The following is a 96,844-nucleotide window of genomic DNA, read 5'->3' on the forward strand; positions in this document are numbered from 1 at the left end:
CGGCAGACCCGCCAGCAGTCCGTTCAGGCCCAGGACCTGCAGCAGCACCGTCAGGAGGTCGTCGACGAGCTTCAGCTTGACCTGGGTCTTGACCCCGGTCGACCCGGTCACCGCGAGACCGCCCACGACAGCCGAGGCGAGCCGGAGATCGAGCCGCTGGGCGCCCTGCGGGCCGCAGGTCACGTCGAGGAGCTCCGCGACCGCCTGCCCGAGATCGATCGAGACCGAGAGGGTGGTCGGTGCGAGGGTCACCGACCCGATCCCGTCCACGGCCAGGGTGCTGCCCGGGATCGTCACCGGCACGTCGAGCCGCACCTGGGCGGTCGACGCCGTCGTCCCGGGACCGCCGCAACCGATCTGCGGCGCCTCGGTGACAACCAGCGAGGCACCCAGCAGGCCGGGGACCCCGAGGTCGTCGACGACGAGGGAGTGACCCGCCGCCGCGCCCGCGGCGTACGCCGCCCCGGTGACCAGGTCCAGCACGTTGATGCCGAGGTCCAGGGCTGCGCGATCGCTGGCGGTGGCGCTGATCAGGTCGGCGACGGCGATCGTCGGCGTGGTCGAGTGGACGTTGATCGACCGCAGCAGCGTCGCGGCCGCCAGGTCGCCCTGGGCGGTCAGCACCTTGGCCACCGCGAGGTAGAGCCGGCCGACCGAGAGCTGGTCGAGCTGCAGCAGCTCGTCCACGCTTCCCACCTGCAGGCCCCCGACCTCGACGAGGTCGAGGAGGGTCACCTCGCTCGCGGCGAGCCCGTGGTAGTCGACCGCGCTCAGGGTCAGGTCGGTGCCCAGCATCGTCCCGAGGAGTACGTCGAGCAGCGGGCTGGTCGTGCTGTCGAGGCGGGCGATGAAGGAGCCGACCCGGAAGCAGGCCCCCAGCTCGGCCACCCCGACCGCGGAGCGGACGGCCGGGCCCCGGTCGATCCCGGTCACGCCCGCGAAGGCGAAGTCGACGGCGGTCCGCGCGGTCACCCGGACCGCCGTCGGGACGCCGACGCCGGTGACCGGCACGAAGTCGCCCCGGTCGTCCAGCTCCCCCAGGTCGACGTCGAGGGCGGGGTCGTCCCCGACCGCGTCCGGGTTCCGGTCACGGCTCGCCGTGGCGAGGGCCGGCATGAGCGGCCCGAGGGTCGCCGCGTCGCGGCCGTCGAGCTCACGGGCCAGGTCGAGCGCGACGGCGTCGGCGACGGCCTGCATGTCACCGCGGGCCACCCGCTGCAGGCCCAGGTCGACCGCCATCGCGGCGCTCAGCAGCAGCACGACGACGATCACGGCGACGAACGGCAGGACGGCGCCCTCCTCGTCCCGCCGTCGGGCGGCGAGCATCAGCTCACCCTGACCGTGGCCGCGTAGGTCAGCTCGTCGGGCATCGCAGCCCCGACCCCGGGCAGCGAGGGGACGGCGGGGTTCGCGGCGTACCGGTAGGTGAGGGTGACCGTCACGCAGTTGTGGGCGGGCGCACCTGCGCAGGCGGTGGCAGTCCCGACCGCGCAGGTCCCCGCGGCGGTCGCATCGCGGAAGAGCACCCCGCTCGTGCACGTCACGCCGACTCCGGCCAGCGCGTCGGTGACCGCCGCCGTCGCGTCGGCCGTCCGCGCCGACGGGTCCAGCTGCACCGCGGCGGCCCGCGCGCCCTCGGTCGCCGCCTGGCTCAGCGACTGCCGGAAGCCGAGCATGAAGCCGAAGGAGATGATCCCGAAGACGATCAGGAGCAGGAAGGGCACGACGAGCGCGAACTCCAGCGCCGCGGCACCCCGCTCCTCGCGCGCACGCCGCCGCCCGGGTCCCTCCACGCCCCGCACCGTAGGTCTCGGGGCGGAGTCCCGCCTACGGCTCCGGGCCGATATGGCCCGTTCGGGCTACGGCTTGGGCGGATCGATGTCCGAAGGGTTGAGCTCCTCGACGTTCACGTCCTTGAAGGTCAGCACCTTCACGTTCTTCGCGAACCGGGCCGGGCGGTACATGTCCCAGACCCAGGCGTCGCTCATCGAGACCTCGAAGAACACCTCGCCGGCCTCGGTCCGCGCCTTCACGTCGACCTGGTTGCAGAGATAGAACCGGCGGTCCGTCTCGACGACGTACTTGAAGATGCCGACGACGTCGCGGTACTCGCGGTAGAGCGTCAGCTCCATCTCGGTCTCGTACTTCTCGAGGTCCTCGGCGCTCACGCGCCGACTCTATCCCTGCGGTCGCGGACCGCTCCGGTCCGCGTCCCGCGCGCCGGCGCACACCCGGCTGTCATGGTGGAGAGGTGGACGAGGTCGACGTGGTCGTCGTGGGTGCGGGACTGGCCGGGCTGCAGTGCGCGCGGAGCCTGCGCGACCGGGGCCTGACGACGGTCGTCCTGGAAGCGGGCGACGCACCCGGCGGCCGGGTCCGGACCGACGTCGTCGACGGGTTCCGCTGCGACCGCGGGTTCCAGCTCCTCAACCCCGCCTACCCGGCCCTGCGCCGGCACGTCGACGTCGGCGCGCTGGACCTCGGGACCTTCGGCCGCGGCGTGGTGGTCGCGCAGGACGACGGCTCCTCGATCGTCGCCGACCCGCTGCGTCACCCCCGGCTGCTCGGCCGGACGCTGCGCAGCGGCTACGTCCGACCGCTCGAGATCGGTCGGCTCCTCGCCTGGCTCGCTCCCGCACTCGGCTCCGTGCCCCGACTGCTGGCAGGCCCCGATCGCAGCCGGGCGGAGTCGCTGGCCGCTGCCGGGGTCAGCGGGCGGCTCGGGCACGAGGTGCTGGAGCCGTTCCTCACCGGCGTCCTCGCCGAGGACGACGGCTCGTCGTCGGCCACCTTCGTGCGCCTGCTGCTGCGCAGCTTCGTCCGCGCCACCCCCGGCGTGCCCGGGCACGGGATGCAGGCGCTGCCCGACCAGCTCGCCCGGGGCCTCGACCTGCGCCTGCGGACGCGTGTCACCGAGATCCGCGGGCCGGGTGAGGTGCGCTCGGAGGTCGGCTCCCACCGGGCCCGCGCCGTCGTGGTCGCGACGGACCCGGTCTCCGCAGCCGAGCTGGCACCCCTCGCCGCGACCCCGATGAAGGGCTTGCGGACCTGGTGGTTCGCGACCGGCCAGGGTCTGACCGATCCGACCTTCCTGCGGGTCGACGGTCACCGCGCCGGACCGGTCGTGAACTCCGCGGTCCTGTCGGCCGTGGCACCGTCGTACGCGCCCGCCGGACGGCACCTGGTGCAGGCCACGACGCTGCTGCCGAGCGACAGCACCGAGGCCGACGTACGACGGCACCTGGAGCGGCTCTGGTCGGTCGCCACCGGCGACTGGGACCTGGTGACGGTCCACGACGTCCCCCACGCGCTGCCCCGCCAACCCGCGCCGGCCGAGGTACGACGGCCGGTGAACCTCGGCGGAGGGCTGTTCGTCGCCGGGGACCACCGGGACACCGGGTCCATCCAGGGGGCGCTGGTGTCCGGGGCCCGGGCGGCGCGGGCGGTCGCCGCCTCCCTCGGGAGCCGACGGTGAACCCGCAGGGTCCCCCGCTGCCCACCCGGCAGGTGATGAGCCAGTGGTGGCGTGACATCTCGTTCCTGCACTGGCGTGTCGACCCCGACCTGGTCGCCCCGCTGCTGCCCGCCGGCACGCGACCCGACGTGCACGACGGCAGCAGCTGGGTCGGGCTGATCCCGTTCCGGATGGTCGACGCCGCGCTGGGGCGCGGCCGCCCGGTCCCCCGCCTGGGCACGTTCCTGGAGACGAACGTCCGGCTCTACTCCGTCGACGACGCCGGACGGCGCGGCGTCGTCTTCCGGTCCCTGGAGGCCGACCGACTCCCGGTCGTGGCGGCCGCCCGGCTCGGCTTCGGGGTGCCGTACCAATGGGCACGGCTCCGGGTGGATCCCGTCGGGCTGGGACCCGACCCGCAGGGCCGGACCATCGCGTACCGCTCCCGGCGGCGGGGCCGCACGGGAGCAGGCGGCCGCATCGACGTCGAGGTCGGTGGACCCGTTGCCGAGCCGAGCCCGCTGGACCTGTTCCTCACCGCGCGCTTCGGGCTGCACACGAGGGTGGCCGGTCGGACCCTCTGGGTGCCGAACAGCCACGGCCCGTGGCCGCTGCGGTCCGCCCGCGCCGTCGTCGTCGAGGACACGCTCGTCGCCGCGGCCGGACTGCCCGGCCTGACCGACTCACCGCCCGACTCGGTCCTGTTCTCCAGCGGGGTGCGCACGGTCTTCGGGCTCCCGCAGCGGGTCTGACGGGTCCGGCAGCGGCGGTTCGAGCCCGGCTGCGCGGCGCACGTTCACGAAGCGCATCCGGTGCACCGGCGAGGGCCCGTGCTCGCGGAGCGCGGCGGTGTGGACGTCGGTGATGTAGCCCTTGTGGGTCTTGAAGTCGTACGCCGGCCACTCGCGGTCGAGGTCGGTCATGATCCGGTCGCGGGTGACCTTGGCCAGCACCGACGCGGCGCTGATGCACGCGGCCACCCGGTCGCCCTTCCAGACCGCCAGCCCCGGTACGCCGAGCCCGTCGACGGGGAACCCGTCGGTCAGCACGTACGCCGGCGGCAGGTCGAGCAGTGCCACCGCCCGGCGCAGCGCCTCGACGTTGGCGACATGCATGCCCAGCCGGTCGCACTCCTCGTGCCCGACGACCACGACCGACCAGGCCACGGCCCGTCGTACCACCTGGTCGTAGCAGCGCTCACGCGCGGCCGCCGTCAGCAGCTTCGAGTCGGCCAGCCCGGGCACGATGCCGGCCTTTCCCTCGGGCAGGATCGCCGCGCCGGCGACCAGCGGTCCCGCGCAGGCTCCGCGCCCGGCCTCGTCGACGCCGGCGATCGGCGCGATGCCGTGGCGGCGCAGGGCGCGCTCGTAGCCGTACAGCCCGGCGTCACGCCGGACCGTCGCACCGCGGGGCAGGACGCTCACGCCGGCGGGCTCAGGAGGGGGCGGGCACGTCGTCGAAGGCGTCGACGCCGCTGGTGAGGTCGAAACGCTTGGCCGGCCAGACCCGGGCCAGCAGGCGGCCCACGACGCTGTCGACATCGACGTACGGCGCATCGCAGCCGGCGTCGTCCGGCTCGCACTGGTCCAGCTTGGCCGAGGAGTCGCCCGAGTGACGGCGGTTGTCGCCCATCACGAAGAGCTTGCCCTCCGGGATCGGGCCGACCTTCCAGTCCTCGCCGCACTGCGACGGCATCGGTCCGTAGCAGGCCGCGCCGTCGAGGACCGCGTAGTCCGACTCGTCCACGGCGACCCCGTTGATCATCAGCCGGCCCTGCTCGTCGCAGCACTCGATGGTGTCCCCGGCGACGCCGACCACCCGCTTCACGAGGTGCCCACCGGTCGGGTAGAGCCCGACCGCGGCGAGGGCCTTCGGGATCGTCCCGGTGGGACCCGCCGACGAGATCGGGTCCAGCCAGCCGCCCGGGTCCTCGAACACGATGACGTCGCCGCGCTGCGGCTCGCCACCGAACCAGTACGACGGCTTCTGCACCAGGATCCGGTCGTTGATGACCAGGCCGGGCTCCATCGACTCCGACGGGATGTAGAAGGACTGGACGAAGAACGACTTCACCACCACGGCCAGGGCCACGGCCACGACCAGCAGCAGGATCGTCTCCTGCCACCCGGACAGCTTGCGCTTCGGCGTGGGCTGTCCGGCCGGAACGGACGAGGACCGCGGGTCCCCGGCGCCGTCGTCGTCGACGGGCGGGGTCCCGCGGTCCTCGGAAGTCACGCGCAGATCCTAGGTGGCCCCCTGAAGGGCCGGACCTCAGGCCTCGCGGCGCTCCTTGATCTTGGCGGCCTTGCCGCGCAGGTTGCGCAGGTAGTAGAGCTTCGCGCGGCGCACGTCACCGCGGGTGACGATCTCGATCTGCTCGAAGATCGGGGAGTTGAGCGGGAAGGTCCGCTCGACACCGACGCCGAAGGAGACCTTGCGGACGGTGAAGGTGCGGCCGATGCCGGAGCCCTGCACGCGGATCACGACGCCCTGGAAGATCTGGACACGGGAGCGGCTGCCCTCGATGACCTTCACGTGGACCTTGATGGTGTCGCCCGCGCGGAAGGCGGGGACGTCGTCGCGCTTCGAGGCGGCGCCGAGCTCGGTGACGATGTTGCTCATGGTGTTCTCCTCGCGAGTGCCACAGGTCAGCCGCGGTGTCGGATGGTGGTGCGTGTTCAGGTGTCGGACCAGGCGAGGTGGCCGGCGGCGCGGGGCTCCCCCTGTGGCAGGGGCCCGACGCAGACCCTCCGTGTGTTCCTCGGAGCGGTCCTTCGGCCCGGCTGGACCAAGGGGTGAGTCTGCCACAGGCGCCTCAGCGCCCGGTAATCCGCTTCGTCAGCACGACCGCCCCCGGGGGCGGCTCGATGTCGGGGCGCAGCCGGAAGCCGGCCTTCTTGTACATCCGCAGGTTGTCGGTGCTGCCCGCCCCCGTGAACAGCACGTACGACGCCGCCGCCGGCGGGGCGACCCGCTGGACGTGCTCGAGCAGCGCCCGGCCCAGCCCGCGGCCCTGCTGGTCGGGCGCCACCATGACCCGGCCGATGTCCCAGGCGTCACCCTCGAGCCGCCCGCGCACCGCCCCCACGAGCCGGCCGGCGGCGCGGACGACGTACCAGTCCCAGGCCTCGAAGGAGGCCAGCAGGTCGTCGAGGGACTCGTGCAGCGCGGGGATGGCCAGGGAGTCGTTGGCGATGGCCTCCTGCACCCAGCAGGCGCGCTGCAGCACCAGGAGCTCGGGCCCGTCGGCGCGGGTGGCCGGGACGATCTCCCACTCCCCCGCGAGCCCGGCCACCGCGCTCGCGTGCAGCAAGTCGGGACGCCGCTCCGCGGTCCGGGCGAGCTGCTGTGCGTGCCGCCAGGCGGCGATCGCGCCGTGATTGCCGCCGAGGAGCACCTCGGGCACGTCGTGGCCGCGCCACGACGCGGGCTTGGTGTAGACGGGGTACTCCAGCAGTCCGTCCTCGTGCGACTCCTCGACCAGCGAGGCGGCGTTGCCCATGAACCCGGGCAGCAGCCGGACGACGGCCTCGGTCACCGCGAGCGCAGCCACCTCGCCGCCGTTGAGGACGTAGTCGCCGATCGACACCTCGCGCACCTCGGCGCGGGTCGCGGCGTGGTCGAGCACCCGCTGGTCGATGCCCTCGTAGCGCCCGCAGGCGAAGACCAGCCGCTCCCGGGTGGCCAGCTCGCGGGCCAGCGCCTGGGTGAGCGGCTCCCCCGACGGGCTGGGCACGATCACGGTCGCGCCGTCCACCTGCAGCTCGTCGAACGCCTCGCCCCACGGCTCGGGCTTCAGGACCATGCCCGCGCCCCCGCCGTACGGCGTGTCGTCGACGGTGCGGTGCCGGTCGCGCGTCCAGCCGCGCAGGTCGTGCACGTGCACCTCGATCAGCCCGGCTGCCACCGCCTTGCCCGGCAGCGACAGCTGCAACGGCGCGAGGTAGTCCGGGAAGATCGTGAGGTAGTCGAGCCGCACGCCGATCAGTCGTCCTCGAGCGGGGTGACCAGACCCGGCCGGTCGGCGACCACGAGGCGCCCGCCCCGCACGTCGACCTCGGGCACCAGCGCCTTGACGAAGGGCACCAGGGTGTCGCGCCCCTCCGGGGTGCGGATGGACAGCAGGTCCTGCGCGCCGTGCTGCAGCGAGGTCACCTCGCCGAGCAGCCGGCCGTCGACGTCGTACGCCGTCAGGCCGATCAGCTGGTGGTCGTAGTACTCGTCGGGGTCCTCGGGCGACTCGTCGGCCGGGACCTCGGCGTGCAGCAGCAGCCCGCGCACCCCCTCGGCGGCGGTCCGGTCGGGGACCTCCTCGAAGACCACCAGCAGTCGCGAGGAGTGCCAGCGGGCACGCTCGACGGTCAGGGTGCGCAGCGTGCTCGACGAGCCGCGCGGCGCCTCCACCCGGAGCACCGATCCGGGCGCGAAGCGCCGGTCGGGCTCGTCGGTGCGGACGTCGACCGTGACGTCGCCGCGGATGCCGTGGGCCTTGCCGATCCGGCCGACCAGGACCTCGATGGTCTCCAACCCTGCGCTCCTCCAGATATGCCGACTGGGTGCCGCCCCGGAGGGCGACACCCAGTCGAGCGGTTCGTGCGTGACGCTGCTCAGCGGCGCCGGTCGACGTCCACGAAGTCGATCCGCGCGCCGCCCTTGCCGGCGAGCGCGGAGATGACGGTGCGGAACGCCGAGGCGGTCCGACCGCCCCGGCCGATCACCTTGCCGAGGTCGTCGGGGTGGACCCGGACCTCGAGGACCGAGCCGCGACGGAGCTGCTTGTCGCGGACCGAGACGTCGTCGGGGTTGTCGACGACACCCCGGACCAGGTGCTCGAGAGCGTCGGCGAGCATGGCGCTCAGGCCTCGCTCTTGGTCTCGGCCGCCTCGGCCTCGACGGTGGCGTCCTCAGGCGTCTGACCGGCGGCGACCTCGGGGGTCTCCTCGGCCTTCGGCTCCTCGGTCTTCTCCACCTTCTCGGCCTTCTCGGCCTTCTTGGTGGTGGCCTTCTTGGTCACGGCGTCGGACGAGCCGGAGCCGTGGGCCTCGGCGAGGGCCTCGTTGAAGATGTCGAGCTTGGAGCGCTTCGGCTCCTTGACCTTCAGGGTGCCCTCGGTGCCCGGGAGACCCTTGTAGGTCTGCCAGTCGCCGGTGACCTTGAGGATCGCCTCGACGGCCTCGGTCGGCTGCGCGCCGACGCCCAGCCAGTACTGCGCCCGCTCGGAGACGACGTCGATGTACGACGGGTCCTCCTTGGGGTGGTACTTGCCGATCTCCTCGATGACCTTGCCGTCGCGCTTCTTGCGCGAGTCGACGACGACGATGCGGTACTGCGGCACCCGGACCTTGCCCAGGCGCTTCAAACGGATCTTGACGGCCACGGTTGTGGTGTCTCCTCAGGAATTTGGTGTGGGTGGCGGCCCCGCAACCAGGTGGGGAACACCGGGGGTAGGACCTCCGAAGGGCTCTGCCCGACCGGGTGAGAGGGACCGGACGCGCAGGACTCAGCGCACGATTCTGCCAGACGCGGGTGGGGCCCGGGAAATCGGGCACGATGCCCGCCATGACCGCTCCCCCGCCGCCCCCGACCACGCCGAAGGTGCGCCCGTCGTGGTGGTGGTTCGTGCTCGGCGGCGGCCTCCTCGTCGCGGCCGTGATCAGCGGCATCGGGCTGTTCGTCTGGACCCTGAGCGGCTTCATGTCCACCGACGTCACGGTCGACGCGGACGGCACGGCCCATGCCGTGGAGGTCGGCACCGACGGCGACCGGATGCTGTGGTTCGACGAGCGGTACGACGACCCGACCTGCCGGATCGTGGACGCCGCCACCGGCGACCCGGTCGCGGGCCTGCGCAGCCCCACCGGCGACTTCCGGCGCTCGACCGGGGGCGAGGAGTGGGCCGGCGCGGCCTTGTTCGAGCCCGGCTCGGGCCGGCTCGACGTGACCTGCACCGGCGCCGGGACGGTCCCGGTGCAGGTGGAGATCGGACCCGCGCCCAGCCTGGGCAGCTTCGGCCTGGGCCTGGCGCTGACCATCGCCGTACCCCTGGTGCTCGGCGGACTCGGGCTGGTCGTGCTGCTCGTCACCGGCATCCTCTGGTCGACGCGCGCGACGACGCGGCGCTAAGTCCTCACGATCCGGCGTGACCTGCCGAAGGTGCACGCATGTCCATCGCGCCCGCTCCGTCCACCGCCCCCGTGGCGCTGGTCATCGAGGACGACGAGGACACCACCGACCTGCTCGACCTGGTCCTGTCACAGGCCGGCTTCTCCGTCATCACCGCGGTCAACGGCGCCGAGGGCACCGAGCTGGCCCGGGTGCACCAGCCGGCCCTGACCACCATCGACGTGTCGATGCCCGGCATGGACGGCCTCGAGACGACCCGGCGGATCCGAGAGTTCAGCGGCACCTACATCGTCATCATCAGCACCCGTTCCGCCGAGCACGACATCCTGGCCGGCTTCGACGCCGGCGCCGACGACTACGTCCCGAAGCCGATCCGGCCCCGCGAACTGCAGGCGCGGCTCGCCGCGGTGGCCCGCCGCCCCGTCACGACCTTCGCCGCCCAGCCGGTCGCCGCGATGTGGGCCGCGGCCGACGAGGACGCGGAGCGCTCGGCGTACCACCGCCAGGTCGTCGCCGGGGTGCGGCCGCCCGTCGTACCGCTCGAGGTGCTGCCGGCCCAGCCGGAGCCCGAGGAGCGCGACGCCGACGACGTGGGCGAGGACGGGCGCGACGGCATGCTGCAGCTCGGCATGCGGTTCGTCGGCAGCTGGATCGAGTTCTACGGTCTGCGGATCAACCCGGCCCGCAGCCTGGTCGTCGTCGACGACCGTCTGGTCGACCTCAACCCGCGACAGTTCGACCTGCTGCAGCTGATGCTCTACTCGGGCACCCGGACCCGCTCGGCGCGCTATCTGGCGCTCCGGCTGCGCGGTGAGACCGAGGAGACCACCCACACGCAGGCCTACCAGGACCGCGACTGGGTCGAGTCGCTGATGGAGAACCTGCTCAACCGGCTCGGCGAGCGGCACCTGACGCCGCGCTGGATCGAGGCCCGTCCGGGGTCGAAGTTCCGGCTGGTCCGCCCGGAGTAGCCGCAACTTACGCGTCCGCCAGCGCGTCCCAGCGGCATGACCGCGCTCTCCCGCCGCCACCCGTGGCTACGGCCGTTCGCCGCCGCGGTCCACCGCGCCCGCCGTCGGCTGGCGTGGTGCCGACCCGGGACCGACTGGGCGCGGGAGCGTCGTACCCGGGCGCTGCCGGCGCGCGCCTTCCGCCACCGCTCGCTGCTGCTGCGCGCGCTCCCGGGGGTCGACCCGGCCCTCCAGCACGGCAAGGTGGTCAACCTCCGCCTCGCCGCGGCCCGCCTGGACGGCGTGGTGCTGCAGCCGGGCCAGACCCTCTCGTTCAACCGGACGATCGGCAACGCCACCCGCCGCAAGGGGTACGTCGACGGCCTGCGCCTCCTCGACGGCCGTCCCGCGGCCGGCGTCGGCGGCGGCCTCTGCCAGCTGGCCAACCTGGTGCACTGGCTGGTCCTGCACTCACCCCTGACCGTCGTCGAGCGCTCCGAGCACAGCGTCGACCCGTTCCCCGACCACCAGCGCGTCGTCCCCTGGGGCGTGGGCTGCACGATCGCCTACAACTACGTCGACCTGGTGGTCCGCAACGACACCACCACCACCTTCCAGCTGCGGACCTGGGTCGGGCAGCGACACCTCCACGGCGAGCTGCGCACCGACCGTCTGCTCCCTGACACCTACGTGGTCGAGGCGCGCGGCGAGGAGTTCGTCCGTCTCGACGGCGTGGTGCACCGGCGCAACGAGATCTGGCGGACGGTGCGCTCCCGAACGACCAGCGGGCAGGTTCGCGCCGAACTGGTCCGTCGTACGTCGGCGCGGGTGCTCTACGACCCGGACCCCGCGCTGGTCCGCGAGGCCTAGGCCACGACCCGGCCGCGCAGCACGACCCGCGAGGGCGCGTAGAGCACCGACGGGTCGGTGACGGGGTCGCGGTCGAGGACCAGGAAGTCGGCCGGGGCACCCTCGGCCAGGGTCGCGTCGAAGCCCAGCCACTCGCGCGCGCGCCAGGAGGCCGCGGCCACGACGTCGGCGGCGGGCAGACCGAGCTCGACCATGGCCAGCACCTCGCCGGCCAGGTGGCCGTGGCGGGCGGGACCGCCACCGTCGCTGCCGACGTACAGCGCGACGCCGGCCTCCCAGGCGCTCATCAAGACCTCGCGCCGGTGCGCGTAGAGGTCCTCCATCGTCGAGGCGTACGCCGGGAACCGCTCGCGCCCGGCCTCGGCGAAGCCCGGGAACTTCTGCGTCTGCATGACGGTCGGCACCAGCGCGACTCCGGCCGCGGCCATCTGCTCGACCTGGTCGAGGCCGAGTCCGGTGCCGTGCTCGATGCAGTCGATCCCCGACTCGAGGAGCCCGGGCAGGACGTCGCGACCGAAGCAGTGGGCGGTCACTCGGGCGCCCTCGGCATGCGCCGCCGCGATCGCGGCCGCGAAGGTCTCGGCGGGGAACGACGGGGCCAGGTCGCCCTCGTCACGGGAGATCCAGTCGCCGACCAGCTTGACCCAGCCGTCGCCCGCCCGCGCCTGCTCAGCGGCGTACGACGGCAGGTCGTCGGGCTCGACCTCGTGGCCGAAGCTCCGGATGTAGCGCTTGGTGCGCGCGAGGTGACGCCCGGCCCGGATCAGCCGCGGCAGGTCGTCGCGCTCCTGCACCCAGCGGGTGTCGGCCGGCGACCCGCAGTCGCGCAGCAGCAGCGCCCCGGCGTCACGGTCCGCGAGGGCCTGCCGCTCGACCTCCGCGTCGTCGACCGCTCCCCCGTCGTCGAGACCGAGGTGGTTGTGCGCGTCGACCAGACCCGGGAGCACCCAGCCCTCCGCCACCAGCTCCGCGCCGGCCGGCCGCTCGTAGGTGACGCGACCGTCGACGACGTACAGGTCCCGCACCTCGCCGTCGGGCAGGACCGGGCCGTGGACGCGCAACGCGGGATCCGTCATGGATCGGACGCTACAGCTGGTCGAGCAGCCAGCCGGGCCCGAGGGCGAGCGCACCGAGACCCTGCACCTGGGCCTGGAGCATCCGGTCGGCGGTGACGACCGTGACCCGGTCGCCGCGCTCGGCGGCGGCACGGGTCTCGGCGACGATGGTGGCGTCGCCGTCCTTCGGAGCGTGCACGGTGCGCACGTGAGCGTCCCGGCCCGCCTTCACGCCGCCCTTGGCCGCCCCCTCAAGGACCAGCACCACCGCGTCGTACGGCGTGTCCGCGACCAGCAGCCCCTCGTGCAGCCGCCGCGCCGCCCCGGCCCGGTCCTTCCACCACCCGTCCGGGCGGCTGCCGACCACGTTGGCCCCGTCGACCACCAGCACCGTGCTCATCGAGGGCTGATCCGGGGGCCGGAGAGTCTCACTTCAGGAACTTCGAGAAGTCCTTCGGCAGGTTCAGCTCGGAGGCGGCCTTCTCGTAGTCGATCGGCTCGGCCGGGTTGCCGAAGGGGTTGCCGGCGGAGGCGGCCTTCTCCTTCTCGGCGGCGGCCTGCTGGGCGGCCTTGGCGGGGTTGCCGGAGCGCTTGGCGCCCTTGCCCTTCTTCGGCTGCGGCTTGGTCTTGCCGCGGCCACCACCGAGGCCGGGCATCCCCGGCATCCCCGGCATGCCGGGCATCCCGCCGCCCTTGGCCATCTGCATCATCATCTTGCGCGCCTCGAAGAAGCGGTCGACGAGCTGGTTGACGTCGGAGACCTGGCGGCCGGAGCCGCGGGCGATGCGGGCCCGGCGGGAGCCGTCGATCATCTTGGGGTTGTCACGCTCGGCCGGCGTCATCGAGCGGATGATCGCCTCGATGCGGTCGATCTCGCGCTCGTCGAAGTTCTCGAGCTGCTCGCGGAACTGCCCCATCCCGGGCAGCATCCCCATGATCTTCGACATCGAGCCGAGCTTGCGGACCTGCTGCATCTGCTGCAGGAAGTCGTCGAGGGTGAACTCGCCGCCCTGGCCGCTGAGCTTCTGGGCGGCCTTGAGGGCCTGCTCCTGGTCGAAGGTCTTCTCGGCCTGCTCGATCAGGGTGAGCATGTCGCCCATGTCGAGGATGCGCGAGGCCATCCGGTCAGGGTGGAAGAGGTCGAAGTCGGTCGCCTTCTCGCCCGCCGAGGCGAACATGACCGGCTTGCCGGTGATCGAGGCGATCGACAGCGCGGCTCCACCGCGGGCGTCACCGTCGAGCTTGGTGAGGACGACGCCGTCGTACCCGACGCCGTCGAGGAAGGCCTGGGCCGTCGAGACGGCGTCCTGACCGATCATCGCGTCGACGACGAAGAGCACCTCGTCGGGCTGGACGGCGTCGCGGATGTCGGCGGCCTGCTTCATCAGCTCGGCGTCGACACCGAGGCGGCCGGCGGTGTCGATGATGACGACGTCGTGGAGCTTGCGCTTGGCCTCCTCGATCGACGCGCGCGAGACGGCGACCGGGTCGCCGACGCCGTTGCCGGGCTCGGGCGCGAAGACGGGTACGCCGACCCGCTCGCCGTTGACCTGCAGCTGAGTCACCGCGTTGGGGCGCTGCAGGTCGCAGGCCACCAGCATCGGGGTCTTGCCCTGCTCCTTGAGCCAGAGCGCGAGCTTGCCCGCCAGGGTCGTCTTGCCGGCACCCTGGAGCCCGGCCAGCATGATGACGGTCGGACCGGTCTTGGCGTAGCGCAGCCGGCGGGTCTCGCCGCCGAGGATGGCCACGAGCTCCTCGTGGACGATCTTCACGACCTGCTGGGCGGGGTTCAGCGCGCCGCTGACCTCCTCGCCGCGGGCCCGCTCCTTGACCGACGCCACGAACTCCTTGACGACGGGCAGGGCGACGTCGGCCTCGAGCAGCGCGATCCGGATCTCGCGCGCGGTGGCGTCGATGTCGGCCTCGGAGAGCCGACCCTTCCCCCGCAGGTTCTTGAAGGTGTCGGCGAGCCGGTCGGAGAGAGTGGCGAACAAGAGAGTCCTCGGCGATCGAGAGGGTCGTGGCGAACCCCCAGCCTAACTGTGGAGACCTATCCTGGCCGCATGGTGTGGGTCCTGCTGGAGGTGACGGGTGGCGTGCTCGCCCTCGGTCTCGTCGTGTGGGCCAGCCACCGGATGCTGATGGCCGGTGGGGACGGCTCCACGGGCGGCGACCCGTTCGGGGTGTTCGTCGAGGTCTTCGAGCCCGCCCGCGACCGGGCGAACCGCGATCTGGACTCCCGCGAGCACCAGGCGGAGGCCGTCCCCTCGCCCGGCGAGGACGACCGCCCGGTCCGGGTCGACCTGACCACCGGCCGGGCGACGGTCAGGCGCCCTCGCTCGTGAGCGCCGCGCGTACGGCGTGCGCGGCCTCGGCCGCGCGCTGGTCGCTGAGCGCGCCCGCCGACGCCTCCTGCAGGTAGAACACGTCCACCGCCTGCGGGCCGAGCGTGTCGACGTGCGCCGACCGCACCGCCACGTCCATGCGGGCCAGGGCCGCGCAGACGAGGTAGACGACGCCCGGCCGGTCCTCGGCGCGCACCTCCAGCACCGTGGCCTGGTCCGAGGCCTCGGGCCGGACGACGACCGTCGGGGCCAGGGAGCGCTCCGCGGTGGGGCGCAGCCGGGTGGCCGGGTCGGTCCGGCCGTCGCGGACCGCCTCGTAGGTCTGCCGGAGGACCGCCGGCTCGACCCGGCCCTCGCCGACCTCCCAGACCGACACGCCGTACTGGTCCTGCGCCCAGGCGCGGGCGGCGCGCACCGGCACCCGGTGGAGCGCGAAGAGGGCGGCCAGATCGGCCAGCAGCCCGACCCGGTCCTGGGCGATCGCGGTCACCCGGGCCCCGTCCTCCAGCGGCTCGACGCTCAGCGACAGCGCTCCCCCGGCGACCTCGCGCGGGATCGACACCTCGTCGGTCACGATCGTGGGGAGCGTCGAGCCTGCGTCGAGCGCCGCACGGGTACGGCGGGCCAGGTCCAGGATCAGCCCGGAGCGCCAGGACGACCACGCCTTGGGCGACGTGGCCCGCGCGTCGGCCTCGGTGAGCGCGGTGAGCAGCGTCATCGTCTCCGGGTCGCCGACCCGCGACGCGACCAGGTCGACGGTGGCCGGATCGTCGGGGTCGCGGGTGGTCGCGGTCTCGGCGAGCAGCAGGTGCCATCGCACCAGGGTCGCGATCCGGTCGACCGCGGCGGCGTCGAAGCCGAGGCGGGTGGCGATGCTCCGCGCGATCGGCTCGCCGGCGACGCTGTGCTCGGTGAGGCTGCCCTTGCCGATGTCGTGCAGCAGCGCGGCGACCATCAGTGCGTCGGGCCGACCGACCGTGCGGATCAGGGCCGAGGCCTCGATGCAGGTCTCGACGACGTGCCGGTCGACGGTGAACCGGTGGATGACCGAGGCGTGCGGGAGGAGCCGGATCCGCTCCCACTCGGGCAGTACCTGCGCGAGGGCGCCGGTCTCCTCGAGGGTCTCCCACACGGCGAGCAGGCCGCGTCCGGACGCCAGCAGCCGCACCAGCAGCTGACGGGCCTCCGCGGGCCAGGGATCGGGCAGCGCGGCGCACTCGCGCGCCAACCGGGCCGCGGTCGCGGGCGCGAGCAGGGCGTCGTTCTCGGCGGCCGCCGCTGCGGCACGCAGCAGCAGGGCGGGGTCCTCCGCGGGCCGGGCGCGCCGGTCGAGCACGACCTCGCCGGCAGCCAGCGCGACGCCGGCCGCGACCGGGGTGAGCGAGGGCTTGCGGGCGCCGACGGCCGACGGCCGCTTGAGCCGGTCGTCGACCCGGCGCCACGTGAGTCGGGAGAGATGGGTGATCCGGCGGCCGAGCTCGCGCACGTGCACCTGGGCGGCGCGCGCGTCGGCGACACCGAGGTCGTCGGCCAGCACGTCCCACGTCTCGGGCGCGATCCGGTCGGTCGCGCGGCCGGCGATGGCGTGCACCAGGTCGCGCACGTCGAGGAGCGCCTGCCGGCTCTGCTCGAGCTCGACGTGCGGTACGTCGACCAGCCAGGTCGCGACCAGCGCCTTGAGCACGGTCGCATCGCGCAGGCCGCCCTCGGACTCCTTCAGGTCCGGCACCGACAGGTGCGCGAGCTCGCCCATCAGCTGGTGGCGGCCCCGGACCAGCTCCTGCAGCGCGGGCAGCCGGTCGAGGGCCTGCCGGCGCCACTGCGCGAGCATCGTGGTGCGCAGCCGCAGCGTGAGGTGCGGGTCCCCGGCGAGGTGCCGGATGTCGAGCAGCCCCAGCACGACCCGCAGGTCCCCGTCGGCCGCGGCGACCATCTCGGGGAAGGTGCGGACCGAGTGGTCGATGGTGGCGCCGGAGTCCCACAGCGGGTACCAGATCTTGGCGGCCAGCTCGCCGAGGTCTACGCCCTCGGCGCTGACCAGGACCACGTCGAGGTCGGAGTGCGGGGCCAGCTCGCCGCGTCCGTAGCCGCCGACGGCGACCAGGGCGACGCCGGAGTCCGGTCCCCCGCAGTCGGCGTACGCCGTGGCGCAGAGCGCGTCGGCCTCGAAGGTACGACGGGCGCGATCAGCAGCGGTCACGCGGCTCGGGTCATGTCTCAGAGCGCCGCGTCGTCGCGGTCGCCGGTGCGCACGCGCAGCACCGAGTCGACGGGCGAGACCCACACCTTGCCGTCGCCGATCTTGCCGGTCTCGGCGCTCGTGCGGACCGCGTCGACGACGGCCTCGACGTCGCCGTCGCTGACGACGATCTCCAGGCGGATCTTCGGGACCAGGGCGATGTCGTACTCGGCACCGCGGTAGACCTCGGTGTGGCCCTTCTGGCGGCCGTAGCCGCTGACCTCGCTGACGGTCATGCCCGTCACGCCGACCGACTCCAGGGCGACGCGGACGTCCTCCCACTTGTGCGGCTTGATGACCGCGGTCACGAGCTTCATGTGTACCCCTTGTGCACAGGTGTGGGACGACGGGACGAATCATGCCCGAGTCCGGGCCGGAGAAGACGGCGGCCCGGCTCCCTGGGCAGGGAGCCGGGCCGCCGGTGGATCACAGCGCCGCTTCGTCCCGGTCGCCGGTGCGGACGCGGACGACGGTCTCGATGGGGCTGACCCACACCTTCCCGTCACCGATCCGGCCGGTCTGGGCCGTCTTGACGATGATCCCGACCACGTCGTCGGCGTCGTCGTTGTCGACGACGATCTCGATGCGGATCTTCGGGACCAGGGCGATGTCGTACTCAGCGCCGCGGTAGACCTCGGTGTGGCCCTTCTGGCGGCCGTAGCCGCTGACCTCGCTGACGGTCATGCCCGTCACGCCGAAGGTCTCGAGCGCCTCGCGGACGTCCTCCCACTTGTGCGGCTTGATCACCGCGGTCACGAGCTTCATACGTGCGTCCCTTCCGACTTCGTGGCGGCGGCGATGACGCCGGTGCCGCTGCTGGAGAGGCTGGTGTGCAGGTCGTACGCCGTCTCGCCGTGCTGGTCGAAGTCGATGCCCTCGACCTCGGCCTCGTCGGTGATCCGCAGGCCCAGCGTGTACTTGATGGCCAGACCGATGATCGTGGTGATCACGGTGACGTAGACGATGGCCACCAGGACACCCAGGATCTGGTCGACCAGCGAGTCGATGCCGCCGCCGTAGAGGAGGCCGTCGACGCCGCCCGCACCGTCGGACGTCGAGAAGACACCGATCAGGACGGTGCCGATGATGCCGCCGACCAGGTGGACGCCCACGACGTCGAGCGAGTCGTCGTACCCGAGCTTGAACTTCAGGCCCACGGCCCAGGCGCAGACCGCACCGGCGATGGCACCGATGGCGACCGCACCACTCAGGTCGACCGCACCGGCGGCCGGGGTGATGGCGACCAGGCCCGCGACGATGCCGGACGCGGCGCCGAGCGAGGTGGCCTTGCCGTGCAGGAACCGCTCGACCAGCAGCCAGCCCAGGATCGCGGCCATGGCGGCCAGGGTGGTGTTGCCGAAGGTGCGACCGGTCTCGGCGAAGAACTGCTCCATGTCGGCCTCGGGGCTCTCGCCACCGAAGACGATGGAGCCGACGTTGAAGCCGTACCAGCCGAACCAGAGCAGACCGGCACCGAGCATGGTGAGGGTCAGGTTGTGCGGACGCATCGGCTCCTTGCCGAAGCCGATCCGCTTGCCGAGCAGGAGCACCAGCACGAGCGCGGCGATACCGGCGTTGATGTGGACGGCCGTGCCACCCGCGTAGTCCTGCGCGCCGATCTTGCCGCAGATGAGCGAGTCGTCGGTGCAGCTGAAGACCATGTGGGCCATCGGGAAGTAGCAGAGCAGCGCCCAGATCGGGGTGAAGACCACCCAGGCGGAGAACTTCATGCGGTCGGCGACCGCGCCGCTGATCAGCGCGACGGTGATGATCGCGAAGGTCATCTGGAACATCACGCCGATGTAGGCGTCGGTGGTGACACCGTCGAGCCAGAACAGCTCGAACGGGTTGGCGAAGAAGATGCCGTCACCGCCGAAGCCGATCGACCAGCCGACCGCGACGTACAGGATGCCGACGATGGCGGCCGCGACGTACGACATCATCATCATGTTCAGCACGGACTTCGACCGCGACATGCCGCCGTAGAAGAGGGCCAGGGCCGGCACCGTCATCATCAGGACCAGCGCTGTCGCGATCAGCATGAAGGCGTAATAGCCGTCCACAGAACCTCCAGGGAAACAAAACGGGAAGGCGGCGGGGACGACAACGCTGTCGACCCGGGCTCGCCCTGTTCGACCCACACCTTCTTGGCCCGAGGTTTCGCCACCACCCGGTTCATGTTTCGTCGTCGTAACAGACCTCGGGTCGGTGTTACTTCGACATTTCGGCACCACATCGGCGCGACGGATGCCGAAGCAGAGCTGGAGAGCCACGGTCGGGGGCACGTGGCGGATCCGGCCGACGGGGGCGGCAACGGCGAACGGCGTTGTGCGACCGAGCGCGCCGCTCGGGTACCCTCCAGCGCGTCAGAGGGATGAGGCGATAGGGCCTTCATGGACGGCTCGGAGGCGTGGGAGACGGTGGCAGCAGGCGTATCCAGGACCCGCGACCGGCGGAGCCGTCTGGTGGCGCTCGCCCGTCGCGACGTCCCCACCGAGACGATCCGTTCGGTCGAGGAGCTCCAGGCCCTCGTCCGCGACCTGCCGGCGCACACCCCCGAGGTCCGCATCGAGGTCGACTCGCTCGACCTCGTCCGCGTCCTGACCGTGGCGGACCCGGAGCTCACCGTCGACCGACTCGTGGTCCGCGTGCGCGACTGGGAGCGTCCGACCGCCCGCTGGAACGGACAGCTCGGCCGCGTCGACCACCTGCTGTCCGCCACGACGTCGTACCCCGAGGAGGAGCCCGGCACCGCCGAGGTCGACGTGCGCCTCTCCGAGCCCACGCCGCTGGCCTCGGTCGCTCGCGCCGTCTACCCCGTGCTCGGCGTCGACCGCTCCCACCACGGCTACGGGTACGCCGAGCTCGCGACCGCCGACGTCGCGCCGGCGGCCCTCGCGCTGCTGCCGACGCGGACCGCGCCCGGCATCCCCGAGCTGCCCAGCCGCTACCTCGAAGGGGTCGGCCTCAGCCGGGCCGACCTCGGACTGGTCGGCAGCCCGCGCGTGCTGGAGGAGCTGCGTTCCACGGCCGACGACCCGCACCTGACCCTCGTGCAGCACCCCCTGCTCGTCGACGCGACCGGTCATCTCTCCCTCACCGAGCGACTCGACCGTCCGATCATCGACCTGAGCCTCCACCACCCGGTCGGCCGTCTGCACACCTTCGACCTCCCGCCCGGGTCCTTCGCGCTCACGGTCCGCGACGGCGACCTGACCTTCACCCCCCGCGACCTCGACCCCGATCCGGAGGTCGAGGAGCTCGTCGGGTGGTCCCGACCCGTGACCGCGCCCCTGGGCGGCGCCGAGGTTCGGCGGCTACGCCCGGTCGAGTCGATCGATCTCTCCGGGTTGCGGCCCGGCAGCGCGACCGACGAGACCGTGCTCTGCCGCCGGCTGGCGGAGCTGGCCGCGACCGGCGTCGTCCTGCACTCGCTGCCGCTGAGCTTCGGCCGTGCCGACGACCTCCTCGGTGAGCGTCTCGCCGAGCTGCTGCGGTCGCCGTACCGTCCGACGAAGGGGTTGGTGCGCGAGCTGCGCTCGGTCCCGCAGCGTCGTGAGGCGATGCAGCGCTTCGGCGGCTTCTTCGAGCTCGCCGGGCACGCCGCCACCCTCGGCCACCGGCTGCTGCCGACCGTCAGCGCCGTCCTCTCGAGCATGCGTCCCAGCCGGGTCTCCGAGGTCCTGCGCGCACTCGCCGCCCAGCACTACCCGCACCTGGAGATCGCCGTCGCCCTGCACGGCGTCGAGGGTCCGCTCGACCCCGAGTTCGAGGAGGCGGCCCGGCTCTCCGGGGCCCAGGTGCTGCGCTACGACGCGTCGACGCCCTTCGGCTCGGTGCTGGCCGACACGGCCCGGCGGACCAGTGGCGACCTCGTCGTGAAGATCGACGACGACGACTTCTACGGGCCGCACGTCATCGGCGACCTGGTCCTGGCCTACCTCTACTCCGGCGCCGACGTGGTCGGGAAGACCACGGAGTACCTCTACTTCGAGGAGATCGACCACACCGCGCACCGGATGTTCCAGACCGAGCGCTACCACTACCAGGTCGCGGGCGGGGCCATGCTGCTCTCGCGCGCCGCGCTCAACGACATCGGCGGGTGGCGCCCGACGCCGCACTCGACCGACCGCTCCGTGCTGATCCGCGTCGGCAACGCCGGCGGGATCGGCTACCGCACCCAGAGCCTCGGCTACGTCTACGTCCGCCACTCCGACGGCCACACGTGGAAGCAGGCTGACTCCCTGTTGATGCGCAACGCCCCCGAGCAGTGGCCTCGGTTCATGCCCGAGATCGTCTCGTCCTGACGCCCAGCCTGACGCCACAGAGAGGCACCCGCTGACATGTCACCCAAGCCGCTGACGCAGAACCCCGCGCTGCGCGACGTCGTCTACAAGAACCAGTGGCGCGACGTCTTCGACGGCACCCTTCCCGACGGGTGGGAGCCCACGCTCAAGGTGTCGGTCGTGACCGCGGCCTTCAACAGCGCGACCCTGCCGCTGACGTTGGCCTCCCTCGCCGCCCAGGACTACCCCGAGGACCTCCTCGAGGTCGTCGTCATCGACGACGGCAGCGAGGTCCCCGTCGAGATCGGTGAGTTCGCTCCCAAGAACACCAGGCTGATCCGGGTCCCCGGCGACCAGGGGTGGGGCCGCTCCCACGCGCTGAAGGTCGGCATCGACGCCTCCGACGGCGACATCATCTACTGGGTCGACTCCGACATGATCCTGTTCTCGGACAACGTCCGCGAGCACGCGAAGTGGGCGCACTTCATCCCCGAGGCCGCGACCATCGGCCACAAGGGCTTCGTGGAGGAGTGGGACTTCACCCCCGAGCAGGTGTACGACGAGGTGCGGTCCGGCGAGATCCGCCGCCACCACGACCTGGACACGCTGCACCGGCACTGGTCGCTCGAGGTCTTCGAGAAGACCGACGAGCTCAACACCAGCTCGGGTCGCAACTACGCCACCCACATGGGCGCCTGCGCCACGGTGACGCGCGCCGTCTACGACCGGACGAACGGCCAGAACCCCGACCTCAAGCTCGGCGACGACACCGAGATCGCCTACCAGATGTGGCAGCGCGGGTCGGTCTTCATCCCGGTGCACTCGGCCCAGACCTACCACCTCGGTCGCGCGACCATCCAGGACAAGGCTGCCGAGGTCTCGCACTTCAACAACATCCACTTCGCCCAGCGGATGCCGATGCCGCGCTACCGCCGCCGCGCGGACAACCGGCAGTGGGAGGTCCCCTACATCACGGCCGTCGTGCGCACCGACGTCGAGACGGCGGCCCTGGCCCGCGAGTGCGTGGACCGGCTGCTCAACCAGTCCGAGTCGGACCTCCGCGTGCTGCTGGTCGGTCCGTGGTCGAGCCTGCAGGGCGGCCGGCGGCGAGTCCTCGCCGACCCGCTGCTGGAGCTCTACCTCACCGCCGAGTGGTACCGCGGCGAGGGCCGGGTGCAGCTGGTCGACGAGGACCCGGGCGACGTGTTCCCGAGCCCCTACCGGCTCGACCTGCCGGTCACCGTCGGCCTGGGCTCGCGGGCCGTCCAGAAGATGATGCGGGTCGCGTTCGGCGAGGACCTGGGCGTCGCCAACTTCTTCCCGCCGGCCGGGGCGGACGTCTCGGACTCGGTCTCCGTCACGTTCACGGCGGCGGCGAGCCGGGCGGCGGCGTACGTCTCCGACGACGTCAGCCTGGTCGAGGCGCTCGATGCCGTGTGGGGGGTCGAGTGGAAGCCCAACCTCGACCTCGGCTTCGTCGACCTCCGCACCGCCGACCTCGACGAGAAGATCAAGCGGGCCGACCCCGAGCAGGTCGAGAACCTCAAGGCTCGGCTGGCCCGGCACAAGGAGCGCCTGCAGGAGACGCGGGCGGAGCTCGAGGAGCTCCGCGAGCGCACCGTCGTCTCGACGGTGCGGCGCGGCGTCGGACGGGCCGCCCGGTCCGCTCAGCGCCGGCTCCGCCCCTGAGCGACCGGGTCCGGGGTCAGGCGAGCAGCCTGACCCCGAGGTTCATGTGCCCGATGCTGATCCCCTCGTAGGAGAAGCCCGTGCGCTCGAGGAGCTCCAGGAACGCCTTGTGCTCGTGGTTCTGCCAGCCGTAGTAGCCGAAGTACTCGTCGAAGACGATCACGGTCCCCGGGACGAACCAGTCCAGGAGCGTGTCCATCACCGTCTTGGTCGAGCTGTAGAGGTCGGCGTCGAGGTGGACGAAGGCGAAGGGACCCTGATGGGCCGTGGCGAACTGCGGCACCGTCTTGTCGAAGAACCCGACGTGGAACTCGACGTTGGAGACGGGCAGCTCCGGCGGGACCCCACCCACGTCGAAGGCACCCTCGCCCTTCTCCGTGCCGCTCCAGGACTCCGGCAGCCCGACGAAGCTGTCGAAGCCGTGCACGGTCCGGTCGTCGAAGAACTGAGCGATCTGGGTGAGGGACGTGCCCTGGAAGACGCCGAACTCGGCGACCATCCCGTCGATCGTGACCGCCCTCAGGGCAGCCGCGATCGCAGCTGGCTTGGTGGCCGAGATCTGCGCGGAGTCGAGCCGGCGCTCGGCCTCGATGTAGTCGACGGACTGGGCCACGCCCCGCTCCCGCAGCTGCACCGGCACCGACGGCGGCGGGGTGCGCCGGCCGGCGACCAGCTCCCTGCGGATCGCGCGCAGCAGATTGACGACTTGCTTGTCCGGCTCGGGCACATGCACTCCTCGGTCGGTGGTTCGGTGCGCCGACCCTACAAGCACCCGGCCCCCGGGGCACCCGACGTCACCCCCCTCCTGCCCTCCCCTATGATCGGGCCCAAACCGGCCACGAGGAGGCAGTTGTGAGTGTACGAACGCGGCTCGGTCGCGGCCTGGAGGCGACGCTGGGGAAGGAGCGCACGGACAAGGTCCGCCGGGCGGAGCGCCACTACCGCCGGCAGCTGGCCGACCGGCTCGCGCCGCCCCCGCCTCCCAAGCCCGCGAAGCGCCGTCGTCCGGCCGCGAAGGCCACGCCGGCGGCGCCGGTGGCCAAGCCCCGCCCGCTCGGCGAGCCCAACGACCGCCAGGGCGGCTGGATCGCCTCGGACCCGTTCGTGCCTCACCCCACCCCGGTGCTGTCGCGCCACGACCTCCTCCGTGGCCTCCACGAGCACCTGCAGCCGCGCACGTACTTCGAGATCGGCGTCAACGAGGGCTCGAGCCTGACGCTGTCGCGCACCCGGTCGGTCGCCGTCGACCCCGAGTTCGTCGTCAGCAAGCCGCTGCACTGCGACCTCGACCTGGTCCAGGCCAAGAGCGACGAGTTCTTCACCCGGCCCGACGCGCTGGCGCACTTCGAGGGCACCCCGATCGACCTGGCGTTCATCGACGGCATGCACCTGTCGGAATTCGCGCTGCGCGACTTCATGAACGTCGAGCGCCACCTCTCGCCGACCGGTGTGACGGTGCTCGACGACGTGCTGCCCCGCAACGGCCTGGAGGCTGCCCGCCGCCGGGTCACCGGCGCGTGGGCGGGCGACGTCTACAAGGCGGTCGAGATCATCGCCCGCCACCGACCCGACCTGCTCGTCATCATGGTCAACACCGGTCCGACCGGCACGGCCGTCGTCATCGGCGCGGACCCGGCCTCCGAGGTGCTCCCCTCGGCCTACGACTCCGAGGTCCCCTACCTGGAGGCCGACGACCCGCAGACGCCGCCCCAGGCCTACATGGCGCGCACCATCGCCGTCGACCCCGCGGACCTGCTGGCGTCGGAGGCGTGGCCCCTCATCGTCCAGGCCCGGGAGACCGGCGACGCCGCCGCCTTCGAGAAGGCGCGGGAGATCCTGCGCGCGATCCCGACGTTGGGCTGAGCGCGACGCCGTGAGCTCACTCGGCACACGCCACGTCACGAACGGCGTCGTCTACCCCACGATCCGGGTGGCGTCCCACCCCGGCAAGCTCCTGATGGGGGTGTACGACGGGACCGGGGCCTACGTCGAGGACACCGTCCTCGACCGCCGTTCGGGTGAGCAGGGCTTCCCCGTCCCGCCCGGTCTGTTCCCGGACGTCGCCGACGGCGAGGCCCCGGAGGCGATCTACGCGGGGCCGCTCTACTACCACTTCGGTCACTTCCTGCTGGAGAGCCTGGCTCGCGCCTGGTACGCCCGCGAGCGCCCCGACCTTCCGCTGGTGTGGGCCGGGGCCCACAGCTGGGAGGACCCGAAGCTGCGCCCCTGGCAGCACGAGATCCTCGAGCTGCTCGGCCTGGAGAACCCGACCCGGGTCCTGAACGGGCCCACTCGCTACGAGCGGCTGCACGTCCCCGACATCGGCTACCGCTACGACGACCGCTTCCACCCGGAGCACGCGGCCTTCATGGCCAGCTACGACGGTCCCCCGCAGGAACCGGGTCAACGGCTGTGGCTCTCGCGCAGCAAGCTCGCGAGCGACGCCCGCGACCTGTTCGCCGGTCCGACCGAGCAGCGTCTCGCCGCCGCCGGCTGGACGGTCGTGCACCCCGAGTCGCTCGGCGTCCGCGACCAGCTCGACCACCTCGCCCGAGCCTCCGTGGTCGCCGGCGAGGAGGGCTCGGCCTTCCACACCCTGATGCTGCTGAAGGACGTGACCGGCAAGCGGTTCCACATCCTGCGGCGTCACGGTGAGGAGCACCGGAACATGCACACGGTCGGTGACGCCCGGGGCGTCGACCAGACCTTCCACACCCTCGAGCACGAGCGCGTCCTGCGGGCCGAGGGACGGGTCGTCTCCAAGCTGAACCCGAGCTCCTCGGAGATCCTCGATCTCCTGCAGGTGTCGGTCCCGCCGGCCCGGGCGGCCAGACCGAGCCGGGCCGACGAGGCGGCCCTCCAGGCCCTCGAGCGGCTGGGGCCGAAGAGCCTGCTCGACACCGGCTCCGCGTCCTCGACCGTCGTGCTCGGATCGTCGGCTGCGGTGCGGGTCAGCGTCAACCCGCACTTCGACGACGACCCCCGGGCCCACGTGGCCTCCGGCGTGGCGTTCTTCGAGCTCGACCTGGCCACCTACGTCGAGCACTTCCACGACCGCTCGCAGCGCTTCGACGTGGTCCGGCTGAGCGGCTCCTCGTTCGAGGACCTGATGAAGGCCTTCCGCGCCACCAAGCGGCTCGGCCACCCCGAGTCCACCTGGATGCTCGGCACCGGAGAGGTGGCCGCTCGCGCAGCCCTCGCGATCCAGTCCGGCCACCCCCACCACGTCGCCCGGCGGGTCCTCGTCGGTCGGACCCCGCTCTACATCGCCCGACGCAGGCCGGGCAAGCTCTGGCGCGAGGCCTCGGTCGCGGAGCTGTCGGGCAGTGAGCTCGCGCGGCAGACCCGCTGGCTGCCGCTGGGCCGGCTCCGGCGACTGCACCGCCAGGACCCGTCCTGAACGACATGCCCACGGTGGAGCCCGGTCCGCTCGACGTGCAGTCGCTCCCCGGGGCGACGGCGTACCCCCGGCACCCCTCGTCCGAGCCCCGCACGGTCCGGGCCGGTGTCCTGCGGGCGGACGGGAGCGTGCTGGAGTCGACCCTCGACGACCGCCGCCACGGCGACCGCACCTACGTGGCGCCGGAGCCGGCTCAGCTCGGCGAGCCCGAGCACCTACCGCGCGAGGCGATCTACGCCGGCGTCTTCCACGACGTGTACGGCCACTTCCTGCTGGAGGGTCTCCAACGCCTCTGGTGGGCTGCCGAGCACCCCGACCTGCCGATCGTGTGGGTGGCCGACGCCGGCCTTCCGGCCCCCACCCTGTCCGCCTGGCAGCGGGACATGCTGGAGGTCCTCGGCATCCGCAACGAGGTCCTCGTGCTGACCCGCCCGACGACGTTCTCCGTCCTGCACGTGCCGGACGCCGGCTACAAGTACGCCGACTGGAGCCACCCGGACCACATCGACTTCCTGGCGTCGTACGACGGCCCTGCGCAGGAGGACGGCACGCGTCTGTGGCTCTCCCGGGACGGCCGGACCGGGGTGGGGGTGATCAACCGCGAGATCATCGAGCGCCGACTCGAGGCGCAGGGGTGGACCATCGTCACCCCTGAGCTGATGCCGCTGCGCGACCAGCTCGACGCGCTGGCCCGGGCCGAGGTGGTGGCCGGCGAGGAAGGCTCGACGTTCCACACCCTGCTGCTGCTCCGCGACATCTCTCGCAAGCGCTTCCACGTCTTCCGCCGCCACGGTCCCGAGCACCTGTCGTTCACCACCATCGGGGACGCGCGCCGGGTCGACCAGCAGATCCACTCGTGCAGCCACGATGCCGTGCTGTCGGTCGAGGGGCGTGCGGTGGTGCGTCTCGCGCCGAACGCCGCGCAGTACCTCAGCCACCTCCGGATCCGGATCCCGCGCCCCCGGGCGCTGCCCGAGGGCTGGAAGCCGAGCGCGACCATCCGCCGGGTCAACGCCCTCGCCGAGGTCCTCGGGGCGCGGACCCTGCTGCAGGTCGGGTGGCGCGGGCAGGCGATCTTCACCCAGCTCGTCGTCCCCCACCGCGACGTCGTCGACGAGCACTTCCGCTTCGACGTGCGCAGCTACCGGGACCAGGGTGCGCACTTCTACGAGCTGAGCCTCGACCGGTTCCTGGACCGGTTCGCCGAAGGACGCCGCTACGACCTGGTCCTGGTCGACGATCCGCACGACTGGCGCACGGCGCTGGAGCAGATCCGCACGGTCTTCGCCACCGCCGCCCACGACGGCACGGTCCTGGTCCTCGACAACGTGCTCCCCGTCGACGCGGCCTCCACCGCCCCCGACCGCGAGACGGCCATGCGGCTGCGCCAGGAGGCGGGCAGTGAGCGCAAGGCCTGGCACGGTGACGTCTTCAAGACCGTGTTCGCCCTCCACGACCTGCACCCCGAGCTGAGCTATCGCACCATCACGACGGGCGGCAACCCGCAGACGGTCGTCTGGCGCGAGCCGCGCCGGGTGCGACCCCGGTTCAGCGGGGAGGCGGAGATCGGTCGGCTCTCGTACGCCGATGTCGACCGACACCGCGACCTCTACGCCGCGGGGCCCGAGGCCGAGGTCGTCGCGGTCGCGGCTCGCGCCGTACACGGCCGGACCCCGCGGGACTGACCTCCCGGCCCGGCGACCGGGCCCGGCTCAGCCGAGCAGGGCGTCGACGAAGGCCTCGGGGCTGAACGGCGCCAGGTCGTCGGCACCCTCGCCGAGCCCCACGAGCTTCACCGGGACGCCCAGCTCGCGCTGGACGGCGACGACGATGCCGCCCTTGGCCGAGCCGTCGAGCTTCGTCAGCACGATGCCCGTGACGTCGACGACCTCGCTGAACACCCGGGCCTGGATCATGCCGTTCTGACCGGTCGTGGCGTCGAGCACCAGCAGCACCTCGGTGACCGGGGCCTGCTTCTCGATCACTCGCTTGACCTTGCCGAGCTCGTCCATGAGGCCGGCCTTGTTCTGCAGCCGGCCGGCCGTGTCGACGATGACGGTGTCGACGCCGCGGTCGACGCCGTCCTTGACCGCCTCGAAGGCGACGCTCGCCGGGTCGGTGCCCTCGGCGCCGCGGACGACCTCGACCCCGACCCGCTCGCCCCAGGTGGCCAGCTGGTCGACGGCGGCGGCGCGGAAGGTGTCGGCCGCGCCGAGGACGACGCTGCGGTCCTCGGCGACCAGGATCCGCGCGATCTTGCCGACGGTCGTGGTCTTGCCGGCGCCGTTCACCCCGACCACCAGGACGACGCCCGGGCGCCCGTCCTCACCGCTGACCTGCAAGCGTCGGTCCATGGTCGGGTCGACCAGGGCGACGAGCTCCTCGCGCAGCACCGTCCGGGCGTCGGCTGCGCCTCCCTCGACGCGCAGCCGGGTCCGCAGCCGGTCGACCAGCTCCTGCGTGGGCGCGACGCCGACGTCGGCGGTGAGCAGCGTGTCCTCGATCGACTCCCAGGTGTCCTCGTCGAGCCGGTCGCGGCTGAGCAGCGCCAGCAGGCCGCGGCCGAGGCCGCCCTGCGAGCCGGCCAGCCGCTGCCGCAGGCGGACCAGCCGGGACGCCGTACCCTCCGGGCGCTCCAGCGCGGGCGCCTCGGGCACCGGCTCCGGGGCGACCTCGGGCTCGATCGTCGCGGGCGGGCTGCTCAACTCGACCGGCGCCTCCGGGTCCGCCGGCGGGACCCCGAGGACGTCGGTGTGCGTGTTCGGGAGCGGACCGGGCTTGCGCCGGCGGGTCACGACCAGGCCGGCGACCGTCGCCACGAGGGCGACGCCGACGAGGGCGACGAGCAGGATCAGGAGAGCGACGGCGTCCATGGGGACATCCAATCAGGAGGGCGCCGCGGTCCGGCTATCGGTGGAAGTCCATCGACCGCTCCTCGGTCTCCTCGGGCGCCACGGTCGGCAGGGCGTCGACGGTCCGCGTCATCGCGTCGCCGAGCCACGGGGCGGCCGGGATCTTCTCGCCGCGGTGCGGGTAGGCGGCGTAGAGGACCACGACTCCGGCGACGACGAGGATCACGGCCATGGTGATGACGAGGTAGAGCAAGGGACGTCCTCCCGAGACAAGGTGGTGGGTCGCACGGTGCGATACCCCGACCTCCACCGTCGCACACGACCGGTGGGGGACCGCTCAGCCGCGCAGGAGCGGCTCGACTGCGGCCCGGATCACGTCGGGCAGCGGCGCGACGGGGCGGGCCGGGTCGGTGTTGTCGACGTACACGTGCACGAAGCGGCCCTCGGCGGCCGCTTCCTCGCCGTCGCCCTGGAACAGCCCGATCCCGTAGATGACGCTGGAGCGACCGACCTTGTCGACCACCAGGCCGGTCTCGATCGGCTGGGGGAACCCGATCTCGCGGAAGTAGCGGCACGAGGTCTCGGCGACCACCCCGATCTGCGGCAGGTGACGCACGTTGGTGCCGGTCGCCTCGAAGAGGAACGCGTTGACCGCGGTGTCGAAGAGCTCGTAGTAGGTCGCGTTGTTGAGGTGTCCGTAGGCGTCGTCGTCGCGCCAGCGGGTCGTGACGGTGCGCCAGGCGACGTAGTCGGCCCGGGTGGGACGCTCCCCCGCCATCAGGCCGGCTCGACTTCGCGGAGCCGCTGGCTGATGACCGCGGAGACGCCGTCGCCACGCATGGTCACGCCGTACAGGGCGTCCCCGACCTCCATGGTCCGCTTCTGGTGGGTGATGACGAGCAGCTGGGAGTTCTCGCGCAGCTCCTCGTAGATCTCCAGCAGCCGACCCAGGTTGGTGTCGTCGAGTGCCGCCTCGACCTCGTCGAGGATGTAGAACGGCGAGGGCCGGGCCTTGAACAGCGCGACCAGGAAGCAGACGGCGACCAGGGACCGCTCACCACCCGACAGCAGCGAGAGGCGCTTGACCTTCTTGCCCGCGGGTCGGGCCTCGACCTCGATGCCGGTCGTGAGCATGTTGGCGGGGTCGGTCAGGACCAGGCGGCCCTCCCCGCCGGGGAAGAGCCGCGCGAACGTCGCGTCGAACGCCCGCTCCACGTCGGCGTACGCCTCGGTGAAGACCTGCTCGACCCGGCTGTCGACCTCGCGCACGATGTCGAGGAGGTCCTTGCGGGTGCGGCGGAGGTCCTCGAGCTGCTCGGTGAGGAACTTGTGGCGCTCCTCCATCGCGGAGAACTCCTCGAGCGCGAGCGGGTTGACCTTGCCGAGCATCGACAGCGCGCGCTCCGCGGACCGCAGGCGCTTCTGCTGCTCCTCACGGACGTACGGCGTCGGCTGCGGCGGGTCGTCCCCCGCCTCGGCCTGCTCCGCCGTCTGCTCGGTGGCCGGCACCGGCTGGTCGGGCCCGTAGTCGGCCACCAGCCCGTCGGGGTCCATCCCGAGCTCGTCGAGCGCGCGCTCCTCGAGCTGCTCGATGCGCATCCGCTGCTGGGCCCGGGCCATCTCGTCGCGGTGCACCGAGCTGACCAGCTCGTCGTGCTCCTTGCCGAGCTCGCGGAGCCGGGTGCGGACGGCCAGCAGCTCCTGCTCACGACCCTGGCGGGCCCGCTCGACCTCGGCCCGGGCGTCGGCCGCCCGGTCGACCGAGCCCTCCAGCCGGTCCAGCACCACGGCGACGGCGGTCGCGACGGCCTCGGCCGCCCGGCCCTCGCGCAGCAATCGCTCGCGGCGCTCACGGGCCCGAGCCCGGGCCTCACGCTCGGACTGGGCCGCCCGCCGCAGCGAGTCGGCCCGCCCGTGCAGGGCCCGCGCCCGCTCCTCCGCCGTGCGCAGGGCGAGCCGGGAGTCCATCTCGGTCTGCCGCGCGTTCCGGGCGGCCTCGACCAGGCGCTCCCGCTCGCCGGTGTCGGGCTCCTCCTCGGGAGCGTCCTCGGCGCTGGCGAGCCGGGTCTCCAGCTCGGCCAGGCCGGCGACGGCCTGCTCGCGGGCCGCCTCGGCCTTGGCGATCGCCTGGGTGAGCCGCTCGGCCTCGCCCCGGGCGGCCCGCGCCTGCGAGCCGTACTGCCCGAGCTCCTCGGCGACGGCGGCCAGCGTGGCGTCCGACTCGTGCAGCTTGGCGAGCGCCACGTCGACGCGCTTCTGCGCCTCCAGCCGCTCCGCCTCCAGCCGGCTGATCTCGAAGCCCAGGCGCTCCCCGGTGGCGACCGCCTCGGCGAGCGACGAGGACGCCTCGTCGACGGCAGCCTGGATCTCGATGAGGCTGGGCTGGTCGGAGGAGCCGCCGGACGCGAAGTAGGCGCCGATCACGTCGCCCTCGCGGGTCACGGCGACCAGGTCCGACGACTCGCGGACCAGGGCCCGGGCCGCGGTCAGGTCGTCGACGACGGCCACCTTGAAGAGCAGCCGAGCCAGCGCCGGCCGGAGCGCGTCGGGACAGTCCACCGCGTCGACGGCGTACGACGCGGTCGCGGGCAGGCCGGGCCAGTCCCGGTCGTCCAGCAGGCCGTCGGCCGGCCCCCCGCCCAACAGCATCCCGGCGCGGCCGAGGGCGTCAGCCTTGAGGTGCTCGATGGCGACGAGTGCGGCGTCGGTGCCGGTGACCGCCACCGCGTCGGCCGCGGAGCCGAGCGCGGCCGCGACCGCGGTCTCGTAGCCGGTGCGCACGCTGAGCAGGGCGGCGACGGAGCCGAGCATCCCCGAGACCTCGTCGGTGGCCGCCAGCAGCGCGCCGGCGCCGTCCTTGCGAGCCAGGCCCATCTCCAGCGCGTCCTTGCGGGCGGCGAGCGTCGAACGGTCCCGGTCGGCCTGACGGGCTTCGTCGTGGGCCTGGGCCAGGCGCTCCTCGAGGTCGTCGAGGGCCCCCACGGCGGCCTCGTGCTCGGCGTCGAGCCCCTCCTCGCCGGCGTCGAGGCCGGCCACCTTGGTCTCCAGCGAGGTGAAGTCGCGCTGGGCCCGGTCGGCGCGTGCGACGGCCTCCTCGCGGGCCAGGCCGAGCCGGCCGACCTCCTCGTCGGCCGCGGTGGCGCGCGAGCGGAGCGCGTTGACCTGGCCGTGCAGCCGGGCCAGGCCCTCGCGCCGGTCGGCGGCGGCGCGCTGCAGGCCGGCCACCCGGCGCTCCTCCTCGGCGGCGGCGTCCTCGGCGCCCTTGCGAGCCGTCACGGCCTGTTCGAGAGCGACCCGCTGGGCGTCGACCTCCGCCCCGATCCGCTGCTCCTGGGCCTGGACCTGCTCGGCCTGGGCATCGAGCTCGTCGGGGTCGCGGCCCGAGGTCACCTCGGTGTCGGTCGTGCCCGCGGCGTTGCGGACCCGCTCGGCGGCCAGCGACTGGGTGCCCCGGAGCCGCTCGCGCAGGCCGGACAGCGTGAACCAGGTGTCCTGCGCCTTCGACAGGGCCGGCAGGTCCTCACGCAGGGCCGCCTCGAGTGCGCTCTCACGCTCCCGGGCCTGGCCGGTCTCGTGCTCGACCTGCTCGCGCCGCTCGAGCAGCACCGACTCGTCGGCCATCTCCTGCTGCAGCGAGGTGCGCGCCGTGACGAGGTCGTCGGCGAGCAACCGGGCCCGGGCATCGCGGACGTCGGCCTGGACGGTCGCCGCGCGCCGGGCGACCTCGGCCTGCCGGCCGAGGGGCTTGAGCTGGCGCCGGATCTCCGTCAGCAGGTCGTTGAGCCGGGTCAGGTTGCCCTCGGTGGAGTCGAGCTTGCGGAGCGCCTTCTCCTTGCGCTTGCGGTGCTTCAGGACGCCTGCGGCCTCCTCGATGAAGCCGCGCCGGTCCTCGGGGGTGGCGTGCAGGATCGTGTCGAGCTGGCCCTGGCCGACGATGACGTGCATCTCGCGACCGATGCCGGAGTCGGAGAGCAGCTCCTGGACGTCGAGCAGCCGGCAGCCGTTGCCGTTGATGGCGTACTCGGACCCGCCGCTGCGGAACATCGTCCGCGTGATCGTGACCTCGGCGTACTCGATCGGCAGCGCGCCGTCGGAGTTGTCGATGGTCAGCACCACCTCCGCCCGACCCAGCGGGGGGCGGCCCGACGTACCGGCGAAGATGACGTCCTCCATCTTGCCGCCGCGCAGCGACTTGGCGCCCTGCTCGCCCATGACCCAGGCGAGGGCGTCGACGACGTTGGACTTGCCGGAGCCGTTGGGACCGACGATGCAGGTGATGCCCGGCTCGAGCTGGAGCGTCGTGGAGGAGGCGAAGGACTTGAACCCCTTCAGGGTCAGGCTCTTCAGGTACATCGTCGGGCTCCCTCACCGTGGGCGGTCGAGCGGACACGGAGGCTGCATCGTCGCAGCGCTGCGCGGGGGAAGCTCAGCGGGGCCACCCTATCCCGCGCTCTCCTCCACGACGGGCTGCGTCACGTCCTCGTGCGCGACGTGGCTCAGCTGCCGCCAGATCAGCACCACGAAGACCGCCGAGCCGGCGAAGGCGAACCAGAACGGGGCGGTCACTCCCCCGTGCTGGGCGAGCAGGCCGCCGAGGCCCGCACCGACCACCAGACCGCCGTACACCCCGACCAGGTTGACGCTGCCCACCCGGCCCTGGAGCGCCGTGGGGACCGCGCGCTGGCGGATGGTGACCGAGGTGGTGCCCCAGACGAACGCGTGCGCGCCGAAGACGAAGAACACCGGCAGCGCGACGTACGGCGAGGTGGTCAGCGCCAGGGCCAGGTGGGTGAGCGTCTCGATCACCAGACCGATCCGCATCAGGTCACCGAGGCTGACGTGCCGGGTGAGCCAGCCGTAGACCGTGGTCCCGAGCAGCCCCCCGAGCGCGCCGAACGTCGTGACCAGGCCGAAGCCGACCTCGCCGAGCCCGAGTCGTTCGGTGGCGTAGAGGACCAGCACCGACCAGGCCGCACCGAACGTGACGTTGAAGATCAGGATGGTCAGGACCAGGGTGCGCACGGCCGCGTGGTGCCGCACCCACCGGAACCCCTCGGCGATGTCGTGCCGGAGCCGGGTGTCGGGCGCGTCGTCCGACCGCGGGCGCGACACCGCCACCCGGGCCACCAGCATCGCTCCGAGGCCGACCAGCACCCCCTGGGCGACGAAGGGCGAGGCGCTTCCGGCTGCGAACAGGAACGCGCCCAGCGGCGGACCGGCCAGCTGGTTGAGGGTGATGGTGCCGGTCGTGAGGCGCGCGTTGGCGATCGCCAGGTCGTCGCGGTCGACGAGCATCGGCAGCAGCGTCGAGGACGCACTGTCGGCGAACACCTCGGCCGTCCCGAGCAGGAACAGCGCCCCGAGAACGACGGCGATCGACACCGCTCCCGTCGCGACCGCGAGGGCCAGGACGGCGAGCACGGCGCAGCGGGCCAGGTCGACCGCGACCACCAGCAGCCGGCGGTCGAGCCGGTCCGCGAGCGCCCCGGCGTACAGGCCGAGGAGCAGCGGGGGCAACCACACCATGAGGGCCGCGAGCGCGACCAGTCCGGCCTCGTCGGTCTGCGAGGCCACCAGGAGCGGACCGGCCGCGAGGCCGATCCCGTCGCCGAGGTTCGAGGTCCACGACGACGCCATCAGCCACCGGAAACCGGGGCCGAGGCGTTGCGGGGCGACCGTCTCGAGAATCCTGCTCACGAAGGCGGCACACTACGGCGCGGCCGGGGGCCGCGCACCGGGATTACGCGGGCTGCATCTCCGGCAGCGCCGACGCGGTGTCGATCTCCAGCAGCTCGGCGGCGCGGGCCGCGACGAGCTTGTCGTTCTCCTCCGAGAGCTTGAGGACGAGTGCCTCGAGCTCACCCACACGCGCCCGCAGCCGGGCGTTGTCGGCAACCAGCCGGGTGGGGGTTCGCAGGTCGCTGTTCAGGTAGCCGATCAGCGCCTTGGCCATGGACAAGCCTTCCGATTCTTGGGGGGCGGCCCGCTCTGGCGGACCGTCTTCAAGAGTCCCACCACGAGCCGCTGGGGTCAATCTCGGAGCGCGGTGCCGGAGCCTGCGACGGCGCCGAGCGAGCCGTCTCGAAACCCTCAGTCCGCGACCGGCGCCACCGCAGAGGTCGTCCGACGTCGCCGCGGGACCGGCTGGCAGACCGGGCAGAAGTACGACGACCGGTTCATGAACGCCACGCGGCGGATCGGCGTCCCGCACCGGTCGCAGGGCTCCTGCTCGCGACCGTAGGCGTGCAGCGAGCGGTCGAAGTAGCCGGACTCGCCGTTGACGTTGACGTAGAGCGCGTCGAAGGAGGTGCCGCCCTGGCCGAGCGCGTCGGCCATCACCTCACGTGCGTGCCCGAGCAGCTCACGCACCTGGGCGGCGCTCAGTCGCTCACCCGACCGCTCGCCGTGGATCCGCGCGCGCCACAGGGCCTCGTCGGCGTAGATGTTGCCGACCCCGGAGATCAGGTTCTGGTCGAGCAGCTGCCGCTTCACGCCGGACTGGCGGCGGCGGACCCGGGCCACGAACTCGTCATCGTCGAACTCGGGGTCCAGCGGGTCCCGCGCGATGTGCGCGATCTCCGGCGGCAGCTCGGCCCCGCCGGACGACACCGACAGGCCCCCGAACATCCGCTGGTCGACGAAGCGCAGCTCACGGCCCTCGGCGGCGCCGGCCAGGGCCAGCCGGACCCGGAGGTGCCGCTCGGCGGCCGCCTCGGGCGGCTGCACCAGCAGCTGGCCGCTCATGCCGAGGTGACCGAGGAGCGCGTCGCCGTTGTCGAGCGGGAGCCAGAGGTACTTCCCACGGCGCCGGGCGGACTCGATACGCCGGCCTGCGAGCGCGGACGCGAAACCGGCCGGCCCCCGCGGATCGCGGCGGACCGGCCGTTCGTGAAGCACGTCGACGCGGGTGATCGTGGAGCCGAGGACGTGACGCTCGAGGCCGGCCCGGACGACCTCGACCTCGGGGAGCTCGGGCACTACTCGTGCGGAGGGGACGCGGGCGCGGAGGCCGCGGCGTCCTCGGCCGCGCCCAGTGCCGGATCGGTCACGCCGAGGGACGCGGCGATCTCGCCGTACGCCGTCTCGGCCGCCGCCTGCTCGGCCTCCTTCTTCGACCGACCCACACCGTTGCCGTAGAGCCGGTCGGCGACCCGCACCTGAGCGGTGAAGGTCTTCATGTGGTCGGGGCCCTCGTCCTCGATGACGTACTCGGGCACCCCGAGGGAGTGCTCCGCCGCCAGCTCCTGGAGCGAGGTCTTCCAGTCGAGGCCCGCGCCCATGGCCGAGGCCGCGGTGATCAGCGGGTCGAAGAGCCGGTGCACCACGACCGCGGAGACCTCGAAGCCTCCACTCAGGTGGACCGCACCGATGACCGCCTCGACGGTGTCGGAGAGGATCGACGCCTTCATCCGGCCGCCGGTCGCCTCCTCGCCCCGCCCCAGCTTGACGTGCTCACCCAGCCCGATGGCCCGGCCGACGCCCGCCAGCGCGCGAGCGTTGACGACCGCCGCCCGCAGCTTCGCGAGCCGGCCCTCGGACAGGTCGGGGTGGGTGAGGTAGAGCGTCTCGGTGACGACGACCCCGAGGACCGAGTCGCCCAGGAACTCCAGGCGCTCGTTCGTCGGCAGCCCGCCGTTCTCGTAGGCGTACGAGCGGTGGGTGAGGGCGCGCTCCAGCAGCTCGGGATCCAGAACAGGATCACCGAGCGCGCTGCGGAGCTCTGCGTAGGTGGTCAGCGGACCGGGCCGGACGCTCTGATGATGCTCAGAGGACCTGACGACGGTCGGCGCGAGCGCCGTACTGGCCGCAGGTGCCGCACGCGCGGTGCGGCAGGTGCTTGGCACCGCAGGCGGGGTTCGCGCAGGTCACCAGCGTCGGGGCGACGGCCTTCCAGGCCGAACGACGGTGACGCGTGTTGCTGCGCGACATCTTCCGCTTCGGGACAGCCACTGTTCTCTCCTCATCCGGGGCCGGAGGTCCGGCCCATTGGCACTACTCGTCGTCGTTCTTCAGCGCGGTCAGGCCCGCCCAACGCGGGTCGATCGGCGCCTCGTGCGTGTGATCGGGGTCGTCCACGAGCCGGGCACCACACTCGGTGCACAGTCCGGGACAGTCCTCCTCGCACAGCGGCTGGAAGGGCAGTGCAAGCACCACCGCGTCCCGCAGCTGCGGCTCCAGGTCGACCAGGTCGTCCTGCAGCCGGCTCACATCGTCGTCCTCGTCGTGCGGGGTCTGGTGCTCGGGGTAGACGTACAGCTCCTGGAACGTGACCTCGACGTCGTCGGTGATCGGCTCCAGGCACCGTGCGCACTCGCCCTCGAGCCCGGCTCGCGCCGTGCCCGTGACCAGGACCCCCTCCATGACCGCCTCGAGGCGCAGGTCAAGCTCGACCGGCGCACCCTCAGGGACAAGGAGGACTTCGATGCCCAGATCTGCGGGTGCCGGGACCGTCCGCGTCACCTCACGCTGGGACCCCGGGCGGCGGCCGAGCTCGCGGGTGTCGAGCACGAGCGGCGCTCTCGGGTCCAGGCTGGTCAGGGGATCACTTCCGGGTCCGGGCACATACAGATCGTCGGGAATGCTATCCGCCCGACGGACCACCGACCAAACCAGCGCCTCGGGAGCCGAGGGGTCACGAGCCCTGGCGCTCGGCCAGCCGGGTCGTGAGCCGGGTGTGGACGAACCCGGGCACCAGCGACGAGACGTCGCCCCCGAAGGAGGCGACCTCCTTGACGAGGCTGGAGGCCAGGAAGGAGTACTCGGGACTGGTCGGCACGAACACCGTCTCGACGTCGGTCAGCGAGGCGTTCATCTGGGCCATCTGCAGCTCGTAGTCGAAGTCGGACACGGCGCGCAGACCCTTGACGATCGCGTGGATGCCCCGCTCCTCGCAGAAGGTCGTGAGCAGTCCGGTGAATCCTGCCACCGTGACGTTGGCGAAGCCCGCGCAGGCCTGCGACAGCATGTCCATCCGCTCGTCCGGGCTGAACAGCCGGTTCTTGGAGGCATTCACCCCCACGGCGACCACGACCTCGTCGAAGAGGGTCGCGGCCCGCTCGATGATGTCGATGTGCCCGTTGGTGACCGGGTCGAAGGACCCGGGGCAGACGGCTCGGCGCACGTTGCTCACTCCTCTGCGGGCTCGTCGGGATCGGCGGCGTGACCGTACCAAAGCACGGTCTCGCCGTAGGGCCGCCGTCGGTCGAGCTCGATCCCCTCGGGCCAGTCCGGCTCAGGGCTGCGGACCGAGCGCTCCACGACGACCAGCGCGCCGGGCACCAGCCACGCGTGGTCGACCAGCGCCCGCAGGTCGGCGGCGACGCTGGCGTCGTCGAGGGGGTACGGCGGGTCGAGGAACACCACGTCGTACGGCGCCGTCGGGATCCGGCCCAGCGTGGTGGCGACCGTGGCGGCCACCACCTCGGCCCGCGCGAACCCCAGCGTGCGGGCGTTGGCCGCCACCAAGGCGGCCGTGCGGCGGTCGGACTCGACCAGGGTCACGACGCCGGCCCCGCGGGACCACGCCTCCAGGCCGACCGCCCCGGACCCGGCGTACAGGTCGAGGACCCGGAGGCCGCTGAGCGTGCCGCACCAGGACTCGATCGACGAGAACAGGGCCTCGCGCACCCGGTCGCTGGTCGGGCGGGTCGCGGCTCCGCTGGGGGTCTGGAGGCGGCGCCCGCCCGCGCGGCCCCCGATGATCCGGGTCACGACTTGTCCAGGAACTCGGAGCGGGCCGAGGCCTCGAGCCGCGCCACCTCAGCAGCCAGCAGCGGCGCCTCGGCGAGCTCGGGGTCGGCGTCGAGCAGGGCGTTCGCCGCCTCGCGCGCGGCGACGATGGTCTTCTCGTCGCGCAGCACGCGCAGGCTCTGCAGGCTGGAGCGGAAGCCGGACTGGTTGGCGCCCAGGACGTCGCCCTCGCGACGCTGCTCGAGGTCGACCCGGCTGAGCTCGAACCCGTCGGTCGTCGCGGCCACGGCGTCGAGCCGCTCGCGGGCGGGGGTGCCGGCGTCGGCGCGGGTGACCAGCAGGCACAGACCGGGGTGGCCGCCGCGACCGACCCGGCCCCGGAGCTGGTGGAGCTGGGAGACGCCGAACCGGTCGGCGTCGAGGAGGACCATCGCGGTCGCGTTGGCGACGTCGACGCCGACCTCGATCACGGTCGTCGAGACCAGCACGTCGATCTCGCCCGCGGCGAAGGAGCGCATCGTCTGGTCCTTGACGTCGGGCGCGAGCCGGCCGTGGAGGACCGCGACCCGCAGTCCCTGCAGGGCCCCGTCGGCCAGGCTGGTGGCCATCTCCTCGACCGCGGCCAGCGCACCGGCCGGCGCCCGCGCCTTGCCCTGCTCGTCGAGGTCGATCTGGTCCTGCTCCCCCGCCTCGGGCTCGTCGCCGCTGATCCGGGGGCACACGACGTAGGCCTGGTGGCCCTTGGCCACCTCCTCGCGCACCCGCTCCCACACCCGGTTGACCCACGAGGGGTGGTCGGCGAGCGGGACGACGGTCGACTGGATCGGCGCCCGTCCGGCCGGGAGCTCGGTGAGCACCGAGGTCTCCAGGTCGCCGAACACGGTCATCGCCACGGTCCGCGGGATCGGGGTCGCGGTCATCACCAGCACGTGGGGCGGCGTCCCGGCCTTGTCGGTGAGGGCGGCGCGCTGCTCCACGCCGAAGCGGTGCTGCTCGTCGACGACGACCATCCCGAGGTCGGCGAACTGGACCTTGTCCTCGAGCAGTGCGTGGGTGCCGATGACCAGGCCCGCCTCGCCGCTGGCCAGCCGGCTCATCGGGGCCGTGCGCTGCGTCTTGGTCATCGAGCCGGTGAGCAGCTCGACGGCCGTGGCGTCCGCCGATCCGCCGAGCATCCCGCCGGACGCCAGATCACCGAGCATCGCGGTGATCGAGCGATGGTGCTGCTGGGCCAGCACCTCCGTCGGCGCCAGCAGCGCGGCCTGGCCGCCGGAGTCGACCACCCGCAGCATCGCGCGCAGCGCGACCAGGGTCTTGCCGGAGCCGACCTCGCCCTGGAGGAGCCGGTTCATCGGGTGGTCCTGCGCCAGGTCGGCCTCGATCTCGGCACCGACGGCGACCTGGCCGGCGGTCAGCTCGAACGGCAGTCTCCCGTCGAACGCGGCCAGCAGTCCCCCACCGCCGGTCCGGGCCCGGGCGCCCTGGGCCCGCAGGGCCCGACGCCGGCGGCCGAGCACCAGCTGGGTGACCAGGGCCTCCTCGAACCGGTAGCGCTTCTGCGCCGCCCCCACCTGGCCGTAGTCGTCGGGCGCGTGCACCCAGTTGAGGGCGGTGCGGGCCTCGACCAGGTCGTAGCGCTCGCGCAGCTCGAGCGGCAGCAGCTCTGGAGCGTCGTCGAGGACGGTGCGGGCGAACCTGATCGCCCGCACGAGGTCCCACGACTCCACGCCCTTGGTGAGCGGGTAGACCGGGAACAGGGCGGGGATGTCGGCCTCGGACTCGGCGCCACCGAGGCCGTCCTCCGGACCCTCGACGCCGTCCTCGTCGACCCCGAACAGCGTGAGCTGCGGGTTGGTGAGCTGCCAGCTGCCCTGGAACGAGCCGACCTGACCCACGAAGAGGCCACGCCGTCCGACCGGGAGCCGCTTCGCGTGCCACGCCGCCACCCCCTTGTTCTTGGCGAAGAAGGACATCCGCAGGGACGGGCCGTCGGTGCCGAGCAGGGCGTCGAGACGGTACGCCGTCTGGCCGGTGCGCCGGTCGCGGTAGGTGTTGATGTCGCTCTTGGTGATCTGGCCGACGACCGTGAGCACCTGCCCGACCTCGAGGTCGTCGACCTGGGTGAGCTCGCCGGTCTTGATGTAGCGGCGCGGCAGGTGGCGCAACAGGTCGCCGACCGTCTCGAGGCCGAGTCCCTTGATGACCAGGTCGCGCTTCTTGGTCTCGGTGCCGAAGACGGTCGCGATCGGCGAGTCGGGGCCGATCACTCGACCGACACCAGCAGCGGGTAGCGCTCCTGACCGCCGTCGTAGACCACGACGTCGACCGCCGGGTGGTGCTCCTCGACGTAGCCGGCCACGCGGGTGGCCAGGGAGCCCTCGGCGTCCTCCTCGCCGGCGACCAGGGTCACCAGCTCGCCGCCGCCGCCCAGCAGCCGGTCGACGACGTCGATCGCGACGGCGTACTGACCGGAGCCGACGACCGCGAAGTCGCCGGCGACGACGCCGAGCACGTCGCCGACCTCGCAGGGGCCGGCCATGGTCATCGCCTGTCGCGCCGCGACCGTCACCGCCCCGTGGCGGGCGTGGCGGGCGGTGGCCGTCATCTCGAGGACGTCCTGGTCGAAGCTGCGCCCGGGCTCGTGGACGGCCATCGCCGCCAGGCCCTGGACCTGGGCCTGGGTGGGGATCACCGCGACCCGGACCGCTCCGTCGGCGTCGGCCTCGGCCGTCGAGGCCGCGATCTGGGCGACCCGCACCGAGTCCTGGTCGTTGGGCAGCAGCACCACCTCGCTGGCCCCGCAGCCGGTCACCGCCTCCAGGATCTGGCCGGTGGAGGGGCGCCGTCCCGGCCCGCCGGACACCACCACCGCTCCGGCTTCCTCGAAGAGCCGGGTCAGCCCCGGGCCGGCCGCGACGGCGACGATCCGTCGACCCGACCGTGGCTCCGGACGGGTCCGCGCCGCGGCGACCTGCTCGGCGAAGTGGGTGACCCGGACGCGGTGCGGACGTCCGGCCTCGATGCCGGCCTCGATGGCCGCTCCGACGTCGTCGACGTGCACGTGCACGTTCCAGAGCCCGTCGCCACCGACCACGACCAGGGAGTCGCCGAGCGCGGCCAGGCGCTCGCGGAGCACTGGAACGTCGTCGTCGGCGGCGTCGAGGAGGTACATCACCTCGTAGGAGGGACCGTCCGGGCGCAGGTCGGGCTCCCCGCCGAGCGGGACGGGCACCGGGATCGTGTGTCGTCCGATCGGGCTGGTGACCGGCACCGGGCGTCGGCCGGTGAGCACGGTCTCGGCCGCGTCGAGGACGACGCTCAGGCCCCGCCCGCCCGCGTCGACGACGCCGGCGTCGGCCAGCACCGCGAGCTGCTCGGGGGTGCGGGCGAGCGCATCGCGCGCCGCCTGCGCCGCCGCCGTGAACACGTCGCGGGCTCGGGCGCCGGGGTCCTTGGCGACCTCCAGCGCCGCGTCGGACGCAGCTCGCGAGACCGTCAGCATCGTGCCCTCCACCGGCGTGCCGACGGCGGCGTAGCTGGCGTCCGTCGACTGCTGGAGGGCCTCGGCCATCACCACCGCGTTGCGCTCGTCGGGCCGGGCGTGGGCGAGGCGGCGGGAGATCGCCCCCAGCATCTCGCTCAGGATGACCCCGGAGTTGCCGCGGGCGCCGAGCAGGGCACCCCGGCTGAGCCGAGCCAGCGCGGTCGCCACGTCGGTGCCCGGGTCGGCGTCGACGACCTCCCGGATCGCGTCGCGGGCGGCGGAGACCGTGAGGTACATGTTGGTGCCGGTGTCGCCGTCGGGCACCGGGTAGACGTTCAGAGCGTCGATCTCCTCACGCGCGCCCGCCAGGGCGTCCGTCGCGATGTCGACGAACCGCAGCACCACGGAGAGCTGCACACCACCGCTGCGAGGGACCTCCATCCGCCGTCCTCTCCTGCTCGCTCGGACTCCGACCGGGTGAAGGTTAGTCGCCGCCGCCGACAGTGCGGGTGGACCGCCTCGCCCGATTTTCTCATCACCCTGACCGTCGGATACGCTGGTGCGGTTGCCCGCTCGCCGGGCCCCACAATCCACAACCTCGATCCATCAGGAGTTCACGGTGGCTGCCGTCTGCGACATCTGCGCCAAGAAGCCGGGCTTCGGCAACAACCGACCCTGGTCGCGCAAGATCACGAAGCGTCGCTTCGACCCCAACATCCAGCGCGTCCGGGCGACCGTCAACGGCACGCCCAAGCGTCTCAACGTGTGCACCGGCTGCCTGAAGGCCGGCAAGGTCACCCGCTGACCCAGCTTCATCTCGAAGAGGCCCCGACCGTTCGCGGTCGGGGCCTCTCGGCGTTCGTGGAGTGGCGAGGGTCGCTGCCCCCCGTTCGTCTCTCGCGGGCGCCGTAGCCTCGTTGGTCGAGTGGCGAGCGCCAGCGAGCGGATCGAGACCCTCGGTCAGGGTCTCGATACGCCCGTCGCGGCTTCGTGCCTCAGCCGCGGGGCTACTCGACCTGGCGCGTGACCCCTCGCCCTCCCAGGCTCGGGCGAGGCGCGCTCAGAAATGCGTCCAGCCGGTGGGGCCGTCGTACGGCGCGCCGTCGACGATGACGCCCTCCCCCTCGGTGACGGCGCCGATGACGGTCCAGCCGTCGGGGACGGCGGAGGGGTGCGGGAACGTCGCCAGCAGGGCGTGGTCGTCGCCACCACCGAGGATGAAGCTCATCGGGTCCGCGCCGACCGCGGCGCCCACCGCGACCAGGGGCTCGGGCACCTCGAAGGCGGCCGTCGACACGTCGATGGCCACGCCGGAGGCGTCGGCCAGGTGTCCGGCCTCGGCGAGCAGCCCGTCGGAGACGTCGATCATCGAGGTCGCCCCCGCCTCCGCACCGACCCGCCCCGCGGCGTACGGCGGCGCCGGACGCCGGTAGGCCTCGACGAGCGCGCGCGGCGAGCGGAAGCCCCGACCCAGCACCGCGAGACCGGCGGCCGCCCAGCCCTGACGGCCGGTGAGGGCCAGCACGTCGCCCGGGCGGGCCCCCGAGCGCAGCACCGGAGACTCGGTCACCGCGCCGAGCACGGTCACCGCGATCACCACCTGGTCGGCCCGGGTCAGGTCGCCGCCGACCACGCTCGCGCCGACCAGCGCGCACTCCTCGGCGAAGCCGGCCGCGAACTCCAGCGCCCAGGCGACCGGCAGGTCGGCCGGGGCGGCGAGCCCGACGGTCAGCGAGGTCGCCTGCCCGCCCATCGCGTTGATGTCGGACAGGTTCTGGGCGGCGGCGCGGTGGCCGACGTCGGCCGCGCTGGCCCAGTCCCGGCGGAAGTGCCGACCCTCGACCATCAGGTCCGTCGAGACCACCACGTGGCCGGTCCGCACCCGCAGCACGGCGGCGTCGTCGCCGGGACCGACGAGCACGTGCTCGCCCTGCGGGAAGTGCCGGACGATCTCGCTGATGAGCCCGAACTCGCCGGCGTCGGCCAGGGTCGCGTCGGAGGGGAGCGCCATGCCCCCATCCCACCAGAGGCGTCTATGACCACCAGCACCGGACGGGGTAGGTTGACCCTCGGTCACCAGCCCGCACACACGGGCGCCCCCAGTCCGAACAGGGAGAACCACGATGGTCGTCCAGGCGTACATCCTGATCCAGACCGACGTCGGCAAGGCCGCCGAGGTCGCGACCGCGATCGCCCAGGTCAAGGGCGTCACGCTCGCCGAGGACGTCACCGGGCCGTACGACGTCATCGTGCGGGCCGAGGCGCGCAACGTCGACGAGCTCGGCAAGCTGGTCGTCGCGAAGGTGCAGACCCTCGACGGCATCACCCGTACGCTGACCTGCCCGGTCGTGCACATCTGAGTGCCCACCACCAGCAGTCGACGACGCCCCTGGACCCGCGGGACCAGGGGCGTCGTCGCGTGCGCGGCCGTCGTCCTGACCCTGCTGACCGGCTGCGGTCCGGTCGAGCTGGCCACCCCTGACCTCGACGCCGCCGACGCCGCGACCTGCGCGGCCCTGGTCGACGACCTGCCCGCCAGCCTCGCCGGCGAGGAGCGGGTGGAGTCCGAGCCCGCCGACGCCCCCGGTGCGGCGTACGGCGACCCCGCGATCGTCGTCGCCTGCGGCGCCCCGGCGCCCGAGGACTTCCGGGTCACCGGCGACTGCATCCTGGTCAACGACGTCGGCTGGTTCGTTCCCCCCGAGCAGGACCAGGACAACGAGGCGGACCTGGTGCTGACCACCGGCGGCTACGAACCCCGGCTGCAGGTCTCCGTACCCGCCGACTACCGACCCGAGGGCAGCGCCTCGGTGATGGCCGAGCTCGCCCCGCTGGTGGCCGCCCATCTCGACCTGGTCGAGCGCTGCGTCTGAGGCCGTGCCGTGTGGGAGCCTGAATCCATGACGACCGACGAGCTCGCCGGACCCGTGGCCGTGATCGCCGGCGGCCTGAGCCACGAGCGTGACGTGTCGCTGGCCAGCGGCCGCAACCTGGTCCGCGAGCTGCGGGCCCGCGGCGTCGAGGCGAGCGCCTACGACTTCGACCGTCAGCTGCTGCACAGCCTCCAGCGCGACAAGGTGGTGGCGGCCTTCCCGGCCCTGCACGGCCAGTTCGGCGAGGACGGCGAGATCCAGACGCTCCTCGAGCTGATCGACCTTCCCTACGTCGGCTCCAGCAGCCGCGCCTGCAAGGTCGCCTGGGACAAGGGCGCCGCCCGCGAGCTGCTGCACCGGGCCGGCATCCCCGTCCCGGACAGCGTCGGCCTCTCGGCGACGACCTTCCGCGACATCGGGGCGACCGCCCTGATGGAGCACGTCATGCACCGCCTCGGCCACCGGGTCGTGGTCAAGCCGGCCCGGGGCGGGAGCGCCCTCGGCGTCACCGGGGTCGACGGGCTGGGCGCGCTGCCGTCGGCCCTGGTCGAGACCTACGCCTACTGCGAGGACGCCCTCGTCGAGCGGTTCTACGACGGCGTCGACGTCAGCGTGGTCTGCCACGAGACCCCCGACGGCCTCACCTCCCTCCTCCCCGTCGCGGTCGAGTACGAGCGGGGCCACGAGTTCGACTTCAGCGCCCGCTACACCGCGGAGTACGTGTCGCTGCTGACGCCCGACCTGCCGGACGAGCTGACGACCCGGCTCGGCGAGGTGGCCCGCGAGGCCCACCGCGTGCTCGGCCTCGACGACCTGTCGCGCTCCGACTTCCTCGTCTCCCCCGACGGCACCTTCGTACTGCTCGAGACGGCCATCACGCCCGGCACCACCGAGACGTCGGTGCTGCCGTTCGCCTGCACCGCCAGCGGGACCTCGCTCGGCGAGGTCGCCCACGGCCTGGTCCGCCGGGCGGTCGACCGGGGCTGAGCGCCCCGGGATCTGCGGAACCCCAGCGGGGAGCGTTCCGGTGTCCTAGGGTTCTTGACCGTGACGTCCTCAGCCCGGGCCACGCGCGATCGCGGGCACGCGCGCCGCAAGCGCACCGACGAGACCGACTCCCCCACCATCGAGGCGGCCGTCCCGTCGTCACCGGTGCCCATGCCGCTCAACCGGATCTCCCGGACCCCGCTCGAGGGCGCGCACGACCACCAGGAGTCGACCGGCACGGCCTTCGAGGTACGCCGTGCCCCGGAGCCGACCATCCACCGGTTCTTCGGCCTGTTCGGCAGCACCGCCGTCGGCAACCTGCGCGAGGGCGAGATCGGCTCCGACGACGAGGCCGTCCCGCTGGAGTTCATCGACCTGGCCGACACCCTCCAGGCCGTTCCGCAGCTCAAGGACGCCGAGGGGCTGACGTTCGACGGCAAGGCCTTCGACAAGGCCGAGACCTTCGCGGGCACCGAGGCCGTGAAGGGCTTCGGCGGCACGATGAGCGTGCTCGGCGGCGCCAAGGAGATGCTCGGCGGCGCGTTGGAGGCCAAGGACTCCGTCGAGAACCTGTGGCACGCCTACCAGAAGTACGACTTCGGGCTCGGGGACGGCGCCCGCGGCGACTCGATCGGGAAGAACCTCGGAGCCGTCCAGATGGAGTCGGCGGCGACCTCGCTGCTGACCGGCGGCCTGGGCGTCACCTCCGGCGGCAGCTCGTTGGCGGGCATGTCGGACCTGGCCGGCGAGCAGATCCCGTTCCTCGACGTCGCCGTCAACGGCGTCCAGGGCACGATCAAGACCAAGAAGGCCATCGAGGACAGCGTCGCCTCGGGCAAGCTCGGGCGTCAGCGCACCCACATCAAGCGCGAGCAGGACACGTTCCTGCCCGAGGACGTGCGTGGTGAGCGCTTCGGCGAGTTCGTCACCGCGCTGAAGACCGGCGGCAAGGTCAAGGGCAGCGACCGGAAGCGGTGGCACGAGTTCCACGTCGCCTGGGTGGCGCACGCCAGCGGCCTGACCGGCGGCACGTACGACGTGTCGGCCCCGGACCCCGACGCCGCCAAGGCCAAGAAGAAGCCCGTCGCCACGCCCCCGGGTGGCGGGGGGACCGGTGCCCCGGCCATCGAGTTCAACCCCCTCACGACCACGTGGTCCGACGCTACGCAGCATGCGGCCGAGAAGAAGGCCTTCCTGGAGTTCCTCCGGACCACCGGCAAGAAGGACTTCGGCTACGGCACCAAGCTCCGCACCAAGTACGAGGACGACCTCAAGACCGGCGGCACGCGCACGGAGGGCTCGCAGGACTACGAGCAGATGCGCGACCTCGGCAAGGTGGCCAGCTTCGGCCAGCGACGCAAGGCGGAGACCGCGACCATCAACTCGGTCGAGGCGGTCGGGCACTTCGCCGACGCCGCCGGCACCTTCACCGCCGGCGGCGACATGGGCGCGACCAAGGCCACCGGCAAGGCCATCAAGGCGACCTCGGCGCTCTACAAGAGCCTGAAGACGCTGGTGAAGCGCGGACGTCGCGTGCACAAGCTGCGCGAGGCCAAGAACGAGATGGAGTACGGCGGGAAGGGCGACCGCGGCGTGCTGTGGGGTGCCAAGCAGTTCTTCTTCGGCAACGTCGACAGTCAGCAGAAGAAGGCGCGCGGGGCGCTCAACGCCGCCGTGAGCGCGCCCGAGCGGGCCGAGAAGGCACACCAGGACGCCCTCGTCGCGTGGCAGGCGCGGAAGGACGCCTACGACGCCTACGTCGAGGAGCTCGCGGACTACGACGAGGGCAAGCGCCTCATCATGGACCTGATGAGCATCGACGAGGCGGAGTTCGACCGCCGTTTCCCGCCCGGCCCCGTCAAGGTGGACGACCCCGGCACGGCCCCGGTGAAGGGAGCTGCTCCGACCACCGGCAAGAAGGAGGGCGTCGCCAACGCCAAGACTGCGAAGGTGATGACCGCGGAGCAGGCCAAGCCGCTGATCAAGAAGCTCACCATCCAGTGCAAGCGCAAGGTCGACGACCTGATCGCCTGCCTGCTCAGCGACAACGAGACGGTCCGGCTGCGGGCCCGTGAGATCCTGCACATCGTCGCGGAGAACAACCTCGCGGGAGCGATCGCGAAGATCGACGACCAGGACCTGGAGATCCTCTACAAGGTGGCCAAGCAGATGCGGACCGATCCGTCGTACAAGAGCAACGCCCAGCACGTTGCGGAGTTCAAGCGCCGCAAGTCGGCCATCAAGGAGATCGTCACCGGTCAGCTCTCGGGCGTGGGTGGCTGAGGTGGCGCTCCTGGAGCGGGTCGTCGCCGTCCTCGAGGGCCTGGAGTGGGTCGTCGAGCTGGACGACGAGCACCCCGGCGGCATGCTGCTCGAGCCCTCGGACGGCGAGGCGCCGTGGCCCTTCGTGGCCGAGGTCGACCCGGACGAGCCGCAGGTCGCGTTCTACAGCCTGCTGCCCGACGAGGTGCCCGAGGACCGGCGCGAGGCCGTCGCGGCCGTGCTGACCGAGGCCAACTACGGGCTCGTGGTCGGCTCGTTCGAGATCGACCTGAGCGACGGCGACGTCCGGTTCCGGACCTCGCTCGACCTCGGCCGCGCCGAGGTCGACGACGCCGTCCTCGCGGCCCTGGTGTCGCCGCTGGTCGCCCGCAATCTGGCCGCCATGGACCAGTGGATCGACGGTCTGCAGGCCGTCGCCGGAGGCGCGGACCCGGCGGACGTGCTGGGCTGACGGCGCGCTCAGCGCAAGCCGGTCGGGCGCTCCAGCGCGAGCTGGATCAGCTCGTCGATCAGCTCGGGGTAGGACAGCCCGGTCGCCTCCCACATCTGGGGGTACATCGAGATCGGCGTGAAGCCGGGCATCGTGTTGATCTCGTTGAGGACGACCTCGCCGTCGGGCGTCACGAAGACGTCGACCCGGGAGAGGCCCTCGCCGTCGATCGCCTCGAAGGCCCGTACGGCGATCTCGCGCACCCGCTCGCTGACGTCGGCGGGCAGGTCGGCCGGGGCCTCGGTGCGCGCCTGCGAGTCGCTGAGGTACTTGGCCTCGAAGTCGTAGAAGGTCGCCGCGTCGTGGTCCACGACGATCTCGCCGGGCACCGAGGCCCGGGGGGCGTCCCCGTCGCGCCCGCCGAGGACGGCACACTCGATCTCACGGCCCTCGAGCCCCTGCTCCACGAGCACCTTCGGGTCGTGGTGGCGGGCCGCCTCGATCGCGTCCGCCAGCCCGGTCAGGTCGTCGACGCGGGTCACGCCGAGCGAGGATCCGGCACGGGCCGGCTTCACGAACACCGGGAACCGCAGCCGCTCCTGGACCTCGCGGATCACCTCGGCCTGCCGCTGCTCCCAGTCGCGGGGGCGGACGACGACGTACGGGCCGACGGGCAGGCCGTGGCCGGCGAAGACCAGCTTCATGTAGTGCTTGTCCATCCCGACCGCGGAGGCCAGCACGCCCGCGCCGACGTAGCGGACGCCAGCCAGCTCGAGCAGGCCCTGGATGGTGCCGTCCTCGCCGTACGGGCCGTGCAGGAGGGGGAAGACCACGTCGACCTCGCCGACCTCGGCCAGCCCGGCCACCTCCCGCCCGGACTCGCGGGTGACCTCCGGGAGCCGCCCGGAGGCCAGCTCGTAGTGGGACGCGTCGCCCGACGCGAGCACCCACGCGCCCTCGCGGGTGATGCCGACCGGGAGGACGTCGTACTTCTCGGGGTCGATGGCCCGCATCACGCCCGCGGCGGTGGCCGCGGAGATGGCGTGCTCGCCCGAGCGGCCGCCGAAGACCAGGGCCACCCGGACCCTGCGGGTCGGCTCGGCGGGGCTGTCGTGGATCGGCTCGGACATGTCCGGGGACCTTACTGGAGCGCGGCCGCGACCTCGTCCAGGCGCGCGCCACGCGACGCCTTGACGAGAACAACGTCACCCTCGCCTACGTGGGTGCGCAGCCAGGCGACCGCGGCGTCGTTGTCGGGCACGAAGGTGCTGCGGTCGCCCGCGCCGTCCGCCGTCGCCCGGGCCGCCTCGCCGACGACCAGGACGACGTCGATGCCGCGGTCGACGGCGTACGCGCCGATCCCCGCGTGCTCGGCGTCGCTGGTCGGGCCCATCTCGCGCATCTCGCCCAGCACCGCGACGGTCCGGCGGACCTCGGGGTCGTCGCCGATCGTGGCGAGCGCGTCGAGTGCCGCCCGCATCGACTCGGGGTTGGCGTTGTAGGAGTCGTTGAGGACGACGATCCCCGAGGGCAGCTCGTGCAGCTCCATGCGCCACTGCGAGAGGGTCGTGACGGCGTCGAGCGCCGCGCCGACCTGCGGCAGGCTGAGCCCGACGGCCAGGGCAGCGGCTGCGGCGGCTGCGGCGTTGAGGGCCTGGTGGCCACCGACCACCTGGAGCGTCACCGGGACCCGGTCCTGCGCGGTCGCGAGCACGAACGACGGGCGCCCGAGCCGGTCGAGGACCAGCTCCTCGACCCGGACGTCCGCGGCCCGCTCCTGCCCGAACGTCGTCACCGCGGCCCGGGTGCGTGCCGTCATCGCGACGACCCGGTCGTCGTCGGCGTTGAGCACCGCCGTGCCGTCCTCGGGCAGGCACTCGACCAGCTCCCCCTTCGCCTCGGCGATGGCCTCCCGCGACCCGAACTCCCCCAGGTGGGCGTGGCCGACGTTGAGGACGACGCCGACGTCCGGGGTCACCAGGGCGGTCAGCTCGGCGATGTGGCCGGTGCCGCGGGCGCCCAGCTCCAGGACCAGGTAGCGGGTCGACGGCTCGACCCGCAGCGCCGTGAGCGGCATCCCCAGCTCGTTGTTGAACGAGCCCCGGGTCGCCACGGTCGGCGCGACCTGGTCGAGCACGGCCCCGAGGAGGTCCTTGGTCGACGTCTTGCCCTGCGAGCCCGTGAGGCCGACGACCGTCAGGCCGCCGGCGCGCCGCACCCGGGCGACGACGTGGGCCGCGAGTCGCTGCAGCGCTCGCTGGGGGTCGGTCACGACCACCGTCGGGAGCTCGGTACGACGGCTGCCGAGCACCGCGACCGCCCCCGCCGCAGCGGCCTGGGCGGCGTGCTCGTGGCCGTCCACCCGCTCGCCGACGAACGCGACGAAGAGGCTGCCGGGACCCGCCTCGCGGCCGTCGATGACCACCGGACCGTCGACCACGACCCCGGTGGCCCCGCCCACCACCTCACCGTCGACGACGGCGGCGATCTCGGCCAGGGTCAGGGCGATCATGGCGGCGACCATAGTCTGTCGCCCATGGTCGACTCCCCCTCACCCGCCACCGTCGCCGTACACGCCGGGCGCCCGCCCCACGAGGCCGACGAGCCCCTGAACACCCCCATCACGATGGCCTCGACGTTCGTCGGCGGCGGCGAGCGGGAGTACGGCCGCTGGGGCAACCCGACGTGGCAGGCCTTCGAGGCCGCCCTCGGTGCTCTCGAGAGCGGCCGGGCGCTGGCGTTCTCGTCGGGCCTGGCCGCCGTCTCGGTCGTCCTCGACCTGGTCGGTCAGGGTGCCAAGGTCATCGCGCCGGCACACTCCTACAACGGCACCATCGCGCAGCTGGCCGACCTCGAGGCCCGCGGCCGGATCACCACCGAGCTGGTCGACATCACCGACACCGCCGCGTTCGTGGCGGCCTGCGACGACGCCGCCCTGGTCTGGCTCGAGTCGCCGACCAACCCCGCGCTCGAGCTCGGCGACATCGAGACCATCGCCGCTGCGGCCCACGAGGCCGGGGCGTACGTCGTCGTCGACAACACCTTCGCCACGCCGCTGCTGCAGAAGCCGCTCGAGCTCGGCGCCGACATCGTCGTGCACTCCGCGACCAAGTACCTCGCCGGTCACAGCGACGTGCTCATGGGCGCGCTGGTCACCAACGACGACGCACTGTACGGCGTCCTGAAGGGCCGTCGCGACCTGCTCGGCGCCGTACCCGGCACCTTGGAGGCCTTCCTCGCCCTGCGCGGGATGCGCACGCTGCACCTGCGGGTCGAGCGCGCCCAGGCCAACGCGACGGAGCTGGCCGCTCGGCTGGGCGCGCACCCGGCCGTGTCCGAGGTCCGCTACCCGGGCTTCGGCGGCATCGTGTCGATCGTCCTCGCCGGCGGCGCCATGGCCGCCGACCTGCTCACCCACTCCACCGACCTCTGGGTCTACACGACCAGCCTCGGGGGTGTGGAGTCGACCTTCGAGCGCCGCCGACGCTGGAAGTCCGAGCCCGCGACCATCCCCGACGCCCTGGTCCGACTCTCCGTCGGCATCGAGGACGTCGAGGACCTCTGGTCCGATCTGCAGCAGGCCCTCGACCGCCTCCCCTGACCGTTCCGGCGCGCACCAGGCCGGCGATCGGCCCACCGGGTGTCGACACGCTCCGTCGCTGCTCGACCACCGTCAGACTGACTGATCTCGTCCCTCGATCAGTCAGTCTCAGCCTTGGTGTCGCGGGCGAGGAGGGCGTCCATCAGGTCGGCGGCGGTGAGCCGGCCGGCGACGACGTCGTCGACGTGCTGGGCGATCGGGGCGTCCACGCCGGCCTGCTCGGCGAGGGCCCGCAGCGAGGCGCAGGACTTGGCCCCCTCGGCCACCTGGCGGGTGGAGGCGTAGATGTCCTCCGAGGTCATGCCCTGCCCGAGCTTCTCGCCGAACGTCCGGTTGCGCGACAGCGGCGAGGAGCAGGTGGCGACCAGGTCGCCCAGCCCGGCCAGCCCCATCAGGGTCAGCGGGTTGGCACCGAGGCGCATCGCCAGCCGGGCCGTCTCGGCCAGGCCCCGGGTGATCACCGACGCGGTCGTGTTGTCGCCGAAGCCGAGACCGACGGCCATGCCGACGGCCAGGCCCACGACGTTCTTGTAGGCCCCGCCGAGCTCGCAGCCGAGGACGTCGACGGAGGTGTAGGGACGGAAGGCCGGCGAGTGGCAGCGGGCCTGCAGCATTCGTGCGACGTCCTCGTCCTCGCAGGCCACCACGGACGCGGCGGGCTCGCGGCGGGCGATCTCCTTGGCGAGGTTGGGCCCGCTGATGACCGAGATCCGCTCCGGGCCCGCACCCGTGACCTCGGCGATCACCTCGCTCATCCGCTTCAGGGTGCCGAGCTCGACGCCCTTCATGAGCGAGACCATCACCGCGTCGTCGGAGAGGTACGGCGCCCACTCGGTCAGGTTGACCCGCAGCGACTGCGACGGCACCGCGAGGACGACCACGTCCGCGCCGGCGAGCGCCTTCTCGGCGTCGTGGGTCGCGGTGACGGTCGGTGGGAGCTGGACGCCGGGGAGGTACTCGACGTTCTCGTGCTCGTCGTTGATCGTCGCGCACACCTCCTCGCGACGCCCCCACATCGTGACCTCGTTGCCGCCGTCGGCGAGGACGACGGAGAACGCGGTCCCCCACGATCCCGCGCCGAGGACGGCGACCTTGCCGGTGGTGGAGATCGGGCTCATGCAGGGTCCTCCCCCGGGTCGTGGCGGTGCGGGTTGCCGGTCTCTCGTACGCCGGCCCGCCGCATGTCGAAGCGCTCGGCCGGGGCCGTCTCGCCGCGGATCTGCTCCACCAGCGTGACGATGGCGGCCATGATCCGGTCGGTCGCCTGCTGCACGACCGGCGGGGTCGCCTCGACGGCCAGCAGGTCGTCGAGGTCGACCGGGTCCCCGACCAGCATCCGGATCCGCTTGCGCGGGAACAGGTCGGGCCTCGTCGCGTACGGCGCCAGCAGCTCCTGGGCGCCCCACTGACCGATCGGGATGACCGGGCACCCGGTCGCGAGCGCGATCCGGGCGGCGCCGGACTTGCCGGTCATCGGCCACCCGCCCGGGTCGCGGGTGATCGTGCCCTCGGGGTAGACCACGACGCACTCGCCGGCCCGGACGGCGGCCACGGCGGCGTCGTACGCCCCGATGGCGTTGACGCTGAGCCGCTCCACGGGGATCTGGCCGGCCGCCCGCAGGAAGAAGCCGAGGGCCCGGTTGCGGAAGAGCCCCGACTTCGCGAGGTACCGCGGCACCCGGCCGTGGTCCCAGACGATGTGCGCGGCGGTCAGCGGGTCCACGTGGGAGATGTGGTTGAGCACGAGGATGCAGCCGCCACTCGCGGGGATCCTCTCACCACCGGTCCACTCGTGCGTGGTGGTGGCCAGCAGCGCGGGTTTCACGATGGGGACGGCGAGGTGCCACGCCCAGCCACGTTTCTGCTGCAGCTTGCGAACCTTCAACGCGCTCCCTCGTCTGTTTCGTGACCTGTCCCACGTCCGAACGCAGGCTACTCGGTCAGCGGGGCGACGATCGCGCGCCCGACCTGACAGGATCGTCCCGATGTCCGTCCCGTCCCCCGAGCCCCGGCGCTTCGCGCTGCTCGTGCCCGTGAAGCCTCCGGCCCTCGGCAAGTCGCGGTTGGTCGGCCTGCCCGACGACGTACGACGCGAGCTCGCCGCCGCGTTCGCCCTCGACACCGTGGCCGCGTGCCTCGCCGCCGACCTCGTCGGGGCGGTCCTGGTGGCGACCGACGACGCCTCGTTCTCGGCCCGGCTCTCGGCCCTCGGGTGCCCGTCGATCCCGGACGGCGTCACCGGCGACCTGAACGGCAGCCTGCGCCAGGCGGCCGCCGAGGCCCGGCGCCGCTGGCCCGACCTGCAGCCGGTCGCCCTGTGCGCCGACCTGCCCGCCCTCCTGCCCGCCGACCTGGACGCCGCGCTCGCGCAGGTGGGCGACGAGCCTGCCTACGTGCCCGACGCGGCCGGCCTGGGCACCACGCTCTACACGGCGCCCTGGGACCGTTTCGAACCGCGCTTCGGCGAGGGCTCGCGGGACGCGCACGACCTGCAGGCGTTCGCGATCGCGCTGGACGCCGCGACCCTGCGGCGCGACGTCGACGACCTCGACGATCTGCGCGACGCCGTGACGCTGGGCGTCGGTCCCCGCACCGGCATGCTCACTCGCGACCTCTGACCCACCGCTCGGACGGCGACGGGGCCGCCCCCGTCACCGGAGGCGGCCCCGTCATCCGCGCGAGGAGCTCAGGCCTTCTTGGCGGTCGTCTTCTTCGCCGGTGCCTTCTTGGCCGCGGGGGCCTTCTTGGCGGTCGTCGTCTTCGTGGCAGTGGGCGTCTTCGCCGCGGTCTTCTTCGCCGGAGCCGACTTCTTCACCGCCGGCGCGGCCTTCTTCGCCGGAGCCGACTTCTTCGCGGCGGGAGCGGTCTTCTTCGCCGAAGCCGACTTCTTCGCGGCCGGAGCAGCCTTCTTGGTAGCCGTCGTCGCCTTCTTCGCAGGCGCAGCCTTCTTCGCAGCCGGCGCCGCCTTCTTCGCAGCCGGCGCCGCCTTCTTGGCGGGCGTGGCCGCCTTCACGGCAGCGGCCGGCGCGGCCTTGGCGACGGCCAGGGTCAGCTTGGGCAGCTTCTTGGCGCCGGAGACGACGTTCTTCAGGTCCGCGCCGGGGGTGAACTTGGGCACCGACTTCTTCTTGGCCTTGATCCGTTCGCCCGTCTGCGGGTTGCGCACCCACCGCGCGTCGCGCACCCGCTTCTCGAAGGAACCGAACCCGGTGATGGCGACCTTCTCGCCCTTCGCCACCTCGCGGGTGATCGTGTCCAGGACGGACTCGAGCGCGTGGGCCGCGGCCTTCTTGTTCCCCTCGTAACGCGCCGCCAGCGCGTCGATGAGCTGTGACTTGTTCACGATCTTCCCTTCGGAGGAGCTGCTCGGACCGAGCCCGTGCCCGATCTTCTCCTGGCACGCTAGGTAGTCGTGGCGACCGTCACAATCACCACGCCGCGTCCGGAGCGACTTTTTTGCGCCGTCGTACGGGGTCTCAGGACTCCAGGAAGCGCAGCAGCTCGGCGTTGAAGCGGTCCGCGTGGCTGACGTTGAAGCCGTGCGGGGCGCCCTCGACGACGACCAGGGTGCTCCCCTCGATCGCCTCCGCGCTCCGCTTGCCGGAGACCTCGAACGGCACGATCGCGTCGGAGTCGCCGTGAATCACGAGCGTCGGTACGTCGACCCGCGCGACGTCCTCGCGGAAGTCGGTCGTGCCGAACGCCTCGATGCAGCCGACCACGGCCTCGTCACGCGCGGCGCTCGCGAGCCGGAGCGCTTCCTGGCGCTGCTCCTCGGTCACCTTCAGCTCGCCGTCGACGGAGAAGAAGCCGGTCGTGAAGCCGTCGAGGAAGCCCTCGCGGTCGCCCGCCGCGCCGTCCTTCATCTCGTCGACGTCCGCGCGACCCAGCCCGCCGTCGGGGTTGTCCTCGGTCTTCAGCAGGTACGGCGGCACCGCGCCCGCGAGCACCGCGCCGGTGACCCGGCCGGCCGCGTTGTGCTGCGCGGCGTACCGCACGACCTCGCCGCCCCCCATCGAGAACCCGACGAGTACGGCGTCGCGCAGGTCGAGGCCGTCCACCAGACCGGCCAGGTCGGCCGTGAACGTGTCGTAGTCGTAGCCGGACTCGGGCTTGTCGGACTCGCCGAACCCGCGCCGGTCGTAGGTGACGACGCGGTAGCCCGCGTCGCTCAGCGCCGGCACCTGCTCCGACCACGACGCGCCGCTCAGCGGCCAGCCGTGGACCAGGACGACGGGACGGCCGATGCCGCCGGTGTCGGTGTAGTGGAGGGTGATGCCGTTCGACGCGATGGTCGTCACGTGTGAGTCCTTCCGTCCGGATGTTGAGTACCTCGACTAGTTCGGTACCCAACTCCGGACGGATGGCTCAGGCGTGCTGCGAGACCGGCTTCCAGCGCGGCCGCTCGGCCTCGAACGACGAGATGTCGGCCTCGTGCCCGAGGGTGATCCCGATGTCGTCGAGCCCCTCCAGGAGCCGCCACCGGGTGTAGTCGTCGATGTCGAAGGAGTCCTCGATCGCGTCGACGCCCTCGCCCGCCCGGACGGTCCGCGACTCGAGGTCGACGGTGATCACGCCCCCGGGGTTGTCCTCGAGGAAGTCCCAGAGCTTCTGGACGACCTTCTCGTCGACCTGGGCGGCCAGCAGGCCGGCCTTGCCGGAGTTGCCGCGGAAGATGTCGGCGAACCGGGCGGAGATGACGACCTTGAAGCCGTAGTTCTGCAGCGCCCAGACGGCGTGCTCGCGCGACGAGCCGGTGCCGAAGTCCGGTCCGGCGACGAGCACCGAGCCGGCGGCGTAGACCGGGTTGTTGAGCACGAAGGACGGGTCGTTGCGCCAGGCCGAGAACAGGCCGTCCTCGAAGCCGGTGCGGGTGACCCGCTTGAGGTAGACGGCCGGGATGATCTGGTCGGTGTCGACGTTGCTCCGCTTGAGCGGGACGCCGACGCCGGTGTGGGTCGTGAACTTGTCCATGTCAGCTCCCGTTCAGTTCGTCGCCGCGGCGGGCACCAGGTCCGCCGGCGAGGAGAGGGTGCCGCGCACGGCGGTGGCCGCGGCGACCGGGATCGACACCAGGTGCGTGCGACCGCCCTTGCCCTGCCGACCCTCGAAGTTGCGGTTGGAGGTCGACGCGCTGCGCTCGCCCGGCGCCAGGGTGTCGGGGTTCATGCCCAGGCACATCGAGCAGCCGGCGCCGCGCCACTCGGCGCCCGCCTCCTTGAAGATCACGTCCAGACCCTCGCCCTCGGCCTGCAGGCGCACCCGCGCCGAGCCGGGGACGACGAGCAGGCGGGTGCCGTCGGCGACCTTGTGCCCCTCGATCACCTCAGCGGCGAGCCGCAGGTCCTCGATCCGCCCGTTGGTGCAGGAACCGATGAAGACGGTGTCGACCGCGACCTCTCGCATCGGCATGCCGGCCTCGAGGCCCATGTACTCGAGGGCTCGCTCGGCGGCGATCCGGTCCTGCTCGTCCTCGAACTCCGAGGGGATCGGCACGGTGGCGCCCAGCGGGATGCCCTGGCCGGGGTTGGTGCCCCAGGTGACGAACGGCGTCATGGTCGAGGCGTCGAGCACGATCTCCTTGTCGAAGACGGCGTCCTCGTCGGTGACCAGCGTCTTCCAGTGCGCGACCGCGGCGTCCCAGTCGGCACCCTTCGGCGCGTGCGGGCGGCCCTCGATGTAGTCGAAGGTCTTCTGGTCGGGCGCGACCATGCCGGCCTTCGCGCCCCACTCGATGCTCAGGTTGCACAGGGTCATCCGGCCCTCCATCGAGAGCTCCTCGACGGCCTGGCCGCGGTACTCCACGATGTAGCCCTGGCCGCCACCGGTGCCGGTGTGGGCGATCAGGGTGAGCGCCATGTCCTTGGCGGTGACACCGGCGGGCAGGCTGCCGGTGATGGTGACGGCCATGGTCTTGGGCTTGGCCTGCATCAGGGTCTGGGTCGCCAGGACGTGCTCGACCTCGGAGGTGCCGATGCCGTGCGCGATGGCCCCGAACGCGCCGTGGGTGCTGGTGTGGCTGTCGCCGCAGACGATGGTCATGCCCGGCTGGGTGAGGCCCAGCTGGGGACCGATGATGTGCACGATGCCCTGGTCGGCGTCGCCGAGCTTGTGGATCGGGACGCCGAACTCCTCGGCGTTCCTGCGCAGCGTCTCGACCTGCGTGCGCGAGACCGGGTCCGCGATCGGCTTGTCCCAGTCCAGCGTGGGGACGTTGTGGTCCTCGGTCGCCAGGGTGAGCTCGGGGTGGCGCACCGGCCGCCCGGCCAGTCGCAGGCCGTCGAAGGCCTGCGGCGAGGTCACCTCGTGCACGAGGTGGAGGTCGATGTAGAGCAGGTCCGGCTCCCCAGGGGTCGATCGCACGACGTGCTCGTCCCACACCTTCTCCGACAGGGTCCTACCCATGATCACTCCCTCGTGACGTACCGCTCCTGACTCTCGAAGAGTACGCCGTCATCCCATGATCTGAGACGTCGGTCTCGACATGCAAGACATGCGGACGACGGCCCGGCCGCGGGTGCGGCGCGCGTCACACCCCTTGCATCCCATGATCCGAGACGGGAGTATTGGCATATGGACAACTCCAGCGGCGTGGGCGTGCTCGACAAGGCGGCTCTCGTGCTCACCGCTCTCGAGTCCGGGCCGGCGACGCTCGCCGGCCTGGTCGCGGCCACCGGCCTGGCCCGCCCGACCGCGCACCGGCTCGCTGTCGCGCTGGAGCACCACCGGCTCGTCGCCCGCGACATGCAGGGCCGCTTCGTCCTGGGCCCGCGCCTGGCCGAGCTCTCCGCCGCCGCCGGCGAGGACCGCCTGCTGGCCACGGCGGGCCCGGTCCTGGCCCGGCTGCGCGACATCACCGGCGAGTCCGCCCAGCTGTGGCGCCGCCAGGGCGAGCACCGCGTCTGCGTGGCCGCCGCCGAGCGACCCAGCGGGCTGCGCGACACGATCCCGGTCGGCTCCCAGCTGACCATGCGCGCCGGCTCGGCCGCCCAGGTGCTGCTGGCCTGGGAGGACCCGGAGCGGATGCACCGCGGGCTGCAGAACGCCGCCTTCTCCGCGGCCGCCCTCTCCGGCATCCGCCGGCGCGGGTGGGCCCAGTCGGTCGGCGAGCGCGAGCAGGGTGTCGCGTCGGTCTCGGCGCCGGTGCGCTCCCCCAGCGGCAAGATCATCGCGGCCGTCTCGGTCTCGGGTCCGCTGGAGCGGTTGTCCCGCCAGCCCGGCCGCATGCACGCGCCCGCCGTGCTGGCCGCGGCCGAGCGACTCTCCGAGTCGTTGCGTCGCGCCGCAGCGGAGTAGCCGGCTCAGCCGATCCGGCCGAGCCTCAGACCGGCGAGCATCAGGCAGGAGATGGTCTCGCTGTCGTGGATCTCGCCGGTGCGCACCAGGTCCAGCGCCTCGGCCCAGGGCACCTCGAGCACCTCGGAGATGCCCTCCTCCTCCAGGCTCCCGCCCCCCACGTCCTTGAGACCCTGGGCGAGGAACACCTCGGCACGCGCGTCCGCGACCCCGTTGAGCGCGAAGACCTGACCCAGGTGGGTCCACGTGGTCGCCGTACGGCCGGTCTCCTCCCGCAGCTCCCGGCCCGCCGCGACCAGCGGGTCCTGGCCGTCGGAGCCACCGGCGGGGACCTCCAGGGACTCGCGACCGATCGTGTAGCGGAAGAGCCGGACGAGCAGGACCGCACCGTCCTCCGTCACGGGTACGACGAACGCCGCCGGGTGCCGGACCTCCGTGACGCCGTAGATGCCGGTGCTGCCGTCCGGCCGCGTGACGTCGTCCTCGCGGACCCGCACCCACGCGTTCTCGTAGACCGTCCGGGTCCCGTGCGTCTGCCAACCGCTCATGTCCCGAGCATCGCAGGGGCCGACCTGCTCAGAACAGCGCGTCCTGCTCCAGCCCCAGAAGCAGCTGTTTGCGCTCCAGCCCGCCGGCGTAGCCGGTGAGGGTTCCGTTGGCGCCGATCACCCGGTGGCACGGGATCACGACCGGGATCGGGTTGCGCCCGTTGGCCAGCCCGACCGCGCGGGACGCGGCGTTGGTCATGCCGAGCCGGTGCGCGACCTGCCCGTACGACGCGGTCTCGCCGTACCCGATCGCGCAGAGCTCGGTCCAGACCCGCTGTTGGAAGTCGCTGCCCTCCGGGGCGAGGGGCAGGTCGAACTCCTTCAGGTCGCGGGCGAAGTAGGCGGTCAGCTGGCGCGCGGCCTCGACGAGCACCGGGTGCGCGTCGTCGCGTGCTCCGCGCACGCGGCCGTCGCCCTCGCGGAACGGGGAGAACTCGATCGCGGTGATCGCGTCGTGGCGCTCGACGAGCCGGAGCTCGCCGATGGGTGACTCGAGGACGGTCCACATGGGTCAGCTCTCCTGACGGTCGGGGTCGGTGGCGGGCGGCATGAGCGTGTTCCAGAGGTGCATGAGGGCGTAGGAGCGCCAGGGCCGCCAACGCTCGCTCCCGGCGATCACCGACGCCGGGTCGTGCCCGAGCCCGGCGAGGGCGTTGCGCACGCCCACGTCGGTGGGCAGGAACAGGTCGGGGTGGGCCAGGGCACGCATGGCGACGTAGTCGGCGGTCCACGGGCCGATGCCGGGCAGCTCGAGCAGGCGGCGTCGTACGTCGTCGCGGTCGGGGCCGCGGTCGAGCGCGACCTCGCCGGAGGCCAGCGCCGCGCAGAGCCCGACCAGCGCCCGGCCACGGGCCCGCGGCATCGGCAGCATCTCCGGGTCGACCCCGGCCAGGGTCGCCACGTCGGGGAAGAGGTGGGTGAGGCCGGGGATGTCCGTCTCGACCGGAACGCCGTGGGCCGCGACCAGCCGGCCGGTCACCGTGCAGGCGCCGACGACACTGACCTGCTGGCCGATCACCGTCCGGACGGCGACCTCGTCACCGTCGACCTGCCCGGGCACCCGGAGCCCGGGGGTGGCGCGGGCGAGCGGACCGATGACCGGGTCGCCGGCGAAGTGGTCGCCGACCGCCAACGGGTCGCAGTCCGCGTCGACCAGCCGCCGGGCGCGCTCGACGGCCGCCGCGGTGTCGCGCAGGTCGGTGAGCGCGAACGTCGCGGTCACGAAGGCGGTCTCGCCCGCAGCCGTGGTGTCGTCGGCGTCGAGGCGGACGGTGCCGGGACCGTGCGGGAGCGTCAGGGTGCGGGCGTACCAGCCGGGTCCGGCGACCTCGACCCCCGGGATCAGGTGGTAGGCGAGGAAGTCGATCAGCGCCCGCCCCGCGAACGGGGTGCGTACGGCGAGCCGCATCGAGACGGTGCCGGTGGCCGGCCGTCCGCCCGTCCGGCGCCCACGCAGCTGGGTCGGGCTGGCGGCGTACACCTCGCGGATCGTGTCGTTGAACTGCCGCACGCTGGAGAAGCCCGCGGCGAACGCCACGTCGGTGTGCGGCAGGGCCGTGGTCTCGATGAGCACGCGCGCGGTCTGGGCCCGCCGCGCCCGGGCCAGCGCCAGCGGGCCGGCGCCCAGCTCGGCGGTGAGGATCCGGCTGAGGTGGCGCGGCGTGTAGCCGACCCGCCGGGCCAGGCCGTCGACCCCCTCGCGGTCGACCACCCCGTCCGCGATGAGGCGCATCGCGCGGCCGGCCGCCGACGCCGAGACGTCCCAGTCCGGGCTGCCCGGGGTCGCGTCGGGCAGGCAGCGCTTGCAGGCGCGGTAGCCGGCCGCCTGGGCCGCGGCCGCACTGACGTGGAAGGTGACGTTGGCGGACGCGGGGGTCCGCGCCGGGCAGCTGGGCCGGCAGTAGATGCCGGTGGTGCGGACCGCGGTGTAGAAGACGCCGTCGAAGCGCCGGTCGCGCGACTTCACCGCGCGATAGCAGGACTCGGCGTCGAGCTGGCTCGCCGTGGTCGTCGTCATGACCTCATCCTCCCCCATCCCCCTGACCACGGCTGGCGGGAATCGGACACGGCGACGCCAGCCGGTGGAGCCTGAGAGATTGTCAAGAATGTGTGACAGGTGAGGTCATCCGGCCGATATCCGAGCACCGGACTGTCACCATGTCCCCGTGGCCGACGACGAGCAGCCGCCGGCCGCGCCGGCACCCGCGCAGCAACCGCGCCGGAAGGGCCGCCGTCGGCGGCGCCTCTCCCCCGTGCTCACGGTCATCCTCGTCACCCAGCTCGTCGTGGCGGTGCTGACCGCGACCACGGTCTACGCGTTCGTGCGCCAGCTCGACGACACACTGCCGCCAGGGGTGGAGATCCCGCACGTCGAGGGCGAGAAGCCCGAGGTGGAGGGGCCGAAGGAGCCGCTCAACATCCTGGTGATGGGCTCGGACACCCGGACCGGGGAAGGCAACCAGATCGACGGCGAGTCGGGCAGCGACGGCTCGGACACCACCATGCTCCTGCACGTCTCCGCCGACCGGAAGGAGGCATACGGCGTCAGCCTGCCCCGCGACGCGATCGTCGACCGGCCCGACTGCGTGGACGAGGACGGCCGGGACGTGCCGGGCGCGGACGACGTCATGTTCAACACCGCGTTCTCCGTCGGCGGGCCCCTGTGCACCATCCAGATGGTGGAGACGTTGACCGGCGTCTACGTCGACCACTTCATCGTCCTCGACTTCCGTGGCTTCAAGGCCATGGTCGACGCCGTCGACGGCGTCCAGGTCTGCCTGCCCAAGGAGGTCGACGACCCCGAGCACGGGATCTACCTGCCGGCCGGCACCCACGAGCTCACCGGACAGCAGGCCCTCAACTACGTCCGCGAGCGCTACACGCTCTCGGTGACCGGCGACATCGGCCGGATGAAGCGCCAGCAGGCCTTCGTCGCCTCGATGATCAACAAGGTGCTGTCGGCCAACACGCTGAGCCAGCCCACCAAGGTGCGCAACTTCCTCAAGGCCGTCGTCGGCTCGATCCAGGTGGACGACGAGCTCGACCGCGTCAAGGATCTCGCCGACCTGGCGATGCAGTTCCGGGAGACCGGCCTGAGCAACATCAAGTTCATCACGGTGCCGATCGAGGAGTACCCCCTCGACCCGAACCGCCTCCAGTGGACGACCGACGCCGATCGGCTGTGGAAGCGGATCATCGCCGACGCCCCGCTCGGCCGGACCCTCAGCGGCGGCAGCATCAGCGCCGCGAAGCCGCCGACCAGCGAGTCGCCGAGCACGTCCCCCGACGCGTCCCCCGACACCGGCGCCAGCGCTACTCCCGAGCAGGAGGAGCAGGCCGAGACCGAGCGGGCCGAGGCCCTCGCCAACGGCCTCTGCGCCTAGCGAGGCCGCGCCCCGCAGGAGTCCTCCCCGGATCAGCGCAATTGCGCCGGTTACGGGCCAGTAGCAGGCCTACCGGCCCGTAGCCGACGCAATTGCGCTGTTCGTGGAGCGCGGTCGGGCGGATGCGCGGGCGGGTACGCAGAAGGGCCCGGATCCTGGTGGATCCGGGCCCTTCTCGGTCTGTACCCCCGACCGGATTCGAACCGGCGCTACCGCCTTGAGAGGGCGGCGTGCTAGGCCGCTACACAACGGGGGCTTTGCTCTCGCGAGCAACCTGCGAAACCCTAGCAAGGCTGTTGTTTCGCACAAAATCGCGGTCATTCCGGCGTCGGAACCACCGCGATCTCGCTGGGATACTAGGACTCGAACCTAGAATAACTGGACCAGAACCAGTCGTGTTGCCAATTACACCATATCCCACTGCAGCGCCAGTTCGGCCCCGCTGAGCTCGTCTCCGAGCCGAGAAGAAACCTTACACGCGAGGCCCGGAGGCCTCCAATTCGGCCGGCTCCGAGCGTGTCCTCAGGCCGGTCGCCCGGGCGACCAGGAGGGTCAGGGCGAGGAAGGACAGCGACTGGGTGAGGGTCACCGGGAGGTTCCACCAGCTCGCCGCCGTCGGGTTCAGGACGGTGGCCATCTCGCCGAAGGCCAGCGCGACGCCGAACGCCAGGAAGTTGTTGAGCACGTGCATGGCGATGCCCGCCTCGAGGCCCCCGGTCAGGACGACGAGCAACCCGGCCACGATGCCGAAGGCCAGCCGGTCCACGAAGATCGGCGGGTCCTGGGCACCGTGGGCGAGGGCGAAGAGCACGGCCGGGCCGAGCACGGCGAGCCAGGGTGAGCGCACCAGACCGCCGAAGGCCTGGGTGAGGTAGCCGCGGAAGACGTACTCCTCCCCCGCGGCCTGCAGCGGGGTCAGCAGCACGATGATCAGCAGGAAGTCGCGGGTCGTGCGGGTGAAGTCGTTGACGCTGCCACTGATCTGGGTGCCGTCGGCCTGGGCCGGCACCAGGGCGCTGACCACGACGGTCATCAGCAGGGACACGATCGCCAGGCCGAAGCAGGCCGCCAGCCAGCCCCATCGGATCCGCGGGGCGACCGAGGCCAGCCAGCGCGGCTTCAGCCCGTGCAGCGCCCGCATCAGCAGCCAGGTCACCGGGATCAGGCCGGCGATCGCCACGTTGAGGTAGGCCAGGGCCAGGGGGGTCACCCGGTCGGTGTCGAGCATCCGCTCGACCGTCGAGCCCACGTCGGCGCCGGAGACCGCGATGCCGACGGTGAAGACCACCAGGACCACCACCGGCACCACGAGGACGAACGCGCCGAGCAGGCAGACCACGCCGACCAGCGGCCGCCACCAGGCCCACGGGCCGAGCCGGTGCAGCCGGTGGTACTCCATCCCCCGCGCCCGGTCAGCCGAGCGCGGAGCGCAGCCGCGCGAGACTGCGCTCGCGGCCCAGCAGCTCCATCGATTCGAACAGCGGCGGCGAGACCCGCTTGCCGGTCACCGCCACCCGGACCGGGCCGAACGCGTTGCGGGGCTTGATCCCGAGCTCGTCCACCAGCTTGGCCTGGAGGGCGTCCTGGATCGCGGCCGTCGACCACTCCGCGAGCGGCTCGACCGCGTCGTACGCCGCCTGCACGACCTGGCGGCCGTCGTCGGTGAGGACCTTCTCGACGTCGGTCTCGTCGCGCGTGAAGTCGGCCTCGTCGACGAAGAGGAAGCCGAGCATGGCGACGGCCTCGGTGAGCTTGTTGATCCGCTCGGCGATCAGGGGCATCGCCTGCTCGAGGAGCTGGGCGTCGGCGTCCGAGACCGGGTCGCCGACGACACCGGCGTCCTTCAGGTAGGGCAGCACCCGGTGCGTGATCTCCTCGAGCGGGAGCAGCCGCATCTGGGAGACGTTGATCGCCTCGGCCTTCTTCAGGTCGAAGCGGGCCGGGTTGGGGTTGACGTCCTTGATGTCGAACGCCTCGACCATCTCCTCCAGCGAGAAGATGTCGCGGTCGCCGGAGATGGACCAGCCCAGCAGCGCGAGGTAGTTGAGCAGGCCCTCGGGCAGGAAGCCCTGGTCGCGGTAGGCCAGCGCGTGCGCCTCGGGGTCGCGCTTGGAGAGCTTCTTGTTGCCCTGGCCCATCACGTAGGGCAGGTGGCCGAACTGCGGGGTCTGCTTCGCGATCCCGAGCTCGGTCAGGGCGGCGTACAGGGCGAGCTGGCGGGGCGTGCTGGAGAGCAGGTCCTCGCCGCGCAGCACGTGGGTGATCTCCATCAGCGCGTCGTCGACCGGGTTGACGAGGGTGTAGAGCGGGTCGCCGTTGGCGCGGGAGAGCGCGTAGTCGGGGACGTTCTCGGTCTCGAAGGTGATGTCGCCGCGGACCAGGTCGGTCCAGGTGATCGAGCCGTCGGGCATCCGGAAGCGCACGACCGGACGCCGGCCGTCGGCCACGAACGCGGCGACCTGCTCCTCGGTCAGGTCGCGGCAGAAGCCGTCGTAGCCCATCACCTTGGAGCCGGAGGCCTTGCGGCGCGCGTCGACCTCCTCGTTCGTGCAGTAGCAGTCGTAGGTGTACGACGACCCGCGCAGCCGGGTCAGCGCGTCGGCGTACAGCTCGCCCCGCTCGCTCTGGAAGTACGGCGCGTGCGGGCCGCCGACCTCGGGCCCCTCGTCCCAGTCGAGGCCGAGCCAGCGCATCAGGTCGACGAGGGCGTCATACGACTCCTGGGTCGAGCGGGCCTTGTCGGTGTCCTCGATGCGGAAGACGAAGGTGCCACCGTGGTGGCGGGCGAAGGCCCAGTTGAAGAGGGCGGTGCGGACGAGTCCGACGTGGGGGCTGCCCGTGGGGGACGGGGCCATGCGGACGCGGACGGTCATCGGGGAGGTCACCTTGCCTTGACGGTGTTCGTGAGGGATCCGAGCCCGGCGATCGAGATCTCGACCTCGTCGCCGACGCTCATGGGGCCGACACCCTCGGGGGTGCCGGTGAGGATGACGTCGCCCGGGAGCAGCGTCATGATGCTGGAGACGTGCGCGATCAGCGCGGGGATGTCGAAGACCATGTCGGCAGTGCTGCCGTCCTGGACCGTCTCCCCGTTGAGGTGGGTCTGGACCCGGACGCCGTCCTTGAACGTCTGCGGGTCGAGATCGGTCTCGATCCACGGGCCCAGCGGGCAGAACGAGTCGAAGCCCTTGGCCCGGGTGAAGTGGCCGTCCCGGCGCTGCAGGTCGCGCGCGGTGACGTCGTTGGCGATCGTGTAGCCGTGGATGACGTCGGTGGCCTTCTCGACCGGGACGTCGCGGCAGATCCGGCCGATCACCACCGCCAGCTCGCCCTCGTAGTGCACCTCGCTGCTCTGCGGCGGGTAGAAGATCGGGTCGCCGGGGCCGACCACGCTGGTGTTCGGCTTCAGGAACATGATCGGCTCGCTCGGGACCTCGTTGCCGAGCTCGGCGGCGTGGGCCGCGTAGTTGCGGCCGATCCCGACCACCTTGCTGCGCGGCAGCACCGGCGCGAGGAGACGCACGTCCTCGAGCCGGTGCTCCTGGTCGAGCAGCTTGACGCCGACGTACAGCGGGTCGCCGGCGAGGGCCACGACGACACTGTCCTCGGAGGGCTGGCCGAACTGGTCGACCTCCCCCGTCACGACGCCGTACTGGGGATCCTCGCCCGTGGTGAACCTCGCGATACGCACCATCCGACCCTAGCGGCCTAGGCTCGTGCCTCGTGGAGGTGCTGGAGAGAGCGACCTGGCGCGCGTGCGCCAGCGCACACGCGGCCCGCGTCGACGCCTTCGTCGCCCCGCACCTGGCCCGGCGCGAGTCGGGGGTCAAGCACCCGGTCCACGACTTCCTGTTCACCTACTACTCCCAGCGCCCGGCCCAGCTGCGCCGCTGGCACCCGGGGTACGGCGTCCGGCTGCTCGACGCGCCGGAGTACGACGGCCTGAAGGGCTACGACGACGGCGCCGTGACCGCGTCGTACGTCGTCGCGCAGCGGCCGCTGCTGGAGTCGGTGCACCGGCTGCTGGCCGCGACCGCCGCCCGCCCGGCGAACTTCGGCTGCTTCGGCCTGCACGAGTGGGCGATGGTGCATCGGCTGGCGGACGACGAGACCCGGCACGCCGACTGGCCGCTGCGGCTCGGCGGGGCCGGCACCGACGCGGTCGTCGAGTCGCACCGGATCGCCTGCTCGCACTTCGACGCCTACCGGTTCTTCACTCCCACGGCCCGGCCGCTGAACACCCTCGCCCCCACCGCCGCCGACCGGCCGGACTTCGAGCAGCCCGCCTGCCTGCACGCCGGCATGGACCTCTACAAGCACGCCTTCCGGCTCACGCCGATGATCAGCTCGGACCTGGTCGCGGACTGCTTCGAGCTGGCCCGCGACATCCGGGTCCTCGACATGCGGGCCTCGCCGTACGACCTGGCGGACCTGGGCTTCGAGCCGATCCCGATCGAGACCGCCGCCGGCAAGGCCGCGTACGCCGAGGCCCAGCGCGGCTTCGCCGAGCGCGGCGCTCCCCTGCGGGCCCGGCTGGTGGCGAAGTGCGAGCGGCTGCTGGCGGCGACGCCCCGAGATCACGCGCGCAAAGGTTCATCGGCTGGCCGATGAACCTCCCGCCGGGACGATGAACCTTCATCGTCCAAGCGGGAGAGCTGTCGGCCAGCCGATGAAACTCTCCGACGCGCGGGCTGAGCGGGCGCTCAGCCGACGGGGACCCCCGGGCGCCGTACGGCGAGGGCGACGAGCACGGCGGCGGCCGAGATGGCGCCGCCGAACAGGAAGGCGGTGTGGATCCCGTCGGCCGTGGCCTGGACGAGCGAGAGCCCCTGCTCCTGGCCCGACACCTGACCGCGGGTCATCACCGTGACGAACAGCGCGGTGCCGGCGGCGCCGGCGACCTGCTGCAGGGTGGAGACCGTCGCGCTGCCGTGGGAGTAGAGGTGCTGCGGCAGCGAGCCGAGGGCCGAGGTCATCAGCGGGGTGAACATGAGGGCGAGGCCGACGCTGAGCAGCACGTGCACGGCGATCACCACGGCCTGCGTGCTGCCCGGGTCGAAGGTCGTCATCAGCCACAGCGCGACCGAGGCGATCGCCGCACCGGGCGCCACCAGGGGACGCGGGCCGACCCGGTCGAAGAGACGTCCGACGATCGGCGCGAGGAGGCCCATGGCCAGGCCACCCGGCAGCAGGACCAGGCCGGCCTCGAGCGTCGAGAGGCCGAGCACCGACTGCAGGTAGATCGGCAGCAGGATCAGGGTGCCGAAGAGCGCCATCATGCTGACCGCGACCAGGGCGACCGCGACGGCGAAGGTGCGGCTGGCGAAGGTGCGAACGTCGAGCAGGGCCCGCTCCCGCAGGGCGAGCTGCCGCCACACGAACGCGGCCAGGGCGGCCGCACCGACGACCAGCGGCACCCACGGCGACACCGGGGTGTGCCCGGAGGCGGCCTCGCCGATGCTGCTGAGGCCGTAGACGAGGCCGCCGAACGCGAGGGCCGACAGCACGACCGAGAGGACGTCGAGCGGGGCCCGGACCGGCTCGGTGACGTTGCGGACCCAGGCGGCGCCGAGGGCGAGCGACAGGAGGGCGATCGGCAGCACCAGCCAGAACATCCAGCGCCAGTCGAGCTGGTCCAGCACGATGCCCGAGATGGTCGGTCCGACGGCCGGCGCCACCGAGATGACGATCGAGATGGTCCCCATCATCCGGCCCCGGCGCTCGGGCTCGACGATGGTCAGGATCGTCGTCATCAGCAGCGGCATCATCAGCGCCGTGCCGACCGCCTGGACGACCCGGGCGGCGACCAGCACCTCGAAGGTGGGCGCCGCACCGGCCAGCGCCGTCCCGATCGAGAACGAGATCATCGCCGCCAGGAAGACCTGCCGCAGCGTGAACCGGCGCAGCAACCAGCCGGTGATCGGGATGACCACGGCCATCGTCAGCAGGAAAGCCGTGGTCAGCCACTGGGCGGCGGTCGCCTCGACCCGGAACTCCCTCATCAGCTCCGGGAGCGCGACGCCCATGATCGTCTCGTTGAGGATCACGACGAAGGCCGACCCGACGAGCAGGGCGACGAGGGGCCCGACCCGGACGCCCGGAGGCAGCGAGGGACGGACGGGGTCCACGGTGGTGGCGGTCACGGAGATCTCCTGTCGTACGGCGGCGCGTGCCAGTCTGGCAGTCACTGCCAACTCGGCAGGCGCTGACATCATTCCCGCTAGCATGGGGCGATGACCGAGGCCCTGCACGAGCGCCGTCGCCACCGCACGGAGCGCGAGATCCGCGCGGCCGCGCTGACCCTGTTCGAGGAGCGCGGCGTCGACGGCACCACGGTCGACGACATCGCGCGCGAGGCGGGCGTCTCCCCCCGCACGGTCTTCCGGTACGCCGCCACCAAGGAGCGCGCCGCCCTGATCCCGGAGCCCGACGTCGAGCGCCAGGTCGACCACGCCCTGGCCGCCCTCGATCCGACCGCACGGCTCGTCCCCCAGCTCGAGCGGCTCTGGCGCGACGTGCTCGCCACCTTCGAGGACGGCCGCAGCGAGGCCGGGCGGGAGGCGCTGCGCCTGTGGCGCCTGGTCCCGCGCGAGCCGCGCCTGCTGCTGGCCGCGCTCGCCGTCGACGAGGAGCGCCTGGCCCGCACCCAGGCGGCGCTGGTCGAGCGGCTCGAGCTCGACCCGCTGACGACCCGGGTCGTGCTGGAGAGCACGGGCGCCGTGGTCCGGGTCGCGCTGGACCGCTGGGCGGGCGACCCCGACGGCCCCGGGCTCGTCCCGACGTACGACGCCGCCTGCGAGGCTCTCCGGCGGCACGCGGGCTGAGGACCTGCGGCCCTACCGGCGGGGACCGGGGCGGCGCACGATGGCGCCATGGGGAGACCCGTTCCGCAGTGCCCGATCAGGCCGGGCGAGCCGTGCTCGCTCTGCGAGCCCGGCGCGACCGGGCCGCAGGACTGCGGCCTGGTCTGGCTGGTGATGACCGACCCGGAGCTGCGGGAGCGGTTGGCCGAACTCCGGTCGCGAGCGCGGACCGGTGTGACGATCGTCCCAGATGCCGGGTCACGGGTTGAACTCGCCCGAACGGGTACCCCTAAGGTGAGGCTTACCTAACTCCTTGCTCGGAAGGACGACTCGGTGTCCGTTTCCCCTGCCCAGAACCGTCGGGACGACCCCCCTCCCCCGGACCTGCACCACCTCTTGCACCCCGACCACCTCGACTCGTACGTCGACACGATGCGCCTCGGCGTGGACCACCTGGCCGACACCATGCGCCGCCTCGCCGGCCCCGCGACGGGCGTGCAGCCGGAGCAGGCCGCCAAGCCGGTCGCCGACGTCGACCTCGACGTCCCGCTCGGCGACCCCGCGGCCGCGCTGGCCGAGATGAGCCGGGTCTACCTCGACGACGCGATCTGGTTCCACGACCCGGCCTACGCCGCGCACCTCAACTGCCCGGTCGTGGTCCCGGCGCTGCTGGCCGAGGTCTTCGTCAGCGCGGTGAACTCCAGCCTCGACACCTTCGACCAGAGCGTCGGCGGCACCTTCGTCGAGCGGCACCTCGTCGACTGGACCGCCGGTCGGATCGGCTTCGGTCCGGGTGCCGACGGCATCTTCACCAGCGGCGGCACCCAGTCCAACCTGCAGGGCCTGCTCCTGGCCCGCGATCACGCGCTCGCGAAGACCGTCCACGGCGACCCCAGCCGGCTGCGGATCCTGGCCAGCGCCGACGCGCACTTCTCGGTGCAGAAGGCCGCCCGGCTGCTCGGCCTCGGCGACGAGGCCGTCGTCGCGGTGCCGGTCGGCCGCGACCGCCGGATGAGCGTCGCCGCCCTGGCGGGTGCGCTCGACGACCTGACGAGGTACGGCCTCTCCCCCATGGCCGTCGTCGCCACGGCGGGCACGACCGACTTCGGCGCCATCGATCCGCTGGGCGCGATCGCCGCGCTGGTCCGCCGGCACCGCACCTGGCTGCACGTGGACGCGGCGTACGGCGGCGGGCTGCTCGTCTCCCCCACCCGGCGGCACCTGCTGGCCGGGATCGAGCAGGCCGACTCGGTGACCGTGGACTACCACAAGACCTGGTTCCAGCCGGTCTCCGCCAGCGCCCTGCTGGTGCGCGACGGCCGCCACCTCGGCCACGTCACCTGGCACGCCGACTACCTCAACCCGAAGGACCCGGAGGGGATCCGGCACCCCAACCAGGTCGACAAGAGCCTGCAGACCACCCGCCGCTTCGACGCGCTGAAGCTCTGGATGACCCTGCGGACCATGGGCCCCGACGCCATCGGCGGGTACGTCGACACGGTCGTCGACCTGGCCCGCCGGGCGTACGACGCCCTCGCCGACGACCCGGTGATCGAGCTGTGCGCCGAGCCGGGGCTGAGCACGCTGGTGCTCCGCTTCCGCCCCGAGGGCCTGGGCGAGGAGGCGGCCGACCGACTGCAGCCGCGGATCCGGCAGACCGTCTACGAGCGCGGGACCGCGATGGTCGCCGCCACCAAGGTCGACGGTCGCTGCTGGCTCAAGCTCACCCTGCTCAACCCGCTCGCGACCCTCGACGACGTGCTGGCCGTGACCGACAGCCTCGGCGCCGTGGGCCGCGAGCTGATGAGGGAGGCGGCATGACCCCGGGCGGCACGTACGACTTCGTGGGCATCGGCCTCGGCCCGTTCAACCTCGGCCTGGCCTGCTTGACCGACCCGGTCGACGAGCTGGACGGCGTCTTCCTCGAGGCCCGCGACGAGCTCGCCTGGCACCCCGGGATGATGCTGCCGGAGGCCACCCTGCAGGTGCCGTTCCTGGCCGACCTGGTGACCATGGCCGACCCGACCTCGCGCTGGTCGTTCCTGAGCTACCTGAAGGAGACCGGCAGCCTCTACCCGTTCTACATCCGCGAGTCGTTCTACCCGCTGCGCAGCGAGTACGACGACTACTGCCGCTGGGCGGCCGAGCGGCTCGACTCGGTCCGCTTCGGCCAGGCCGTCACGCGGGTCGAGTGGGACGGGGCGGCGTACGTCGTCTCGACCGCCGCCGGCGACTCGTTCCGCGGGCGCCGGCTGGTGCTGGGCGTCGGGACCAGGCCGCGGATCCTCGACTGCGTCCGCGAGGCGGGCGGCCCGGCGATCCATTCCGCGCAGTACCTCGACCACAAGGCCGAGCTGCAGCAGCGCGACTCCATCACCATCGTCGGCAGCGGGCAGAGCGCGGCCGAGATCTACCAGGACCTGCTGGCCGAGTCGGCCGACCACGACTACCGGCTGACCTGGCTGACCCGCAGCCCGCGGTTCTTCTCGATGGAGTACACCAAGCTCACCCTCGAGCTGACCTCGCCGGAGTACACGTCGTACTTCCAGGGGCTGCCGGAGCTGACCCGGGCCCGGCTGCTGCGCGACCAGCGCTCGCTCTACAAGGGCATCAGCGGCGACCTGGTCGACGACATCCACGACCTGCACTACCGGCTGCGCGTGCAGGGCGAGGGGCCGCGCACGACCCTGGTCACCAACACCGCGGTGACGGGTGCCCGCTGGGACGGGTCGTCGTACGAGCTCGACCTGCACCACGAGGAGACCGACGAGGACTTCGGGCTGCGCACCGACGGGCTGGTCCTTGCGACCGGCTACGCGGCGCAGGTGCCGGAGTTCCTGGAGCCGGTGCGCGACCGGATCCGCTGGGACGACCAGGGTCGGTTCGCGGCGTCGTCGACGTACAGCGTCGACCACGGCGACCGCGAGATCTACGTCCAGAACGCCGAGGAGCACACGCACGGCTTCGTGGCGCCCGACCTCGGCATGGGGGCCTACCGCAACTCGGTGCTGGTCGCCGCGCTGACCGGCCGTGAGGTCTACCCGATCGAGAAGCGGATCGCCGTGCAGAGCTTCGGCGTCCCCGACCACCTGAGGAGGAGCGACCACTCATGACGCCGAAGGCAACGCTTGAACCCCTGGACCTCGACCGCGACCTGGCCCTGCTGCACGCCTGGGTCACCCACCCCCGCTCGGTCTACTGGGAGATGCAGGGCGCGTCGCGCGAGGACGTGGCGACCGAGTACGCGCGGGTCGTGGCCGACCCCCACCACCACGCCTGGCTGGGCCGGGTCGACGGGGAGCCGGCGTTCCTGGCCGAGACCTACGACCCCGCGCACTCGCCGCTGGCCGAGCTGCCCGAGGTCCGGCCCGGCGACCTCGGCATGCACGTCCTCGTCGCCCCGAGCGACACCCCCGTCGCCGGGTTCACCCGACTGGTGTTCCGGGCCGTGCTCGACCACTGCTTCGCGGACCCCGCCGTACGACGGGTCGTGGTCGAGCCGGACGTCCGCAACGCGAAGATCGCCGCCCTGAACGCCGCCTTCGGCTTCGTGGTCGCGCGCGCCGTGGAGCTGCCGTCCAAGACCGCCGCGCTCTCCTTCTGCACCCGCGCGGCCTACGACGGTCCGGCCGCCCACCTGTCCCCCGCGCGGCTGGCGACCGCCCAGCGGCACTTGGTCGCGAAGGCCATCAGCGAGTACGCCCACGAGCGGATCGTCACGCCGGTGCCCGACGCCGACCAGTGGCGGCTGAGCGCGCCCGACGGCGGCTCGTCGTACACCTTCGCCGCGCAGCGGCTGGCCCTCGAGCACTGGGCGATCGACGAGGCCTCGCTCACCCGGTGGGTCGACGGCGCGCCGGCCGACCTCGACGCGCAGCGGTTCGTCACCGAGTTCGCCGGTCTGCTCGGCATCCCGGACGCGCTGCTGCCGACGTACCTGGAGGAGATCGCCAGCACCCTGGCCAGCTCCTGCTGGAAGCTCGCGCACTCCACCGCGACCGTCGCCGAGCTGCTGGACGCCGACTACCAGGCGGTCGAGGCCGCGATGACCGAGGGCCACCCGGGCTTCGTCGCCAACAACGGCCGGATCGGCTACGACCTCGACGACTACGCGGCCTACGCGCCCGAGACGGGCAGCGCGGTCCGACTGGAGTGGCTGGCCGCCCGGCGCTCGAAGGCCCGGCTCTCGATCGGCGAGGGCCTCTCCGAGGCCCGCCTGTACGACGGGGAGCTGGACGCGACCACCCGGGCGGGCTTCGCCGCGACCCTGCGCGGGCTCGGTCTGGAACCCGACGACTACCTCTACGTGCCGGTCCACCCGTGGCAGTGGCGCCACCAGCTGGCGATCACCTTCGCGCCGGACCTGGCCCGCCGCGACCTGGTCCACCTCGGGACCGGGCCCGACGACTACCGCGCGCAGCAGTCGATCCGCACCTTCTTCAACACCTCGCGGCCGGACCGGCACTACGTGAAGACGGCGCTGTCGATCCAGAACATGGGCTTCAAGCGCGGGCTGTCGCCGCGCTACATGGGCGCCACGCCGGCCATCAACGACTGGGTGCACCGTGTGGTCGAGGACGACCCGACCCTGAAGGCCTGCGGCTTCGCGGTGCTGCGTGAGCGGGCCGCGATCGGCTACACCGGGGACGCGTTCCACGCCCTGGAGGTGCGCTCGCCGTACCAGAAGATGGTCGCGGCGCTGTGGCGCGAGAGCCCGGTCCCGCTGCTGTCCCAGGGCGAGCGGCTGGCCTCGATGACCTCGCTGCTGCACCGCGACGCGAGCGGCGGATCCCTGGTGGGCGCCCTGATCGAGGCAGCGCCGGTGGACGCGACCGCGTGGGTGCGCAGCTACCTGCACGCCTACGTCCGGCCGGTCGTGCACTGCCTGCTCGCCCACGAGCTCGCGTTCATGCCCCACGGCGAGAACCTGGTGCTGGTGCTGCGCGACCACGTGCCGGTCCGGGCGCTGATGAAGGACGTCGGCGAGGAGGTCTGCGTGATGGACTCCTCGATCCCGGTCCCGGAGGAGGTCGAGCGGATCCGTGCCGACGTGCCCCAGGACATCCGGGCGCTGGCCCTGCACACCGACGTCTTCGACGGGTTCCTGCGCCACCTCGCCGCGATCCTCGACACCGACGGGGTGCTGCCCGAGGCCGACTTCTGGGCCGAGGTACGGCGCTGCGTGGAGCAGCACGCCGAGGAGCACCCGGAGCTGGCCGCGCGGATCGCCGCCTACGACCTGCAGCGGGCCGAGTTCAAGCACAGCTGCCTGAACCGCCTGCAGCTGCTCAACACCCTGGAGATGGTCGACATCGCCGACCAGGCCTCCTCGCTGCAGTACGCCGGCACGCTGGTCAACCCGATCGCCCGGGAGTAGCCGGCGCGCGGCCGTCGTACGCTGTCGGACGTGGGGGACGCGGGCCACTCCGTGCTGCAGGTCCCGGTGCCGGAGCTGGAGGAGTTCGTGCGCGGACGGCACGCGCACTACGACCCCGGCTTCGTCTCGGCCGATCCCGCCTTCGTGCACGCCCACGTCACCGCGCTGGGGCCGTTCCTGCCGTCGCTCGACCGGCACGCTCGGGAGCGCCTGGCGACGGTCGTGGCCGGGACGGCGCCGTTCGAGGTGGTCCTGGAGCGGGTCGCGACCTTCCCGGACGGCATCATCCACCTGGTCCCCGAGCCGGCCCGGCCGTTCCAGGACCTCACGAGGCGGCTCTTCGCGGCGTTCCCCGAGTGCCCGCCGTACGCCGGGGCGTACGACGAGGTGCGACCGCACCTCACCCTCGACCTGCGCTCCGCGGAGGTCAGCGAGGCCTCGACCCGCGCCGCCCTCGCCGACCTGCTGCCGGTGCGCTGCCGCGCCGAGCGGCTCGACCTGGCCTGGTGGGCGGACGGGGACTGCCGGCTGCTGGAGTCGTGGCGGCTGGGTGCTGTGTGACAGTGGGGTCGTGCGCCTGCTCGCGACCGTGCTCTCGACCCTGCTCCTGCTGGTCCTCCTGCCGGCGGCTCCGGCCGCGGCCGGGGCCGATCCGCGCTGGGTCTTCTACACCGCCGACCAGGCCCGCTACACGTCGCCGTGGTTCCGCGGCGCGCACCGGATCATGATCCCGTTCGGCTGCACGCGCGCGCCGTACTACTCCCCCGACCCGCGCTGCCGCGACGGCCGCGGGTTCCACCACGGGCTGGACGTCGCGATGCCCTGCGGCACCCGGCTGTTCGCGCGCACCCGGCTGCGGGTGGTCGACAACGGCTCGCTGGGTCCGGCGTACGGCGCGAACCCACTGCTGCTGCGCAGCCGGTCCAAGGGCTTCGACGTGGTCATCGGCCACACCCGGAAGGTGTACGTCGAGCGTGGCGACCTCGTGCGTCGCGGCCAGCTGATCGCCCGGGCGTCCGACGACGGGGCGCCCGACGGCTGCCACCTGCACTTCGAGCGGCGGGCGGTCGGCGGCGGGCTGTCGACGGCCGTCGCACCGCGGCGGCTGCTCAGGCTGGAGCGGCGCCGCTGACCCGCGCGCGGATCCCGTCGACGATGATCGCCAGGCCCAGCGCGAAGTCGGACGACTCCCGCGGAGCGTCGGCGATGGCGCCGGCACTGCCGGCCTGCAGGTGGGTCTGCTCGTCGGAGACGTGGCCGAGCACGAAGTGCAGCAGGGTGCGGGCGGCGACCGGGACCAGATCGTCGGGGAGGCCGTCGGGGAGGCCGTCGGCGGCCAGGGCCTCGACCAGCGCGTCGTACGGCGCCCGCGCGCCGAGCCCGAACGCGTGCACCGTGGCCACCAGCTCGGCGCCGTCGCGGTAGGCCAGCACGGCGTCGCGCAGCGTGCTGCAGACGGCGATCACCTGCTCGTCCCAGGAGCCGTCGATCGGCGGCCGCGCGCCGCGGGCGAGCACCTCGTCGGCCACGGCCGCGAGCAGCAGCTGCTTGTTGGCGAAGTGGTGGTAGAGCGCGCTGGGCTGCACGCCGAGCTCGGCGCCGAGCCGGCGCATCGACAGGTCGGCCAGGCCGTAGGCGTCGAGCACGTCGATCGCCCGATCCACCACGTCGCCGCGGTTGTTGCGCATCCCACAGCCTCCTTCGCGGCATTGACGGTGTCCGGCCCGAACCCTAACCTGAACGCCGTTCACCTGACCACCGTTCAGGTCCGTGCCGAGAAGGATCCCCGATGACCATGACCGACGACAGCACCGCGCCGGCGACCACCCGCCGCCCGCGCCTCTCCGCGACCGACCTGGCCCTGGTGGCCGCGTTCGCCGCGCTGATCGCCGCCTGCACCGTCGTCGGCGGCATCCCCGTGGGCGGCGCAGGGGTGGAGATCACCCTGCAGACCTTCGGGATCGCCCTCACCGGCGCGCTGCTCGGCGCGGCCCGGGGCACCCTGGCCGTCGCGGTCTACCTGGCGCTGGGCGCCGCCGGCCTGCCGATCTTCTCCGGCCACTCCTCCGGCCTCGGTGTGTTCACCGGGCTCACCGCCGGTTACCTGTGGTCGTTCCTGGCGGTCGCCTTCGTCACCGGTCTCCTGGTCCGGTACGCCGCGCGCGGCCGTCGTACGTCCGCTCTCGTGGTGTTTCTCTGCTGCCTGCCCGGCGTCGGCCTGAACCACCTGCTCGGCATCCTCGGCATGGCCGCGTTCTCCGACGTCCCGTTCAGCACGGCAGCCGGCTGGGACGCCCCGTTCTGGCTGGGCGACATCGTCAAGGCGCTCGTGGTGGCCCTGGTCGCCGCCGAGGTGCACCGCGCCTTCCCGCAGCTGCTCGGCCGCCGCACCCGCTGACGCCGGAGTGCCTACGATCGAGCTCGACGGCGCCGGGGTCACGGTCCCGACCGTCTCCGGCGACCGCGTCGTCCTCGCCCCGACGACCCTCACCCTGACCGAGCGCCGGATCGGCGTCATCGGCGCCAACGGGTCCGGCAAGTCCACCCTGGCCCGGCTCCTCAACGGGCTCGTCACGCCGACCGTCGGGCGGGTGCTGGTCGACGGTCTCGATGTCGCCCGCCAGGGCGCGGAGGTACGACGGCGCGTGGGGTTCTCCTTCACCGACCCGGCCGCCCAGCTGGTGATGCCGACCTGCGTCGAGGACGTCGAGCTGTCACTGCGCCGCCGCGAACGGAACGGCGACCGCCGGCGCGAGCTGGCGCTCGCGGTGCTGGACCGCTACGGCCTGGCCGATCACGCGCACGACAGCGTGCACAGCCTGTCCGGCGGGCAGAAGCAGCTGCTCGCGCTGGCCGGCGTGCTGGCCACGGAGCCCGCCGTGCTCGTCGCCGACGAGCCGACCACCCTGCTCGACCTGGCCAACACCCGGCGGGTCGGCGACCTGCTGCTCGGGCTCGACCAGCAGGTCGTGCTCGTCACCCACGACCTCGACCTGGCCCGCCGCTGCGACCGGGTGCTGGTGGTCGCCGACGGCGCGGTCCGCTACGACGGCGCGCCCGACGCGGCCGTCGACGACTACGTGACGTCGGCCCTCGGATGAGCAACCTGCTGCTGATCGGCGTCCACCAGCCGGGGACCACCGTGCTGCACCGGCTGCCGGTCGGCGTGAAGATGGCGGGCCTGGCGGCGTACAGCCTGAGCGTCGTGCTGGTGCGCAGCGCGACCTGGTCGTGGGTCTTCCTCGCCCTCGCGCTGGTGGCGGCCCTGGTCGGTCGGGTCCGGCTCCGGACCCTGGCCCGCGCGGCCCGGTCGGTGCTGCTCGTCGCCCTGGTCGTCTCCGCCCTGCAGTGGTGGCTCTACGGCCTGCCCAAGGCGGTCGAGACGTTCGTCGACCTGCTCGCCCTGGCCCTCGCGGCGGTCGTGCTGACGGCCACGACGGCCGTCAACGCCATCCTCGACGCGATCGTCCGCTGGCTTGGTCCGCTCCGCCGCTTCGGCGCCCGGCCCGAGCGGGTCGCGCTGACCTTCAGCCTCGCGCTGCAGGCCATCCCCGGCACCCTCGCCCTCGCCCTCGAGACACGTGACGCCGCCCGCGCCCGCGGCCTCGGCCGGCACCCGCGCGCCTTCCTGACCCCGTTCGTGGTCCGGGTCGTCGCGCGCGCCCACGAGACCGGCGACGCGCTCCAGGCGCGGGGGCTTGGCGACTGACCGCGGTGGGTAGGACCCGTGCATGCCTCGGGTCCTCACCATCCTCGCCTCAGCCCTCGCCGCCGTCCTCGTCGCGGCGCTCGTGCCGCTCGGCGCCGCCGTGCCCGCCGGGGCGACCGCCGCGACCGCCGCCCCGGCCGCGGCCGACGACTTCCAGTGCGCGCCGGGGCCGTACGTCCTCCGGGCGGAGGCGTTCTTCGGCGATCCCGGCTCGAGGTACGGCGACATCTCGTGCGTCATCCTCCGCGCCATCAACGGCGCTCCGAAGGGGTCGCTCATCCAGGGCGTCACCTGGAGCTTCGACTCGGCGACCATCGCCCGGGCCCTCGCTGCTGCCGACAACCGCGGTGTCCGGGTCAAGATGCTCGTCGCCAAGCAGGCCGAGCCGGGGATCCGGAAGTACCTCCGCGCGCAGCTGAACGGCAAGGGCTCCAAGCTCGTCGTCAGCAACGGCGCCGCCCGGGGCAACCCCGCCCTCGGCAAGGGAGCGATGCATCAGAAGTCCTGGACGTTCTCGTCGACCTACGGCAAGCGGTTCGTCTCGATCATCACCTCGGCCAACGCGACCACGGCCGCCTCCGACTGGCAGTACAACGACGGCTACCAGTTCGTCGGCTACCGGCCGGTGCACCGCACGCTGAAGCGGGTCTTCGCCCAGCAGGTGAAGCGGCGCGACCAGCGGGCGCCGTTCATCCAGGAGAACCTCACGCCCAACACCGCACTGACCTTCAACCCCTGGAACTCGCCGAGCATGGCCGATCCCGTCGTGGGCCGGATCAACGGCCTCCCACAGGACCGCCTGGTGATCCGGATCGCCAACGCGTCGTGGAGCGGGGACCGCGGCCTGGCCATCGCCCGGGCCCTGGTCGCCAAGAAGCGGGCCGGCGCGAAGGTCCGTGTCGTCGTGGGCGGGATCGGGCCGCAGGTCAAGGCCGTGCTGGTGCGCGGCGGGATCCCGGTGAAGCTGCTGAAGAGGAGCGACGAGGACTACCTGCACAGCAAGTCGATGATCGCCCGCTACGGCACCGGCAGCGCGAAGAAGGCCCGGCTCTGGACCGGCTCGGAGAACTGGGGCGACGCGCCGCGGGCCGCGGACGAGGTCGTCGTGAAGGTCAGCAACGCGGCGGCCGTGACTGCCTGGCAGGGCTACTTCGACCACCTCTGGTCGCTCGGCACCCGGCTGCGCTGAGCAGAGGCTGGCCGGACCGGTCCGGTCGCGGCACACTGACCGGATGATCGACGTCGTCGTCCTGACGGGCCTGGCCGGGGCCGCGCTGCTCGGGCTGGTCTCGCTCGCCGTCCTGACGGCGTCCGGGGCGCGGCGCCGGGGACGCAGCCTCCCGAGAGCGGTCCTGGCGGGGCTGATCTTCCCCCTGACCTGGATCGCCTGGCACGTCGCCGACCGCGACCGCTACCAGACGTCGCCGTCCCGGTGGTCGCAGGCGATCGGCAGGTCCCGGTCGACGTCCTGACCGCCGAGGACCAGCACCGACCCGTCGTCGTCGGGCGTCGGCTCCGGACCTGAGGGACCGAGCACGGACGTCGGTCCGCGCCACGGCTGCCAGCCCCGTGCCTCGTAGAGCGGCAGACCCGCGTCCGAGGCGCTGAGGGCGAGCAGGTCGTACGCCGGCGCCAGCGCCTCCAGGGCCGCCATCACCGTGGAGGCGTGGCCGAGCCGGCGCCGATCGGGGTGCACCGCGACCGCCTCGACGTACCCGACCCGCAGGGAGCGACCCCCCACGAGCATCCGCCGCTGCACGAGCGAGCCGTGCGCGACCAGCAGCCCGTCCTCGCGGACGACGGCGTGCTGACCGCCGAGCCCGTGCTCCCAGTCATGGTCGTCGAAGTCGTCGAAGGCGGCGTCGAGCAGGTCGCGGATCTCGTCCAGCTCGGCGGCACCCAGCACCGCGGTGTGCCGGGTCGTCACCACTGAGGGTTCACCACCGGGGCGGCCTGCGGTCGGCCCACGGTGCGGCCGACTCCACCTGGGCGGCGAGCGCCAGCAGCAGCGGGTCCTCGGCCGGCCGGGCCGCGAGCATGACGCCCACCGGGAGCCCGTCCGGCGTCTGGTGCAGCGGCAGCGAGACCGCCGGCATGCCGGTCACGTTCCACGCCGAGGTGTACGGCGTGAACCGCTTCTGCGCCTCGAAGTCCGCGGCCGGGTCGGCGTCGTCGCGGATCGCGCCGACGGGCAGCGGCGGGGTCGCCACGGTGGGCGTGAGCACGGCGTCGTACGGCGCGAGCGCGGTGAGCGCACCTGCGGCGAACCGGCGCATCGCGCCGATCGCCAGCCCGAAGTCGGGCCCGCTGACCGCCCGGCCCCGCTCGCCCAGCCAGCGGGTGAGCGGACGGAGCAGGTGCTCGCGCTCCGGCGGGACGACCGACAGCGCGGTCAGCACCGCCCAGCAGGTCTCGAAGACCGGCACCGCCTCGCGCGGCAGCGGGACGGCGACGTCGACGACCTCGTGGCCGAGCGACTCCAGCAGCAGGGACGCGTCCTCCCAGGCCCGGCGGCACTCGGGGTCGAGCGCGGCGTCGGTGATGACCGGCTCGCTGAAGCGGGCGATCCGGAGACGACCCGGGTCGCGGTCACACGAGGCCAGGAAGGTCTCGGACGGGGGCGGCGCCCAGGCCGGGTCCCCCACGCGACGCCCGGCGATCGCGTCCAGCATCGCCGCCGCGTCGCGCACGGTCCGGGCGATCGACCCGGCCGTCGCCAGCCCGGTGGGCTCGCCGTACATCGGGAAGCCCGAGACCCGCCCCCGGCTCGGCTTCAGGCCGACCAGCCCGCAGCAGGACGCGGGGATCCGGATCGAGCCGCCCCCGTCGGATCCCTGGGCGACCGGCACCAGTCCCGCGGCGACGGCCGCGGCAGCCCCACCGGAGGAGCCGCCGGCCATCCGGGTGCGGTCCCAGGGCGTCACCGCCGGCGGCCGGCCCTCGGGCTCGGTGTAGCAGGGCGAGCCGAACTCGGGCGTGCTCGTCTTGCCGAGGCTGATCATCCCGGCCGCCTCGAGCCCGAGGGTGACGGCGTCGCTGACGTCGGGCACGAAGTCGGCGAAGGCCGCCGAGCCGAGGGACGTCGGCACCCCCGCCGTCAGGTTGAGGTCCTTGATCGCGGTGGGGACGCCGTGCAGCGGACCCGCGTCCGGTGCGTCACGCAGGGCCGCGGCCCGCTCGCGGGCCAGGTCGGGCGTCAGCGTGACGAACGCGCCGACCGAGTCGAGTCGGTCGGCGCGTTCGAGGTAGTGGTCGACGAGCTCGGCGGGCGACACCTCGCGGCGGCGCACCAGCTCGCCCTGCTCCAGCGCGGTCAGGTCGTGGAGGTCGGTCACGACCCCCACGCTAGAGGGGGTGGCCTCAGGCGGCGGAGGACGGCGCCGGGTCGTAGTCGACCAGCGAGCGCAGCGCGGCCTGGAGCTTGGCCTGGACCTCGCCGTCGGCGAGCACGTCGACCTCGATGCCGGGCTGGGAGACGGTGACGTCCTCGAGGACGACGGCGCCGGCGATGTTGGCCGAGCGGTTGGCGTCGGCGTGCGCCCAGCGGCCGCCGTACGGCGTGGGGGTGGTGCCGACGACGGCGAACGGCTTCGCGACGATCGCGCCGGCGCCGTAGGGGCGGGAGAGCCAGTCGATGGCGTTGTTGAGGACGGCCGGCATGGTGCCGTTGTACTCCGGGGTGACGACGAGGACGCGGTCGGCGTGCGCCACCTGGCCGCGGATCCGGGCGGCGGCCTCGGGGACCTGCTCGCCGTCGATCTCCTCGTTGTAGAAGGGCAGCTGCTCGAGGCCCTCGACGATCTCGAGGGTGACGCCGTCGGGGGCCTCGTCCCGCAGCTTCTCGGCGAGCTTGCGGTTGAGGGAGTCGGCACGGAGGCTGCCGACGAGGACGGCGACGCGGGTCTCGGACATGGAGGTGCTCCTGGGTGTGGTGCGGAACGGTCAAGGTCCAAACGGACCACGGTCCGTTTTCTATTCCCGGTCCGGTCGGGTGGATTCCGCCAGCGCACCCCCGGCCGCGTCCCTACAGTGGGCGACGCCATGTCCGACCCCCGCCCGCTGCCCCTGCTCGGTGCTCCCCCGACGGAGCGCCGCGACGCCGCGCGCAATCGCGAGGCGCTGATGTGCGCGGCCGCCGCGCTGGTCGCCGAGCACGGCGCCGCCGCAGTCACGATGGACGAGGTGGCCGCCCGCGCGGGCGTCGGGAAGGGCACCGTCTTCCGGCGCTTCGAGTCCCGTGAGGGACTGATGGGCGCGCTGCTCAACCAGTCCGAGACCGACTGGCAGGCCTCCGTCATCTCCGGCCCGCCGCCGCTCGGGCCCGGCGCCCCGCCGCTCGACCGGCTGCGCGCCTTCGGCCGCTCGCGCATCGAGGTCACCCTCCAGCACGCAAAGCTGATCCGCGAGGCCGGCCGGGTCGGGCCGCGGTCCTACGCGGCGTACTCCTTCACCGCGATGCACGTGCGCTACCTGCTCGCCGAGATCGGCGTCACCGGCGACCTGCCGCTGCTCGCGACCGCGATCCTGGCCCCGCTGGAGGTGCCGATCCTCGACCAGCAGGTGCGGATCGAGGAGTTCCCGGTCGACCGGGTCTACGAGGCCTGGACCGACCTGGTCGGCCGCGTCGTCCAGCGCTGACCCGTCACTGGATGTCCCCTTTCGGCGGCGTGTCGGTCCGCCAGGGACGGTTCGGTGACCGGACGGCGTCGTACCGCTCACCGACCCGTCGATCCCGGCGCGACACACCGCGAGAAGCGGACATCGAGTGACGGGTCGGCGTCAGACGCCTTGGCGACGGAGGCCGAAGGTGAGGCCGTCGACGAGGGCGCCCCAGGACGCCTCGATGACGTTGTGGCCGACGCCGACCGTCACCCAGGTCGACTCGCCGTCCGTGGTCTCGATCAGCACCCGGGTGATGGCGTCGGTGCCGTGGCCCTGGTCGAGGATCCGGACCTTGTAGTCGATGAGCTCGAACTTGGCGACCTCCGGGTAGGCCTGGCCGATCGCCGTGCGCAGCGCCTGGTCGAGGGCGTTGACGGGACCGTTGCCCTCGCCGGTCACCACGAACCGCTCCCCCGCGGCCGTCAGCTTCACGGTGGCCTCGGAGACCGCCTCCTCCCCGGGCCGGGCGTGGCTCAGGGTCTCGGTGATCACCCGCCACGACTCGATCTCGAAGTACGACGGCCGCGCACCCTCGACCTCCTCGACGAGCAGCAGCTCGAAGGAGGCGTCCGCGGCCTCGAAGGTGAACCCGCGCGACTCCAGCACCTTGACCCGGTCGGTGATCCGGCCGACCAGCTCCTTGTTGTCCGAGAGGTCGAAGCCGAGCTCGCGACCCTTCAGCTCGATCGACGCGCGACCGGCCATGTCGGAGACCAGCAGCCGCATGTCGTTGCCGACCTGCACCGGGTCGAGGTGCTGGTAGAGGTTCGGGTCGACCTTGATCGCGCTCGCGTGCAGGCCGGCCTTGTGGGCGAAGGCGGAGGTGCCGACGTACGGCTGCCGGCTGGCGGGCGGCACGTTGGTGACCTCGGCGACGGCGTGCGCGATCCGGGTCGAGTCGCGCAGCAGGCCCGGCGGGAGCACCTGCCGGTCCAGCTTCAGCTCCAGGTTGGCGACCACGGTGACCAGGTCGGCGTTCCCGGTGCGCTCGCCGTACCCGTTGATGCAGCCCTGGACGTGCGAGGCACCCGCGTCGACCGCGGCCAGCGAGTTGGCGACGGCGCAGCCGCTGTCGTTGTGGGCGTGGATGCCCACCCGACCGCCGGTCGTCTCCACCACGTCGTGCACCACGTCGGAGACCCAGGCCGGCAGCATGCCGCCGTTGGTGTCGCAGAGGGCGACGACCTCGGCGCCCGCGTCGTACGCCGTGCGCAGCACCTCCAGGGCGTAGGCCCGGTTGGCGCGGTAGCCGTCGAAGAAGTGCTCGGCGTCGAGGAAGACCTGCTGGCCCTCGGCCCGCAGGTGGGACACGGTGTCGTGGACCATCGCGAGGTTCTCCTCGAGCGTGGTCCGCAGCGCGAGCTCGACGTGCCGGTCGTGCGACTTCGCGACCAGGGTGACCACCCCGGCACCGCTGTCGCGCAGCGCGGCGACCTGCGGGTCGTCGGCCGCGCGTACGCCGGCGCGCCGGGTGGCGCCGAACGCGGCGAGCCGGGCGTGCTTCAGGTCGAGCTCGCGCGCCGCGCGCCGGAAGAACTCGGTGTCCTTGGGGTTCGCGCCCGGCCAGCCGCCCTCGATGTAGCCCACGCCCAGGCCGTCGAGCTGGCGGGCGATCGTCAGCTTGTCGGCCACGGAGAGGGTCAGCCCCTCCTGCTGCGCACCGTCGCGCAGGGTGGTGTCGTAGACGTGGAACGAGCCGTGCAGGTCCATCGGGGATTCCTTCTTGCTTCCGGGCACAAAAAAACCTCTCGGGGTGCGAGAGGTCGGCGCGTCGAGTGTCTCGACGCGCTAGGGAATGACGATGTGGCGGTGCTGCATGTGAGGCATCTTACCGTGTGCGGGTCACGGGAGCGGGCTGGTCCACCCGGCGGGATCGCCCGACGGACCCCACGTGGTGCCGTCGCCGGCGACCAGGCCGAGGCCGGCCGCGGCCACCCCCACGAGCACCGCGGCCACCGCCCACCGCCGGACGTCGGCCGAGAGCGGGTGCACCACGCGGGCCAGCGGAGAGCGCACCCGCGACCCGCCAGGCCCGGACCAGAGCGACACGGCGAGCGCGGTGCCGCACACGAAGAGGGTCACCGGAACGGTGGCGGCGACCGCGTAGCAGACCAGACCGGCGGCGACGGCCAGGCCGGCGCTCCACAGCACCAGCATCAGGGTGCCCGGGATCGAGCGCACCAGGTCCCACGGGGCACCGAGCAGGAACTGCGCGCCGTCGTACCACTTGCGACCGCGGAGGCGGCGCCGGTCGCCGGCCTTGCTGGCCGCCAGCGAGCCGCTGCGCAGCACCCACACGAGGAGCAGGACCAGGCCCGTCGTCCACCACGGGTACGCCGCCGTGCCCGCGCCGACCGCGAGCGCCGCGCCGACCATCAGCGTGGCTCGCCGGGCCCGCTCGCCGAACGAGGTGGTGGGCGGCTCGGGCTCGAACGGCGACTCCTCCCACGTCCCGGCCCACGGGTCGGCGACGGGCTCCGCCGCCGGCCGGGCGGTCGGCTCGGCAGGGAACGCCCGGGTGACGTGCTCGGTCTCGAGCCGGGTGGGCGCCGGACGGTCGTCGACCGGGTCCTCCCAGCGGTCGGTCGGGTCGTCGGCCGCCGCGGTGGTCGCGGCCAGCGCGAGCGGCAGGGTGAAGACGTCCTCGGCGACCGGCGCCGGGGGCACCGGCTCGCGGGCGCCCGCCCGGGTCGACTGCGGACGCAGCCAGGCCAGCAGCTGGCCGAGCCGGGGGCGCCGGGCGGGGTCCGGGTCGAGCGCGGCCTCGACCACGCCGCGCAGGCCGTCGGGCAGGCCGGTCAGGTCGTGCTGGCCGCGGCGTACCCGGTCCATGATGGCCATCGACGGGCCGCGGCCGAACGGCGCGCGGCCGGTGCCGGCGTAGGCGACCGTCGCGGCCCAGGAGTGGATGTCGGAGGCGGCGGAGGCGTCCTCGCCGTAGAGGATCTCGGGGGCGAGGTAGCCGGGCGTGCCCAGCAGCCAGCCGGTGTGGGTCAGCTTGGGGTCGTCGGCGACCCGGGCCAGGCCGAAGTCGATGAGGATCGGGGTGCGGCCCTCCATCAGCACGTTCGACGGCTTCACGTCGCGGTGCAGGACGCCGACCCGGTGCACCGAGAGCAGACCCTCGGCGAGGCACCCGGCGAACCACAGCAGGTCGCGGCCCTCGATCGGCCCCTCCTCGACCACGTGGTCGTGCAGCGAGAGGCCCGGCACGTAGCGGGTGGCGACGTACGGCACCGGTGCCCACGGATCGGCGTCGACGATCTCGGCCACCCACCGGCTCTGGATCCGGCTCAGCGAGGAGACCTCGCGGGCCAGCCGGGCGCGCGCCTCGTCGTCGCCGACGATGTGGGGCCGGAGCACCTTCAGCGCGACCCGCTCGCCGCCCGACTTGCGGGCCAGGTGGACGACGCCCATGCCGCCCTCGCCGATCTTGGCCAGCAGCGTGTAGTCGCCCACCGACAGCCGGGGGCCACCGGGGGCCTCCGGGCCGGAGGGGGTGCTCGGCACGCTCGTCACGCAGGCAGGCTACCCGCGCGACCCGTCCGCCCGGGGTACGACGAGCGGACGGCCGTGCGGGGATCTGCGGACTGTAAGGCTAGCCTTACCTCCCGTGACCAGCACCGCCTCGCCACCGACGACCCGCCCGTCGGTCCCGGACCACCGTCGCGGCTCCGTGGTCGGACTGCTGGTGCTGGTCGTCCTGGTGGTCGTGGCCGCGCTGGTGAGCCTGGCCGTCGGCAGCCGCAGCATCCCCTTCGGGACGGTGGTGGACGTGCTGTTCCACGAGGACGGCTCCGACGCCTCGACCATCGTGCACGACCTGCGGCTCCCCCGGACCCTGCTCGGACTCGCGGTCGGTGCCTGCCTCGGCATCGCGGGTGCGCTGATGCAGGGCCACACGCGCAACCCGCTCGCCGAGCCCGGCCTGCTCGGCGTCAACGCCGGCGCGGCGTTCGCCGTGGTGCTGGGGATCTACGGCTTCTCCATCGGCGGGAGCGGCTACGTGTGGTTCGCCCTCGTCGGCGCCGGACTCGCGTCGGCAGCGGTGTTCGCGATCGGCAGCAGCAAGGGCGGACCGAACCCGGTGACCCTCGTGCTGGCCGGTGCCGCGGTGACCGCACTGCTGGAGGCGGCCACCCAGTCCGTCGTGCTGAACGACCGGGCGACCCTCCTGGAGTACCGCTTCTGGGTGGTGGGCTCGGTCGCGGGGCGGCCGATGGACGTCTTGTGGGACGTCCTGCCGTTCATGGCGGCCGGGCTGCTGCTCGCCGCGATCGGCGCCACCGGCCTGAACATGCTCCAGCTCGGTGACGACGTCGCGCGCTCCCTCGGCATGACACCCTGGGTGCACAAGACGATGGGGGTCGCCGCCGTGATGCTGCTGGCCGGCGCCGCGACCGCGGCCTGCGGGCCGATCGCCTTCCTCGGGCTGGTCGTCCCCCACATCGCCCGGGTGTTCTCGGGCGTCGACTACCGCTGGCTGCTCCCCTACTCCGGGTTGGTCGGCGCCGTCTTCCTGGTCGTCGCCGACGTCGTCGGGCGGGTCGTCGTCCGGCCCGGGGAGCTCCAGGTCGGCATCGTGATGGCCCTCGTCGGCGGCCCCGTCTTCATGCTCATCGTGCGACGGATGCGGCTGGTGCGCCTGTGACCACCCGGAGCCACCTCACGCGGACCTCCACCCCGACCGCCACCCTGCGCGTCGGCCCGGCGTCGTGGCTGGTGCCGCTGCGCGCCGCTCTCATCACCGTGGTCGCCCTCGCGGCGCTCGCCTTCCTCGTGGTCCTCGACATCTCGCTCGGCGACTTCGAGATCCCCTTCGGGGACGTGATCTCCACCCTGCTCGGCGGCGGCGACCCCGGCCAGCAGTTCATCGTCAACGAGCTGCGTCTGCCCCAGACGCTGGTCGCCGTCCTGGTCGGCGCCGCGCTCGGCCTGTCGGGCGCGCTCACCCAGACCTTCGCCCGCAACCCGCTCGCCAGCCCCGACATCCTGGGCGTGACCCAGGGCGCGGCCCTCGGTGCGGTCGCGGTGATCGTGCTCTCCGGGGCCAGCGGGAACGGATCGAGCCTGGTCACCGGCACGCTTCAGCGCCTCGGCCTGCCCCTGGCCGCGTTCCTCGGCGGCCTGCTCACCGCCCTCGTCCTCTACCTGTTCTCCTGGCGGCGCGGTGTCGACGGCCAGCGCCTCGTCCTGGTCGGCATCGGCCTCAGCGCAGCCCTTGGCGCGATGACGTCGTGGCTGCTCGTCCGGGCGCGGGAGGCCGAGCTGGCCAGCGCCCAGGTCTGGCTCAACGGCTCGCTCAACGCCCGCGGGTGGGACCAGGCCTGGCCGATGATCTGGACGCTGGCGGTGCTGGTGCCGGTCTCGCTGCTGCTCGTGCTCAGCCTCAACACGATGATGCTCGGCGACGACAGCGCTCGCGGCCTCGGCGTACGCCTGCAGGTCACCCAGCTGCTGACCCTGCTCGCCGCCGTCGGCCTGGTGGCCGTGGCGGTCTCGGCGGTCGGGCCCCTCGAGTTCGTCGCCTTCGTCGTCCCCCAGATCGCGCTGCGGCTCACCGGCGGCAGCCGGCCGCCGATGCTGGCCTCGATGGTGCTCGGCGCCTGCCTGGTCGTCGGCGCCAACCTGCTGACCCGCGTCGTCATCCCCGTCCCCCTCCCCGCCGGCATCGTGACCGCGGCGATCGGCGCGCCGTACCTGATCTGGCTCCTCCTCCGCGCCAACCGAAAGGTGTCGGCATGACCTCCACCTCGCCCGCGTCCCGTCTCCGCGCCGACTCCGTCACCGTCGGGTACGGCGAGGTCCCGGTCGTCCGCGACCTGACCTTCGCGATCCCCGACGGCAAGGTGACGACGATCATCGGACCCAACGGCTGCGGCAAGTCGACGATGCTGCGCACCCTGGCCCGGCTGCTGAAGCCGTCCAGCGGCACCGTGCTGCTCGACGGCGAGCCGATCCAGTCGCTGCCCACGCGCGAGATCGCCCGCCGGATGGCCCTGCTCCCCCAGACCCCGGTCGCCCCCGAGGGCCTCCTCGTCCGCGACCTGGTCGGCCGGGGCCGGCACCCCCACCAGCGCTGGTTCAGCCAGTGGTCGCCCGAGGATGAGGCGGTCGTCGAGTCCGCGCTGTCCATGACCGACACCGCCGACCTCCGCGACCGGGCCCTGGACCAGCTCTCGGGCGGCCAGCGCCAGCGGGCCTGGATCGCGATGACCCTGGCCCAGGACACCGAGCTGCTGCTGCTCGACGAGCCGACCACCTACCTCGACCTGGCCCACCAGGTCGAGGTGCTCGACCTGGTCACCCGGCTCAACCGCGAGCGTGGCCGGACCGTCGCGATGGTCCTGCACGACCTCAACCTGGCCGCCCGCTACAGCGACCACATGGTCGTGATGAAGGACGGCGCGATCGTCACGCAGGGCACGCCCACCGACGTCGTCACCGCCGCGATGCTGCGGGAGGTCTTCGGCCTCGACGCCGACGTCCTGCCCGACCCCCGCACCGAGCTGCCGATCATCGTGCCGCGCTCCTCGGCCGAGGCCGTCGCCGCCGCCCCGCACCCCGAGTCGACGCCGCTGCTGCCCTGAGCACGCGCGAACGCCCCCGGCTCGGCGAGCCGGGGGCGTTCGTCGTACGAGGGGGTCCTCAGATCTTGGAGGACGGCACCGTCGTGGCCGGGTCGCCGTCGACGGCCGCGGCCAGCTGCGGCACGTAGCGCTCCAGCACGTAGGGGATGGCCAGCGGCGTCACGAAGCTGTGGCCCACGTAGTAGGAGCCGTCCTGCTTCTCGTTGATGTCCACGAAACGCCCCTCCTTCGCCGAGGGCAGGCCCTCCCAGATGCCGGCGACGGTCTTGTCGGCGTTGAGGTCGTACCAGACGGCCACCCCGACGTCGCCCAGGTCGGCGGTGCGCTCCGCGGACAGCGAGATGCCGAACTCGCTGTCGTCGGCGGTGGTGATCACCGGGTGCAGCGTGAAGCCGAGGTCGGTCAGCATCCGCGACCGCGGGTCCTCGGGACCGTAGATGAACAGACCCTCGTACGGCGTGATGAGCGCTGCGGTCTGTCCCTCGAACTCCGGGTGCGCCTCGGCCGCGTCGGCGATCTGCTGCGTGACCCCGTCGATGATCTCCTGCATCTTCGCCTTCTGACCGACCGCGGTGCCGATCGTCAGGGCCATCTCGGTCCACGGCATGCTGTAGTCGGGGTAGTCGCCGGACTGGGCGACGACCGGGGCGATCTTCGAGAGCGTCTCGTAGTCCTGCTCGTTGAGGCCCGTGTACTGACCGATGATCAGATCGGGCGCCAGGCCGGCGATCTTCTCGACCTCGACCCCGTCGGCGTCCTTCAGCAGCAGCGGGAGCTCGGCGTCACCGAAGGCCTCCTCGGCCCACGGGTAGATGCCCTGCAGCTTCTCGTCGCCGAACCAGTAGGTGACACCGACCGGCACGATCCCCAGCGCGAGCAGCGAGTCCTGGTCCATCAGGCCGATGCAGACGACCCGCTCGGGCGCCTTCTCGACGGTGGTCTCGCCGTACTTGTGCTTGATGGTGACCGGGAAGGCCGACTCGTCAGCGGGGGCCTCGCTCGCGCTGCCGCCGGTGCTGCCGCCGGAGGAGGAGTCCTCGCTGCCGCAGGCGGCCAGGACGGCCGGCGCCACGGCCATGAAGGACAGGCCGGTGAGGAAGCGGCGTCGGGTGGGGTTCATGGTGCTCCTTGCGATCAGGGGTGGATCAGGGCTGGAAGTCGGACGGGACGGTCAGGACGGGTACTCGCGCGGCGCCTCGCCGGTGGCGGCGGCCTCGAGCATCGGCGTCAGCCGGTCGATCAGGTAGAGCTGGCTGAGCGGGGTGAGGAAGTAGATCGCCCCGGCCAGGACCTCGTCGGTGTAGACCGACCGGTTCTCGGTGACGGCCGGCAGCTTCGAGACCGTGCTGAAGGCCTGGAGCTCGTCGAACTGCTCGGGATTCTCGGTCGCCCAGACGATCACGTCGGCGTCGATCAGGTTGACGTTCTCGGCGGAGATCTCGGCCTGCGAGCCCACCTCGGGCGCGTACTTCTCCAGGCCGGGCGTCATCACGAAGCCGAGCTCGGTGAGGAAGTCGGTGCTGAGGCCGTCGGGGTAGACGTAGAGCTGACCGTCGTACGGGCCGCCCTGGGAGAAGGTCGCGCTCTTGCCCTGCCAGTCCGGGTGGGCGGCGGCGACGTCGGCGTACTTCTGCTCGACCTCGTCGACGAGCGCCTGGCCGTCGGCCTCGCGACCGAGCGCCCGGGCGACCTGGAGGGTCTGGTCCTGCCAGGAGGAGAAGTACTGGGTGGAGCCCTCGACACTGGTGATCGTCGGCGCGATCTTGGCCAGCAGCTCGTAGTCCTTCTCGGTCATCCCGGCGTTCGTGCCGACGATCAGGTCAGGCTTGAGCGCGGCGATCTTCTCGAACTCGAAGCCGTTCTGGAGGGAGAGGACCTCGGGCTCGGCGTCCCCGAGCAGCTCGGTGGCCCACGGCCAGGTGGCGAACGGCTGGTCGCCGTACCAGTCGGTCACGGCGACCGGCGTGACCCCGAGCTGGAGGAGGATGTCCTGCTCGGTGTAGCCGACACTGACCACGCGCTCGGGCTGCTCGGCGACCGTGGTCTCGCCGAACTGGTGCGGGACGGTCACCGGGAACTGGGCCCCCTCAGCCGCGGGACCGGTGCTCGGGTCCTCCGTGGCCGACGAGGAGTCGCCGTCGCCGCACGCGACGAGACTGCCGGACAGCAGCAGTCCGAGCACGGCGAGGGCGAACGAGGGACGGCGGCGCATGGAGGTCCTCCTGGATTAGGTAAGGCTGACCTTAATCCAGAGAGGTCGAGGGCGTCGCTCCGGGTCCCGGCGGATCGAGCACGCCGAGCAGAATCAGACGAGCCGCTTCATCCAGCCGAAGCCGTCCTCGGCCCGGCCGAACTGGACGTCGACGAGCTCCTGGCGGATCCGCTTCCACAGCTCGTCCCCGCCCTCGGGGGTGCCCACCTCGCCGCCGTCCCACTTCAGGGAGCCGACGGGGGTCACGACGGCCGCGGTGCCACAGGCGAAGATCTCCACGATCTCGCCGGCGGCGACTCCCTGCTTCCACTCCTCGATCGCGAACTTCCGCTCCTCGACCTGGTGGCCCATCTTGCCGGCCAGCTCGATGATCGAGGAGCGGGTGATGCCCTCCAGGATGGTGCCGGTCTCCGGGGTGACGATGCGGCCGTCGGCGTAGACGAAGTACATGTTCATGCCGCCGAGCTCCTCGACGTACGTGCCCTCCTGGGCGTCGAGGAAGACGACCTGGTCGCAGCCGTGCGACGACGCCTCCTGCTGGGCGACCAGCGAGCTGGCGTAGTTGCCGCCGGTCTTGGCCGCACCCATGCCGCCGCGGCCCGCGCGGGTGTACTCCTCGGTGAGCCAGAGGCTGACCGGCTTCACGCCGCCCTTGAAGTAGGAGCCGGCCGGGCTGGCGATCACCATGAAGGTGACGTGCTGGGACGGGCGGACCCCGAGGAACGCCTCGGAGGCGAACATGAACGGCCGCAGGTAGAGGCTCTTCTCCCCCGCCGCCTCCGGCACCCAGCGCTGGTCGATCTCGACCAGCGCCTGCACGGCCTGGACGAAGTCCTCGACCGGCAGCACGGGCAGCGCGAGCCGGTGGCTCGAGCGCTCCATCCGGGCGGCGTTCTCCTCGGGGCGGAACGACCAGACCGACCCGTCCTCGTGCCGGTAGGCCTTCATGCCCTCGAAGGTCTCCTGCGCGTAGTGCAGGACGGCGGTCGCCGGGTCGAGCGACAGCGGGCCGTAGGGCTCGATGCGCGCGTCGTGCCAGCCCGCGTCGGGCGTCCACTCGACGGTGAACATGTGGTCGGTGAAGTGCACGCCGAACCCGGGATTGGCGAGGATCTCCGCGAGCCGCTCGTCGCTGACGGGGTTGCTCGAGCGGGTGGTGGTGATCTGCATGGACATCAAATTACCGTCTTTCGGACGCAGAAAAGAGCGCGGGGCCGAGGCGCCTGACGCGCCCCGGCCCCGCGGAGGTCGAGGTGACGCGTCAGCCCTGTACTCGGGCGGCGATCGCGTCGCCGACCTCGGAGGTACGACGGGTGCTGCCCGCCTCGCGTGCGGCGAGGTCGGCGATGGCCGCGTCCTCGATGACGGAAGCCGCCTCGGCGTGGCCGAGGTGGTCGAGCAGGAGCGCCGCGGAGAGGATGGCCGCGGTCGGGTCGGCCTTCTGCTGACCGGCGATGTCGGGGGCCGAGCCGTGCACCGGCTCGAACATGGAGGGCGCGGTCCGGTCGGGGTTCACGTTGCCGGAGGCGGCCAGACCGATGCCACCGGTGATGGCGGCGGCGAGGTCGGTGATGATGTCGCCGAACAGGTTGTCGGTGACGATCACGTCGAAGCGCGACGGGTCGGTCGTCATGAAGATCATGGCCGCGTCGATGTGCATGTAGTCGGTCGTCACCTCGGGGTACTCGGCGGCGACCTCCTGGAACAGCCGCCACCACACGGAGCCGGCGTTCACGAGGACGTTGGTCTTGTGGACCAGGGTGAGCTTCTTGCGCGGGCGGCGCTGGGCCCGGGCGAAGGCGTCGCGGACGACGCGCTCGACACCGAAGGCGGTGTTGACCGAGACCTCGGTGGCCACCTCGGCCGGCGTACCGACGCGCAGGGCGCCGCCGTTGCCGGTGTAGGGGCCCTCGGTGCCCTCGCGGACGACCACGAAGTCGACCTCGCCGGGGGTCGCGAGGGGGCTGGTCACGCCGGGGAAGATCCGCGACGGCCGCAGGTTGACGTAGTGGTCGAGCTCGAAGCGGAGCTTCAGCAGCAGACCGCGCTCGAGGATGCCCGGGGGCAGGTTCGGGTCGTTGGGCTTGCCGCCCACCGCGCCGAGGAGGATGGCGTCGTGCTCGCGGATCTCGCCGAGCACGGAGTCGGGCAGCACCTCACCGGTCGCGAGGTAGCGCTCCGCGCCGAGGTCGTAGCGGGTCGGCTCGAACTTCACGCCGGCCGGGGCGGCCACCTCGAGGACCTTCAGGGCCTCGGCGGTCACCTCCTGCCCGATGCCGTCGCCGGGGATGACGGCGAGCTTCAGGGTGCCGGTGCTGGGGTTCGAGTCACTCATGGGGAGAACGCTAGTTGTCGTCCGGGCGCTCGCCGCCGCCGTCCCGCAGGTCGAGCGAGCGCTGGACCGCGGCGCTGATGTTCTCGTGGCTGTAGGGGTTCTCCGGGTGGTGCTGGGCCGGTCCCCAGTCGGGGTACATGTCGTACATCGCAGGTGCTCCTTCTCGTGAGTGGTTGTCGTAGTTCTTCGGCCCGACAGGCCTGGAACGAAGACACTCCGGACGAGAAGTTCCGGCTCGTGGATCACACGAGGGAGATCGACCATGAGGGTGCGGATCGCGCGACGCTGCTGGCGTCCCGCCGCGGTGGTGTCTTCGATCGAGGCCTGTCGGAGATCCGACAGATGGTCGAGAGGCCCGCAACGCCGAACACCGCGGCGAGGTGGCCTCTCTTGTCAGGCCTCGCCGCGGCAGTCGATAAGTACGAAGACGCTCCGCATGGTGAATGAACCGTAACCGCCTCACCGGACGCCCGCCACCGGATTCCGGAATCTGTCCGCGATCCGGGACGGACGTCCCGGAATGGAAGACTCGCGGGCATGAGCGCACCGCCCGAGTTGCCCGACGTCGTGTCCCGCGCGTTCTCCGTGTCCCGCAAGGCGGGCTACGTGTCGTTCTGCCGCAACGAGACCGGGCGGCTGCTGGCCACCCTCGCCGCGACCCGCGGCGGGACGATGGCCGAGTTCGGCACCGGCTGCGGCGTCGGGACCGCCTGGCTGCGCTCGGGCGTCCGCGGCGACGGGGCCCGGATCGTCACCGCCGAGCTGGACCGCCAGCTGGCCAAGGCGGCCACCCAGATCTTCGCCGACGACCCGCAGGTCGAGGTCCTCGCGGCCGACTGGTCGACCCTGCTCGACAAGGGCCCGTTCTCGCTGCTGTTCCTCGACTCGGGCGAGCCGACCGAGGTCGGCGTGGACGCGATCGCGGACCTGGTCGAGCCGGGCGGGATCGTCGTCCTCGACGACTTCACGCCGTGCGAGGTGTGGCCGCCCATCGCCTACGGCCGCGTCGACACCCTCCGCGAGCAGTGGCTCACCGACGAGCGCTTCACGGCCGTCGAGGTGATGGTGGCCTCCGACGCCTCCGCGATCATCGCCACCAAGCGCTGACCCGGCCAGATCGCCCAGTCAGCAGAAGTTGGGGGGGGGGGGGGGGGGGGGGGGGGGGGGGGGGGGGGGGGCGGGGGGGGGGGCGGGGGGGCGGGCGGGGGGGGGGGGGGGGGGGGGGGGGCGCCCCGCGCCCCCCACGACCGCCGCCGGGGCGACGAGTGCGAGGAGCACCAGGCACGCGACCACGACGACGCTGCGCCACCAGCCGCCG

The 96,844-nt window shown here is 72.6% G+C and carries 98 protein-coding genes and 2 tRNA genes (1 of these 100 cut by a window edge); 39 read left to right on the plus strand and 61 right to left on the minus strand.

Features of this window, described 5'->3' with window-relative positions:
• From V7S47_RS21340 to V7S47_RS21350, 3 genes are all read right to left on the minus strand, one after another.
• Window positions 1–1,326: the 5' portion of a pilus assembly protein TadG-related protein gene (locus V7S47_RS21340; RefSeq protein ID WP_336563461.1), read on the minus strand. 414 nt of this gene lie to the left of the window's left edge; the window shows 1,326 of its 1,740 coding nt (coding positions 1–1,326); the start codon lies at window positions 1,324–1,326; the stop codon falls past the left edge of the window.
• A complete protein-coding gene (locus tag V7S47_RS21345) occupies window positions 1,326–1,793 on the minus strand; it encodes a TadE family protein (RefSeq protein ID WP_336563463.1) in 468 nt (155 codons plus the stop codon). Before V7S47_RS21345 ends, V7S47_RS21340 begins: the two co-directional genes overlap by 1 nt.
• 66 nt (window positions 1,794–1,859) lie before the next feature.
• Window positions 1,860–2,168 (minus strand): DUF2469 domain-containing protein, encoded by a 309-nt coding sequence (locus V7S47_RS21350; protein ID WP_090852798.1) that lies wholly within the window; start codon window positions 2,166–2,168, stop codon window positions 1,860–1,862.
• 83 nt (window positions 2,169–2,251) lie between these two features.
• Between V7S47_RS21350 and V7S47_RS21355 the strand changes: the two genes are divergently transcribed.
• Window positions 2,252–3,475 (plus strand): NAD(P)/FAD-dependent oxidoreductase, encoded by a 1,224-nt coding sequence (locus V7S47_RS21355; protein WP_336563464.1) that lies wholly within the window; start codon window positions 2,252–2,254, stop codon window positions 3,473–3,475.
• Window positions 3,472–4,206, plus strand: coding sequence for a YqjF family protein (locus V7S47_RS21360; protein WP_336563465.1), 735 nt, complete (start codon window positions 3,472–3,474; stop codon window positions 4,204–4,206). The genes V7S47_RS21355 and V7S47_RS21360 overlap by 4 nt, the downstream gene beginning before the upstream one ends.
• Here V7S47_RS21360 and V7S47_RS21365 read toward each other — a convergent pair.
• The 7 genes from V7S47_RS21365 to rpsP form a co-directional block, all read right to left on the minus strand.
• Window positions 4,138–4,878: a ribonuclease HII gene (locus V7S47_RS21365; protein ID WP_336563466.1), complete on the minus strand. Its 741-nt coding sequence runs from the start codon at window positions 4,876–4,878 to the stop codon at window positions 4,138–4,140. The genes V7S47_RS21360 and V7S47_RS21365 overlap by 69 nt on opposite strands.
• A gap of 10 nt (window positions 4,879–4,888) precedes the next feature.
• Window positions 4,889–5,689 carry a signal peptidase I gene (lepB, locus tag V7S47_RS21370; protein WP_336563467.1) on the minus strand — a complete coding sequence of 267 codons (801 nt, stop codon included), beginning with the start codon at window positions 5,687–5,689 and terminating at the stop codon, window positions 4,889–4,891.
• 36 nt (window positions 5,690–5,725) lie between these two features.
• The gene (gene rplS / locus V7S47_RS21375) at window positions 5,726–6,076 is read right to left on the minus strand and encodes a 50S ribosomal protein L19 (RefSeq protein WP_090852808.1); all 351 of its coding nucleotides are present in this window, start codon (window positions 6,074–6,076) and stop codon (window positions 5,726–5,728) included.
• Between the two features lie 193 nt (window positions 6,077–6,269).
• The gene (gene trmD / locus V7S47_RS21380; RefSeq protein WP_336563468.1) at window positions 6,270–7,433 is read right to left on the minus strand and encodes a tRNA (guanosine(37)-N1)-methyltransferase TrmD; all 1,164 of its coding nucleotides are present in this window, start codon (window positions 7,431–7,433) and stop codon (window positions 6,270–6,272) included.
• A gap of 5 nt (window positions 7,434–7,438) precedes the next feature.
• Window positions 7,439–7,981, minus strand: coding sequence for a ribosome maturation factor RimM (gene rimM / locus V7S47_RS21385; protein ID WP_336563469.1), 543 nt, complete (start codon window positions 7,979–7,981; stop codon window positions 7,439–7,441).
• An 80-nt stretch (window positions 7,982–8,061) separates the two neighbouring features.
• Window positions 8,062–8,304: an RNA-binding protein gene (locus V7S47_RS21390; protein WP_090852813.1), complete on the minus strand. Its 243-nt coding sequence runs from the start codon at window positions 8,302–8,304 to the stop codon at window positions 8,062–8,064.
• 5 nt (window positions 8,305–8,309) lie between these two features.
• Entirely contained in the window at window positions 8,310–8,831 is a 522-nt protein-coding gene (rpsP, locus tag V7S47_RS21395) for a 30S ribosomal protein S16 (RefSeq protein WP_336563470.1), read from the minus strand.
• A gap of 182 nt (window positions 8,832–9,013) precedes the next feature.
• Here rpsP and V7S47_RS21400 point away from each other — a divergent pair, with 182 nt between their 5' ends.
• From V7S47_RS21400 to V7S47_RS21410, 3 genes are read left to right on the plus strand one after another with little or no spacing between them, the layout of a single operon-like run.
• Window positions 9,014–9,577 carry a hypothetical protein gene (locus V7S47_RS21400; RefSeq protein WP_336563471.1) on the plus strand — a complete coding sequence of 188 codons (564 nt, stop codon included), beginning with the start codon at window positions 9,014–9,016 and terminating at the stop codon, window positions 9,575–9,577.
• A gap of 38 nt (window positions 9,578–9,615) precedes the next feature.
• Window positions 9,616–10,548: a response regulator gene (locus tag V7S47_RS21405; protein ID WP_336563472.1), complete on the plus strand. Its 933-nt coding sequence runs from the start codon at window positions 9,616–9,618 to the stop codon at window positions 10,546–10,548.
• A gap of 36 nt (window positions 10,549–10,584) precedes the next feature.
• Window positions 10,585–11,397 carry a VanW family protein gene (locus V7S47_RS21410; protein WP_336563473.1) on the plus strand — a complete coding sequence of 271 codons (813 nt, stop codon included), beginning with the start codon at window positions 10,585–10,587 and terminating at the stop codon, window positions 11,395–11,397.
• On the opposite strand, the gene V7S47_RS21415 is transcribed toward V7S47_RS21410, so the two are convergent.
• The 3 genes from V7S47_RS21415 to ffh are packed head-to-tail and all read right to left on the minus strand — an operon-like array spanning window position 11,394 to window position 14,446.
• A complete protein-coding gene (locus V7S47_RS21415; protein WP_336563474.1) occupies window positions 11,394–12,473 on the minus strand; it encodes an amidohydrolase family protein in 1,080 nt (359 codons plus the stop codon). The two genes, V7S47_RS21410 and V7S47_RS21415, sit on opposite strands and share 4 nt — an antisense overlap.
• A 10-nt stretch (window positions 12,474–12,483) precedes the next feature.
• Window positions 12,484–12,852 carry a hypothetical protein gene (locus V7S47_RS21420; protein ID WP_336563475.1) on the minus strand — a complete coding sequence of 123 codons (369 nt, stop codon included), beginning with the start codon at window positions 12,850–12,852 and terminating at the stop codon, window positions 12,484–12,486.
• 28 nt (window positions 12,853–12,880) lie between these two features.
• Complete coding sequence (gene ffh, locus V7S47_RS21425) at window positions 12,881–14,446, minus strand: signal recognition particle protein (protein ID WP_336563476.1); 1,566 nt, start codon at window positions 14,444–14,446, stop codon at window positions 12,881–12,883.
• Between the two features lie 69 nt (window positions 14,447–14,515).
• Here ffh and V7S47_RS21430 point away from each other — a divergent pair, with 69 nt between their 5' ends.
• The gene (locus V7S47_RS21430) at window positions 14,516–14,797 is read left to right on the plus strand and encodes a hypothetical protein (protein ID WP_336563477.1); all 282 of its coding nucleotides are present in this window, start codon (window positions 14,516–14,518) and stop codon (window positions 14,795–14,797) included.
• Here V7S47_RS21430 and V7S47_RS21435 read toward each other — a convergent pair.
• From V7S47_RS21435 to V7S47_RS21450, 4 genes are all read right to left on the minus strand, one after another.
• The gene (locus V7S47_RS21435) at window positions 14,778–16,997 is read right to left on the minus strand and encodes a [protein-PII] uridylyltransferase (protein WP_336563478.1); all 2,220 of its coding nucleotides are present in this window, start codon (window positions 16,995–16,997) and stop codon (window positions 14,778–14,780) included. The genes V7S47_RS21430 and V7S47_RS21435 overlap by 20 nt on opposite strands.
• A 17-nt stretch (window positions 16,998–17,014) precedes the next feature.
• Entirely contained in the window at window positions 17,015–17,353 is a 339-nt protein-coding gene (locus V7S47_RS21440; protein WP_336563479.1) for a P-II family nitrogen regulator, read from the minus strand.
• 109 nt (window positions 17,354–17,462) lie between these two features.
• Entirely contained in the window at window positions 17,463–17,801 is a 339-nt protein-coding gene (locus V7S47_RS21445) for a P-II family nitrogen regulator (RefSeq protein WP_090852848.1), read from the minus strand.
• Window positions 17,798–19,078: an ammonium transporter gene (locus tag V7S47_RS21450; RefSeq protein WP_336563480.1), complete on the minus strand. Its 1,281-nt coding sequence runs from the start codon at window positions 19,076–19,078 to the stop codon at window positions 17,798–17,800. The genes V7S47_RS21445 and V7S47_RS21450 overlap by 4 nt, the downstream gene beginning before the upstream one ends.
• A gap of 423 nt (window positions 19,079–19,501) precedes the next feature.
• On the opposite strand from V7S47_RS21450, the gene V7S47_RS21455 reads away from it, so the two are divergent.
• Window positions 19,502–21,343: a glycosyltransferase gene (locus V7S47_RS21455; RefSeq protein ID WP_336563481.1), complete on the plus strand. Its 1,842-nt coding sequence runs from the start codon at window positions 19,502–19,504 to the stop codon at window positions 21,341–21,343.
• A gap of 36 nt (window positions 21,344–21,379) precedes the next feature.
• Window positions 21,380–23,011 carry a glycosyltransferase gene (locus V7S47_RS21460; protein ID WP_336563482.1) on the plus strand — a complete coding sequence of 544 codons (1,632 nt, stop codon included), beginning with the start codon at window positions 21,380–21,382 and terminating at the stop codon, window positions 23,009–23,011.
• A gap of 16 nt (window positions 23,012–23,027) precedes the next feature.
• On the opposite strand, the gene V7S47_RS21465 is transcribed toward V7S47_RS21460, so the two are convergent.
• The gene (locus V7S47_RS21465) at window positions 23,028–23,738 is read right to left on the minus strand and encodes a class I SAM-dependent methyltransferase (protein ID WP_336563483.1); all 711 of its coding nucleotides are present in this window, start codon (window positions 23,736–23,738) and stop codon (window positions 23,028–23,030) included.
• Between the two features lie 125 nt (window positions 23,739–23,863).
• On the opposite strand from V7S47_RS21465, the gene V7S47_RS21470 reads away from it, so the two are divergent.
• The 3 genes from V7S47_RS21470 to V7S47_RS21480 are packed head-to-tail and all read left to right on the plus strand — an operon-like array spanning window position 23,864 to window position 28,096.
• Entirely contained in the window at window positions 23,864–24,874 is a 1,011-nt protein-coding gene (locus tag V7S47_RS21470) for a class I SAM-dependent methyltransferase (protein ID WP_336563484.1), read from the plus strand.
• A gap of 10 nt (window positions 24,875–24,884) precedes the next feature.
• Window positions 24,885–26,411, plus strand: a complete 1,527-nt coding sequence (locus V7S47_RS21475; protein ID WP_336563485.1) for a glycosyltransferase 61 family protein — start codon at window positions 24,885–24,887, stop codon at window positions 26,409–26,411.
• A gap of 5 nt (window positions 26,412–26,416) precedes the next feature.
• The gene (locus tag V7S47_RS21480; RefSeq protein WP_336563486.1) at window positions 26,417–28,096 is read left to right on the plus strand and encodes a glycosyltransferase family 61 protein; all 1,680 of its coding nucleotides are present in this window, start codon (window positions 26,417–26,419) and stop codon (window positions 28,094–28,096) included.
• 27 nt (window positions 28,097–28,123) lie between these two features.
• Here V7S47_RS21480 and ftsY read toward each other — a convergent pair whose 3' ends face one another.
• The 14 genes from ftsY to V7S47_RS21550 form a co-directional block, all read right to left on the minus strand.
• The gene (gene ftsY, locus V7S47_RS21485; protein WP_336563487.1) at window positions 28,124–29,284 is read right to left on the minus strand and encodes a signal recognition particle-docking protein FtsY; all 1,161 of its coding nucleotides are present in this window, start codon (window positions 29,282–29,284) and stop codon (window positions 28,124–28,126) included.
• A 34-nt stretch (window positions 29,285–29,318) separates the two neighbouring features.
• On the minus strand, window positions 29,319–29,516 hold the full coding sequence (locus V7S47_RS21490) for a hypothetical protein (RefSeq protein WP_090852873.1): 198 nt from the start codon (window positions 29,514–29,516) through the stop codon (window positions 29,319–29,321).
• 84 nt (window positions 29,517–29,600) lie between these two features.
• Window positions 29,601–30,041, minus strand: coding sequence for an acyl-CoA thioesterase (locus V7S47_RS21495; protein WP_336563488.1), 441 nt, complete (start codon window positions 30,039–30,041; stop codon window positions 29,601–29,603).
• Window positions 30,041–33,616, minus strand: coding sequence for a chromosome segregation protein SMC (smc, locus tag V7S47_RS21500; protein WP_336563489.1), 3,576 nt, complete (start codon window positions 33,614–33,616; stop codon window positions 30,041–30,043). Before smc ends, V7S47_RS21495 begins: the two co-directional genes overlap by 1 nt.
• Before the next feature lie 87 nt (window positions 33,617–33,703).
• Entirely contained in the window at window positions 33,704–34,960 is a 1,257-nt protein-coding gene (locus V7S47_RS21505) for an MFS transporter (RefSeq protein ID WP_336563491.1), read from the minus strand.
• Window positions 34,961–35,003: 43 nt separating this feature from the next.
• The gene (locus V7S47_RS21510; RefSeq protein WP_090852883.1) at window positions 35,004–35,216 is read right to left on the minus strand and encodes a hypothetical protein; all 213 of its coding nucleotides are present in this window, start codon (window positions 35,214–35,216) and stop codon (window positions 35,004–35,006) included.
• Between the two features lie 137 nt (window positions 35,217–35,353).
• Complete coding sequence (mutM, locus tag V7S47_RS21515; protein WP_336563492.1) at window positions 35,354–36,241, minus strand: bifunctional DNA-formamidopyrimidine glycosylase/DNA-(apurinic or apyrimidinic site) lyase; 888 nt, start codon at window positions 36,239–36,241, stop codon at window positions 35,354–35,356.
• Window positions 36,241–37,107, minus strand: a complete 867-nt coding sequence (gene rnc / locus V7S47_RS21520; protein ID WP_211752770.1) for a ribonuclease III — start codon at window positions 37,105–37,107, stop codon at window positions 36,241–36,243. Before rnc ends, mutM begins: the two co-directional genes overlap by 1 nt.
• Window positions 37,028–37,213 (minus strand): 50S ribosomal protein L32, encoded by a 186-nt coding sequence (gene rpmF / locus V7S47_RS21525; RefSeq protein WP_085871165.1) that lies wholly within the window; start codon window positions 37,211–37,213, stop codon window positions 37,028–37,030. The genes rnc and rpmF overlap by 80 nt, the downstream gene beginning before the upstream one ends.
• 42 nt (window positions 37,214–37,255) lie before the next feature.
• Entirely contained in the window at window positions 37,256–37,624 is a 369-nt protein-coding gene (locus tag V7S47_RS21530; protein WP_442945371.1) for a YceD family protein, read from the minus strand.
• Between the two features lie 271 nt (window positions 37,625–37,895).
• Window positions 37,896–38,384: a pantetheine-phosphate adenylyltransferase gene (coaD, locus tag V7S47_RS21535; RefSeq protein ID WP_336563493.1), complete on the minus strand. Its 489-nt coding sequence runs from the start codon at window positions 38,382–38,384 to the stop codon at window positions 37,896–37,898.
• A gap of 5 nt (window positions 38,385–38,389) precedes the next feature.
• The gene (gene rsmD, locus V7S47_RS21540) at window positions 38,390–38,974 is read right to left on the minus strand and encodes a 16S rRNA (guanine(966)-N(2))-methyltransferase RsmD (RefSeq protein WP_336563494.1); all 585 of its coding nucleotides are present in this window, start codon (window positions 38,972–38,974) and stop codon (window positions 38,390–38,392) included.
• On the minus strand, window positions 38,971–41,220 hold the full coding sequence (locus V7S47_RS21545; protein ID WP_336563495.1) for an ATP-dependent DNA helicase RecG: 2,250 nt from the start codon (window positions 41,218–41,220) through the stop codon (window positions 38,971–38,973). Before V7S47_RS21545 ends, rsmD begins: the two co-directional genes overlap by 4 nt.
• Entirely contained in the window at window positions 41,217–42,878 is a 1,662-nt protein-coding gene (locus tag V7S47_RS21550; protein WP_336563496.1) for a DAK2 domain-containing protein, read from the minus strand. The genes V7S47_RS21545 and V7S47_RS21550 overlap by 4 nt, the downstream gene beginning before the upstream one ends.
• A 178-nt stretch (window positions 42,879–43,056) precedes the next feature.
• On the opposite strand from V7S47_RS21550, the gene rpmB reads away from it, so the two are divergent.
• The gene (gene rpmB / locus V7S47_RS21555; protein ID WP_011756723.1) at window positions 43,057–43,242 is read left to right on the plus strand and encodes a 50S ribosomal protein L28; all 186 of its coding nucleotides are present in this window, start codon (window positions 43,057–43,059) and stop codon (window positions 43,240–43,242) included.
• A 255-nt stretch (window positions 43,243–43,497) separates the two neighbouring features.
• On the opposite strand, the gene V7S47_RS21560 is transcribed toward rpmB, so the two are convergent.
• Entirely contained in the window at window positions 43,498–44,448 is a 951-nt protein-coding gene (locus V7S47_RS21560; RefSeq protein ID WP_336563497.1) for a thiamine-phosphate kinase, read from the minus strand.
• A 112-nt stretch (window positions 44,449–44,560) separates the two neighbouring features.
• Here V7S47_RS21560 and V7S47_RS21565 point away from each other — a divergent pair, with 112 nt between their 5' ends.
• The 5 genes from V7S47_RS21565 to V7S47_RS21585 are packed head-to-tail and all read left to right on the plus strand — an operon-like array spanning window position 44,561 to window position 49,031.
• On the plus strand, window positions 44,561–44,797 hold the full coding sequence (locus V7S47_RS21565; protein WP_090852901.1) for an Lrp/AsnC family transcriptional regulator: 237 nt from the start codon (window positions 44,561–44,563) through the stop codon (window positions 44,795–44,797).
• Window positions 44,798–45,310 (plus strand): DUF3515 family protein, encoded by a 513-nt coding sequence (locus tag V7S47_RS21570; protein ID WP_336563498.1) that lies wholly within the window; start codon window positions 44,798–44,800, stop codon window positions 45,308–45,310.
• 27 nt (window positions 45,311–45,337) lie between these two features.
• Complete coding sequence (locus tag V7S47_RS21575; RefSeq protein WP_090852907.1) at window positions 45,338–46,297, plus strand: D-alanine--D-alanine ligase family protein; 960 nt, start codon at window positions 45,338–45,340, stop codon at window positions 46,295–46,297.
• A gap of 60 nt (window positions 46,298–46,357) precedes the next feature.
• Complete coding sequence (locus tag V7S47_RS21580) at window positions 46,358–48,580, plus strand: hypothetical protein (RefSeq protein ID WP_336563499.1); 2,223 nt, start codon at window positions 46,358–46,360, stop codon at window positions 48,578–48,580.
• Window position 48,581: 1 nt separating this feature from the next.
• A complete protein-coding gene (locus tag V7S47_RS21585; RefSeq protein WP_336563500.1) occupies window positions 48,582–49,031 on the plus strand; it encodes a YbjN domain-containing protein in 450 nt (149 codons plus the stop codon).
• Between the two features lie 8 nt (window positions 49,032–49,039).
• On the opposite strand, the gene V7S47_RS21590 is transcribed toward V7S47_RS21585, so the two are convergent.
• Window positions 49,040–50,140 (minus strand): D-alanine--D-alanine ligase family protein, encoded by a 1,101-nt coding sequence (locus V7S47_RS21590; RefSeq protein ID WP_336563501.1) that lies wholly within the window; start codon window positions 50,138–50,140, stop codon window positions 49,040–49,042.
• Window positions 50,141–50,151: 11 nt separating this feature from the next.
• Window positions 50,152–51,522, minus strand: coding sequence for a UDP-N-acetylmuramoyl-tripeptide--D-alanyl-D-alanine ligase (locus V7S47_RS21595; protein ID WP_336563503.1), 1,371 nt, complete (start codon window positions 51,520–51,522; stop codon window positions 50,152–50,154).
• Between the two features lie 24 nt (window positions 51,523–51,546).
• Between V7S47_RS21595 and V7S47_RS21600 the strand changes: the two genes are divergently transcribed.
• Window positions 51,547–52,611: a trans-sulfuration enzyme family protein gene (locus tag V7S47_RS21600; RefSeq protein WP_336563504.1), complete on the plus strand. Its 1,065-nt coding sequence runs from the start codon at window positions 51,547–51,549 to the stop codon at window positions 52,609–52,611.
• A 98-nt stretch (window positions 52,612–52,709) separates the two neighbouring features.
• On the opposite strand, the gene V7S47_RS21605 is transcribed toward V7S47_RS21600, so the two are convergent.
• Window positions 52,710–53,729 (minus strand): NAD(P)H-dependent glycerol-3-phosphate dehydrogenase, encoded by a 1,020-nt coding sequence (locus V7S47_RS21605; protein WP_336563505.1) that lies wholly within the window; start codon window positions 53,727–53,729, stop codon window positions 52,710–52,712.
• Window positions 53,726–54,496, minus strand: coding sequence for a lysophospholipid acyltransferase family protein (locus V7S47_RS21610; protein ID WP_336563506.1), 771 nt, complete (start codon window positions 54,494–54,496; stop codon window positions 53,726–53,728). The genes V7S47_RS21605 and V7S47_RS21610 overlap by 4 nt, the downstream gene beginning before the upstream one ends.
• A gap of 100 nt (window positions 54,497–54,596) precedes the next feature.
• On the opposite strand from V7S47_RS21610, the gene cofC reads away from it, so the two are divergent.
• Entirely contained in the window at window positions 54,597–55,229 is a 633-nt protein-coding gene (gene cofC / locus V7S47_RS21615; RefSeq protein ID WP_336563507.1) for a 2-phospho-L-lactate guanylyltransferase, read from the plus strand.
• Between the two features lie 68 nt (window positions 55,230–55,297).
• Here cofC and V7S47_RS21620 read toward each other — a convergent pair whose 3' ends face one another.
• The 4 genes from V7S47_RS21620 to leuC all read right to left on the minus strand — a co-directional run bounded on the left by V7S47_RS21620 (window position 55,298) and on the right by leuC (window position 59,016).
• Window positions 55,298–55,954 carry an HU family DNA-binding protein gene (locus V7S47_RS21620; RefSeq protein ID WP_336563508.1) on the minus strand — a complete coding sequence of 219 codons (657 nt, stop codon included), beginning with the start codon at window positions 55,952–55,954 and terminating at the stop codon, window positions 55,298–55,300.
• A gap of 133 nt (window positions 55,955–56,087) precedes the next feature.
• A complete protein-coding gene (locus tag V7S47_RS21625; protein WP_336563509.1) occupies window positions 56,088–56,912 on the minus strand; it encodes an alpha/beta fold hydrolase in 825 nt (274 codons plus the stop codon).
• 67 nt (window positions 56,913–56,979) lie between these two features.
• Window positions 56,980–57,585, minus strand: coding sequence for a 3-isopropylmalate dehydratase small subunit (leuD, locus tag V7S47_RS21630; RefSeq protein ID WP_336563510.1), 606 nt, complete (start codon window positions 57,583–57,585; stop codon window positions 56,980–56,982).
• Window positions 57,586–57,597: 12 nt separating this feature from the next.
• Entirely contained in the window at window positions 57,598–59,016 is a 1,419-nt protein-coding gene (gene leuC, locus V7S47_RS21635) for a 3-isopropylmalate dehydratase large subunit (protein WP_336563511.1), read from the minus strand.
• A 168-nt stretch (window positions 59,017–59,184) separates the two neighbouring features.
• Here leuC and V7S47_RS21640 point away from each other — a divergent pair, with 168 nt between their 5' ends.
• The gene (locus tag V7S47_RS21640; RefSeq protein ID WP_090852934.1) at window positions 59,185–59,907 is read left to right on the plus strand and encodes an IclR family transcriptional regulator; all 723 of its coding nucleotides are present in this window, start codon (window positions 59,185–59,187) and stop codon (window positions 59,905–59,907) included.
• 5 nt (window positions 59,908–59,912) lie between these two features.
• Here V7S47_RS21640 and V7S47_RS21645 read toward each other — a convergent pair whose 3' ends face one another.
• The 3 genes from V7S47_RS21645 to V7S47_RS21655 are packed head-to-tail and all read right to left on the minus strand — an operon-like array spanning window position 59,913 to window position 62,472.
• Complete coding sequence (locus V7S47_RS21645) at window positions 59,913–60,455, minus strand: NUDIX hydrolase (protein ID WP_336563512.1); 543 nt, start codon at window positions 60,453–60,455, stop codon at window positions 59,913–59,915.
• A 28-nt stretch (window positions 60,456–60,483) separates the two neighbouring features.
• Window positions 60,484–60,963: a methylated-DNA--[protein]-cysteine S-methyltransferase gene (locus V7S47_RS21650; RefSeq protein WP_336563513.1), complete on the minus strand. Its 480-nt coding sequence runs from the start codon at window positions 60,961–60,963 to the stop codon at window positions 60,484–60,486.
• Window positions 60,964–60,966: 3 nt separating this feature from the next.
• Entirely contained in the window at window positions 60,967–62,472 is a 1,506-nt protein-coding gene (locus V7S47_RS21655) for a DNA-3-methyladenine glycosylase 2 family protein (RefSeq protein WP_336563514.1), read from the minus strand.
• A gap of 148 nt (window positions 62,473–62,620) precedes the next feature.
• Between V7S47_RS21655 and V7S47_RS21660 the strand changes: the two genes are divergently transcribed.
• On the plus strand, window positions 62,621–63,838 hold the full coding sequence (locus tag V7S47_RS21660; protein WP_336563515.1) for an LCP family protein: 1,218 nt from the start codon (window positions 62,621–62,623) through the stop codon (window positions 63,836–63,838).
• 183 nt (window positions 63,839–64,021) lie between these two features.
• Here V7S47_RS21660 and V7S47_RS21665 read toward each other — a convergent pair.
• The 5 genes from V7S47_RS21665 to V7S47_RS21685 all read right to left on the minus strand — a co-directional run bounded on the left by V7S47_RS21665 (window position 64,022) and on the right by V7S47_RS21685 (window position 67,529).
• Window positions 64,022–64,094: transfer RNA gene (locus V7S47_RS21665), tRNA-Glu, on the minus strand.
• Window positions 64,095–64,186: 92 nt separating this feature from the next.
• Window positions 64,187–64,258: transfer RNA gene (locus V7S47_RS21670), tRNA-Gln, on the minus strand.
• 52 nt (window positions 64,259–64,310) lie between these two features.
• Entirely contained in the window at window positions 64,311–65,237 is a 927-nt protein-coding gene (locus tag V7S47_RS21675; RefSeq protein WP_336563516.1) for a CPBP family intramembrane glutamic endopeptidase, read from the minus strand.
• A gap of 13 nt (window positions 65,238–65,250) precedes the next feature.
• Window positions 65,251–66,711, minus strand: a complete 1,461-nt coding sequence (gene gltX / locus V7S47_RS21680; protein ID WP_336563517.1) for a glutamate--tRNA ligase — start codon at window positions 66,709–66,711, stop codon at window positions 65,251–65,253.
• A gap of 8 nt (window positions 66,712–66,719) precedes the next feature.
• Complete coding sequence (locus V7S47_RS21685) at window positions 66,720–67,529, minus strand: fumarylacetoacetate hydrolase family protein (protein ID WP_336563518.1); 810 nt, start codon at window positions 67,527–67,529, stop codon at window positions 66,720–66,722.
• Window positions 67,530–67,561: 32 nt separating this feature from the next.
• Between V7S47_RS21685 and V7S47_RS21690 the strand changes: the two genes are divergently transcribed.
• Entirely contained in the window at window positions 67,562–68,449 is an 888-nt protein-coding gene (locus V7S47_RS21690) for a 3-methyladenine DNA glycosylase (RefSeq protein ID WP_336563519.1), read from the plus strand.
• A 92-nt stretch (window positions 68,450–68,541) separates the two neighbouring features.
• On the opposite strand, the gene V7S47_RS21695 is transcribed toward V7S47_RS21690, so the two are convergent.
• A complete protein-coding gene (locus V7S47_RS21695; RefSeq protein WP_336563520.1) occupies window positions 68,542–69,981 on the minus strand; it encodes an MDR family MFS transporter in 1,440 nt (479 codons plus the stop codon).
• A gap of 90 nt (window positions 69,982–70,071) precedes the next feature.
• Between V7S47_RS21695 and V7S47_RS21700 the strand changes: the two genes are divergently transcribed.
• Genes V7S47_RS21700 through V7S47_RS21730 form a run of 7 tightly spaced genes read left to right on the plus strand, consistent with a single transcriptional unit; the run spans window position 70,072 to window position 77,150 of the window.
• The gene (locus V7S47_RS21700; protein ID WP_336563521.1) at window positions 70,072–70,662 is read left to right on the plus strand and encodes a TetR/AcrR family transcriptional regulator; all 591 of its coding nucleotides are present in this window, start codon (window positions 70,072–70,074) and stop codon (window positions 70,660–70,662) included.
• A gap of 48 nt (window positions 70,663–70,710) precedes the next feature.
• On the plus strand, window positions 70,711–70,950 hold the full coding sequence (locus V7S47_RS21705) for a DUF6767 domain-containing protein (RefSeq protein ID WP_336563522.1): 240 nt from the start codon (window positions 70,711–70,713) through the stop codon (window positions 70,948–70,950).
• A 24-nt stretch (window positions 70,951–70,974) separates the two neighbouring features.
• On the plus strand, window positions 70,975–72,462 hold the full coding sequence (locus V7S47_RS21710; RefSeq protein ID WP_336563523.1) for a pyridoxal phosphate-dependent decarboxylase family protein: 1,488 nt from the start codon (window positions 70,975–70,977) through the stop codon (window positions 72,460–72,462).
• Complete coding sequence (locus tag V7S47_RS21715) at window positions 72,459–73,754, plus strand: lysine N(6)-hydroxylase/L-ornithine N(5)-oxygenase family protein (protein WP_336563524.1); 1,296 nt, start codon at window positions 72,459–72,461, stop codon at window positions 73,752–73,754. The genes V7S47_RS21710 and V7S47_RS21715 overlap by 4 nt, the downstream gene beginning before the upstream one ends.
• Entirely contained in the window at window positions 73,751–76,018 is a 2,268-nt protein-coding gene (locus tag V7S47_RS21720) for a GNAT family N-acetyltransferase (protein ID WP_336563525.1), read from the plus strand. Before V7S47_RS21715 ends, V7S47_RS21720 begins: the two co-directional genes overlap by 4 nt.
• 30 nt (window positions 76,019–76,048) lie before the next feature.
• Window positions 76,049–76,579 (plus strand): 2'-5' RNA ligase family protein, encoded by a 531-nt coding sequence (locus tag V7S47_RS21725; protein ID WP_336563526.1) that lies wholly within the window; start codon window positions 76,049–76,051, stop codon window positions 76,577–76,579.
• 10 nt (window positions 76,580–76,589) lie between these two features.
• Entirely contained in the window at window positions 76,590–77,150 is a 561-nt protein-coding gene (locus V7S47_RS21730; RefSeq protein WP_336563527.1) for a M23 family metallopeptidase, read from the plus strand.
• On the opposite strand, the gene V7S47_RS21735 is transcribed toward V7S47_RS21730, so the two are convergent.
• On the minus strand, window positions 77,128–77,706 hold the full coding sequence (locus V7S47_RS21735) for a TetR/AcrR family transcriptional regulator C-terminal domain-containing protein (RefSeq protein ID WP_336563528.1): 579 nt from the start codon (window positions 77,704–77,706) through the stop codon (window positions 77,128–77,130). The two genes, V7S47_RS21730 and V7S47_RS21735, sit on opposite strands and share 23 nt — an antisense overlap.
• 101 nt (window positions 77,707–77,807) lie before the next feature.
• Between V7S47_RS21735 and V7S47_RS21740 the strand changes: the two genes are divergently transcribed.
• Genes V7S47_RS21740 through V7S47_RS21760 form a run of 5 tightly spaced genes read left to right on the plus strand, consistent with a single transcriptional unit; the run spans window position 77,808 to window position 81,199 of the window.
• A complete protein-coding gene (locus V7S47_RS21740) occupies window positions 77,808–78,416 on the plus strand; it encodes a biotin transporter BioY (protein WP_336563529.1) in 609 nt (202 codons plus the stop codon).
• A gap of 7 nt (window positions 78,417–78,423) precedes the next feature.
• Window positions 78,424–79,119 carry an energy-coupling factor ABC transporter ATP-binding protein gene (locus tag V7S47_RS21745; protein ID WP_336563530.1) on the plus strand — a complete coding sequence of 232 codons (696 nt, stop codon included), beginning with the start codon at window positions 78,424–78,426 and terminating at the stop codon, window positions 79,117–79,119.
• Window positions 79,116–79,727, plus strand: coding sequence for a CbiQ family ECF transporter T component (locus tag V7S47_RS21750; RefSeq protein WP_336563531.1), 612 nt, complete (start codon window positions 79,116–79,118; stop codon window positions 79,725–79,727). The genes V7S47_RS21745 and V7S47_RS21750 overlap by 4 nt, the downstream gene beginning before the upstream one ends.
• Window positions 79,728–79,749: 22 nt before the next feature.
• Window positions 79,750–80,916, plus strand: coding sequence for a phospholipase D-like domain-containing protein (locus V7S47_RS21755; RefSeq protein WP_336563532.1), 1,167 nt, complete (start codon window positions 79,750–79,752; stop codon window positions 80,914–80,916).
• A gap of 43 nt (window positions 80,917–80,959) precedes the next feature.
• Window positions 80,960–81,199: a hypothetical protein gene (locus V7S47_RS21760; RefSeq protein WP_336563533.1), complete on the plus strand. Its 240-nt coding sequence runs from the start codon at window positions 80,960–80,962 to the stop codon at window positions 81,197–81,199.
• Here the strand turns inward: V7S47_RS21760 and V7S47_RS21765 are convergent.
• The 3 genes from V7S47_RS21765 to V7S47_RS21775 are packed head-to-tail and all read right to left on the minus strand — an operon-like array spanning window position 81,139 to window position 83,639.
• Entirely contained in the window at window positions 81,139–81,654 is a 516-nt protein-coding gene (locus V7S47_RS21765) for a GNAT family N-acetyltransferase (RefSeq protein ID WP_336563534.1), read from the minus strand. The two genes, V7S47_RS21760 and V7S47_RS21765, sit on opposite strands and share 61 nt — an antisense overlap.
• A 10-nt stretch (window positions 81,655–81,664) precedes the next feature.
• Window positions 81,665–83,062, minus strand: coding sequence for an amidase (locus tag V7S47_RS21770; RefSeq protein WP_336563535.1), 1,398 nt, complete (start codon window positions 83,060–83,062; stop codon window positions 81,665–81,667).
• 25 nt (window positions 83,063–83,087) lie between these two features.
• A complete protein-coding gene (locus V7S47_RS21775) occupies window positions 83,088–83,639 on the minus strand; it encodes an NADPH-dependent FMN reductase (RefSeq protein WP_090852981.1) in 552 nt (183 codons plus the stop codon).
• Window positions 83,640–83,768: 129 nt separating this feature from the next.
• Between V7S47_RS21775 and V7S47_RS21780 the strand changes: the two genes are divergently transcribed.
• Window positions 83,769–84,365 (plus strand): TetR/AcrR family transcriptional regulator, encoded by a 597-nt coding sequence (locus V7S47_RS21780; protein WP_336563537.1) that lies wholly within the window; start codon window positions 83,769–83,771, stop codon window positions 84,363–84,365.
• Between the two features lie 141 nt (window positions 84,366–84,506).
• Here the strand turns inward: V7S47_RS21780 and cimA are convergent, their stop codons facing one another.
• Together cimA and V7S47_RS21790 are read right to left on the minus strand one after the other, a co-directional pair.
• Window positions 84,507–86,099, minus strand: coding sequence for a citramalate synthase (cimA, locus tag V7S47_RS21785; protein ID WP_336563538.1), 1,593 nt, complete (start codon window positions 86,097–86,099; stop codon window positions 84,507–84,509).
• Between the two features lie 132 nt (window positions 86,100–86,231).
• On the minus strand, window positions 86,232–87,908 hold the full coding sequence (locus V7S47_RS21790; RefSeq protein WP_336563539.1) for a serine/threonine-protein kinase: 1,677 nt from the start codon (window positions 87,906–87,908) through the stop codon (window positions 86,232–86,234).
• Between the two features lie 94 nt (window positions 87,909–88,002).
• Here V7S47_RS21790 and V7S47_RS21795 point away from each other — a divergent pair, with 94 nt between their 5' ends.
• Genes V7S47_RS21795 through V7S47_RS21805 form a run of 3 tightly spaced genes read left to right on the plus strand, consistent with a single transcriptional unit; the run spans window position 88,003 to window position 90,979 of the window.
• Window positions 88,003–89,040: a FecCD family ABC transporter permease gene (locus V7S47_RS21795; protein ID WP_336563540.1), complete on the plus strand. Its 1,038-nt coding sequence runs from the start codon at window positions 88,003–88,005 to the stop codon at window positions 89,038–89,040.
• The gene (locus tag V7S47_RS21800) at window positions 89,037–90,134 is read left to right on the plus strand and encodes a FecCD family ABC transporter permease (protein ID WP_336563541.1); all 1,098 of its coding nucleotides are present in this window, start codon (window positions 89,037–89,039) and stop codon (window positions 90,132–90,134) included. Before V7S47_RS21795 ends, V7S47_RS21800 begins: the two co-directional genes overlap by 4 nt.
• Window positions 90,131–90,979 carry an ABC transporter ATP-binding protein gene (locus tag V7S47_RS21805; RefSeq protein WP_336563542.1) on the plus strand — a complete coding sequence of 283 codons (849 nt, stop codon included), beginning with the start codon at window positions 90,131–90,133 and terminating at the stop codon, window positions 90,977–90,979. The genes V7S47_RS21800 and V7S47_RS21805 overlap by 4 nt, the downstream gene beginning before the upstream one ends.
• A 58-nt stretch (window positions 90,980–91,037) precedes the next feature.
• Here the strand turns inward: V7S47_RS21805 and V7S47_RS21810 are convergent, their stop codons facing one another.
• The 5 genes from V7S47_RS21810 to V7S47_RS21830 all read right to left on the minus strand — a co-directional run bounded on the left by V7S47_RS21810 (window position 91,038) and on the right by V7S47_RS21830 (window position 95,674).
• Window positions 91,038–92,099 carry an iron-siderophore ABC transporter substrate-binding protein gene (locus V7S47_RS21810; protein ID WP_090852996.1) on the minus strand — a complete coding sequence of 354 codons (1,062 nt, stop codon included), beginning with the start codon at window positions 92,097–92,099 and terminating at the stop codon, window positions 91,038–91,040.
• Window positions 92,100–92,150: 51 nt separating this feature from the next.
• Window positions 92,151–93,191, minus strand: a complete 1,041-nt coding sequence (locus V7S47_RS21815; protein ID WP_336563543.1) for an iron-siderophore ABC transporter substrate-binding protein — start codon at window positions 93,189–93,191, stop codon at window positions 92,151–92,153.
• 93 nt (window positions 93,192–93,284) lie between these two features.
• Entirely contained in the window at window positions 93,285–94,361 is a 1,077-nt protein-coding gene (locus V7S47_RS21820) for a branched-chain amino acid aminotransferase (protein ID WP_336563548.1), read from the minus strand.
• A gap of 91 nt (window positions 94,362–94,452) precedes the next feature.
• Window positions 94,453–95,526, minus strand: a complete 1,074-nt coding sequence (locus tag V7S47_RS21825) for a 3-isopropylmalate dehydrogenase (protein WP_336563544.1) — start codon at window positions 95,524–95,526, stop codon at window positions 94,453–94,455.
• 10 nt (window positions 95,527–95,536) lie between these two features.
• Window positions 95,537–95,674 (minus strand): hypothetical protein, encoded by a 138-nt coding sequence (locus V7S47_RS21830; protein ID WP_170866970.1) that lies wholly within the window; start codon window positions 95,672–95,674, stop codon window positions 95,537–95,539.
• A 389-nt stretch (window positions 95,675–96,063) separates the two neighbouring features.
• On the opposite strand from V7S47_RS21830, the gene V7S47_RS21835 reads away from it, so the two are divergent.
• Window positions 96,064–96,633 carry an O-methyltransferase gene (locus tag V7S47_RS21835; protein ID WP_090853008.1) on the plus strand — a complete coding sequence of 190 codons (570 nt, stop codon included), beginning with the start codon at window positions 96,064–96,066 and terminating at the stop codon, window positions 96,631–96,633.
• Window positions 96,634–96,844 lie beyond the last annotated feature (211 nt).

This window comes from Nocardioides sp. CCNWLW216 (assembly GCF_037120545.1).
GTDB classification, from domain to species: domain Bacteria; phylum Actinomycetota; class Actinomycetes; order Propionibacteriales; family Nocardioidaceae; genus Nocardioides; species Nocardioides lianchengensis.

Bases quoted from the DNA above. Each gene is read 5' to 3' on its own strand.
- V7S47_RS21460 (WP_336563482.1), top strand. From the start codon at position 21,380: ATGTCACCCAAGCCGCTGACGCAGAACCCCGCGCTGCGCGACGTCGTC.
- V7S47_RS21565 (WP_090852901.1), top strand. From the start codon at position 44,561: ATGGTCGTCCAGGCGTACATCCTGATCCAGACCGACGTCGGCAAGGCC.
- V7S47_RS21750 (WP_336563531.1), top strand. From the start codon at position 79,116: ATGAGCAACCTGCTGCTGATCGGCGTCCACCAGCCGGGGACCACCGTG.
- V7S47_RS21400 (WP_336563471.1), top strand. From the start codon at position 9,014: ATGACCGCTCCCCCGCCGCCCCCGACCACGCCGAAGGTGCGCCCGTCG.
- V7S47_RS21700 (WP_336563521.1), top strand. From the start codon at position 70,072: ATGACCGAGGCCCTGCACGAGCGCCGTCGCCACCGCACGGAGCGCGAG.
- gltX (WP_336563517.1), bottom strand. From the start codon at position 66,711: ATGACCGTCCGCGTCCGCATGGCCCCGTCCCCCACGGGCAGCCCCCAC.
- V7S47_RS21590 (WP_336563501.1), bottom strand. From the start codon at position 50,140: ATGTCCGAGCCGATCCACGACAGCCCCGCCGAGCCGACCCGCAGGGTC.
- V7S47_RS21755 (WP_336563532.1), top strand. From the start codon at position 79,750: ATGCCTCGGGTCCTCACCATCCTCGCCTCAGCCCTCGCCGCCGTCCTC.
- smc (WP_336563489.1), bottom strand. From the start codon at position 33,616: ATGTACCTGAAGAGCCTGACCCTGAAGGGGTTCAAGTCCTTCGCCTCC.
- V7S47_RS21655 (WP_336563514.1), bottom strand. From the start codon at position 62,472: ATGACGACGACCACGGCGAGCCAGCTCGACGCCGAGTCCTGCTATCGC.
- V7S47_RS21805 (WP_336563542.1), top strand. From the start codon at position 90,131: ATGACCTCCACCTCGCCCGCGTCCCGTCTCCGCGCCGACTCCGTCACC.
- V7S47_RS21835 (WP_090853008.1), top strand. From the start codon at position 96,064: ATGAGCGCACCGCCCGAGTTGCCCGACGTCGTGTCCCGCGCGTTCTCC.
- V7S47_RS21390 (WP_090852813.1), bottom strand. From the start codon at position 8,304: ATGCTCGCCGACGCTCTCGAGCACCTGGTCCGGGGTGTCGTCGACAAC.
- V7S47_RS21510 (WP_090852883.1), bottom strand. From the start codon at position 35,216: ATGGCCAAGGCGCTGATCGGCTACCTGAACAGCGACCTGCGAACCCCC.
- V7S47_RS21780 (WP_336563537.1), top strand. From the start codon at position 83,769: ATGTCCGACCCCCGCCCGCTGCCCCTGCTCGGTGCTCCCCCGACGGAG.
- V7S47_RS21825 (WP_336563544.1), bottom strand. From the start codon at position 95,526: ATGAGTGACTCGAACCCCAGCACCGGCACCCTGAAGCTCGCCGTCATC.
- V7S47_RS21740 (WP_336563529.1), top strand. From the start codon at position 77,808: ATGACCATGACCGACGACAGCACCGCGCCGGCGACCACCCGCCGCCCG.
- V7S47_RS21530 (WP_442945371.1), bottom strand. From the start codon at position 37,624: ATGGAGGGGGTCCTGGTCACGGGCACGGCGCGAGCCGGGCTCGAGGGC.
- V7S47_RS21430 (WP_336563477.1), top strand. From the start codon at position 14,516: ATGGTGTGGGTCCTGCTGGAGGTGACGGGTGGCGTGCTCGCCCTCGGT.
- V7S47_RS21810 (WP_090852996.1), bottom strand. From the start codon at position 92,099: ATGAACCCCACCCGACGCCGCTTCCTCACCGGCCTGTCCTTCATGGCC.
- V7S47_RS21720 (WP_336563525.1), top strand. From the start codon at position 73,751: ATGACGCCGAAGGCAACGCTTGAACCCCTGGACCTCGACCGCGACCTG.
- V7S47_RS21675 (WP_336563516.1), bottom strand. From the start codon at position 65,237: ATGGAGTACCACCGGCTGCACCGGCTCGGCCCGTGGGCCTGGTGGCGG.
- rplS (WP_090852808.1), bottom strand. From the start codon at position 6,076: ATGAGCAACATCGTCACCGAGCTCGGCGCCGCCTCGAAGCGCGACGAC.
- V7S47_RS21815 (WP_336563543.1), bottom strand. From the start codon at position 93,191: ATGCGCCGCCGTCCCTCGTTCGCCCTCGCCGTGCTCGGACTGCTGCTG.
- V7S47_RS21715 (WP_336563524.1), top strand. From the start codon at position 72,459: ATGACCCCGGGCGGCACGTACGACTTCGTGGGCATCGGCCTCGGCCCG.
- V7S47_RS21820 (WP_336563548.1), bottom strand. From the start codon at position 94,361: ATGCAGATCACCACCACCCGCTCGAGCAACCCCGTCAGCGACGAGCGG.
- V7S47_RS21645 (WP_336563512.1), bottom strand. From the start codon at position 60,455: ATGAGCGGTTGGCAGACGCACGGGACCCGGACGGTCTACGAGAACGCG.
- V7S47_RS21640 (WP_090852934.1), top strand. From the start codon at position 59,185: ATGGACAACTCCAGCGGCGTGGGCGTGCTCGACAAGGCGGCTCTCGTG.
- V7S47_RS21650 (WP_336563513.1), bottom strand. From the start codon at position 60,963: ATGTGGACCGTCCTCGAGTCACCCATCGGCGAGCTCCGGCTCGTCGAG.
- V7S47_RS21480 (WP_336563486.1), top strand. From the start codon at position 26,417: ATGCCCACGGTGGAGCCCGGTCCGCTCGACGTGCAGTCGCTCCCCGGG.
- V7S47_RS21410 (WP_336563473.1), top strand. From the start codon at position 10,585: ATGACCGCGCTCTCCCGCCGCCACCCGTGGCTACGGCCGTTCGCCGCC.
- V7S47_RS21600 (WP_336563504.1), top strand. From the start codon at position 51,547: ATGGTCGACTCCCCCTCACCCGCCACCGTCGCCGTACACGCCGGGCGC.
- V7S47_RS21440 (WP_336563479.1), bottom strand. From the start codon at position 17,353: ATGAAGCTCGTGACCGCGGTCATCAAGCCGCACAAGTGGGAGGACGTC.
- V7S47_RS21575 (WP_090852907.1), top strand. From the start codon at position 45,338: ATGACGACCGACGAGCTCGCCGGACCCGTGGCCGTGATCGCCGGCGGC.
- V7S47_RS21595 (WP_336563503.1), bottom strand. From the start codon at position 51,522: ATGATCGCCCTGACCCTGGCCGAGATCGCCGCCGTCGTCGACGGTGAG.
- V7S47_RS21415 (WP_336563474.1), bottom strand. From the start codon at position 12,473: ATGACGGATCCCGCGTTGCGCGTCCACGGCCCGGTCCTGCCCGACGGC.
- cimA (WP_336563538.1), bottom strand. From the start codon at position 86,099: ATGGACCTGCACGGCTCGTTCCACGTCTACGACACCACCCTGCGCGAC.
- V7S47_RS21495 (WP_336563488.1), bottom strand. From the start codon at position 30,041: ATGGCGGGGGAGCGTCCCACCCGGGCCGACTACGTCGCCTGGCGCACC.
- leuD (WP_336563510.1), bottom strand. From the start codon at position 57,585: ATGGACAAGTTCACGACCCACACCGGCGTCGGCGTCCCGCTCAAGCGG.
- V7S47_RS21445 (WP_090852848.1), bottom strand. From the start codon at position 17,801: ATGAAGCTCGTGACCGCGGTGATCAAGCCGCACAAGTGGGAGGACGTC.
- V7S47_RS21705 (WP_336563522.1), top strand. From the start codon at position 70,711: ATGGGGAGACCCGTTCCGCAGTGCCCGATCAGGCCGGGCGAGCCGTGC.
- V7S47_RS21735 (WP_336563528.1), bottom strand. From the start codon at position 77,706: ATGCGCAACAACCGCGGCGACGTGGTGGATCGGGCGATCGACGTGCTC.
- cofC (WP_336563507.1), top strand. From the start codon at position 54,597: ATGTCCGTCCCGTCCCCCGAGCCCCGGCGCTTCGCGCTGCTCGTGCCC.
- V7S47_RS21450 (WP_336563480.1), bottom strand. From the start codon at position 19,078: ATGCTGATCGCGACAGCGCTGGTCCTGATGATGACGGTGCCGGCCCTG.
- V7S47_RS21760 (WP_336563533.1), top strand. From the start codon at position 80,960: ATGATCGACGTCGTCGTCCTGACGGGCCTGGCCGGGGCCGCGCTGCTC.
- V7S47_RS21420 (WP_336563475.1), bottom strand. From the start codon at position 12,852: ATGAGCACGGTGCTGGTGGTCGACGGGGCCAACGTGGTCGGCAGCCGC.
- V7S47_RS21830 (WP_170866970.1), bottom strand. From the start codon at position 95,674: ATGTACGACATGTACCCCGACTGGGGACCGGCCCAGCACCACCCGGAG.
- ftsY (WP_336563487.1), bottom strand. From the start codon at position 29,284: ATGGACGCCGTCGCTCTCCTGATCCTGCTCGTCGCCCTCGTCGGCGTC.
- V7S47_RS21605 (WP_336563505.1), bottom strand. From the start codon at position 53,729: ATGAGCCCGATCTCCACCACCGGCAAGGTCGCCGTCCTCGGCGCGGGA.
- V7S47_RS21560 (WP_336563497.1), bottom strand. From the start codon at position 44,448: ATGGCGCTCCCCTCCGACGCGACCCTGGCCGACGCCGGCGAGTTCGGG.
- leuC (WP_336563511.1), bottom strand. From the start codon at position 59,016: ATGGGTAGGACCCTGTCGGAGAAGGTGTGGGACGAGCACGTCGTGCGA.
- V7S47_RS21775 (WP_090852981.1), bottom strand. From the start codon at position 83,639: ATGTCCGAGACCCGCGTCGCCGTCCTCGTCGGCAGCCTCCGTGCCGAC.
- V7S47_RS21405 (WP_336563472.1), top strand. From the start codon at position 9,616: ATGTCCATCGCGCCCGCTCCGTCCACCGCCCCCGTGGCGCTGGTCATC.
- V7S47_RS21550 (WP_336563496.1), bottom strand. From the start codon at position 42,878: ATGGAGGTCCCTCGCAGCGGTGGTGTGCAGCTCTCCGTGGTGCTGCGG.